Source organism: Undibacterium sp. TC9W, from assembly GCF_049339865.1.
Lineage (GTDB): Bacteria > Pseudomonadota > Gammaproteobacteria > Burkholderiales > Burkholderiaceae_D > Undibacterium.
This window is the reverse complement of the sequence record NZ_JBMPPJ010000014.1, coordinates 56,650-170,637: the sequence shown is the minus strand read 5'-3', so window position 1 is coordinate 170,637 and position 113,988 is coordinate 56,650. Positions and strand designations below refer to the sequence as shown.

The window sequence follows — 113,988 nt, the reverse complement described above, 5'->3', positions numbered from 1 at the left end:
TCAACGTCAAGGGTGGCCGTTGTGAAGCCTGCCAGGGCGATGGCGTGATCAAGGTCGAGATGCATTTCTTGCCTGACGTGTATGTACCTTGCGATGTCTGCCACGGCAAGCGTTATAACCGCGAAACCCTGGAAGTGCATTACAAGGGCAAGAACATCAATGAAGTGCTGGGCATGACGGTAGAAGACGCATTTGAATTCTTCAAGGTCGTCCCTATCATTGCACGCAAATTGCAAACCTTGCTGGATGTGGGCCTGGGTTATATACGGCTGGGTCAGAGCGCGACTACCCTGTCGGGTGGTGAAGCGCAACGCGTCAAGCTGTCGCTGGAATTGTCCAAACGTGATACTGGCCGCACCCTGTACATCCTGGATGAACCGACCACAGGCTTGCACTTCCATGATATCGCCTTGCTGTTGAAGGTCATACACAGGTTGCGTGACCAGGGTAATACCGTCGTTATCATCGAGCATAATCTGGATGTCATCAAAACCGCTGACTGGCTGATTGACCTTGGCCCTGAAGGCGGCGCTGGCGGTGGCAAGATCATAGCGACCGGTACACCGGAAGAAGTGGCGGATAATCCTGAGAGTGTGACTGGCAAGTATTTGCTGCCACTGTTGAAGAAGTCAAAATAAGGTAATGCCTTGATGTGAGGCGCTGTTCCTGCAAAGGAAACAGCGCCTTTTTTATTGATGTTGCGTTGTGATGTTGCGTTGGGTGGTGTGCATTTTCATGAGCGTACTTTAGGCTTGGTTATAATAGCTTTCAATCCGCAGCACATCAGTTCTGCAATAACTACAAGATACCTGCTTAGCAATGACAATACGCCTGATCGTTGGCCTGGGTAACCCCGGCCCTGAATATGAACAAACCCGTCACAATGCCGGTTTCTGGCTGGTAGATCAATTGTCAGCCAGCCTGCAAAGGGACAAAAATTTCAATGCCCTGGTAGGCAAGACCCGCATTGCCAACCAGGAAGTGTGGTTGCTGGAGCCGCAAACCTTCATGAACCGTTCGGGGCAATCGGTAGGCGCGATCTGCCGTTTCTACAAGATCACGCCAGACCAGGTGCTGGTGGTGCATGATGAACTTGATATCATGCCCGGCATTGCCAAGCTCAAACTTGGTGGTTCATCTGGCGGGCATAATGGTCTCAAGGATATTACGGCAGCTTTGGGTACCCAGGATTACTGGCGTTTGCGCATAGGCATAGGTCACCCACGCAGTTTGAATTTGACGCAGGGTGTGGCGGACTTTGTCTTGCACAGGCCACGCAAGGAAGAACAGGGGCCAATAGACGAAGCCATCGCCAATAGCCTGGCTGTGCTACCCTTGCTGGTTGAAGGTAAATTCCCTGAAGCGATGATGCAGCTCCATACAACAAAATGAGTTCAGCAATACAAATCCATGCCGGTCGCAAAGCCTACACACACTTGCGTGAGCATGGCTTGCGCGCGCAGGATGTGGCCATCATCCCGGCGGCAGCGGGTGGCCCCAAGGGTTTGATATTGCAGGCTCTGGATCAATGGATATTTGGTGAATGGCTGCCAACTGCACCGCGTGAACGCACGCTGATCGGTGCATCAATTGGTGCCTGGCGCATGGCGGCGGCCAGCCATACTGACCCGGTGGCGGCTTTCCAGCGTCTGGGTGATTTGTATTGTGAACAGCGTTATCCTGAAAAACCTTCTGCCCACTATGTGACGCGCGAAATCCAGAATCTCTTGCATGACTTTATCGGCGGGCATGAGGCAGAAGTCGTCAACCAGCCCTTGCACAGGCTGCATTTGCTGGCAGTGCGTGGTCGCGGTTTGCTGACAGCACCGCAATCGGTGAGCAAGGCCAAGGCTGGTTTTGTGGCGGCGACATTTGCCAACCTGGCGTCGCGTTCACGCCTGGCAAGGCATATGGACCGAGTGATTGTTGGCGATACCCGTGACCCACTGTTCTGGCTGAAGGCGAAATTTGATGGTTTTGATACCCACTTTTGCCCGCTGAAAACGGACAACCTGGGCTGGTCGCTGCTGGCATCTGGCACGCTACCGCTGATCATGGAACCGGTCAGGAATATCCCGCATACGCCAGCAGGTACTTACTGGGATGGCGGCATCATTGATTACCACCTGGCCCTGCCCTACTCACGTGTGGCGGGCAGCAAGGATGGTGACCTGGTGCTCTACCCCCATTTTACAGATCACATCGTACCCGGCTGGCTGGACAAGCCCATGCCCTGGCGCAGGGCTGGCACAGGTGTCAATCGTCAATGGCTGGATAATGTGATCATGGTGTCACCATCTCCTTCTTTCCTGAAGACGCTGACACGCGGCAAGCTGCCGGACAGAAAAGATTTTTTTTACTACGGACTGAATCACGATTTCCGCATTCAGAACTGGAAGCTGGCGATCAGCGAAAGCGGGCGCATGCGCGACGACTTTGCGGCATTTGTTGAGAAACCAAATCTTGATCTGGTGCAGGCTTTGAATTTTTAAGCTGGTAGAGATAATTTTTGTTCGCGCTGCTCAGCCACATATTGTACAAGTTCAGGAAAGAATTCAAGAAAGCCTTTGCTCAATGCATCGTAATTGCTGAGCAAATCACCCAGGCCCGCACGCAACAAATCACCATTCTTTGACAGCCTTTGCGAAGTGCGTTCGACGGCAATCCTGACGCCGTCAAATTCATGATAAGAACCCAGCCAGTCCTGGCTCAGCATGCGCGGCAAGGCTGCCTGCAGATTATCAGGCAAGATTATTTTTGATTGTGCTTGCAGGGCGCTGTAAAAACGCTGTATCAATTCCTGACGTGGAGCCGGGCTGCATTGCGGCCAATGCTGGCTCAGTACATGGTCATAAAAGATATCCAGCAAAATGCCTGCATAACGGCGGTGCTGATCCTGGAATAATGCTTTGGCCTGCAAGACGATGGGATGGCTGTCGGTATAGCTATCGACTTGCCTGTGGATTTGTATATCAGCCTGGATTTCAGGATGATAGAGCGCAGTGTCCTTTAGTTTGACAAAGTCACCGAGCAAGGCTCCCAGCATGGCGCGATCGCTATGCTGGGCCAGGTAGATGTGGGCAAGGTAATTCATATTCGCTGCAAGTATAGCGGGCTTTATACTTGCCTGCAGCGACGCTCACATCCCCTTGACTTTGATCTACGGCTTTATTCTTCTGCCTGGATGTCATCTTTATCCAGCATTGCTTTATTTATTACTTTACTTGCAGGCACATGCCGCCCTTGCTGCTTCAATGCCTGCCTGAGCAAATACTCAACCTGGGCATTGGCACTGCGCAGTTCTTGCGCCGCCATGCGTTCGATCTCGTTCCACAACAGGGGATCGATACGCAGGGGGAAGGATTTTTTTCCTGGGCTGGCCATTAGCTGGCATTCAATCGTGGAGTGATATAACTGAGCAGGCGCTGCGGATCTTGCGTGCCCAGGCGCAGGGTCTTGCCATTGCGAAGTCCAAGACGGATTGCCTGTTTGCCTGTCGCGTTATACAACATGCCTTGTGTCGTTTTTTTAATGCCCAGTCCCTCAAGAAAAGCAGTATTTGTGCTTTCTGCAAACTGGATATCGGCCAGCGCCACTTTCCAGAGTGGCCATCCCAGCCAGCCAAAACTCCAGATCAGATGGCTGGCATCTATGCGTATGGTCAGGCAACCCAGCATCAGCAATACCAGAGCATTGATAATAGGAACACTCATCATGCCCCAGGATGCCAGAGGCAGGCCGGCGACAATCTGCATACCCATGGAAAACAAAGTCAACAGCGGCATGAATATCCACAAGAACCTGAACCACTGTTTTTCCACATAGACTGGATGTTCCATTTTCTTATCTCGCTACAAATTAATTGTATAAAGTACCGGTATTGATGACAGGCTGAGTCTCTTTATCTGAACACAGCACCACCAGCAAATTGCTGACCATGGCCGCTTTTCTTTCGTCATCGAGTTCGCATATCTTGCGCTCTGACAGTCCCTGCAAAGCAGCCTCAACCATGCTGACTGCACCATGCACGATTTTCTTGCGGGCGCTGATGATGGCCTCTGCCTGCTGGCGACGCAACATCACCTGGGCAATCTCTGCCGCATAGGCCAGGTGTGTGAGCTTGGCATCTTCTACATCAATACCGGCAGCTGTGAAGCGCTTGTGCAATTCGTCACGCATGGCACCGGCGACGACATCCATGCCTGCGCGCAATGTGGTCTCGCCTTCAGCAAGGTCTTCACCGTCATCATAGGCATACTGGGTTGCCAGATGACGTATCGCTGCTTCAGACTGGATATTCACAAACCGCTCAAAATCATCGACATTGTAAATCGCCAGTGCCGTGTCCTGCACGCGCCAGATGATGGCCGCACCTATTTCAACAGGATTGCCGCGCTTGTCATTCACCTTCAGCGGCGCAGTGTTCAATGTACGGGCACGCAGGCTGAGTTTGCGTTTGGAATAAAAAGGATTAACCCAGCGCAGGCCTTCGCTGCGGTCTGTACCCTTGTATTGGCCAAACAAGGACAGCAAGGCTGCTTCATTCGGTTGCAGCATGTACAGGCCAGTGAGGATGAAAATACCCAGCACCACCGCAGCCAGCCGCATCAACACACCAGCCAGGCTGGGCTGCCCTGCACCGACCAGGTCAATAAAACTATAGGCACCGCCTGCGACAAACAGCAGGCCGACAATGATCATGAAATAACCGTCCAGCGACGTAAGTGAACGTTCTTGTATTAATTTTTTACCAGTCGCCGACACTGAGGTAGTACTCATACTTTCTCCTGATAGATGGCACTTTGAAATCAAAGTGATATCACTTTAGTGCGCAGGTATGAAATTGTCAAGAACGGATTGAAATGAACCTGGCAACATGAAACCTGCGCACAATGCAAAAAAGGCTATTCATTACGAATGGCCTTTCCAGCTTGGTAAAAATTACAGTAACAGTCTCAGTATTGAAGCTCAGGACAAAGGAAACAAGTTCTTCACACGGTTACCGGCAAGTTGCTTGCTCGCCGCCAGCACTGACAGGCAAGTCCTGGGCTTGCAAGTGACTTTTGCAGGCTCTGTTGCAGGCTTTACAACCGCCTCACTCTCAGCGCGATGCTCTTCAACCGGCTTGCTGCGGGTACCGGCAAAATACATCAACACGCCCAGCATGGTCGCCGAGATCAATACCCAGAACATGACATCACTATGAAAATGCGCCAGCAGGTAACCGCAAATAACAGGATTAAGGGCCGCGCCAAACATCGCCAGACTCTGTGCCCCATAGTAACTGCCGCGCTTGTCGGCAGGGGCGATCATGTCGATGAACATGTATTCACAGGGAATGACGATGACCTCGCCCACGGTAAAGACCAGGGTTGCAAGCACCCAGCTCATGGCACTGCCAGCATGCATAAAACCCAACAAACCCAGGGCATACAAAGTAGCACCCAGACTAACCCATCGGAACAGGTATTTTTGCTGCATCAGCTTACCTACCGGATATTGCAGAGCCACCACAGTCACCGCATTGGTAATGAGGATAAATGGCAGCAATTGCGCGGTCGCCTGTGTGCCCTGGCTGACCATCAGGTATTGCGACAGATAACCCGAGACAAAACGGCCAAACACAAAGGACGTGAGCACACTACCCATGGAAAACAGGATGAGGCGGCGGTCACTTCTCAGCACGCGCATGGTCGCCCTGAAACCGGCAGGGCTGGACTTGCTTGCTTCCCCTGACTTGAGTGCAGCAGCAGGCTTGCCAAGCACTTGCGAAGCCAGGAGCGAGAAAACTGCAGCCATCCATAAAGGGCCAGAAACCTTGATGGCAAACAGCCAGGCACCCAGTACCGGCCCCAGGGCAAACGCCACATTGATCAGGGTGTAGTTCAGGGAAAATGCCTTTGGTCTTTGATCAGGCGGCAACAGTTCAGCCAGTGTGGCTTTCAGGGAAATACCACGCAAGGTCAGTGCTGACTCTATGCACATCAGGGCAAACAGCGCTGTCCATGCATTCGGCACTATCGTCAGCGCGGCCGTGCTGACAGCAACGACGATGCCCGCCAGCTTCATCAACAAATTCTTGCTGAGCCGGTCTGCCAGATAACCGGCATACAGGCTGAAGAGGGTAGAAGAAAAAATACTACCACCCAGGACCCAGCCTATGGTTTGCTGGTTAATACCGAGGTGTTCATAGAGGTACAACGCCATAAAAGGCAGGGCAACTGCACGCCCCATGACAAACACAAAAGAACTGAATAAAAGCCGTATCACGGCGGCGGGAAAGCGGGTCATCATCTTCCTTTTCTGTGCATACCAAAGCAAGCGGGTGCTGATGTTTGACAGTATGGTAAAAAAAGCAGAAAGGAAAAATGGATATAATAATAAAAAATTTTTCCCCTTTTATCCGCTTGGCGAAGGCTTAAACTATCTGGCATGAAACTGCTTGATCAATACCGCAAACTGCATGCATTTTTGCAGCATCATGAACAACAGCCCGGCCTTCCAGCGCTGGCACTGGCAATGCATTGCAGTGAACGCAATATGCGCAACCTGTTGGCGAAAATGCAGCAGCGCGGCTGGCTGGACTGGCAGGCAGGGCGTGGGCGCGGCAATCACTCGCAATTGCAGCTTTTGCAAACCCCGGATAACCTGGCGCTTGATCATTTGTCGCAATACCTGGCACGTGGTGATCTGGAGCAGGCTTTTGCCAGTCTCGACGATCACCAGCGACAGCAACTTGCAAGCCGCCTGCCGGATTATCTGGGCATGCCTGACAGTGCCTGCCGCAGCTTGCGCATGCCCCTGTTCCGCAGCGTAGAAAGCCTGGACCCTTTAAAAGTCTATGGCCGTCTCGAAGCACATCTGGTACGGCAGATTTTTTCGCGCCTGACGACTTTTGACCATGAGCAAAATGCCTTGCGGCCGGACATCGCCCATCACTGGGAAAGCGAAAAAAATGGCAGCATCTGGCATTTCTGGCTGCGGCCAGGATTGAGTTTTCATGATGGTGCTGAACTGGGTACAGAAGATGTCAAAGCCAGCTTCTTGCGCCTGCGTGACGAGTCAGCGATTTATCAACGGCTATACCGTCACCTGCAATATGTAGAAACTGGCCCCAGTCAGCGCGTGAGTTTTTATCTCGAACATCCTGACCAGTTGTGGCCAAATTGCCTGGCCACGGCCAACTCTTCCATCGTGCCGCGCCAGCGTGCACCTGACTTTGCGCGCTTCCCGGTTGGCAGTGGTGCATTTCGCGTGATACGCAACAATACCTACCAACTGACCTTGCAGGCCTTCAAGGATTATTACCGTGAACGCCCTTTGCTGGATGAAATAGATTTGTGGATGTTGCCACCACCATCCGGGCCATCGGGATTTGATTTGCAGTTTGGTTATGCAAACCAGGATTGTTCAAAAAAGCAAACCATCGCTGGCGCAGAATCCGGTTGCACTTACATCATCTGTAATTCTTCGCGCAGCTTTTTTAAAACTGCTGAACAAAGGCTGGCGCTGGCAGACTGGCTGGCACCTGAAACCCTGTTTGATCCGGAAGAACGTAGCAGGAAACCGGCCTCAGGCTTGCTGGCAATCTGGAAGCACCGCGTCGCCAAAAAAACGAAATGCTGCAATTTCAAGGTCGGTTGCAAACTGCGCATGGTCAGTGGCCAGACGCCTGAAATGCTGAGTCTGGCGCAAGCGGTAAAGCAAAGGCTGGAAGCAGGTGGTATGACCGTCAACTGGACCAGCCTGCCCTATGACCAACTGCTGGCACGCGAGTGGATGAAAGACGCTGATATCGTCGTGACCCGCGAAGTCATGCATGATGACCAGGATTTTGGTTGCTATGAATGGTTTGTTGCCGACAGCGTATTCCGCCGCTGGATGCCTGCCAGTGCTCTGAAGCCGCTGGATGCTGACTTGATGAAAATCAAGGAACTGGCAGACAGCAAACGCCGCATGCTGGCCTATGCACGCATAGGAAGGCGGCTCGTCAAAGAAGGCTGGATGATCCCCATCTCGCATGAAAACCAGCAAGTCAGCATTGCCCCGCATGTAGCGGGGGTCAGGATGACGCCGTTTGGTTTTGTGTCTTTCAATGAACTGTGGTTGCGGCACTAAACAAGTTAAGCAGGCTAAGCAGGTTTTGATAGTGCCTGTAGTGACTATCATGCTTATAGTGCATATGAAAATCCGGCCATAGCGGGGTAATTGCTTCTACGGTAAGATGCTGATCCAGCTATCCTTTGTTTGTACAGCATGAAAACCCGCATCCGCACTGAAGCCGCCGCCCTCTGGACCATTGCCTGGCCTGTCCTGATAGGACAATTGGCCACCGTAGGCATGAGTGTGGCTGACGTCGCCATGACCGGCCACCTGAGTGCAAACGACCTTGCTGCGGTGTCACTGGGTGCAAACGTTTGGGTAATTATCCTGGTCAGCGTGATGGGCATCATGATGGCGGTGAATACCGTGATCGCCCATGAGGTCGGTGCAGAAAACCATGAGCGTGTGCCGCACATGGTGCGCCAGGCTTTGTGGCTGGGCCTGGGTGTGGGCCTGGTTGGTTTTGTGCTGTTGAATATCGCCACGCTGGTTTTTAATTACCTGCAACTGGACCCGTCCATCAATGCGAAGGCTTCGCAGTTCGTGCATGTCATCAGCCTGGGCATGCCTGCCTTTGCCATGTACCGCGCCCTGTATGGTTACACCACCAGCCTGAACCAGACCAAGCCTGTGATGGTGATTGCACTCGGTGGTTTGGCTTTTAATATCATCATCAACTGGCTGTTTATTTACGGCCATTTGGGTTTCCCCAAGCTGGGTTCTACCGGCTGCGCCATGGCTACCGGTATGGGCCTGTGGCTGATGCTGGGTGCAATGCTATTCTGGATGCGTCGGGCCGAAGCCTACAAAGAGACTTTCCCTTTCAGCCATTATGAATCTCCAAACTGGACAGAGATACGCTCTACCCTGCGCCTGGGCCTGCCTATAGGTGTTACCTATTTTGCAGAAGTGTCGGCGTTTGGCGCTGTCGGTTTGCTGATTGCCCGCTTTGGCGTGGTACCAGTTTCGGCCAACCAGATCGCCCTGAATTTTTCATCACTGGTGTTCATGGTGCCCCTGAGTCTTGGCATTGCTCTGACCACACGGGTCGGGCAAACCCTGGGGGAAGGCGACCCGGAGCGGGCGCGCTTTATCTCTTGGACTGGCTATGCGCTATCGACCAGCTTTGCCGTCATATCGGCATTGGGCATCATGATCTTCCGCGATCTGGTGGCGGCAGCCTATACCTCAGACCCGGCGGTGCAGGCCATGGCATCCGAGTTGCTGCTGTATGCGGCGATCTTCCAGTTGTCTGATGCTGCACAAGTCACGGCATCCTGCGCCATACGCGGCTACAAAGTCACGCGCACGCCGATGCTGATACACCTGATGGCCTTTTATGGCTTTGCCCTGCCTATAGGCTGCGTGCTGGGGTTGGCACCGGCCTGGTTGCCATGGCATCCTGAACAACCTATGGCGGCACGCGGTTTCTGGATAGGCTTGGTACTCGGCCTGACGATCGCTGGCTTCATGCTGACTGGCTTGCTGCATAAACTTAGTGAACGCAGGATACGGCAGGCAGCTGGCTTGCCTGGCGCAGTAGCCTGACATCAGTTTTCTTGAAAAAGTTATAAAAATCATAAAAACGAGGGTCAAGCTATCAATTTGACTACTAAAGACCCGCTATTAACCGGATAACTGCTGTATTTATCAGCAAGATTTCTGGCAATTCAGGCCAGAAACGGTCTGAGGGGCAGGCTTTCCGGTAAAATAGCGGGTTAATCAAATCCAACTGGCAAAACATCATGAGTCTCAAATGCGGCATCGTCGGCCTGCCTAACGTCGGCAAATCCACCCTGTTCAATGCGCTGACCAAAGCAGGTATACCGGCAGAAAATTATCCTTTCTGTACTATCGAGCCTAACGTCGGTGTTGTTGAGGTACCTGATCCACGTCTGAAGCAATTGTCTGACATCGTCAAGCCTGAGCGCATCCAGAACGCCATCGTTGAATTTGTCGATATCGCTGGCCTGGTGGCCGGTGCCTCCAAAGGTGAAGGTCTGGGCAATCAGTTCCTCGCGCACATCCGCGAAACTGACGCCATCGTCAACGTCGTGCGCTGCTTTGAAGATGACAATGTGATCCACGTGGCAGGCAAAGTCAGCCCGCTCGACGATATTGAGGTGATCCAGACTGAGCTGGCCCTGGCCGACATGGGCACGGTAGAAAAAGCCATCCACCGCGAAAACAAGAAAGCCCGCTCTGGCGATAAAGATGCATTGAAACTGGTCACCGTGCTGGAACGCATCATGCCAGCGCTGAACGATGCCAAACCAGTGCGCGCCCTGGGTCTGGATGCAGAAGAAATGCTGCTGATCAAGCCACTGTGCCTGATCACGGCCAAACCGGCGATGTATGTTGCCAACGTCTCTGACAGCGGCTTTACCAACAACCCGTTGCTGGACCAGTTGACTGCCTACGCAGCATCCCAGAATGCCCCTATCGTCGCCATCTGCGCTTCGATAGAATCTGAAATCGCTGACCTCGACGATGCCGACAAGGCAGACTTCCTGGCCGACATGGGCATGGAAGAACCAGGCCTCGACCGCCTGATACGCGCTGCATTCAAACTGCTGGGCCTGCAAACCTATTTCACCGCCGGCGTCAAGGAAGTACGCGCCTGGACCATCCACGTAGGTGACACCGCCCCGCAAGCAGCTGGCGTCATCCATACCGACTTTGAACGCGGCTTCATCCGCGCCCAGACGATTGCATTTGATGATTACATCAACTTCAAGGGCGAATCCGGTGCCAAGGAAGCAGGCAAGATGCGCGCCGAGGGCAAGGAATACGTGGTCAAGGATGGCGATGTGCTGAACTTCTTGTTCAACGTATGAAGAAATCTGACCAACATCAGAAACCCCACAAAAAGCCGCGACATTCGCGGCTTTTTTGCTTCCTTTATTGCCCTTGTGTCCGAGATATAATATTTTAAGCGCTTCACTTTCCAGCAGCGTGCATTAACTCGCCGAGAAAATTTGTCTGATAAATATCCATGCATTGCCACTTATGAAAGCCAGACATGAATCTTGATGTACGCACCATCATGCTGATGTGGAGTGGTATTAACCTGCTGGGTGCGGGTATGATGGCGCTCATCAGTTTTCATGCAGACAATGTCCGGGGCGCACGTCAGTGGGCGCTGGGACATTGCTGTATGAGTATAGGTATTTTTACCAGCACCCAGATGTCCCCCGAATGGCCTTCGTTGATTATTGCCAGCGTCCCTTTCATCGCGGGTTGTGGTTTTGGTCTTCTCTTTAACGGAATTGAAGCATTCAAGGGAAAACGCTGCCATTACTGGGTTCCAGCATGGGTAGGCGGACAAATGATGCTACAAAGCCTGTGGCTGGGTATCGTGCATGACAATGTCCGCATGGTAGTCACCGCCAACTCTCTGCTGGTCAGTGCCATATTCGCTGCCTGTGCGCTGAGTCTGATCGTCAAAGCCACGCAGCCATTAAAAACCGCTTACAACCTCGCCGCAGCGTCCTTTTCATTTATTGCCTTAGTGAGTTTTCTCAGGGCTTTGAATATCCTGCTTAAACCGGCTGAAGAGATTTCCTTGTTTGCACAGGGTAATGTCAATCCGGTGCTCATTGTGCTCGGTGGCTTGTCGCAACTATCCATCTCGCTGGCACTAGTTCTACTAATCACTTTCCGCCTGGTCAGTGATTTACGCGAGCAAGCCTCGCATGACAGCCTGACAGGACTGTTGAACCGTCGTAGTTTCGAAGATGAGTCAAAGCGCTTGCTGGCGCGTGCCACCCGGACTGGTGAGACTTTGTCTGTCATCATGATTGATGTTGATTACTTCAAGCGTATCAATGATGTACATGGTCACCAGGCGGGTGATGAAGTATTGCGCCGCCTGGCAGCGCTGTTGCAGTCTATGGTTCGCAGTGAAGATTGCCTGGCCCGTTATGGCGGGGAAGAGTTTTGTGTTTTACTCACTGGTACTGGCGAACAAGGCGCCGCGCAATTGGCTGAGCGTGTGCGTTCGCTGTATGCTGAATTACAGATAAGCTGGAAAAACGAGGCACTGCAAAGCACTCTGAGTGCTGGCATTGCCGATTCTTTAGGTATTGGCATGGATTTGGCTGCACTGGTAGAGGCCGCAGACCAGGCATTATACCGGGCAAAAAATGCTGGTCGTAACTACATAGCCTTGTATTCGACAGGCAGTTAAATACCCTTGTTTAAGGCATGAGTTCGCTGGTTGTTTGAACGGAGAGACAGATTATCCCGGGCATGAAATTCAAGTTGAATGTGCTGCAACTGAATGCGGGCGAAATCCTGATGAGTCGCTTGTGGCAATCCCGGTATATTGCCGGATTAATGAATTTAATTGATATCAGACTATCGATCTGGCGCTAAGTCAGGCGCAAACAATTGACAATAGGTCGCGAGTAAAAAAACAATTTTATGTGCTGTCGCGTTCGACGATGGAAAAACCTATATCCCTGACCTTGTCTGTTACAGGAATACCATTGACGCGGTCAATGATGAAGCGTGCCGCCAAATTGCCTATAGTCGTACCGTCTATGCGTACACTGGTCAGTGGTGGATCAAGGTCTTTTGAAAATTCCTGGTCACCCAGGCCGATCACTGCCAGTTGTTCAGGTATGGCAATGCCCATCGCGTGGGCTTCTATGATGACACCCAGGGCCATCATGTCCGAACTGCAAAAAATCGCATCGATAGCGGGATCATTCTCCAGCAGGCTACGCAGGCCACTGCGCCCGCTCCCCAAGGTAGTCGGGGCTTTAACGATGCATGTAGCAACTTCAGTCGCACCTACCCGCCCCATCCCCATCCCCAAAGCCGCATCAGAAAACGCCTTGTTGCGACGCGCTGCGCGTTCATCATTGGCACTGATGGTGGCCACGCGCTGACGCCCGCGGCTATGCAGATATTTCGCCACTGCCTCACCAATTTTTTCGTGTGAAAAACCAACCAGCATATCTATTGGAGTAGGTGTCAAATCCCAGGTCTCCACTACCGGGATACCGCTGGCATGCAAACGTTTACGGCCCAATTCCGAACGCATGATGCCGGTCAGGATGACACCATCTGGACGACGTCCTATGATGACCTCAAGCAAAACATCTTCCCTTGAATTTTCATATCCTGCCTGGCCCAGCATCAATTGATAGCCTTCGTCTGCCAGTGATTTGGTGAGCGACTGCACCATCTCCAAAAATACTGAGCCGGTTATGGTCGGCACAACAGCCGCAACGAGTCGGCTTTTTTTTGACGCCAGGCCACCTGCCAGCAAATTGGGAACATAGCCAGTACGCTCAACCGCCTCACGTACACGTACCAGAACTGCTGGAGATACAGCATCAGGGGTATTCAAAGCCCGTGAAGCAGTAATCGGCGCAACATTGGCAAGTTTTGCCACATCGCGCAAAGTAAAGCCACCGCTGGAGCGACGACTACGGCGCACTGTGTCAGCCGGAAGCAGGTCCGTTACAAGCTATTCCGTTGCAGTATCAAGTTTGGCTGTCGTGGTTTTGGATTGCTAGTTTTTCATTCATAAATTATAGCATTGCACATTCAGTCAACCATATGCCAACTGCGACGCCCTTGTTGTCGTTGTTACTGAATTTGCCCGGTTTAAATCAAAAAACCCGAATGCAATGCAATCCGGGTTTTGTCATACAAGGCTAGAAATTCTGAATTTATCCAACTGCGCGTTGGCGCCCAGCCATATGTGAACTGTAGACATCGCCTTTGCTTAAGAGCGTACCTGCTTCAACTGCAACTATCCAACTGTCAGTACTGGCAACCGCAGCAAAATTGGAATGGAAGACGACACTGAAGGCACGGTGGATTTCTTCTGCACTGGCATAACCGGCAGCATTTTCATAAGGCAGTGAACCTGTTGCATCACTCAGGGTTTCGACCTGATAACCAAGATGCGCTGCTTCCAAGATGGTGCTGGCATTGCAGTTGTGTGTCATGTAGCCGACTACACTCAGGGTATTGATCTCATTCTTTTTCAGCCAGGCAGCGGCATCGGTGCCTGTAAAAACACTGGCCATGTTTTTTTCTATGCGATGGTCGGCGTGACGGCTGGCAACCACTTCATGCAACTCCCAGGTTGTGGACCCACGCGCAAAAATCGGCGAGGTTTCCGGCTCAGAATGCTGCACTACCAATACAGGAATACCGGCAGCTTTGGCCACATCCATGGCCCTGCCTATGTTTTGCAGAGATATTTGTGGGTCAGGGTAGCTGATTTGCATATTGCCGGTGAAATACTCGTTTTGTACGTCAATAACGATCAGGGCACGTTTTACAGTGGCGTTGGTTACAGTGGTCATGACATTATCCTTTGATGGCTATGGTATTAAGTTTGGTATTAAGTTTGGTTTTAACAAACAGCAGCGCTGTTCATGGACTGTATTCTCAGTCATGACGCTTTTTAATATAAGTGACCCGATTGCCAATATTCGATACAATCAGGCCATGCAGATATCCAAATCCATGAATACGATCAATACCGTGAATATCGCCGTGCTGGCCTTTGATGGCATCAGCCCTTTCCATCTTTCCGTCCCCTGCATGGTGTTTGGCGAACATCATGGCGGGATGGCGATGCCGATATTTGATCTCAAAGTCTGCCTGGATCAGCCTGCCAGAGCACAGCGTGAAGTGCGTACCAATGCCGGTTTCAGCATACGTGTACGGCATGGCTTGTCTACCCTGATCAAGGCAGATATGGTGATCGTGCCTTCCTGGCATGATGACCTGCGCCCGGCTCCCCCTGCGTTGTTGAAAGCCTTACGCCAGGCTCACCAGCGTGGTGCGCGCATCATAGGTCTATGCCTGGGTGCTTTTGTGTTGGCTGAAGCCGGCTTGCTGGATCAGCGCTGCGCTACCACCCACTGGGCATTGTGCAAATCTTTCTCGGAACGCTATCCACAAATCAGCCTTGATCCGAATGTCCTGTATGTGGATCATGGTGATGTGATTACCTCGGCAGGTACTGCTGCCGGTATCGATTGTTGCCTGCATATCTTGCGCACAGAATACGGAGCCGACGTAGCAGCCCATGTCGCCCGGCGTCTGGTAGTTGCACCACACAGGCAGGGTGGACAGGCCCAGTACATTGAGCAACCTGTACCAGCACTAGCAGCCGATGACCGTTTATCCAAAGTACTGGAATGGATGCTGGCCCATCTGGCCGAGCCGCAGCAACTCGATCAGCTGGCGCAAAGAGCGCTGATGAGCAGGCGTAGCTTTACCCGCCACTTCCAACAGCAAACCGGCACGACCGTGGGTAAATGGTTATTGAATCAGCGTCTGGCACAGGCCCAGCGCCAGCTGGAAACCAGCAATCGTGCGATTGATGATATTGCTGCCGATACCGGTTTTGGTACGGGATTATTACTACGCCGTTACTTTGCCCGCGAATTCAGCATCTCGCCCTCTGCCTATAGGCGTGCTTTTCAGGGAAATGCATGATTGCTGCGCGTCATCAGTGATTGAACTGGCATGGAATATGCCTGAAACATCAGCATGAATAGAGCTTAGCCATTAAAATAGCTGACATACTTTCCGGCCTACTAATTGCATCAAGATCATGCCCAGCATATTGTCACTTAGCATTTACCCCATCAAGTCCTGCGCCAGTATCACACTGGAAGCGGCCACGCTGACTGAAACCGGCCTCAGTTTTGAAGGTATACATGACCGCGAATGGATGCTGGTGAACCAGCAAGGGGAATTTCTGACGCAAAGGGAATTCCCCAAGATGGCCTTGATACGGCCAGAAATCCGTAGTGACGGGCTTTACATCCATGCGCCCGGTATGCCTGTGCTGTCACTGAACCCGCAAGAAGATACCAGCACGACTTCAGTCACGATCTGGGAAGAAAATTTCCCCGCCCTCGATTGCGGACAGGCCATGGCAGACTGGTTCAGCAAGGCGCTCGATACGCCCTGCCGGCTGGTGCGCAGCACACCACAGACGCAACGTTATGCGAGTCAGAAATGGACGGGCGACAAACTTGTCGCTACCCGCTTCTCTGATGGCTATCCCATCTTGCTGACGGCATCTGCTTCTCTGGATGACCTCAATCAGAAACTGGAAAAACAGGGGCGCAACGCCCTACCCATGGATCGCTTCCGCCCGAATATCGTGCTGGATGGCATAGAAGCTTTTGAAGAAGACTATGCAGAGAATTTTGAGATCGGCAGCCTGATACAACTGCGCCCGGTCAAGCCTTGTCCGCGCTGCCCCATGCCATCAATAGACCAGAGTACAGGTGAGTTTGGTCCTGACCCGCTGGATGTCTTGCAGACTTACCGCACCAATCCCCTGGTCGATGGCGGCATCACCTTTGGTATGAACGTCATTGTCGAACAGGGCGTAGGGCAATTGCTGCGTGTCGGTGATGCTATCAATATGAATATCGCATTCTAATTACAGACCAATATGGAAAGCATGATGCCAGCGCATACCGATACAGAGCTAGATGAAACACCATCTGCGCTGCTGGAATTGCAGCATGAAAATCAGGCGCTGCGCGCACGGCTGGATAGTTTGCTTGAGCTTGCTCACCGCAATCAAAGCATCATGGCGCGGCACCAGAGTTTTGATTTGAAGATTATTGGCGCCAACAGTTTTCGCGAACTGATCACAAATATTTTCAGCGCACTGGCAATCACCTCAGAACTCGATGTGGTGTCTCTAGTCTTGTTCGATAAAATGGGCGACTTGCAGCAAATGCTGTGCGACCTGAAGATAGACTTGAATGAATTCCCGCACCTGGTTTTTTTGCGGCATGAGGTAGAACTGAGCCAGCCAGAAACTGCATTGCGCAAACCCCAATTGGGCTTGTACCAGAGCCTCGCTTATTCAAGCTACTTCAGCAGCTTCAATAAAAAACCGGCGAGTATCGCCATCATCCCCATGCGCAGGCAAGGCCGCCTGATCGGCTGCCTGAACCTCGGCAGTTTCAAGGCAGACCGTTTCCAGCCGAACATGGCGACTGATTTCATCGAGCGCCTGGGCTCCATCATTGCGATCTGCCTCGAAAACGTCATCAACAATGAGCGCCTGACGTATATAGGCCTGACCGACCCCTTGACGAATGTCAGCAACCGCCGTTATGTCGAACAACGCATGCTGGAAGAAATTGCCCGTGCGCGCCGGCAAAGATACAGCATCGCCTGCATGTATCTGGATATCGATTTTTTCAAACAGATCAATGACCGCTACGGACATCAGGGCGGTGATGATGTGTTGAAGGAGGTTGCAAAAAGAATCAAGAATGAATTGCGTCTCAGCGATACGCTGGGCCGCTTTGGCGGCGAAGAATTTGTTGTGGTGCTGGTCAACACCAATCTGCATGACGCGATACAGGTGGCAGAACGCATACGCAAAAGCATTGCGGACCAGGATTTTATCTTGAGTGAAGCGGGCACTTGCCAGGCTACGATATCCATAGGCCTGACTACCATCGATGAAAATACCAATTACGACAATGCCACCAGCATTGCGCGTGATCTGGTGCTGCGTGCCGACCGGGCTTTATATCAAGCCAAGAATGGTGGCCGTAACCAGGTTCGCTGCTTTTAAAGTACGTGATCTGCTGCAAAAAGACCGTCCATACCTCGCAGGTGCGCCGTGCGTACCGTTTTGACTGACAGCGGTGCGCGCTGTGCACCCTGTAAATTTGCGCAGATTAATTTGCTCAGACTGTCCACGTTCGATACCGTACAGAGTTATGCGCTGATACGGTTTATTGTTACCTCGTTATCAAACCCCATAAATGACGAGAAATAACGAGGCCAGCATGACTACTCAAAACGACCCATTGGTAAAAATCCGCGACATGACCAAAGATGTCAAATTTGGCATGCTCACTACCGTAGATGAAAACAATCACCTGAGCAGCCGTCCGCTGACCAGTCAGCAAGTGGATGATGCCGGCAATATGTGGTTCTTTATTTCTGATGAAGCAAACTACCTCAATGCAGTGCGCCAGCATCCTGAAGTCAATGTGAGTTTTGCTGATGTCGATGACAGCCTGTATGTCTCCATCTCAGGTCGTGCAGAAGTCTTGCGTGACCGTCAGAAAGCAGAAGAGTTGTGGAATGTCATGGCCAAGCCATGGTTCCCTGAAGGTGTGGATGACCCACATCTGATGTTATTGAAAGTGCAGATACATGCGGCAGAATATTGGGATAGTGGCTCAAGCAAGATGACGCAATTGTTTGCGATGGCCAAGGCAGCCATTACTGGCGAGCAGCCGAAAAACATAGGCGAGCATGGGAGTTTGCGTCCGTAAGCTTGCCATAGCATGCTTCAATAGGTAGTACAACGCAGAGCAGCATAAGCGATTGATGAATCGCTTATGCTAGCTGCGGCTTTTGTTTTTCCTGCAGCAGTTCGTATTTGGTCTGCAACTGCTCAGGCGTTTCGCGCCATTCAGGATTAAAAGGAATGCAACTGACCGGGCAAACCTGCTGACATTGCGGCTCAGTATAATGGCCTACGCATTCGGTACATTTATGCGGGTCAATCTCATAAATTTCCGGCCCCATGTAAATGGCGTCATTAGGGCATTCGGGTTCGCAGACATCACAATTGATGCAATCGTCTGTAATCATCAGGGCCATGTTGTCACTTCACTTTCATGTACTACTTGAATGTACTTCAGTACTTGCTTTAAGACTTGCTCTCGGCCAGCAATGCGACCTTCTTCTTCAGCCAGCGATCGACTGAAGGGAACACAAATTTTGATACATCACCACCGAACATGGCGATCTCACGCACTATGGTGCCTGAAATAAATTGATACTGATCAGACGGGGTCAGGAACAGGGTTTCTACATCAGGCAGCAGATAACGGTTCATGCCTGCCATCTGGAATTCATATTCAAAGTCAGACACGGCGCGCAAGCCACGCACGATGACGCGTGCATCATTCTTGCGCACAAAGTCTTTGAGCAAACCGGAGAAACTCTCTACCTTCACGTTCGGATAATGTCCCAATACTTCATTGGCAATTTCCAGACGTTCATCGAGGGAGAAAAATGGATTCTTGCTTTTGCTATCCGCCACACCCACCACCAAAGTATCAAAAAGACCGGATGCGCGACGCACCAGATCTTCATGACCGCGTGTCAGCGGATCAAATGTTCCCGGATAAACGGCTGTGACCATCTTCACTCCCTTTTTTCGCAATCTGCATAAGGATATGCACCAAGTTGAGCAGGCATTATGCCTGATTTTCGTGCGCCTCATGCGGCAAAATGTTGCGTTGCAGTATATGGAAGTACACACTACCGGCTTTATCGGCACGGATAACTTGCCATTCGTTTAATAATTTAGCTAATTTTTCATCTGTCGCTGCATCGCCAGAAGATACCTCCAGCGAAAATTCTGATTCGACATAAATACAGCCTTTAGCGCTCAATAATGGTGCGCAGGCTGGCAGGATGCGCGCCAGCCAATCCTGCTCAAAAGGAGGATCAAGAAAGATCACATCCATTTTCTGAGCCTGGTTTGCCATGCCCTCGACTGCCTTGAGTGCATCTGCCCTCAGCAATTTGCATTGGCTGGCTTGCAATTTATCGCGGACTTGTTCCAGTTGCCTGTAAGCTGGCGTATGCGCTTCCACCATAATGACTTGCGCTGCACCACGGCTGGCGGCTTCAAAACCCAGAGCGCCACTGCCAGCGAACAAATCCAGGCAATGCACGCCGCTCCAGTTATTGTGCAGCAAGTGATTGAGCCAGTTGAACAGAGTTTCCCTGACGCGGTCTGGCGTAGGACGCAAACCCTCGGCATCAACAACACTGAGCAGGCTGCGCTTCCACACGCCGCCTATGATGCGGACTTGATGGTGTTGACGTTTTACCGGTGCTGCTTTTGCAGCCGTGTTTTTTGTTTTTTTATTACTATTTGTTTTCATTGCATGCTTGCTACGGCTAAATCTGTTTATCTTGCGCTGTCTGTTAAAATGGCAGCATTCTAATATCAGGGCTGGCTATATGCCGCCCGCACTCCCAAATATCCCGATGTTTAGTTTTTTCAAAAAGAAGCCCAAAGAAGAGGCACCCGTTGTTGTGGCTGAGCCCGCGCCAGTTGTGACTGTTGTCACAGCGCCAGCCAGCCATGCTGCCGTTGTCCCTGCTGCTAATACTGCCCCTGCGGTGGACCTTACACCAGCTCAAACCCCTGCACTGACAGAAGTGCTTGCTACCAAGCCGCAAGAACCTGAGCAAAAACGCTCATGGTTAAGCCGCCTGAAAGCCGGGCTGGCCAAAACATCCTCGAATCTTACCACCCTCTTCATTGGTGCCCGCATTGATGATGATTTGTATGAAGAACTCGAAGCTGCCCTGCTGACCTCGGATGCTGGCGTCGAAGCTACCCAGTTCCTGCTGGATGGCTTGAAGAAAAAGGTCAAGGAAGAAAAGCTGACCGATGCCGAACAAGTCAAAGCTGCCCTCAAAGTCTTGTTGCTGGAAATGTTAACGCCTTTGCAAAAGCCTCTGGAACTGGGCCGTTATCAACCTCTGGTCATGATGATCACTGGCGTCAATGGTGCGGGCAAAACCACGACCATAGGCAAGCTGGCAAAGCATATGCAAACCCATCAGCAATCGGTTTTGCTGGCTGCGGGCGACACCTTCCGCGCTGCGGCACGTGAACAACTGACGATCTGGGGCGAGCGCAATAATGTCACGGTGATCTCGCAAGAATCCGGCGACCCGGCGGCAGTGGCGTTTGATGCAGTAGCATCTGCCCGCGCCCGTGGCACTGATGTAGTCATGGTAGATACGGCTGGCCGCCTGCCTACCCAGTTGCATCTGATGGAAGAATTGAAAAAAATCAAACGTGTTATCGCCAAAGGCATGGATGGCGCGCCGCAAGAAGTCTTGCTCATCATCGACGGCAACACTGGCCAGAATGCACTGGCCCAGGTCAAGGCCTTTGACGATGCCCTGCAACTGACTGGCCTGGTCATCACCAAGCTCGATGGCACTGCCAAAGGTGGCGTGCTGGCAGCAATCGCCAAGAACCGCCCTGTACCTGTGTATTTCATCGGTATAGGCGAGCAGATTGAAGATTTGCAACCATTTAACGCCCAGGAATTTGTTGACGCCCTGCTCAGTTAATTGCACAAAAAAAGGCCAAACGCGATCATGATTGAATTTGAACACGTCAGCAAACAGTATTCGCAAGATGTTTATGCACTCAAGGATGTTTCATTATCAATTGCTGCCGGTGAATTGATTTTCCTGGCTGGCCCGTCTGGTGCCGGTAAATCGACCTTGCTGAAGATGATTGCAGGCATAGAAAAACCGACGTCAGGGCATGTCAAGGTCAATGGCCAGGACATAGGCAAACTCAAAGCCAGCAGCCTGCCTTATCTGCGCCGCAAGCTGGGCCTGATTTTGCAAGACCAAAAATTATTGACTGACCGCCATGTGCTGGCGAATGTCATGCTGCCCATCATCGTCACCGGCGCTTCCCACGCTGAAGCTGAGACCCGTGCCCGCATTGCGCTGGAAAAAGTTGGCCTGCCAGACAAGGCTTATTCCCTGCCGCTGGCTTTATCCGGTGGTGAGCAGCAGCGGGTGGCGATAGCCCGTGCCATCGTCAACCGGCCGCAGATCATTCTGGCGGATGAACCTACCGCCTTTCTGGACCGTGACAATGCCAACAAGGTGCTGGGTGCACTGAAGGCTTTCCAGAGCGCCGGTGTCACCTGCATTATCTCCAGCCATGATGAACAATTTCTCGATCAGGCCAGCCGCGTGATTTACCTGAGCCAGGGCCAGGTAGTCAGTACCTGGAAATCCTCGCTGGCCGCCTGATCCTGCAGTACAGAATAACAAGGAAGAATTCATGACCAACTGGTTTCGTCAACACTTGTTCGCCATCAAGAGCGCGTTCGGCCATTTGCGTGGCAGCCCGGGTAATTTCCTGTTCAATGTGCTGGTAGTGGCGATCGCGCTGGCCTTGCCCATCGCCGGCCTGACCCTGATAGAAAATATACGTCCCATCTCGTCGCAACTGTCCATAGAACCTGAGATCAGCATCTTCGTCAGCCCGGACACACCGAGGGCAACGGCCACAGCCTTGTCGATACCACTGAAAAAATTGCTGAAAGAGAAAAACATTACGGCCAACCTGAACTTCATCCCCAAGGACAAGGCCCTGGCCAGTCTCGAGCAATCATCCAACCTGGCAGAAGTCTTATCTACATTGGGTGGCAATCCGCTGCCTGATGCCTATGTCTTGTCCATGTCGAATAGTGATGCGGGCAAGATAGAGGCGCTGGTCGAAGAAATAAAGCAAATGCAGGATGTCGATGTCGTGCAACTCGATTCCGCCTGGGTCAAGCGCCTGGCAGCACTGGTGCAAATCATGCAGCTTGGTTTGTTGTTCCTGGCTGCCACTCTGGGTGTGGTGGTGGTGGTCGTGGTGTTTAATGCCACCCGCCTGCAAGTGATTTCGCACAGGGCAGAAATTGCCGTATCGCGCCTGCTGGGTGCGACCAATAGTTTCATTCACAAGCCTTATTACTATACCGGCGCCTTGCTGGGCTTGCTGGCAGGTGGCCTCGCACTGGGCCTGATTGCGGCATCCCTGCAACCCTTGAACAAGGCAATTGCAGAATTTGCTAAATTATATGCATCGGAATTTCACCTTGCTCCGTTGGGTATCGTACAGAGCGCCATACTATTGGCTGTTAGCATGTTGCTTGGGTTGGTTGGTGTTTTTCTGTCGGTAAGAAGGCAATTGGCGCGCGCAAGCTGAATTCTTCGCGCCATTTGCTCAATAAGCGCACAATAAATCTGTTCTTGCTTCGTCTTCATAGTGCTGAAGCTTGTTGGTACTTGGTGATTACTAGTGTTCTCTATTAGTCGCTAGTGATCGTGCACCATTGCAGCAGTCTGCGCATCGTGATTTTTGCAACAGGCTTTTACAATTTGCATCGAATTGATTGCAACTTTCCACCCAGGCATCTATCTAAGCACTATACATGTTGTAAATGAATGCTTGTTTTTCAATAGATTTATTTGATGAACTTCATAGAATCTGAGTATTAGCACTCTTCTCAAGAGAGTGCTAATATAGGAACTTGAAAGTGCCAAAAGGAGTAATTGATACTCTTAAGGCAGCAATAAGGAGGAAAAATGGCAACTACATCGACACAATTGATCCCTGCAACAGACAGCACAGCGCTGGCTTTAGGTTTTAGTGGCACGCTGGGTAATATTGATGCCTATATTTCTGCAGTCAATCGTCTGCCTATGCTCACGCATCAGGAAGAGATAGACTTTGCGAACAAATTGCGTAATGACAATGACCTGGCTGCTGCGCAGCAACTGGTTATGTCACATCTGCGCCTGGTCGTATCGATCGCCCGCGGTTACCTCGGCTATGGCTTGCCCCATGCTGACTTGATCCAGGAAGGCAATATCGGCCTGATGAAAGCCGTTAAACGCTTTGACCCTGACCAGGGTGTACGTCTGGTGTCCTATGCCATGCACTGGATCAAGGCTGAAATGCATGAGTACATTTTGAAAAACTGGCGCCTGGTCAAAGTAGCAACGACCAAAGCACAGCGCAAACTGTTCTTTAACCTGCGCAGCCATAAAGAAGGCCTGGACGCGATGACACCAAAGCAAATTGATGCACTGGCATCAACGCTGGATGTCAAGCGCGAAGAAGTCATCGAAATGGAAATGCGTTTGTCCGGCCACGATATTGCTCTGGATGCACCAACGGATGATGACGATGAAAAGTTCGCTCCTATCGCTTATCTGAAGACTGAATCCGACGAACCTACCCGTGTGCTGGAAACACGCCAGTATGACCGTCTGCAAAGCGAAGGCCTGGAATCTGCCCTGTCCAAACTGGATGCACGCTCACGCCACATCATAGAATCACGCTGGTTGAAAAATGATGATGGTACAGGCTCCACCCTGCACGAACTGGCCGATGAATACGGTGTGTCTGCCGAACGCATACGCCAGATCGAAAGCGCAGCCCTGAAGAAAATGAAGGGCAGCCTCAGCAGCTTTGCATAATCAAAACATGCTGTAGCAAAAGAAAAAGGCACTCGCGAGAGTGCCTTTTGTTTTATCCAGCGGCTTTGTGGCCATTTTTGTGGCCGGGTGCGGGACTATTCGTGGTCGATTTCGCGGCCAATTTCGCCGCCAATTTCGTGGCCAGAGTGCCGTCTGCTTTGTATTCTTTGCCGCCTTACTTCAGCAGGATTTTCAAATCATGGGCAACAGGTTCTGCTCCCTGTCCATGGCGCAAGAATAAACGGATGCGCCCCTGAGGATCAAATACATAACTACCCGCTGTATGGTCCATGGTATAGCTGCCGGGTGTTTTGCCTTCTACCTTTTGATAAAACACTTTAAATTCTTTGGCAACTTTGGCCGTTGCGGCAGCATCGCCAAACAAACCCAGAAAGCGTTTGTCAAAATTGGGGACATAGTTGGCCAGCAAAGCCTGGGTATCGCGTTCAGGATCCAGGGTCACAAACAGGACCTGCACCTTGTCGGCATCAGGTCCTAGCAATTTCATGACACTCGCCATTTCTGCCATGGTGGTCGGGCAGACATCCGGGCATTGGGTATAGCCAAAGAAGATGACTACCGCCTTGCCCTTGAAGTCTGCCAGGGTGCGCTGCTTGCCATTGTGATCCGTCAGGGCAAAGTCTTTGGCGTAATCAAGGCCAGTCAGATCGGTGTTATTGAATTTTTCCTGGGCTGGCATGCAAGCCGCCAAACCGAGCAAACTCAGCGCCATCAGCATACTGGCGAGGTGCTTCAGAATTTTCATAGCTTGATATAGTGATCAATCAACAAAGCTGCAAACAGCAGGGACAGGTAGATAATAGAATAGGCAAAAGTCTTGCGTGCCAGTACATCATCATAGTGCTTGTAAATGCGCCACGCATACCACAGGAAGATCACGCCCAGAATAATCGCGCTTATCAGGTAAATCAGACCGCTCATGTGCACCGCATAGGGCAGCATGGTGGTGGCAAACAGCGCTATCGTATACAGCCAGATGTGGAAGCGGGTAAATTCCAGGCCATGCGTTATCGGCAACATCGGCAGGCCGGAACGCGCGTAATCATCGCGCCTGTACATGGCCAGCGCCCAAAAATGCGGTGGCGTCCAGACAAAGATGATCAATACCAGCAACCAGGCCTGCATGGGCACATCGTTTGCCACTGCTGCCCAGCCCAGCGCGGGTGGCATGGCACCTGACAAACCACCGATGACGATGTTCTGCGGTGTTGCCGGTTTCAGGATGATGGTATAAACGACAGCATAGCCAACAAAGGTCGTAAATGTCAGCCACATGGTCAGGGGATTGACCATGGTATACAAAACCCACATGCCCATGCCACCGATGACACCCGAGAACACCAGGGTCTGTGGCACAGTGATTTCACCCTGGGCAGTCGCACGGCGTGCTGTTCTGGCCATGCGGGAATCAATTTCTTTTTCCACCAGGCAATTTACGGCAAAAGCAGCGCCTGCCAGCAGCCAGATACCTACAGTGGCAGCGACGACTACGCGCCAGGCAGGCAACTCCGGTGTCGCCAGGAACATGCCGATGACGGCGCAAAATACCGCGAGCTGAGTCACACGGGGTTTGGTCAAAGCCCAGTACTGAGCCAGTCGGTTGGAAGGCAAACTTAAAGTGGTCATGATCTATCTTTGGCAGCGGCAAGGCTCACATGCCTTATGCGGTAGTTTAACATGGTCAGCAAAAGCACGAGCATGGCAGCCATCCCATTATGCAAAACTGCCAGCAGCAAAGGCCAGGAAAAAAAGACGGTAGAAATGCCGATGATGAATTGGGCAACAATCGCGAGCAAGATATGGTGGCCCAGCTTTTCCAGCCCGGTAATCTTGCGCGCCCTGAACGCGGCCCACAGACAGACTGCGACTACCAGCAAGGCAAAGTTCCTGTGCACCCAGTGTATGGCAACCAGGGCATTAAAAGGCAGGTAATCGCCATTCACAGTCTGGCCCAGCTGGCGCCATAGGCTGAAACCATGTTCAAAGTCCATCGCCGGTATGACCTGGCCATTGCACATGGGGTAGTCCTGGCAAGCCAGGGCAGCATAGTTAGTACTTACCCAACCACCCAGACTGATTTGCACAAACACCAGCACTAAAGCCAGGCTGGCTGGCCATAGCATGCGCCTGCCATCGGCGGCAGCAATGCTGCGGCCCGGCAGCGAGCTGCTTTGCTGTTCCAGACTGGCACTGAGCAGTGCCAGCAAACCCATGCCGAGGATTAGGTGAGTGGTCACTATGACGGGTTGCAGCTTGAGGGTGACAGTCCAGGCGCCGAATGCACCTTGCAGGCAAACAAAGAACAGCAGGAAAGTTGCCAGCCAGGGGCTGCTTGGAAGCTGCCGGCGGCGTACCCAGGCAATAGCCATCTGGGCAATAATCAGTATGCCCACACTCATGGCCAGATAGCGGTGCACCATTTCTATCCAGGCTTTTTGCAAAGTCACGGGGCCAGTGGGCATGGCAATTTCTGCCGCCTTGATCGCAGCATGAGATTGCAAGGGGTTGGACTGGCCATAGCAACCCGGCCAGTCCGGGCAACCCAGGCCAGAGTCTGTCAGGCGGGTAAATGCGCCAAACATGATGAGCTCAAAAGTCAACGTGACAGTCACCGCGATGAGCTTGCGGTATTTATTCTTTTCCCTGGACAGGAACACCATAGCCGCCGGTATTACTGCGACCATCAGTGCTGTCAATGCAATCTGCAACCACATGATTATTGTTTCACCTATCGCTTAAGCTATCTTTTAACCTATCGCTGACGCACGCAATAATTTGCTGAGGTCTTTTTTAATCTTGTTGGCATCTGCATTTTTTTGATACCGCATCATCAGATTGCCGAGCGGATCGATCAGGTAAATATGGTCGCTGATCTGGGTGTCGCTTTCAGTCGGCAACCAGGCCTTGAGGGCGGCTGCATCGACCTTCAGCATGCGTGCACCATCATGCTGGCGTATCAGCATGGTATCAATGGGGGCATCGTCGGTGATCAGCCAGACGCGCTCTATCCTGTCCATTTCCTTGCCCTGGGCGGTACGCAACTGGCGGATGTCATACATTCTTTTCTGGCAAGCCTCAGCACAGGCACCGCTATCTACCTGCAGCATCAGCCACTTGCCTTTATAGGCTTCCAGGCCAATCACGGGATCAGTCGCCGCTGCACCCAGCAGATGCCCGGCCAGTTTGGGCATGGGGTAATTGCGCGGGTCAAGAATAGTGCCGTAATTGGTGCGGCCTTCAGGTTTGATGACATAGTAAGCCAGATAGGAAAAAACCATGGGGGCAGCACAGACTGCCAGCACCATCAATAATTTCCAGCGACCACGCGACTTTTGCTTTTCAGTTTTTTCCACGACGAAATCCAGTAACAACAAAGAATAAGAAGGCCATCAGAGCCAGCGCATACCATTGAAAGGCATAGCCCCTGTGCTTGTCAGCACCTGCCGAAGGCATCGGCCATTCGCGCGAGAGACCATCGTTTTCCAAGGAAGTTTGTTCCAGCACAAAGGGATAAAAATCCCAGCGCGTCTGTTTTGCCAATGCTTCCACATCGATATTTTGCAAGAGGCTGCCCGGTTTGACCACTTCGGCCTGGCCGAGTTGCATTACCCGCTCTAGCCTGTCCCTGAGCATGCCTTCCAGCACGACCTGGCCACCAGCGGCAGGAATATCTGGCATATGCATACGGTCACGTGCATCGCGCGGGTGCCAGCCACGGGCAATCAAGACATATTTACTGCTATTGGCCAGCTTGAAAGGCATCAGCACATACAAACCGGCTTTTCCCTGCAGAGGGCGGTTATCCAGATACAAGGGCCATTCGCGTATGAATTGTCCACTGACTTGCAGCTTGCGAAACGCCTGCAACTGTCCGGGTGGCGTTTGCGCATTCAACATCAGTACAGGCAAATGCTGGCGCTCGGCCATTTGTGCTGCCAGCATTTCTTTTTCTTCTGCCCTGCGGGTCTGCCATTGCGCCAAAGCGATGCCCAGGCTGGCCAGCAGCAGACAGGCAATAAACGGGATCAGGCGGAAACGGAAGGAAATAGGCATTCAGGTATTAAGGCATTACAATGCAAGAGTCGATCAATTAAAAGCACCAACAATAACCGAATATGAAAATTCTTGTCGCCATCGCTTTTTTCCTTATCCTGTTCAGCCTGGGGTCTGCCCTGGTTTACCTGATGAAAGACAAGGGGAAAAGCAATCGCACGGTCAAGGCACTGGCATTTCGGGTAGGTTTTTCTATCACGCTGTTTTTGCTGATCCTGCTGGCCAATCATTTTGGCTTGATACAACCTACCGGTATCAGGTAAATCCAGCCCGAATTTTAGTGACGGACTGGTTTCAGTACCACCAGCTATTCAGACAATTCCATATATGTAAAAAAGCCGCACTAACTGTGCGGCTTTTTTACGCTATTTTTTGCTACTAAAGCTTGCTTACAGCCAGTAAACAACAACGTACAGACCCAGCCAGACCACATCAACAAAGTGCCAGTACCAGGCAGCGCCTTCAAATGCGAAGTGGTGCTCAGGTGTGAAATGGCCCTTCATGACACGATACAAGACCACCGACAACATGATCGCACCCATGGTCACATGGAAACCATGGAAACCGGTCAGCATGAAGAAAGTGGAACCGTAGATACCGGAAGTCAGTTTCAGGTTCAGTTCGCTGTACGCATGCATGTACTCGTAAGCCTGGAAGCCCATGAACACCGCACCCAGCAAGACTGTGGCAAACAACCAGAATGCTGTCTTGGCACGATGGCCTTCACGCAAGGCGTGGTGAGCAATCGTCAGCGTCACGCCGGAAGTCAGCAACAAGGCCGTATTGATTGTAGGGATAGGGAAAGGACCCATGGTCTTGAAGGCTTCGACCGTGCCAGCCGGGCCTACATTACCCCAGTTGGCAGCAAAATCAGGCCACAGGACTTTGTGATCAAAATCAGCCAGCCATGGCATGGAGATAGTACGTGCATAGAACAATGCGCCAAAGAAGGCTGCAAAGAACATCACTTCAGAGAAAATGAACCAGCTCATGCTCCAGCGGAAGGAGACATCAATACGGGCGCTGTATTTACCGCCTTCAGATTCAGCAATCGCATCACCAAACCAGTTATACAAGACCACCAGTGTCAGGATAATACCGGCGAAGTTCAGGTAAGAACCCCAGGCCAGGCCATTGACCCAGGCAGAAGCACCTATCATGGTCAGCAATAAGGTGGTGCCACCAAGTACTGGCCATTTGGATGGGCCAGGCACAAAATAGTATGGCGCATTAGCGTGTTGAGAACTCATTTCCATCTCCCGATGCAATTTAATGTACTACTTGAATTGTTATTTTGCGACTACATGCCTGACTATCATGATCAGCACTGAAATAAAGATCAGCGCACCTATGATGCCGGCAATAATCACGTGAACAGGATTCAACTGCGCTGCATCCTGCTCATAATCAGTTTTCTTGCGTATCCCCAAAAACGACCAGAATACGGCTTTCATTGTTGCGAAAAACGAAGCCTTACGCTTGCTTGCTTCTTTCAAATCTGTCATGACTTACCCTGCCCTTCTCCAGCTACGCCAGGTGCTGCCTGTGGCTTGACGCCAACTTCAAAGAAGGTATAAGACAAGGTAATCGTCTTCACATCTTTAGGCAAGGCCGGATCCAGATAAAACACTACCGGCATTTGCCTTGCTTCATTTGGCCCCAGAGTCTGCTGCTTGAAACAAAAACATTCCATCTTTTTGAAGTAATTGCCAGCCTGTTGTGGAGCGTAGCTGGGTATCGCCTGCGCATCCATCTTGTATGACTGCTTGTTGACTACTTCATAAACGATTTGTGTCATTTCACCGGGGTGCACTTTCATGCTCGCCACGGTAGGACGAAAACGCCACGGGCCTTGCGTATTTGCATCAAACTCCACCGTCACTTCACGGCTTCTGTCGATCTGGGAATTGGATATTTCTTTGACCGAGATATCCTTGGGCGTCAGAATATTTACACCCGTCAATTCACAAATCTGTTTGTAAATGGGTACCAAAGCATAACCAAATCCAAACATCATCAAGGCAATCACCAGCAACTTGCCGAGCATTTTCGCATTCAGCTTGCTCTTGCCTGCAACACCGGATTCTTCTTGCGACATGAAGCTATCCTATCAGCGTAACCAGGTTTGCTTGATGAAGACACCGGCAAAGAACACCAGTGCCACAGAAAACAGAATGATGGCAGTTCGCAAGTTATTCGGTTTTTTTCGATTACTCATTTTTTGTCTTGCTCCGGCAGAACCGGAGCAAGCCTCAGCCGCATTACATTATTTGAATTCTGGTGGTTCTTCAAAAGTATGGAAAGGCGCAGGGCTAGGCACTGTCCATTCCAGACCTTCAGCACCATCCCATGGTTTCGCCGCTGCTGGTATGCCGCCTTTGATGGACGGGATAACCACTGCCAGGATGAAATATACCTGCATCAAACCAAAACCAAACGCACCGATAGTGGCAACCTGATTGAAATCAGTAAATTGCGCAGGGTAGTCGGCATAACGACGTGGCATACCGGCCAGGCCCAGGAAGTGCATAGGGAAGAAGGTCACGTTGAACAAAATCAGCGAACCCCAGAAGTGGATTTTGCCGCGTGTTTCGTTGTACATGAAACCTGTCCATTTTGGCCCCCAGTAGTAGTAACCGGCGAACAAGGCAAACAGGGAACCAGCCACCAACACATAGTGGAAGTGGGCAACCACGTAGTAAGTATCTTGCAACTGGATGTCAATCGGTGTCACCGCCAGGATCAGGCCAGTAAAGCCGCCCATGGTGAACACGAAGATGAAGCCGACTGCAAACAACATAGGCGTCTCGAAAGTCATCGAGCCTTTCCACATCGTCGCAACCCAGTTAAATACTTTCACGCCGGTAGGTACCGAGATCAGCATGGTTGCGTACATGAAGAACAACTGTGCCGTCACTGGCATACCGGTTGTGAACATGTGATGCGCCCAGACGATGAAGGACAGGATCGCGATGGATGCGGTTGCATACACCATCGATGCATAACCAAACAAAGGCTTGCGGGCAAATGCAGGAACGATCTGGGAAACGATACCGAAGGCTGGCAAAATCATGATGTACACCTCTGGATGTCCGAAGAACCAGAAAATGTGCTGATACATGACAGGGTCGCCGCCGCCGGCTGCATTAAAGAAGGATGTACCAAAATGACGGTCGGTCAGTGTCATCGTGATCGCACCTGCCAGAACTGGCATAACAGCGATCAGCAGGTAAGCAGTAATCAACCAGGTCCAGCAGAACATCGGCATCTTCATCAGTGTCATGCCAGGAGCGCGCATGTTCAGGATGGTAGTGATGATGTTAATGGAACCCATGATGGAAGACGCACCCATGATGTGGACCGCGAAAATCGCCATATCCATGCCTGGGCCCATTTGTGTGGACAATGGTGCATAAAGTGTCCAGCCAGCAGCCGTTGCACCGCCAGGAACAAAGAAAGAACCCATCAGCAGCAGAGCTGCTGGAGGCATCAGCCAGAACGAGAAGTTGTTCATACGGGCAAATGCCATATCAGACGCGCCGATCTGCAGCGGGATCATCCAGTTGGCGAAACCAACGAAAGCCGGCATGATCGCACCAAAAACCATAACCAGACCATGCATGGTGGTCAACTGGTTAAAGAACTCAGGCTGCATGAGTTGCAGACCAGGCTGGAACAATTCACTGCGGATGCCCAGGGCCATGACGCCACCGGCCAGCAACATCGTGAAAGCGAACCACAGATACAAACTACCGATATCTTTATGGTTGGTTGCAAACAACCAGCGCTGGAAACCATGTGGATGGTCATGCGCGTGGTCGTGAGAGTGATCGTGAGCGTGATCAACTGTAGTAGTGCTCATCTTTTCTCCTGTTCTTCCTGTTTATTACTTACGCGCAGCCAAAACTTCAGCTGGTTGGACGATGTTTTCAGCAGCCTTGTTAGACCAGTTATTGCGGGTATAAGTGATTACAGCAGCAATTTCTGTGTCAGACAAAGTAGCCTTCCAGGCTGGCATGCCACCCTTACCATTTAGCAAAATACCGATTTGAGCTGCTTTAGGACCAGTCACAACAGCCGAGCCGTCAAGTGCAGGGAAAGCACCTGGTACACCCTTACCGGTCGCCTGATGGCAGGCCACACAGTTTGCTGTATAGACTTTTTCGCCACGTTGTTTCAGCTCATCTACAGTCCAGACCTTGCTTGGATCATCTGCCTTGGCAGCCATTTCTTTTTTCTTGGTATCCACCCATTTTTTGTAATCATCGTCAGAAACGACATTGACAACGATAGGCATGAAGGCATGTTCTTTACCGCACAGCTCTACGCACTGACCACGGTAAGTACCGATTTTTTCAGCCTTGAACCAGGTGTCACGGACAAAACCAGGAATCGCATCCTGTTTCACGCCAAACGCGGGGATAGTCCAGGCATGGATAACGTCATTGGCGGTGGTAATAATGCGGACTTTCTTGTTGACCGGCACCACGACTTCATTGTCAACTTCAATCAGGTAATTGTCGCCGCGTTTTTCTGTAGGTTCTACGCCAGGTGCACCAACTTGCGTACGGGGAGTCGCCAGTGTCGAGAGGAAGGAAATACCTTCGCCTTCACCCTTCAGGTAATCATAGCCCCATTTCCATTGCATGCCCGTGGCTTTAATGGTGATGTCAGCGTTCGAGGTATCTTTCATTGCAACAACAGTTTTTGTTGCTGGCAAAGCCATGACGATAACGATGATGAAAGGCACAACTGTCCAGGCGATCTCAACAGCAGTACTTTCGTGGAAAGTAGCTGGCTTATGGCCGACAGACTTGCGGTGTTTCAGGATGGAATAAAACATCACCCCGAAAACTGCCACAAAAATGACCATGCAGATAACCAGCATCAGGTTATGGATGGAATAGATTTGCTCCGCAATTTGCGTAACAGGTGGCTGCAGATTCAACTGCTTGACTGCCGGACCGCCCTTCATATCCACTACCGGACCATTGACCACCGCCCACGTTGGCAGACTAGCAGCCAAGAGCGAGGCACCCAGCATGAACGACTTTAATCGCTTAGCATGTTTCATGAATTTCCCCAAAACCCGATTAGAATTCTTTTAACAGAGCGCCAGGGACACAGATTCAAAAAATTTTCATATGCGTTCCGGCAACTTCCACAACTGCAAGAGTATAAGGCGTAAAGCAGGGCGATATCAAGCAGAATACATGAATGACATCTATGATCTCGCTCAAATGTCACAAAGATTTATGAAGAAATTTTACAGTTTTTCGGCTTTTTTTGATCTGGATTAAGGTGATTTTTTAGGCAAATCAAAACGGACTATGGATTCTCCGGCGGCAGTTTTGCGGTTCACAGGCCGGAAAGCATGGCCGTAAACCACTTCCAGCGTCAGAGCTATGCGTCCATCGACATCTTTGCGCTTATCCAGCGCTGCCAGCAAGCGCGCATGGGCTTTGCGGCCCAGCAAGGCTTGCCTGCGTGTCATCAATGGATTGCCCCCGAGGGCGCGCACGTCTTCCAGCAATTTATCGGCACTGGCATAAGTCAGCGTGATTTTTTCCATATCCATGACGGGCGTGGAAAATCCGGCATTCACCAGCATATCGCCAAAATCATGCATATCAACAAAGGGGAGTATGTGTGGCAAATCGTCCACTTCGGCAAAGGCCTGGCGCAATTCCATCAAGGTATCCGGACCAAAGCATGAAAACATCAGCAGGCCATCAGTGCGCAAAACCCTGCGCCATTCGGCGAACACCAGGTCAGGCTGGGGATGCCAGTGCAATGCCAGATTCGACCAGATCAGATCCACGCTGGCATTTGCCATAGGCAGACGGGCAAAATCAGCGCATAGTAAATACTGGCTGGACTCTTGGCGCAAGGCCGCGGGCGTCCATTTGGATAACAAACGCCCGACTGCGCTCCTGGCCGCAAGATGCTTGTGCTTGCCCGCCTCCAGCATGGACAAAGAAGCATCAATGCCGTAAGCCAGTGCAGCAGGATAACTTTTTTGCAATTCAGCAATATCATCTGACTCGCCACAACCAGCATCCAGGACAGCAGCAGGCTGGATTTTAACGAGCTCCAGTTTTTCACGCATGCGCGTGGCTATTTCGCGACGCAAAAAGTCGGAAGGGCGGATTTTTGTCGCATCGGCAAACAGGCGGCGCACCAGTTGCAGATTGATAGGAGCACTCAACATAGGCAAAATAATAATGAATTACGTTATTCTTTAAGCTGGCAGTTTACACGCTTGTATACACTCATGCGCTCATGATCACAGACAAACTCAAAATGGCCTGGAAAAGAGGCCTGGCTGCCTTGATACCAAATTCCTGCGCCCTGTGCCGCCTGGATAGCAGCGAAGTGGTTTGCCACGCATGCCATGCCCGCTATTTCCAGACCGGGCAGACCAGATGCCTGCAATGTGCCCTGCCCTTGCCGCCCGCCAGTGCCAGCCCACGCTGTGGAGATTGTCTCAGCAATCCACCAGCTTTTGACCGCACACTGAGCGTCTGCGACTATGCAGCGCCTCAGGATCAGTTGGTACTGTCTTTGAAGTTTGCCCATCAACTGGCGCTGGCGCCCTGGTTCGCCCGCATGCTGAGGGATAGCATATTGCAGCAGCAAGGCCATGAATTGCCGGATCTGCTGTGTGCCGTGCCCCTGGGTAAAGACCGGCTGGCGGAGCGCGGCTTCAACCAGGCCTGGGAAATTACCCGCCCACTGGCGAAGCATCTGGGCATAGCGGCCAACATGCATCTCCTGCAACGCAGCAGGAACACTGCGATGCAAAGCAGCTTGCCAAATGCCGCCAGGGCGCGCAATGTCAAAAATGCCTTTTGTGTCGATGAAAGCCAGCAAGAAAGCCTGCGCGGCGCGCATGTGGGTATCGTCGATGATGTCATGACCACTGGCATGACCCTGCATGAAATCGCTACAATGCTGAAACGTTACGGTGCCGCCAAAGTGACAGCTTATGTTTTTGCCCGCACCCTTCCCCATATTCACTAAGGAATCAACTTGTTTCACGTCGTCCTGGTCGAGCCAGAAATACCGCCAAATACTGGCAACATCATCCGCCTCTGTGCCAACACTGGTGTGCAACTACATTTGATAGAGCCACTGGGCTTTCCCCTGGACGATAGCAAGATGAAACGCGCAGGTCTTGATTATCATGACTATGCGACCATGAAAGTACACAAGAATTGGGAAGCGTTTCTTGCCAGCGAGCAGCCCGACAGCAGCCGCATGTTTGCCATGACCACCCACGGCTCTACAGCTTTCGCCAATCTGGCCTTCCAGCCCGGTGACTATTTTGTATTTGGTGCAGAAACCCGCGGCCTAGCACCTGAATTGCGCGAGTCCTTTCCGGCCAGCCAGCGCATACGCCTGCCCATGCGGCCAGATAATCGCAGCCTGAATTTATCCAATACGGTGGCAGTCGTGGTGTATGAGGCCTGGCGTCAAAATGGTTTTGCGGGCGGCAGCTAAGTTTTGGTGAACAGTGTTTTCATTGCCACATGTTAATTACCTAAATTACCACACGGCACCCGAAATTTACTGCATTTGCTGAAAAAACCTTTAGCATGTTTGCAGTAGAGCGAATATCAGGGTCAAGACCGTGCAAAATCCGGCAACTGAGCAATTTGAAAATGATTTGCAACAACTGCGGCATTTGATTGATGCCCTGCCCGTCTGCATTTCTTATGTAGATGCCAATTACCACTATCAATTCATCAACCAGGTATATATAGACTGGTTTGGCATATCCCGCTCCGCAGTCATTAACAAGCATATGGCCGAAGTCTTAGGCGAAGAAGCTTTTCAACATGTGCGGCCCCAGGTAAGGCGTGCACTGTCAGGAGAATGCATCGCCTACGAAACCACGGTACCCTACCTGCACGGCGGTACCCGCAGTATCTCAGCCCAGCTCTTTCCAGTATTTGATCAGGACGGCAAGGTCAGGGGTTGCTATGCCATGATTATTGATATCAGCCAGCGCAAGCAAAGTGAAGAGCAATTACATCTGCATGAAGAGCGCTGGCAACTGGCACTGGAAGGTTCTGGTGATGGTGTCTGGGACTGGTACCCGCAAACTGGGATAGAGATATTGTCTGACCGCCTGCGCGAAATTTATGGCTATACAAAAGAAGACATAGCTGATTTGTCCGAAGAGCTGGACAGGCGTACCCATCCTGACGATCTGAAACAGATGGATCTGGACAGGCAAGCCCATTTTGATGGCAAGACACCCATTTATATCAATGAGCACCGGGTGCAATGCAAGGATGGCAGCTGGAAATGGATACTGACACGCGGTACGGTCATACAGCGTGATAGGGATGGCAAGCCAACCCGCGTGGTGGGCACCCACACCGATATTTCAGAGCGAAAGCAGGCTGAAGTTGCCCTGCGTGAAAGCGAAGAACGCTTGCGCATGGCACTGTCAGCTACTCATCAGGGCTTATATGACTTGAACGTGCTGACTGGCGATGCCATAGTCAGCCCAGAATATGCGCACATGCTGGGTTTTGCACATGATGGTTTTCGAGAGAATAAAAAGAACTGGGTAGCCAGGGTGCATCCCGAGGATATCCCCGCAGCAGCGCGCGCTTTCAAAGAACATCTGGAGGGCAGGAGCGATGAATATCGGGTCGAATTCCGGCAAAAGAAAGCTAGTGGTGAATGGGCATGGATACTGTCTGTCGGTGCGGTGGTGGAATGGGACAGGGATGGGCGGGCGCAGCGCATGCTGGGCACGGTGCTTGATATCACCGAAAAGAAAAAAACCGAAGCCCTGATCTGGCAACAGGCAAATATCGATACCCTGACCGGCCTGCCGAACCGGCGCATGTTTTATGAAAGGCTGGATCACGACATCAAGCTCAGCAAACGCCATAAGCTGGCGCTGGCTGTGCTGTTCATCGACCTGGACTTTTTCAAGGAGGTCAACGACACACTGGGCCACTCGACTGGCGATGCCTTGTTGATAGAAGCCGCGCACCGGCTACGCAAGTGCGTCAGGGAAAGCGATACCGTGGCCCGCCTCGGTGGTGATGAATTCACCGTTTCGCTGCCAGAGATGCATGAGGAAAACCGGGCTGAGACCATCGCGCAAAACATCATACGCAGCATGTCCACCCCCTTCCAGCTGGCGGGCGAAGAAATCTATTTGTCTGCCAGCGTGGGTATCACCATCTACCCGCGCGATGCCGACAATCTGGATGACCTCATCAAGCATGCCGACCAGGCCATGTATGCGGCCAAGGCCCAGGGCCGGAATCGCTTCAGCTATTTCACGCCCGGCCTGCAGACTGCTGCATTGGCACGTCTGCGCATGACGAATGATCTGCGCACTGCGATTGCTGAAAATAGCCTGCGCGTCTATTTCCAGCCCATCGTCGATATCCATAGCGGAAAAATACAAAAAGCTGAAGCTCTGGTACGCTGGCTACATCCCCAACGGGGATTCATCAGCCCCATAGAGTTCATACCCATTGCAGAAACCAGCGGCCTGATCATCGCTATAGGTGACCTGGTATTCCGCGAGGCACTGCGCTGGGTCAGGAGATGGCGCGAACTGTATCGCCCAGACTTCCAGATCAGTATCAATCAGTCTCCCATGGAATTCCAGGGTGACCAGGAACGTTATATCAACTGGATACATGAGCTGGCGCTACAAAACCTGCCTGGCCAGGCCATCAGCGTAGAAATTACTGAAGGCTTATTGCTGGATGCCAGCCAGAAAATCACCAGCAAACTCTTGCAATTTCGCGATGCCGGGATACAGGTGGCGCTTGATGATTTTGGCACCGGCTATTCTTCACTTTCCTACCTGAAGAAATTTGATATCGATTACCTCAAGATAGACCAGTCCTTCGTCCGTAACCTGGCAACAGATGCCAGTGATATTGTCTTGTCTGAAGCCATCATTATGATGGCGCACAAGCTGGATTTGAAGGTCATCGCCGAAGGGGTGGAGACGCAACAACAGCATAACTTGCTGAAACAGGCCGGCTGCGATTTTGCCCAAGGTTATTTATTCTCGAAACCCTTGCCACCGGAAGAATTTGAGCTTTTGCTGCAGCAACAAAAAACTTAAACACCCGAGCGCACTTTGGCCAGCAATTTGCTGGTAGAACGGTCATGCTCAAAATCAATGGCGGCCACCGTGCCACCATAGCCCAGCACAGCCTGACCTTCCGGTATGGCTGTCATATCGTAATCGCCGCCTTTGACATATACATCAGGATGCGCTGCCAGTACGGCTTGCAAAGCGGTATCTTCATCAAATTCCACCACCAGGCTGACAGACTCCAGTGCTGCCAACACCGCCATACGGTCTGCACAGGTATTGACGGGCCGGTCATCGCCCTTGCCCAGGCGTTTGACCGAGGCATCCGTATTCACCGCTACCACCAGCGAAGCACCAAATTCGCGCGCATCAGCGAGATAGCTGACATGACCACGGTGCAGGATGTCGAATACGCCGTTGGTCATGACCACGGGTTTGGGTAGCTCGAGTACACGTTCCGCCAATTGCTCGCGGGTAGTGAGTTTTTTTTCGAATTCTGGCATAAGAAACTTTGTGGGTATTTTTACGAAAACCTCTCACCACAGAGGCACGGAGACACAGAGGAAGCACAGAGAAAAGCAAAATCGTATTCTGTTGTAGGTTGGACCGGGCCTCGCTAGGCTACGTTTCATCAGCCCAACACTTTGCCTTTAATAAACGTATACGTGATTTATATGCTGAGTGTTGGGCTGATAGAGCGTAGCCCAACCTACGAATTGCAAACATTCGCGTTTATTTTCTCTCTTGAACTTCTCTGTGCCCCTCTGTGCAACCTCTGTGTCTCTGTGTTGAACGGTCTTGAATTTATAAAAAAAAGCCGCTAATGATTAGCGGCGATTGTACAGCTTCAAACCAGATTTATGCAGCACTAGGCAAGCTGCCAGGCAAAATAACCAGCCTTTGCGCAACTTCCTTGCGATAGCGGTTCAAGTCTTGCACGGTTTCGAAAGTACGCTCGAACAGCAGCGACATATTGTGCAGGATGCGATCGACGACTTTCTTTTCCCACACGCCATCAAACTTGATCTGGCCATCGAGCCAGCGTTCCAGCCAATCAGGGTCAGGCAGACGTGATTGTATGGTGTCGTTCGGGAACAATGCCTGATTCACATGTAAGTTGGTCGGGTGCAAAGGTTTTTCTGTACGCCTGGCAGACGCCATCAGGACACCGATCTTGGAAAATGCAGCACGGGCCACGTCGCCGACTTCGGCCAGGGATTTTTTCATGTAGCGCAGATAAGCACCGCCGTGGCGTGCTTCATCCTGGCTGATGATTTTGTAGATATGCTTGATGACAGGTTCGGTATGCCAGTCAGATGCACAGCGGTACCAGTGGTTCAGGCGTATCTCACCACAGAAATGCAGCATCAGGGTTTCCAGCGGTGGCGCAGGGTCAAACTCGAAACGTACATTGTCGAGTTCTTTTTCAGTCGGCACCAGTTCAGGATGGAAGCGGCGCAGGTATTCCATCAAGACCAGGGAATGTTTTTGTTCTTCAAAAAACCAGATGGACATAAAGGCGCAGAAGTCACTGTCGCCACGGTTATCACGCAAGAACATTTCTGTCGCTGGCAGCGCAGACCATTCAGTGATGGCATTCATCTTGATGGTTTGCGCCTGCTCAGGCGTCAGTTTGCTGGCGTCATATTTATCCCAGGGGATGTCTGACTCCATATTCCAACGCACTTGCTCCAAAGACTTAAACAATTCAGGGTAAAGCATGGTCAACCTCTGATAAAAATTGCGGAAATTAGAATAATTTTCCTAATTTTACCAGAGAGATGTGACGCCTTCACGACAGTGCCTTAATTGCTCAAAATTTAGGCGGGAATGCAACAGCTTGTGCAGTTTGCTTAACTTATTTCGTTTTCGCTGACTGCCTGCCTGACCTCATCCCTGTCCAGATTAGGTGCAAACTGTTGTATGAATTCATAGGTATAAGCGCGCAGGTAAGCGCCACGGCGTACCGCCAGACGTGTCACATTCGATGCAAACAAGTGGCTGGCCGAAATTGTCCTCAAGCCATGTGCACGTTGCACTTCTATGGCCATCGAAGCCACCAGACCCACGCCCAGACCCAGCGCCACATATTGCTGGATAACGTCAGAATCCATCGCAGTCAGGACGATATCGGTGCGCAAACCAGCCAGGCGGAAAGCATCGTCGATATGACCACGGCCTGTGAAACCAACGTCATAAGTAATCAGTGGATAATTCGACAGGTCTTCCAGCGTCAGTTCTTCCTTGCTCAATAAAGGATGACCTTCTGGCACGACGACAACGTGATTCCATTCATAGCAGGCGAAAGAGGCCAGGTCCTTGAACTGTGACAGACCTTCCGTCGCGATACCAATGTCAGCCTTGCCAGACAATACCCATTCAGCAATATGTTCTGGGGAACTTTGTTGCAGGGCTATGCGCACTTCAGGGAAAGCCTGACGAAAGCCTTGCACGACCTTTGGCAACACATAGCGCGCCTGGGTATGGGTGGTGGCTATCGTCAGCGTGCCTTTGGACTGGTCAGAATAGTCCTCGCCAGCCTGGCGCAGGTTTTCTGCTTCCAGCAGCAATCTTTCGATGATGGGCAATATGTCCTTGCCAGGTTCTGTCAGGCCGGTCAGGCGTTTGCCATTACGTTCGAAAATATCGACACCAAGTTCTTCTTCCAGTTCGCGGATCTGGCGACTGACGCCGGGCTGGGAAGTGAACAGCACATTTGCCACTTCAGTCAGGTTGTAACCACGGCGAGAAGCTTCACGGATGGAGCGTAATTGTTGGAAATTCATAAGGCACCTTATTTTTATTTATTATTTCGTATTTACTATTTATTGGGTATCGACAAAGACATGCAGGCGTTTAGGGCGCACTACCAGGGCTTCGCCGACTTTGAGTTTCAGTTGTTCATAGCGTTCTGTAGAAATCATGGCTTCGACCAGTTCGCCGTTGTCATCTCTTTCCAGTTCAAGCTGGGCCAGCGGGCCTATGCTGTGGACGCGGCGGAGTTGCACATTGAGGCCGGCAGCTCCGGGCGAATAGCGGTCTATTTCTAGTTCATGCGGGCGCACATAGCCAGTACCAAAAGCGTCACGGGTTTCGGCATGGCCTGGCGCTTCAAATGGTACGCCGCCAGCATCAAGTATGCCTTCATGGATGCGGCCACGGAACAGGTTCACATTACCCAGGAAGCCGTACACAAAAGGCGTGGCCGGATGATGGTATACCTCGGCCGGTGCACCTACCTGTTCAACTTTGCCATGGTTCATCAGCACGATCTTGTCAGCCACTTCCAGCGCTTCTTCCTGGTCATGCGTGACAAAAATGCTGGTGACATGCAATTCATCATGCAGACGGCGCAACCAGCGGCGCAATTCCTTGCGTACCTTGGCATCCAGTGCGCCGAAAGGCTCATCCAGCAAGAGCACGCGAGGCTCCACCGCCAATGCACGTGCCAGTGCGATACGCTGACGCTGGCCGCCAGACAATTGTGGCGGATAACGGTCAGCCAGCCAGTCGAGCTGCACCAGTTCCAGCAACTTGGTGACTTTCTCCTTGATCTCGCTTTCTGCAGGGCGCAGATGACGCGGTTTGACGCGCAAGCCAAAAGCGATGTTTTCAAAAATCGTCATATGCTTGAACAAGGCATAGTGCTGGAACACAAAGCCGACCTGGCGTTCACGCACATGCTGGGCCGAAGCATCTTGCCCGTCGAGCAAAACCTGACCACTGTCGGCATATTCCAGACCGGCGATGATGCGCAGCAGGGTAGTCTTGCCGCAACCTGATGGTCCCAACAAGGCGGTCAGTTCACCATTCGGAAAATCCAGCGAGACATTGTCCAGTGCGGTAAAACTACCAAAGCGTTTTTGTAATTGATTAACAGCGATACTCACGGTGAACCCCTTCTCTCTTTATTCTTGTGGCAATTGGCGGTTTTCATTGGTACGCCATTCGACTAATGTTTTCAGAGCCAGTGTCAACAAGGCCAGCAAGGTCAGCAGTGACGCGACAGCAAAGGCGGCGGTGAAGTTGTACTCGTTATATAAAATCTCGACTTGCAGCGGCATGGTATTGGTCTCGCCACGGATATGACCAGACACTACCGATACCGCGCCAAATTCACCCATGGCACGCGCATTACACAGAATCACGCCATACAGCAAACCCCACTTAATATTCGGCAAGGTCACGTACCAGAAAGTCTTCCAGCCAGATGCGCCGAGTACCAGTGCAGCCTCTTCTTCTTCGCTACCCTGTGCCTGCATCAGCGGTATCAATTCACGGGCGACGAATGGAAAAGTCACGAAGATGGTTGCCAGCACAATACCGGGCACCGCAAACAAAATCTTGATTTCATGATCACGCAGCCATTCACCAAACCAGCCCTGCGCACCAAACAGCAACACATAGATCAGGCCAGAAATAACCGGTGACACCGAGAACGGCAAATCGATCAGTGTCAGCAAAACATTCTTGCCACGGAATTCAAACTTGGCGATAGTCCAGGCTGCCGCTACGCCAAACACCAGGTTCAGCGGCACGGCTATGCCTGCGGCTATCAGGGTCAGCTTGATGGCAGACAAGGCATCTGCTTCTACTATCGCTGCCAGGTAAACTTCCCAACCTTTTTTCAGTGCTTCAGCAAAAACGGCTGCCAGTGGAATGAATAAAAACAGAGTCAGGAAAAGCAATGCGGTCACGGTCAAGACTATCCGTACCCATAGCGGCTCCAGCGTTGCCGCTGGGGTTATCACCGGCTCATGCCTGCGTGCAGTGATGGGCGCCTTGACCGGCGTATTGATGGCGGCTGTCGTCATGATCAATCCCTCCCTGCATTTTGGCGGCTGCGCGTCCAGGCCTGCAACGCATTAATCGTCAGCAACAGGGTGAACGACAGCAACAGCATGACCACGGCAATCGCCGTCGCCCCGGCATAATCATATTGTTCGAGTTTGGTAATCATGAATAGCGGCGTAATTTCAGAAATCATGGGCATGTTGCCAGCGATAAAAATCACTGAGCCATATTCGCCAGTAGCGCGGGCAAAGGCCAGTGCAAAACCGGTCAGCAAGGCAGGCAAGATACTGGGCAAGATCACACGCAGGAAAGTCTGCAGATGGCTGGCCCCCAGGCTGACGGCTGCTTCCTCCAGTTCTTTTTCAGCCTCTTCCAGCACGGGTTGTACAGTGCGCACCACGAAAGGCAGGCCGATGAATGTCAGCGCAATCAAAATACCGAGAGGCGTGTAGGCAACCTTGATGCCCAATGGTGTCAGCAATTTACCTATCCAGCCATTTGGCGCATACAGGGTTGCCAGGGTAATGCCCGCGACAGCGGTGGGCAGGGCAAATGGCAAATCCACCAGTGCATCGATGAGACGCTTGCCAGGAAACTTGTAGCGCACCAGCACCCAGGCAACGATGCCGCCAAAGAAGACATTGATCAGCGCACCCAGCAGGGACGCACCAAAAGTCAGGCGGTAAGATGCCATCACACGGTCAGAAGTGACGGTATTCCAAAAGGCTTCCCAGGTCATGGTGAAGGTTTTCAGGAATACGGCAGAAAGCGGTATCAGGACAATCAAGCCCAGATAAAACAGGGTAAAACCCAGAGAAAGCTGAAAGCCGGGCATCACCCGTCTTGCCTTTTTATTTGATCCTAAAAACTGCGCCATGCTTAGCCTTTATTACAGATATGACTATCGATGAGCAATCTTCCCAGTATTTTGTTATATAGAAAACGAATTTTTTCTTATGCCTACATACGTTTTTCGCATATAGATTAGACGTTAATGAGCAAAAATACCAAAAAATTATTTATAAGTCATTGAATTGACGATGAATCAGGCATTTTTTGGTTTTGCATACGCAGAAAGCGCAAAAACGCAAAAACACCTCTGCAAGCATCTGCATCGGTGATCTCTGCTGATCTCTACGTTAGTTGTTGAGATGGAAAATCTCAGGCGAGTTTGAATTCCTCTTCGTAATGGAAGCTCAGCTTGCTTTCTTCACGGCTTAACAATATCGCTTTGGGCAAATCAAACAAGAAACCCTGTAACAGATAAGGGCTGGCAGTCTGATTGGTCTCACGCAATGCCTGCAGGCGCTTCTGATTTTCTATGCGACGGAAAATAATGTGGCACTGGGCCCGGTCAGCCTGCTCCAGCAAACGCACTTGCGCCTCTGCATCATTGGCCAGACTGATATCAAGCTTGATGGATGAAGGCCGTATGCGGTCCAGCAAATCAACAGCTTGCTCCAGGCTGCCCGCATGCAAGCCTATGCGAAAGCCATTGCGCCGGTAATTCTCGGCAACGTGGGTCAAGACCCAGCGCTGACTCGGCGTGATCAAGGGCAGTTGCAAAACTATATCGGGATGTGGCAACTCCAGCACATCAAGGATACGGCGGAACGCCATGCCATGATTACCCTCCACTGCTGCCAGCAAGCGGCTATGCACACTCAGGTATAAATCCAGCTTGGCACTTTCTGGCTGCCGGTAAAAATTCAGGGTATGCAAGAGCCGGCACAGCCTGTCCAGCTCTACCGACTCATCATCATTAGCGGCGTTTTCCAGCAATTTCCAGATGTTCAGGCCCTGGTCATCACTGGCATAGCTGCGTGCATAGGCCTCATAAGCAATAATACGGCCATCATCTCCAGCGCGTATGGCCTGGAAGGCGCTGGTCAGGGTGGAATTAAAATAACGTCCGCGCGCACGCCCTTGCTCATCCAGCCACAAGTTGGTGGTGGCCAGCGTACTTTGCAGACGACTCAGGTAGTTTTGCAATGCGGGAGAATGCATGCCTGCCTCAGCTTAAAATTCTATCTATAACTTGGCAATAGAAACTTCTGTCGCTTTTACCAACGCCACAACTTCTGAACCGATGACCAGGTTCAAGTCTTTGATGGAGCGCGTAGTAATGACAGAAGTGACGATGCCTGCGGGTGTCTCGACATCGACTTCAGACACAACAGATCCTTCGATGATGGCCTTGATTTTGCCGCGAAATTGATTACGGACGTTGATAGCTTGTATGCTCATGATAATTCCTTATATTAGTGAAACAATCAGATTGCCCATGCAACCTGACTGACAGTCCTCAACAGCGACACATCACCCAGTTCGGTGTCTGGCGCGGCTGAAGGTTTTTGTAAAACGCGCTGCAAGATACGGTCTTCCAGCTCGGCAAATTTTGGATTGCCACGCGCCCGTGGGCGGGGTAAGTCGATTCTGGTATCCAGTGTGATCTGGCCATCTTCTATCAGGATCACGCGGTCGGCCAGGGCGATAGCCTCTTGTACATCGTGAGTCACCAGTACAGCAGTAAAGCCACGCTGCTGCCACAGGCTTTCAATCAGGTTTTGCATCTCTATGCGTGTCAGTGCATCGAGTGCCCCCAATGGTTCATCAAGCAGCAACAAGGCTGGTTCATGCACCAGCGCTCTTGCCAACGCAACACGCTGACGCTGGCCACCGGACAATACCGATGGCCACTCGTCAGCGCGCTCTGCCAGCGCGACTTTTTCCAGAGCCTGACGAGCCCTGGTCTTGTCACTGCCCAGACCCAGTGCGACGTTGGCGATAACAGACTTCCACGGCAACAGGCGCGAATCCTGGAACATCACCCTGGTATCTGGTTTTGCTTTTCCCTCACCAAATTCCAGGCTGCCGCTATCGGCTTTTTCCAGGCCGGCAATCAGGCGCAGCAAGGTACTCTTGCCGCAGCCGCTACGGCCTATGACGGCGACAAATTCACCCGCAGCTATCTGCAGATTCAATGACTTCAATACCTGCCGTCCCTGATACGATTTTTGTATGAGGCGCAAACTGAGTGCGGTACCGCTGCTACCTGTCGTACTCCCTGCGTTCTGGGCAGTTTCAGTCCCAGGTGCCCATTCACCTTTGGCAGTCTGCTCCCAGCCACCATCAAGTTCGTCGCGCAAGGCAATGATGTCTGGAACGGCACTGATGGAAAACTCTGAAAATTGACGCATCATGCTGCCCTCCCTTGATAGCCCGGATGCCAGCGCAGGCAATACTGTTCAAGCCCACGCGACAGTACATCGGCCAGCTTGCCCAGCAAGGCGTATAACAATATGCCGACCAGCACCACATCGGTTTGTAGAAATTCACGGGCATTCATGGTCATATAACCTATGCCCGCCTGGGCAGAAATGGTTTCTGCGACGATCAGCAAAACCCACACCAGGCCCAGCGAAAACCGCACGCCAACCAGTATTGAAGGCAGAGCACCCGGCAAAATCACATCGCGGTATAAAGCCCAGCCAGACAAGCCATAGCTTTGCGCCATTTCTATCAAACCTTTATCGACAGTACGTATGCCGTGAAAAGTATTCAGATAAACCGGGAAGAACACGCCCACCGACACCAGGAACAGCTTGGCCATTTCATCGATACCAAACCATAAGATCACCAGCGGTATCAAGGCCAGCGCAGGAATATTTCTGACCATTTGCAAGCTCGTATCAAGCAGTGTTTCTGCAAAACGGAAACTGCCTGTCAGCAAACCCAGCAACAGCCCCAGCCCGCCACCCACTGCAAAGCCAGATATCGCCCGCCATAAACTGGTCTTGGCATGTACCCAGATTTCGCCGGAAACAGCGAGAGTCCAGAATGCTTTTACCACTGCCAGGGGTTCAGGCAAGATACGGCTGGACAACCAGCCAGTCTGCGCTGCCAGTTGCCAGAACAGGATCAATGTTACTGGTACCAGCCAGGGTAAACCCCGCTTCAGCAGACGCACGCTGACCTGGCGAAAGACATCTGGTTTTTTTGCGGCAAACTGTGCTGCATGGGCAGAACCACCTTGCACATAGGTGGCAGCGAATTCGCTCACTTCAGTGATCATTGGTCCCATATTGCCTCCCTAGCTTTGCGATACCTTGGGGACGATGCCATTGGCCATGACTTCACCAAACGGGCCAGTCAGGCTGGTGGAAACACCGGGCACTGCCTTGCCTATCAGCGGGAATACCAGTTCTGAAAAACGGTAAGATTCTTCCAGATGCGGGTAGCCCGAGAAAATAAAGGTGTCGATGCCAAGCGCCTGATATTCCTTGATGCGTGCGGCCACAGTTTCAGGGTCGCCCACCAAAGCAGTACCAGCACCACCGCGCACCAGGCCTACACCGGCCCACAAGTTGGGTGACACTTCCAGCTTGTCACGCTTGCCGCCATGCAGGGCGATCATGCGTTGCTGGCCGACTGAATCCATTTTGGCAAAAGCTTTTTGTGCACGGGCGATGACTTCATCATCAACATAGCGGATCAGGTCATCTGCAGCTTTCCAGGCTTCATCGTTGGTCTCACGCACGATCACATGCAGACGTATGCCAAAGCGCAATGTTCTGCCATGTTTGGCTGCGCGCTCACGCATGTCGGCAATCTTGGCGGCCACTGCTGCCGGTGGCTCACCCCAGGTCAGGTAAACATCGACCTGCTCTGCGGCCAGCTCATGTGCCGGTTCAGAAGAGCCACCGAAATACAGCGGCGGATAAGGTTTTTGTATCGCCGGGTATAAGGTTTTTGCACCCTTGACGGTAATGTGCTCGCCTTCGAAATCATAACCGGCGTCACCACCTTCGCCAGCCAGTGACGCACGCCAGACGCGCAAGAACTCGTCGGTGATTTCGTAACGCTTTTCATGACCGGCAAATACACCATCAGCTTCCAGCTCACCCTGATCACCACCGGTGACGATATTGATCAGTAAACGCCCCTTGGATAAACGGTCAAAGGTCGCGGCCATGCGCACTGCCAGGCCGGGACTGCTCAAGCCGGGGCGTATAGCCACCAGGAATTTGAGTTTGCTAGTCGCACCTATGAGGCTGGAGGCCACCACCCAGGCATCTTCGCAAGAGCGGCCAGTAGGCAAGAGTACACCGTCAAAACCCTGGGTATCAGCAGCCACCGCAATCTGCTTCAGGTAGTCATAATTGACTTCACGCGCGCCATGTGTTGTCCCCAGATAACGACTATCACCATGGGTGGGAATAAACCAGAATATATTCAAACTCATTATTTTCTCCTGTATTTTTCTCGTATCAAAGTCTGCCGTATCAAAGTTTGGTGCCTGGTGGCAGCCATACTGCATCACGCACATTGACTGCTTTGGGTATCAATTTTTGTTGATAAAAATTGTCAGCCACTCTTTGCTGTTCATCGACGATGTTCTGGGTCAGATAGACGACGGGGGAACGTGGCCGACGTTCCAGAAAGCTGGCGATGGTCGGTTTATCCAGACCCGTGCTGGCAGCGATGATGGCGACAGCTTCATCACGATTTTTTTGCACGAAGGTGTCACTGCGCGTCAGTTCTTCAAACAGCACTTGTATGACTTTGGGATATTTGTCAGCGAAGCTGCGTGCTGACAAATAGTGAGACAGATTGTTCACCAGACCCTTGCCGGTCACCAGTATTCTTGGCGCTGCACTTTGCTCAATCGCCGCCCAGTACGGGTCCCAGATCGCCCAGACATCAACACTGCCACGTTCGAAAGCTGCTCTGGCATCAGCCGGTGCCAGATACACAGGCGTGATGTCTGACCATTGCAAACCAGCTTGCTGCACAGCGCGCAAGACGTGGTAATGTGCACTTGAGCCTTTTTGAAAGGCGATTTTCTTGCCCTTTAGATCTGCCAGCGTGCGTATGCTTGAATCAGGTTTCACCAGAATCGCGCTGACACCAGGCTTGGCCGGTTCAGCACCGACATACACCAGATTGCTGCCCGCTGACTGGGCAAAGATAGGTGGCGGTTCGCCCGTGGTGGCAAAGTCTATGCTGCCAACTGACAAGGCTTCCAGCATTTGCGGACCAGCAGTAAATTCAAACCAGGTGACTTTGACACCTTTCAATTGCTGTTCCAGCGCCTGCCTGTGTTTTAGCAAAGTTAGGTTGACTGAGCTTTTTTGAAAGCCAATGCGTAATTCTTTGGGCAAGTCATTAGCCGCAGCAAAGCTGGCCGCGGGCAGTATGCTGCTCAGAGCAAATGCCAATAACAAGCGTCGTATGGAAGACAATCTCATCATTAGCCTCAAGTCTTGACCGCGAATACCGCATCGCGGATATTGATACGCTTGGGTATCAGCTTCAGGTCTGCAAAGGTATCTGCTATGCTTTGCTGTTCCTTGATGACTTGCTCAGTCAATGGCTTGACACCAAAACCAAAACGGGAAGTGGATAATTCCACGATGCTGGTTTCCAACCCGGTTTGCGTTGCCAATATGCTGGCAACTTCCTTGTGGTTTTTTGCTGCCCAGTCATCAACCTTGGCCAGCTCTTCGAGGACGATGCGCAAGACTTCAGGGCTTTTTTGTGCATAGGGCCGCGCAGCCAGATAAAACTGGTGATTGCTGACCGCACCTTTGCCATCGACCAGTATTCTTGCCCCCAGTTGTTTTTCAGCCGCCGCCAGGAAAGGGTCCCAGATCGCCCAGGCATCAACACTGCCGCGCTCAAATGCTGCGCGTGCATCGGCGGGCGGCAGGAAGATAACTTCGACATCCTTGTAATTCAGGCCTGCTTTTTCGAGCACCTTGACCAGCAGGTAATGCACATTGGAACCCTTGTTCAAGACTATCTTTTTGCCTTTGAGGTCTGCTGCTGATTTCAAAGGAGAATTCTTGGGCACAATGACAGCTTCACCACCTGGTGCTGGCGGCTCATTGCCGACATACAGCAAATCTGCACCGGCTGCCTGGGCAAAAATCGGTGGTGCTTCACCTGTAGTACCAAAATCAATACTGCCTACATTCAAACCTTCCAGCAATTGCGGGCCAGCGGGAAACTCTGTCCATTTGACATCGACACCCTGGGCAGCCAGCCGTTTATCCAGCGCCCCTGTCCCCTTGAGCACCGTCAGTGTTCCATACTTCTGATACCCTATGCGCAGACTGGTCTTTGCCTTGTCCTGGGCAAAAGCTTTGGGCAACACCACGCTCAAAGCGGCCGCGGTCAAGGCTGACAGACGGCTCAGGGTAAGACGTTTTTCCTTGCTGGTAATTTGAATTTTGCGGCTCATGTTCTGCTTTCATATTTTGGACAAGACTTCCCCCTGCCGGGGTGCCAGCATGAAAGAAAGGTTTTTAGTAAATGATCTTAGAGCGGGTACTTGCTCAGTGCTGGTTAGAGCGGGTACTTGCTCAGTGCTGGTTAGAGCGGGTACTTGCTCAGTACTGTAGCAATGCGGCTATGTTTTGCCAGGGTCAACAAGGTAAAACCAGTTCTGCTTCTGTTCTTGCTGATGGTCGCAAAATACTCAGGCTATCAAGCAGGAGTTGCACACCATCATCTACTCTTTGCTGTATCGCCGTATCCAGTTGCAGGCCATGCAGCTCTGACCAGGTCACTTGTGCATCTGTCGCATAAATACTGGGCAGGACATGCCGGGCGGACAGGGACGCAAGTACCGGGCGCAAGCCATAATCAAGTGCCAGCATATGTGACTGACTGCCTCCGGTCGCAAGAGGTAATACCAGCTTACCGGCGAGACCATCCTGCGGCAGGATATCCAGAAAACTTTTCAGCAAACCACTGTAGGCCGCTTTGTAGATGGGCGTAGCGATGACGATCGCATCCGCCTTTGCCAGCAGGCTCTTGGCTGCCGACAGTTCAGGATCAGAAAAGTCGGCATGCATCAAAGCCTGAGCAGGCAAGTCCCTGACATGCAGACTGCTGGTACGCTGCCCCAGTTCATTGAGCTTGATACCCACGTGATTCAGCAGTCTGGCTGAACGTGAGGGGGAAGACGGGCTTCCCGATAGCAGTAAGATGCGCATGTTCTTGCCTCCTGTTTTTACAAAACTTATTTTTTGCCTGGCTGATAGATCTGATCAAAGATACCGCCGTCAGCAAAATGCTCTTTTTGCGCCTTGGTCCAACCACCGAAAGTGTCATCTATCGTAAACAGTTTCACTTTAGGGAATTGCGCTGCATATTTTTTCGAGGCTTTTTCTGTAGTAGGACGATAGTAGTGCTTGGCTATCGTGTCCTGACCTTCATCGGTATACAGATAGTTCAGATAAGCTTCTGCTACTTTGCGGGTGCCACGGCGGTCAGCTACTTTATCAACCACGGCGACGGAGGGTTCGGCCAGAATACTGGTCGATGGCGCAACAATTTCAACCTTGTCCGGGCCCAGTTCCTTGATCGCCAGCAGGGCTTCGTTTTCCCACGCCAGCAAGACATCGCCTATGCCACGTTCAACAAAAGTAGTGGTGGCGCCGCGTGCACCAGAATCCAGCACCGGTACGTTTTTATACAGCTTGGACAAGAACTCTTTTGCCGTCGCTTCGCTGCCACCCGGCAGTTTCAGGGCATAGCCCCAGGCTGCCAGATGATTCCAGCGTGCGCCGCCTGAAGTCTTTGGGTTAGGTGTGATCACTGAGACACCAGGCTTGACGATGTCTGCCCAGTCCTTGATACCTTTTGGATTACCCTTGCGTACCAGGAAAACGATGGTGGAAGAATAAGGCGAGGCATTGTGCGGCAAGCGTTTTTGCCAGGCTTTGTCGAGTAAGCCTTTTTCGGCCAGGGCATCAGTGTCATAAGCCAGTGCCAGCGTGACGACGTCAGCATCAAGGCCATCAATCACGGCACGTGCCTGCTTGCCAGAGCCGCCATGGGATTGCTTGATGGTGACATTGTCACCGGTTTTGGCTTTCCATTGCTTGGCAAAAGCCTGGTTCACATCCTGATACAGTTCACGGGTAGGGTCATAGGAAACATTGAGCAGGTTGATGTCTGCCGCCACTGCGCCAAATGATGCAAAACTTGCTACGATGCTTGTTGCGAGGATTATCTTTTTGATCGTCATCTCTAAGTCCAGGTAAGTAATAATTTTTATGAGGAATACAGGATAAAACGGCTCTATATAAATTAAAACGAAGTGTTTCGATGTTTTATATGTGTTTTTGGTATATGGCGCTCATCATGATGAAGAACGAAAAGCTCAACACGGAATGAGCACAGAGGCACAAAGCGAAAGCTGAATTAAGTTATATATCACTTGCGCCTGTTTCTTTTATTGAAACAATCATAACTGGCATTCATCAAACACTTGATCTCCAAGCTATTTATTTCCTCAGGACTGAGCTAAGATGACATTCTCTTTTTCAGGAGTTAGCCATGCTGCGACGCACACCAATTCAAGTTGCTGTTTTTCTGGGTTTGATTACTTGCTCACTGGGAGCCTGGGCGGATACCGGTGATGCCTGCCCGGCCGTGCTGAACCACAAATTCAAGCGCCTGCAAGATGAAGCGCCACAAGACCTTTGCCAATACAAGGGCAAGGTGGCATTGGTCGTGAATACTGCCAGTTATTGTGGTTTTACCAAGCAATACGAAGGCCTGGAAGCGATGTCGGCCAAGTATAACGACAAGGGTTTGGTGGTACTTGGATTTCCCTCCAATGATTTTGGCAAGCAGGAACCAGGTAATGACAAGCAGATTGCTGATTTTTGCTTTAATACCTATGGTGTGAAGTTCCCCATGTTCAGCAAGTCTTCTGTCATGGGCAAGGATGTCAATCCCATGTATGCACAGTTGATCAAGGCAACGGGCACGACACCAAAATGGAATTTTTATAAATACCTGATAGACCGCAAAGGCAATGTGGTTGCGGCCTACTCCAGCGTGACCACGCCAGACGACAAGAAACTGGTTGCTGACGTAGAAAAAGCACTGGCCGCGCAGTAATTCCTGCGAATTGATCCCTATAAAAGCTTGGGTACGTGGCCCAACTGACGTGATATTGCACTGGCACTGGCGCGCAAAGCCTGTGCCAGTTCGCCATTCCAGTCTGTATCAAAACTGCCCTTGGGGCCGGTGGCAGTAATCACCAGGCTCAGTGCCTGGGCATGATTGAAGACCGGCGCACTGAGCGCATTGATGCCCGGTATTGGCAAACCCTGCGCCCTTGCCAGCCCCTGCTCTCTTACCTCGGCTAATACGCTGGCAATATCCTGAGGTTTCATCTGCACACCAGCCTGCCCTATCACCAGCTCATCCCTGAGTTCCCTGGCAATCACCTTATCGACCAGTGCTTGCGGCAGGAAGGCAGAAAACACCAACCCCGTTGCCGTACCCAGCATGGACATGACCGAGCCCGCATGCATGTTCACATGGATGGGCCTGCTCGATTCCGCGATATACACGACGGTAGGGCCATGGCTGCCCCACACTGCCAGCGCTACAGTTTGATCTGTGTTTGCTGCCAGGCGGGTGATCTCAGGTATCGCCAGTTTGACGGGTGACATTTGTTGCAGGCTGACCAGGCCCATCTGCAAGGCAAAGGGGCCTAACTGATAAGCGCCCGTTGCCGCATCCTGCTCGACCAGGCCCAGTTTGCCAAAGCTGACCAGATAGGCATGTGCCTTCGAGGCTGGCATGCCAGCCTCACGCGCCAGATCACCCAGCGACATGGCACGGCCAGAACTGACCAGGGCATTCAGGATCAGGCCGCCGACCTCGATTGCGCCTATGCCGCGTCTTTCCTTGTTTTTCTCTGTCATGGCTGCCCTTTCTTTAGCTAGAATTGATTTTACTATTAACAAATGCATTTACAAATAACGAATTAATGCTTATTCTTGTTTTCTGTCGCATGCTTCTATTTTAAGCATGCCCTGCACCAGTTAAAGGATGTTGTCATGACCACCAAACAATTTGCCTCCCACGCTGACCTGGAAGAAAAGAAAGTCAGCTTCCAGCAATTATCTGAACATGCTTATGCCTATACCGCTGAGGGTGACCCGAATACCGGCATCATCATCGGTGACGATGCCGTCATGGTGATCGACACCCAGGCCACGCCCATCATGGCGCAGGATGTGGTGCGCCGTATCCGTGAAGTCACTGACAAGCCTATCAAATATGTAGTGATGTCGCACTACCATGCGGTGCGCGTGCTCGGTGCCAGTGGTTATGTGGCGGAAGGGCTGGAGCATATCATCGCCAGCCGCGATACTTACGACCTCATCGTTGAGCGTGGCGACGCTGACATGAAGAGTGAGATAGGTCGCTTCCCGCGCCTGTTCCGTAATGTTGAAAGCGTGCCTGGCCTGACCTGGCCGACAATTACCTTCAAGGGTGAAATGTCGATCTGGCTGGGCAAGCTGGAAGTCAAGCTCATGCAGGTAGGCCGAGGCCATACCAAGGGCGACACCATAGTCTGGTTGCCGCAGGAAAAAGTCTTGTTCTCAGGTGACCTGGTGGAATTTGGTGCGACACCATATGCGGGCGATGCCTATTATTCAGATTGGCCAAAAACCCTGAGTAATCTGGAAGCGATGAAAGCCGAGAAACTGGTGCCTGGCCGCGGCGCTGCCCTGACGACACCAGAACTGGTGGCAGCGGGCCTCAGTGAAACCCGTTCTTTCATCAGCGATTTGTTTGCCAGCGTCAAGGTGGGACAACAGCAGCAACATGACCTGAATACCATCTACAAAAATACTTATGCGGCCTTGAAACCCAAGTATGGGCACTGGGTGATTTTTGATCACTGCCTGCCATTTGATGTGACGCGGGCTTTTGATGAAGCATCGGGACATGTTGATCCGAGGGTGTGGACGGCGGAGCGGGATGTGGAGATGTGGAAGAGTTTGGAGGGCTAAGTTTAAGACTTGCCTACACAGAGAAACTTCCGAACTGACGCAACCTTAATATCGTAGGAGCGGCTTTAGCCGCGAAAATTTTACTGTCCCGGTTATTCGCGGCTGAAGCCGCTCCTACAATGTCCAGGTGATCAAATTTCCTTAGCTTTAATGTCGTCACTGGAGCCGCATTTTGCTTAGCACTTATCAATATCAAAAATTCCCTTTTGCGACTCCAGCGGAGTTGCAGACGAATGAAATCACACATCGCAAAGTTGTCATCGTTGGCGCTGGCCCTGTTGGTCTGGCAGCAGCGATAGATTGCAAGTTGCAGGGGCTGGATGTGCTGGTGCTGGATGATGATGACACGGTGTCGGTAGGTTCACGCGGCTTATGCTACGCCAAGCGTACGCTGGAGATACTCGACAGGCTGGGTGTTGTCGCGGCAGTGCGTAACAAAGGTGTAGAGTGGAATGTAGGGCGTACTTTCTTTCGCAAGGATGAGGTCTTCAATTTCAATCTCTTGCCTGCGCCTGATCACAAACATCCGGGCATGGTGAATCTGCAGCAATATTATCTGGAAGATTTTCTGGTACAGCGGGCGATGGATCTTGGCATAGAATTGCGCTGGAAAAGCCGTGTCACTGCGATTAAGCAAGGCGATGATTTTTCCACCTTGCAGATAAACACACCAGAGGGTGATTATAGTCTGCAGGCCGACTGGCTGATCGCCTGCGATGGCGCACGCAGCCCCTTGCGCCAGATGCTGGGGCTGGAAGTTGAGGGCAAGGTTTTCATGGACAGATTCCTGATTGCCGATGTGGTCATGAAAGCGGATTTTCCGGCAGAGCGCTGGTTCTGGTTTGATCCGCCTTTTCATCCCAATCAATCGGTATTGCTACACCGCGAAGCCGACAATGTCTGGCGCATAGATTTTCAACTGGGCTGGAATGCTGACCCGTTGGAAGAACGCAAACCCGAAAACGTGATACCACGCATCAAGGCCATGCTGGGGGACGACAGGGAATTTGAACTTGAATGGGTCAGCGTGTATACCTTCCAGTGTCGGCGCATGGAAAAATTCCGACATGGCCGCGTACTGTTTGCTGGCGATGCCGCACATCAGGTTTCTCCCTTTGGCGCACGCGGCGCCAATTCCGGCATTCAGGATGCAGATAATCTGGTGTGGAAATTGAAGCTGGTCGTTGGTGGCAAAGCACCAGAGAGCCTGCTTGACACGTATTCCGATGAACGTGTATTTGCAGCGGATGAGAACTTGCTCAATTCGACCCGCTCTACTGATTTCATCACACCCAAAAGTGCCATCAGCAAGTGTTTTCGCAATGCTGTATTGAGGCTGGCACAGGAACATGTGTTTGCGCGCAAACTGGTCAATTCCGGGCGATTGTCTGTACCTGCTATCTTGTCGGAATCGAATTTGAATACAGAAGACAGCGAAGACTTTGATACAGCTCTGCAGCCTGGTGCGCCATTTGAAGATGGGCCAGTCATTGATCAACACAAATCAGGTTTCCTGATCGATTATTTGCGACCAGTTTTTCATGGTCTGTATTTTTGCGATGCCGTATCTGACATTCCTGATGCACATCTGGCAGCGATTAAGGCTTTGGAACAGGAGGCAATTCCAGTAAGCACGCTCATCATCAGCAAACAGGAAGACACCCTTGATGACCACTTAACACTGACCGATATCAAAGGCCTGTTGCACCAGCGTTATGGTGCGGGCAATGGCAGCTATCACTTGCTCAGGCCTGACCAGCACCTGGTTGCTCGCTGGCAGCAGTTTGAACTTAATCAGATACGCCAGGCAGTACAAACTGCCTGCGGCAATTCATCAGGAGTGGCATAATGCCTTTGAACCTGCAAGCCAATTTCCATTACCCTGATAAATCAGCACAACGCGATTACAGTGCAGGCGATGATTTTTATCAGCTACTGATAGACAGCCATCGTGACCTCAGCGATGAAGCCAGTGCTGCACTGAATGCACGATTGATCTTGCTGCTAGCAAATCACATCGGTGACATCAGTGTCTTGCAGGAAGCCTTGCGCCTCGCTGCAACAAAACAAGAATCGGCTTGAGCAACTTAAGCCTTCCTCGCTTCATTCGACAAAAACCCACCTATGGTCGCATGCACCATGGCATCAACGATTTGCTCATGCGTCAGGCGCTTGTCGCGCAATAAAAACTCCATGGTCGGATCGCAGGCTCGTGAATACAGGGTATAGACCAGCACATCATCCGGCACCAGCGGCGTTAAAGCGCCCTGCTTTCTGGCCTCTGCTACCAGTGCGTAAAAGCGCTTGTTAACACGCAAGGCCACCATCACGTATTCAAGGTTCAGCATCAGGCTACGCTGCAAGGCCAGGCTGGTTGATGGCAGATGTGGTACACCACCTTGCAGGCGCAATCTTAAAGACCAGGCCAGGATATGCCTAATCTTGTCTATCGCAGGCATATCTGCCGCCAGGGTATCGAGTTCAGCCTGGGTCGCTTTCAAGAGCCGCGTCATGGCGGCCCCCGCGAGTTTTTCCTTGGACGAAAAATGCTTGTACAGGCTGCCCTTGGCGATGCCTACCGCATCGGCAACATCATCCATGGTCATCAAGTCATAGCCTTTTTCTGACAAAAGGCGATTGACGGCATCGATGATGGCTTCTTCCCGCGCATCAAACTGTTGTTTTTTAAAGGGAATCCGGATTTCCATTATTTTTTCTGCACAAATAAAAACTTTGTAGTATATTTTGTGACTGATCAGTCACAAATTGAAATTCACAGTCACATTCTAACTGAGCACAGTTTTTTTACCAGCGATTTTTCTTGCTCTGCCGCTGGGGGCATTGAGTAAAGAGCATGAAACGGACATGGAGCAGGATTGAATCCAAACAGGCGGGTTTTGCGTATGTATAAATAAGTACGTCAGGCAGGGTGATGCATGCACACATCACGCACGCCTCTGAAAAGTACCATTTTTACAACAGATGTATTGTTTGACATTTTTATTTACTCTTATTTATTAATCATCAGCATAATCAGATTATGAAAATCGCTGTCATCGGTTCCGGCATCTCCGGCCTGTCTTGCGCATACGAGCTTTCTAAAGCAGGACATGAAATCAGCCTGTTTGAAGCCAATGATTATTTTGGCGGGCATACTCATACCGTCGATGTCAGCCTGGAAGGCCAGACTTATGGTGTTGATACAGGTTTCCTGGTGTTTAACCACAAGACCTATCCCAAGCTCGTCAACTTATTCAAGGAATTGGGCATCTCCACAGTTGCGACAGACATGTCTTTTTCGGTCAAGATGCCGGTTGGTAAAAATGGAAGCCGCCTGCTGGAATGGGCAGGTGCCAATCTGGATACTGTATTCACTCAACGCCGCAATCTGCTGAACCCGGCCTTCATACGCATGTTGCGCGATATCCTGCGCTTCAATAAACAGACAACTGCACTGGCAACAACACAGGAGCATCCAGACTTCAAGCAGCCGCTGGGCAGCTTCCTGGATCAGAATGGCTATAGCAAAGAATTTCGCACCTGGTATTTGCTGCCCATGGCAGCCTGTATCTGGTCTTGCCCTACCGAGGCAATGATGGCATTTCCACTGTCGTCATTCGTCAATTTTTGCCATAACCACGGTTTGCTGCAAGTGAATGACAGGCCGCAATGGCAAACTGTCAAAGGCGGTGCGAGGCAGTATGTAGAAAAGATTTTGCCGGGCATCGCACACAAGCATCTGCAAACCCCGGTATTAAGCGTGCGCGAAAAAGCCCAGGGTGCCATTGCTGTACAGACTGAGCACGGCACCCAGATGTTTGAGCATGTCGTATTCGCCAGCCATAGTGACCAAAGCCTGAAGTTGCTGGCAGATGCAGATCTGGCAGAGCGCCAGATTCTGTCATCGGTCAAATACCAGTCTAACCGTGCAGTACTGCACACCGATGCCAGCGTACTGCCGGAAAATAAAAAAGCTTGGTCGGCCTGGAATTATCAAAGTGAAAGCGGTAGCGAGCCACGCGTCTGCGTACATTACTTGATCAATCAATTGCAGCCCCTGCCTTTCAAGACACCCGTCATCGTCACCCTGAATCCAATTGTAGAGCCAGCTGCAGCCAGCATCATCGATAGTTTTGATTATTCTCACCCGGTATTTGATGCGATGGCTATCAACGCACAAAACCAGCTAGCGAATATCCAGGGCAGGAGAAATATCTGGTTTGCCGGTGCATGGACAGGTTATGGCTTCCATGAAGATGGCTTGAAATCTGGCTTGCGCGTGGCAGGAAGCATACTCTCCCGCGCCGAAGCTGCTTACGAACACATGATACGCGCGGCCTGAACATGAACGCGCCCACCTCCACATCAACTGTCATCTTATGCACTGGCGAAGTGATGCACAAGCGTTTGCGTCCGGCAAAAAATGCTTTTCGTTATGGCGTGTTTTTTATCCGGGTGCCTGTACGTAACATTAATCATATGAGTACGGCAGCGCTGTTTTCTGTGAATCGGTTTAATGCCCTGTCTTTTCATGAACATGATCATGGTGATGCAAGCCAGCCACTGGAGCAATGGATAGATGCTTTGCTGCAAAGTGAAGGCATTGCAGATGCCGATGGTGAAATCTGGTTGCAATGCTTCCCGCGCGTATTTGGCTATGTGTTTAATCCTGTGTCTTTCTGGTTTTGTCATCGTCAGGATGGCAGTTTGCGAGCCGTAGTGTGCGAGGTACGCAATACCTTTGGTGAAAAGCATTTATACCTGCTGGAAAAGGGCGGCAAGCTGGCCAATGGCGAAGAATTACAAGCCAGGAAAATTTTTCATGTCTCGCCATTTTGCAAGGTCGAGGGCAACTATCGCTTTCGTTTCATGCAGGCGCAACAGGAGATTCCCGGACATGAATCTCCACACAAAAAACACTTGGCCCGCATTGATTATGCAGATGCAGAAGGCCCCTTACTGCTAACCAGCGTTTCTGGGCGTGAGCAGAGCATGAGCAATGCACGCATAGCCCGGGTCATGTTGCGGTATCCCTTCATGACAATTGGTGTGGTGCTGCGCATCCATTTGCAAGCACTGCGCCTGTGGATCAAGCGTGTACCGTTTATCTCCAAACCTATTCCCCCTACTGAAGAGTTAAGCCGATGAGCAGCCTACATCCCTCGTTAACTTCTGGCGCATCTGCAGCCAATAATAATACGGCACAAAATGCTCCACTGAACAGCAAGCATTTCCCGGCGCAAGCCAGGTTCGTGTTAAGCCTGCTTCACAAACTTGAGCACGGTTGTCTGACGATACAATTCCCTGATGGTCAGACGGCGAGCTTTGGCCGCACATCAGAAGGCTGGCAGCATGTGAGCCTCCATCTGAAAGATTGGGAGTTGTATAGCGCGGTACTCAAGTCAGGTGATATCGGTTTTGCTGAGAGCTATATCAATGGCCACTGGACCACCAGCAGCCTGACCGGACTGATAGAACTGATTTCCCATAATCGCCAGCAACTGGAAAGCGTCATCTACGGCAGCTGGTGGGGTAATCTTATATATCGTCTCAAGCATCTGCTGAACCGCAATTCCCGCACAGGCAGCAAGAAAAACATTCATGCGCACTACGACATAGGCAATGAATTCTACAAGCTGTGGCTGGACCCTTCAATGACTTACTCCAGCGCGATTTATTCTGCCGAGCAGGAACAAACACTGGAAGAAGCCCAACTGGCAAAATACCGCCGCATACTGCATCAACTGGCTTTACCGGAAAATGCCAAAGTACTAGAAATAGGCTGTGGCTGGGGCGGCTTTGCCGAAATGGCGATACGTGATGCCGGTGCACACGTCACCGGACTGACGTTGTCTGTTGAACAGCTGCAATATGCCCGTGCACGCTTGCATCATGCCGGTCTGCATGTGCAAAGTGATTTGCGCATAGAAGATTACCGCGATGCAAACGGCAGCTATGACGCCATCGCCTCGATAGAAATGTTTGAAGCTGTTGGCGAAGCCTATTGGCCAGGCTACTTTGAATGCCTGCAACGCAATCTGAAACAGGGTGGCCGTGCCTGCGTTCAAAGCATCGTCATTGCGGATGAATTATTTGACCGTTACCGCAAGGGTACAGATTTTATACAGCAGTACATTTTCCCTGGCGGCATGCTGCCATCCATAGAAAAATTTCATGCGATGGCTGCAGGCTACGGCATGGAAGTACTGGATACCTATAATTTTGGTCTCGATTATGCACGCACGCTGCTGCATTGGCGCCATGCCTTCATGGAAAAATTGACACAGGTCAAGGCCCAGGGCTTCGATGATGAATTTTTGCGTACTTGGGAATTTTATCTGGCGTATTGTGAAGCCGGTTTCCGCGCTGGCAGTATCAATGTCACGCAATTCACGTTGAGAAAAAAATGAACGTCCGATTGCTTGCACGCGGTTTTTTTATGTCACTGATGCTTTCATCTGCAGCATTGTTTGTGCATGCAGAGGATAAAGCCATCACTACAGCACCAGCGCATATCAGCGAAGAAATCCCACAAGCCAGTTTGCAGGGTAGTGGCAGTTTCCGCTGGTTCGGCTTGCATATTTATGATGCGAGCTTGTGGTCTTCACCTGAGGGCTATAAACCAGACAGCGACAAGCCACAAAAGTTTGCGCTGGATCTGGCCTATGCCCGCAACTTGTATGGTGGAAAAATCGCCGATGCCAGCATAGATGAAATAGAAAAACTCAAGCTGGGTACAGCAGAAAAACGTGAGCGCTGGCTAGCGCAGATGAAGAAGATTTTTCCTGACGTCAAACAGGGCACGCATATCACCGGCATCCACATACCGAACGAGGCTGCGCGGTTTTACTTGAATGGAAAATTGCTGGGCGAGATACGCGATGCCGAATTTGCTCACGCCTTCTTTGCGATCTGGCTGGATAAAAATACTTCAGCCCAAAGTTTGCGCACCAAGCTGTTAGGGAAAGCCACTGCTGGCTAACGCCTGCCAACCAATCACCACCACGGGAAGATATATGTTTACACGTACGTTCCATCGTCAATACCGGCTGTTCTTCTCCAGCCTCAATGTAGCGCTGCTCATGCTGCTGACATCCTGTGCCAGTCAATATGACCCTGGCCGCTACCGTAACGAAACCCCAAAGTTGGACATGCAAAGCTATTTCAATGGCAAGCTTGATGCCTGGGGCATTTTCCAGGACAGGTCAGGTGCCATCGTCAAACGCTTTACGGTGGTCATGGATTGCCAGTGGTCGGGTGATATTGGCACGCTCAATGAAGACTTCAGTTACTCCGATGGCAGCAAGCAAAAGCGCATCTGGACCTTGAAGAAAGTGGGCAATGATCAATTCACAGGCACTGCTGCCGACGTGGTAGGCGAAGCGAAGGGACAAGTATCTGGCAATACCCTGCACTGGAATTATGTATTGGCGTTGCCCGTCGATGGCAGTGTTTATAACGTCGATTTTGACGACACCATGGTCCTGATGGACGACAGGATCATGCTGAACCGCGCAATCATGCGCAAGTTTGGTGTCGAGCTGGGCAGCGTGACACTCTCATTCACCAAACGTAGTAACAGCACACCATGAACCCCGTCATCCGCGACTGGCGTGGCAAACGCATCTGGATCATCGGCGCATCCAGCGGCATAGGTGAAGAAACTGCCAGGCTGTTGCTGACACTGGGTGCCAGGGTCGCACTGTCTGCCCGCAAACTTGCCCAACTACAAAAAATTGCGGCTGACTACCCCATGGCTGAGGCCGTGACAGTGGATATCTGCGATCATGCCAGCATCGTGGCCTGCCATGCAGGCCTGATGCAAAAATGGGGCGGCATCGATCTGGTACTCATCGTTGCCGGCAGCTACAATGAAATGCGCGCGGACAGTGTTGATATGGCTGCAGTTAACCAATTGATAGACATTAATTTGCGGGGTGTTTATCAATGCCTGGATGTGGTCTTGCCTGCGTTGCTGCAGCAAGCTGGTGGTGGCATAGGCATCGTTGGTTCTGTTGCTGGCCTCTCAGGCTTGCCCAAGGCACTGGTGTATGGGCCGACCAAGGCGGCCATCATCAATTTGTGTGAGTCCCTTTACCTCGATGTGCGGCCAAAAAATATCGCGGTATATATGATCAACCCCGGCTTTGTAGAAACCCCGATGACAGCAGGAAATGACTTCAAGATGCCCGCATTGATCAGTGCACCTGAAGCAGCGGTGGCTATCGTCAAGGGCATGCAAAGGGGGGACTTTCATATCCACTTCCCCCATCGTTTCACAAACTGGTTAAGGTTGGCGCGCCTGCTGCCTTACCGTAGTTATTTTTATCTGGTCCATAAAGTCACAGGTTTATAAATGTCCAGCATTCATGTACCAGTCCAGGCAGAGCATCAGGACAGCCTGGATAAGCTCGTCAACTTCTTTGAATCCATCACACTGGCGGCCTGCCAGGACTTGTCTGGTGTCTATACTGAAGATGCCTATTTCAAAGACCCCTTCAATGAGCTGCGCGGACCGCCAGCCATCAATCAGGTTTTCCAGCACATGTTTGTGCAAGTTCATGAGCCGCGCTTTCGCATTACTTCTACGGTATTACAGGGTGACACCGCTTTTCTGGTCTGGGATTTTTTATTTTCGATGAAAAACTTCAATGCAGCACCGCAATGCATACGGGGCAGCACGCATATACGTTTTGCGGAAGATGGCCGGGTGAGCTTTCACCGTGATTATTGGGATGCGGCAGAAGAATTGTATGAAAAACTGCCCGTACTGGGCAGCTTCATGCGCTTTTTGAAAAACCAGGCGCGCAAATAAATTTATTTGCCAGCCTTGTAGGCCGGCAGATATTGCGCTAGCCTCGCCCCCATTTCCTGACCGAGCGCTTGCAAGCCACTCATGGGCCTGACCATGACTTCAAAATCGACGATCTTGCCCTCAGCATCAAAGCGTATCATGTCTATACCCTTGAGCTGCTTGTCGCCGACACTGGCACTGAATTCCAGCACGATATTCAAGCCATCATCAGAAGATAATTCACGGTGATAAGTGAAATTTTCAAATACCTTAACGACGGTACCCAGTATCAATACGACCGCGTGGGCGCTGGTATAAGGCTGATGCGCCATCGGAGAACGAAAGACCGCATCTGCATGCACGATGGATGGCAAGGCACTCAGGTCTTTGTTGGCAATCATTTCATGCCAGGTTTGCAGGGAGGCAGCAACGGCGTCAGGCAGCTTGTTCATTGTCATCCTTTTTATGTTGATTTCACCCGGCATGCTCCAGGCTTGATGTAAAAAGAATGATCTTAGACCAAATCTTACCTGTAGGTATTTGTGCTGTTGTAAATTACACCTACAGCTTGGGCTGCACTGGTTTGGCAGCTTCAGGTGTGCGTGACAACAGGCGGCTGGATGGGCTGTCGTCAGCACTCAATACATTCAGGTCGGCACCTGGCCTGGTGGCAGTAATGGGCTTGATACTGCCGCTGAACTGTTCCAGCAGCTTCTTATCGACAGGTTCAACTGCTTTGCCATCAGGATCTTGTTTGGCGGTAGTCCCGCGTTCTTCTACCCTGCGGTAAAAGAATTTATGTTGAGTGGAATCATGGACGACGCTTTTCTCTGGCTCTACCGGTACTTCGCGCTTCGCGATCAGGGATGAACCCAGGCTGGCATTCAGGAAACCACTCATCAGATTGAAGTTACGTGTAGAGAGACCATTGAGTTCATAACCACCACCGATATCACTATGGCAGCCGGCGGTCGTCACACCGAGGAAGCGCTTGTCAGCCGACAGACCCTGCGGAATGATGTTATCTGCCGGGAACAGGGATCGATGCTCGTCACCCGCCTTGATTTGCAGACCGCTGATGACTGAATCGGCAGGCCGCCTGTCCTTATGCTCCGGGGCACCCGTCGCAACCGGATCATACATGGCCAGGGCCTGGGCTTGCTTGCCGGGTTCCTGTAAGGGTGGTGCAGTGAATGTCACCTTGTCCTCTTTCAGGCCCAGTGCCAGCGGATAAGTTTCTATTTTTCTGGCATCCGGATTTTGAACACCTCTCTCATCCACCATACGGGTAAAACCTGCTGCCTGTTCAGCACCACGGCTGAAACCGACAGAAACTACGCTGATCCTGGCATGGGGATTTTCTTGCAGCCAGGCGGCAGACTGTATATCAAATTTTTGATACATGTCTTCCAGGCGCTCCTGGTAAGTGCCGCCTGTCGCTCCATCTATCACTCCCTTAAGCCCGCCCTGAGTACCCGGCCCTTCCTTATAGTAAAAGGCGATGTTGGGGTTGTCCATCCTGGCGTTTTCGATCTGCTCTTTCAGCAACCCGACATTAGTGATGTGCTTGGGATCTTTGATGGCATCGTTTCCTGTACCGTCAAACAGGGCAACGAATACGCGAGCATCCGGGTCCTTGGCATCATAAAGTTGCGGAACCTCGAAGGCATTGATCTGTGCCTCTGCCTTGGTATAGGTGGCCAGTTGCTCAGGAGTAGCCTGCTTAACATCAACGCCGTCAGATTTATCGGTCATGGGAAATCAAGGTCAAAAAGTCTTGGAAAAGGCCAGTGTCAGATGATCACGGTGCTCACGCGTTTGCTCATCTTTTTCCAGGCGCATCGTCACGAACATATATACATTCACTGTGCGGTCGTTCACTTCAATGATGATGTTTGGCTTGCCACCATACACAGGCTCGGCTTTATACAGTTTGGACAGCTCTTCTGTATGCAGAATTTTTCTGTCTTTGAATATTGCATCCAGATCAAGCGAATATTTGAATGGCGTACCATCCTGAGAGCGCCATTCCATTTCTACCGGGCCTGAAAAAGCATGATAACTGCCCGAGGTACCCCACTTGAAACGGCTAACGTCTTCTGGCGTCTTTGCCCTGAATGTCTTGCCAAAGCTGAGTCTGTGCGGTGAGCCTGCATAGACGATATACACATCACTGGCACTGAACACCTTGATATCAATATCATGTGTAGTAAATTTCAATTCTTCTTCATTTGCCATTGCGCTAGATCCCAATTGTGTTTGTAAGGCGATTGCCATCAAAAATCCTGTAAATCTTCGTTTCGAGAATTTCATGTCTTACCCGATTTGCATGGAACGCATGTCTTGAAGCGACCAGAACGCGTTACAGAATGACTTTGATTAATAGTGTTGCATACGGATTATTATCAGAATTTTAAAAATAATCCAGATTAGCGTGCGCATCGCCAACGCAAGAAGTAACTGTAGTTCTGACTTGCCTATAAATCCAGAAAGTCCGCACCATGCATGGCTCACTTGATTTTTGTTGCCAGCAACAGGGAAAGCAAAAGCACTCATGACAGACTTGATGGCAATAATTATACGTCGATGCTTTTTATTTTACAAATAAATATACGAATAAAAGTAAAAAACGTTTTAAGAATTAAAGCCATGAAAACCACACTTGAATGACAGGCTACGATTGCTCTTAATGGCGGCAATATTTTGCCGGGCTCTAGTGTTCCAGTATGAAAGACGAAAAAAAACGGACGCCGCAGCATCCGTTTTGTACAGCCAGCGAATATCGCCAGACCTGATCCTTGCTCAATCGTCGTCTTCCTTGATGTCATCCACGGGCAAATTATTGACTTTGTTCTGCAGATAACGGCTAGGTTTAAACTTGGGAACTTTGCGGTCTTCTATCATGACAGGTTCACCAGTGCGTGGGTTTCTGGCCTGTTTGGCATTTCTTTCAGCCACCTTGAAGGTGCCAAAACGGCTGATCTTGGCTTCGCCGTCTTCTACCATCTCCCGGACTATCTCGTCAAAGACGAAGCTAACGATGTCTTTTACTACATTTCTGGTCAAATCACCCTGATATTTGCTGTAAATACGCTCGACGATGTCGTGTTTTGTCATTTTCTGTGAAAGCTTTCTTATAACAGTGATCAACTGCCTGGTTTGCAGTCAAAAACTGCCGATTTTCTAAAAAGCTATAATATGCCTTCATAAATTGAAAGTCAAAGCGGGTTGGATGGGTAGAAAAATGCGCTGCCTGCCTGGTAGACAAGCAGCAGTCTGCAAAAATTGCTGCTCAGTTGTAAGCTGGAGAGTGACTTGCGAGGAAAAGAGATGCACTCGCGCCGCCCAGGGCGGCGAAGTATCAAAGGCCGGGGATGGGTGAGGCTTTGCGCACCGGTGCTTCTGGCTGCGCTTTGTTTTTATCTGCTGCATTGAGGCCAGGCACTGGTGTAGCCAAAACAGGAGCAACAGGCACAACTGCATTGCCATTGCGTGCCAGTTCTTGCAACTTGCTCTTGCCCTCCGCCTCGCTGATGATGCGCGCATTCGAACCATAACGCTGGGTTACTGTCGTGCTCTTGTTTGACCTCAGTTGCAGCGACAAATCATCCATCTGTGCTTTGGCCAAGACTACATTTTCCGCTGGCAAATTAGAAGTCTTCGGCATCATTGCAGCCGGGTCTTTTGTCGCCATCTTGCGCACCAGCCAGTTCGACCTCAACACATCCGGCAATGGCGCTGCTCTGGTCTGATCAGTCTTGAGTCCGGCTGACTCAAAATTTTTGGCGTAGTCAGCCTGCCTGTCGAGATTGGCTTTGAGGTAGGCAGCTGACTCATCCCGCATGCGTCGATTTTTTTCGAGACGAACCGGATCAAAGTATTTTTGCCGTATCTGCGCTTCCTTGTGCTCGAAATATGTTTTTTGTTGCGCAGTCATCTGTTTGCCATCACCACGATCCAGTCCCAGCAAATGCATTTGCAGCTTCTGCATCGTCGTATCCAGCGAGTTGTATTGAGGACTGGCTTCACCAGCCTTCAGTTCGGACTGGTATTTTTTTTGATACCCCTCAATTTGATAGCGTCTTTCAGGTGGCATTTTTGCCAATTTTTCGGCATTCGCCACCTGCATGGCTTTCAGTATCTCATCGCCATTCTTGCCCTTCATGCCATCAACGGCAGCCTGATATTTTTTGCTGTCCTCGGCCCGTAATTTTGGCACACTACCTGGGCCACTCTGCGTTTTTTTCTGTTCAGCACCAACCCTGGCACCGGGACTATCCATTTGCGTCAGATCATTGACTTGCTGGGCCTGAACGCAAACAGGCAGCACCATGCCGAGTAATAAAGACAGGACTGCCGCCTGACGTACACAGTATTTTTTTTGCTCTGGCTGAAGAGGGTGCGTGTTCAAATTCATTGAGACCGGCTTCGCAAAAGTATCTGGGCGTTAAGGTGAAATACTGCGCAATGCAGGTTCGCGCAATTTCTTGGTTTTCATCTGGATAGCAACTTCATTGAGTAATGCTGTCCTGGTAGCCGACAATTGCACAATATTTTCGGCCACTTCCTGTTTTTGGTATTGCATATAAATCTGGTAAGCGGTCATGACGGCAAGCTCATAATACAGGGGGAGCTCGCCTTTAAGCGAGAGTTCGGAATACCACTGCTCCGAGCCAAAGCGTTTTTTCGCTTCGCCGACTATCATTTCAGAAAATGACATTTCCTCGGCAAGGACAGGCGCAGGCATAGGTGGTTGTTGTGAAGCATTTTCGCCCGACTTGGCCAACTTGGCAGCATCAACAATTGCGACAGAATTGGCAACCGCAACAGATGAACTTGGTATCGTTCCTGTAGATGCATTCTGCGCCATATATTTGTCGTAAAACTCTCTGTCGAAATGATCTGTTTTGCCGTTATAAACATCGTTATCGACCACACCGGGCGGACGCACCAGACTCAATGGTGGTTTTCTCTCTGGTTTATCGACAGCGGGCTGATAACTAAATGAAACACCGCCGCAAAACGGGGGCGGTATGCGCATGGCCGTAGTTCTGCTGGGATCACCTTTGGTAATCACTTCCAGGTGGATATGCTCAGGATTGGGCAAAATTCCTGTATTGGAGGGAACGCCTAATTTGTCGCCGATGCTGATGGCAGAACCATTCAGCCTTGCCTTGCCATTAGCATCAGGCTCAAAATTCCTTAGATGGCAAAATTTAGCGGAGAAACCGTCAGACTGTTTAATGACTACCATATTACCGCAGCCACTAGTTGCAGGATAGGAATAATAAGTACCTGCTACCGGTGATACCACCATGGGATCAGGCAGTGCTTTTTTGGAGAAATCTGTACCATAGTGAAACTGCCATTTACCACGGCCATTAGGATTAGCATCAAAGCGCCAGCCGAAAGGGCTGCTGACAACCAGAGATCCAGATTTGATGACAGTTTGCAGGCAGGTACTTGCCGACGCCAGACTCTGCGTCATTAAGCTTGCACATACTGCCGTTGCCAGCAGATAGGGTCGGAGTTTTAATTTAGCCTGCATTTTTTTTCAACAATGGTTTTAGTATGGACTTGATCGTGTCTTTCTCATTACGCGTGGGATTTTCACGCTCCATCAGCGACACTCCAGCTTCATAAGCGATCTTGTCGTCAAATCCCAGTCCCAGGGTCGCCCAATTCAGGTATTGCCTGAGTTTTTCATTACGCAATTCACCCTGCGCACGTGTCGCAGCTGTCTGCACTGCCTTACATACTGTCTTGTCGTATTCACTGTTATGCATGGTATCGACACAGATACTGTTGTAAATAAAATGATGCAAAGTCAGGTAAGGTAAATCGAGTGTTACACCTTTATTCTGATCAGCCAATTTCAGACGGACTGCGGTATAGAATAAAATTTGCGCCGACACTACCTGGCCATTTGCTGCATACCACGCCATCTTTCTGTAAATCATCGCATAACGTTTATCTGGCTCAGTAGCGATAATGCCACCAGGACGCAACACCGCCAGCTTTGGATAAGCATAAGCCAGCGAAGTATCGATTTTCTTTACGGCATCTGTCTCCTTCAAGGAGAATGTCTTGCTCACTTCGGCTTGATTCTTGGCCGATTTTTCTATCATGTAAAACGAAAACCAGGGATTGTCTTCTGCCGGTTCACTCCCAAGAGTTGTTTGAGCCTGCACCATGCCAGCGGCAAAACAAATCAGCAGAACAAACAAGCAATTATTTAAAAACACCCGCATCATCGTTTAGCAATGTACTGCCTGGTCTTGGCATCAAAAGTAAATGAAAAATTCCTATCCAATTTTTCCAGCGCCGTGCCACCCTGGTTCAGTGCTGTCCCCGTCTGACGCAAGACCACATCTGGATAATCTGGCGTAACTGAGGCTGGGAAACTTACAGTGAACTTGCTGTCGGCACAAAGCTTCTTGCCCTGGCATGCAGCACCTTCCAAATTATTCAACAACACTTCTGCAGTCTTGAGTGCGCTTTGAGGTTTTTTGTCTGCACTGAATATATACACTTCTGCAGAGGCATATACATAACCACCTTTGTTAGCCGGCAGTAAAACTACGGCGACCTGGTTTTTTGTCTGCGACAAGAATCCACCAGCCCCGCTGGCATCTTCAACCGATACATTGGCCACGCCGCCAGGGCCGCGCACAGTAATCGTATCATTGCTGCACTTGCCAGATTTCTCGGGGCAATTACCGTCACGGATAAAGGTCGAAATCCAGTAGGTGTCCTTGCCGCTATCTGCAAGAGCAATGATTTTTTCGACACCTGCAGCCGACTTCGATTCCTGCCCCAATCTGATGGCATCTGCGGCATGACTTACCGTAGCCACTACAGCCAGGGTAATTGCGAGCATACTTTTTTTCATGGTTTCACCAGATATTCTCTATTTCTTTTTTTATGGCCAGCATCAGCAAGCGTTAATACCAAATTTCTTGCGCCAGAATTCCCAATACATCTGGCCATTGATCTGATCCAGCGGGACGCGTGGGCTCATATTGCCTTGTATGGCTTTTTTCCTGGCTGCAGATAAAGGTGCGCCTGTCGTAATATTGTCGTAGATCTGCTTGAAGCCGGCGGCACCCATATTGTGCATACCGTACAGGACAAATACAGGCGGCACACCCTTCACACCCTGCGGGAAAGTACTGCTAAAAGCAGCTATGTTGGCGATCGCATATTTTTTCGCCGCGATACCATTCTGATAGGGATCAAACACCTGCTCAGGCAAGAGCCCGCTCATGCCAACGTCAGCCAGTGCACCGGCCCCCATCTGATACAAGCCATAATAGTGAGCCGGGCTCACAGCACGCGGATTCTTGGTCGATTCTACATAGGCATAGTAATGCCAGGCAGACCGGGAAATACCAAAATTGAGCAAAGGCGTACCAGAGTCACCGTTGGCAAAGGAACTATTGATGGCAGCGTTCACATCTGCCTTGCCCATTGCCTCATATTTAGCGAAATCGGCACTGGCGGCGCAGCGTGCCTGCGTTTCCGGTGAGCCCGTTGTGGTTGAAGACGGGTCAAGATTAGGATTGGCATCAGCAATCTGATTGGCCACGTCAGCCCGCGCAGAATTATCCGCATTGAATGCCACCACTACTTTACTGCGGCGGGCAATTTGCGAATTAAGCGAGTGGGCCACGGTACTCATGCGCGCCTGTATGACGTCATTACTACCTGAAAATGCCTTCCTTGCGTCGGAATTATAGGTATCTTCATTGTAGTCAGTGGCTGGATAATTCCCCATGCCCATGACATTTTCTGACCATACCATGGCTGCCCGCTTTTCTTCTTCTGACAGTTGGGTAGTCTTTGCCTCACCAGTTCTGGTATAACCCGGCGGCATGACATCAAGATTCTGCAGATGATCAGCTGCTGCCGCTTCGCAAATGCCATTAAAGACATCGGACATACTGCAATAAGAAGTGGAATGGCGCAGATAGCTTGCCTCTGCATCCGCCATCCTGGAAGTACGCATGCTATTGATGATGCGTGTATTCATGGCATCGGCAGCTATCGCCGTACCCGAAGAAATCAGGGGGGTGACCTGCGTTTGCGAAACCAGCTCATTACAGACCTTGGTAGGCATAGTGGCACCAACTCCCTTGATCAGGGTAGCAGCCGCTGCTTCTTCCGGGCCGCGTGGAGTACTGCCTGGCAGGCCTATTTGGCTCCCATACAAAAACGACTTACCCTGCAACATGGCGGCTTCGCCATCATTCTCTACTTTATTACGTGCCCCACTGAGCTCAAAAGCAGCAGCTACTTTTGCGCCTGCACTCCAGGTCTCGGGCAATACCTGGTAATTAACCAGCGCAGTAGCAGCCAGGGTCACTGCTGAAACGGCGGCAGAAATCGCCGCGAGGACCCCAGTTGTTGCCTCTGTTATGGCAATCAACATGTCCGGCGACCATATCTCGCAAATGATGTAGCCTTCATAAATACAGACACCAGCCCTGGCCGACAAGGAAACAAAGAACAGGGACAATAGCAAAAAACTCAGGCCAGCCAATACATACCGCCGCAAAGCACTCTTCCTGGTGACAGAATGCTTTTGCGATTTTTGTTTATTGAAATAAGTCCGCATGAATGTCATCGCTCTTGGTATGCGATTAAGGAGTTGTGCCAATGGCACGCAGGGCCATTTCACGATTTTTCGCGTAATTCGGATTCATGCTCACGGCAATTTCATTCAGGATCGCAACTTGTGTTGCCAGATTTTGTTCCACCCTTTCCTGTTGGACATAGGATTGATAATCCATCCAGCTTTTGAAGGCCATCATCTTGTTCAATTCACGCAACAAGCCATTGGTATTGTACTGAGACAAAGTAAGGTACCAGGACTGATCGACAAAACGGTTTTCCACGAACAGCTTCATTGCCTGCAAAGGAGACAAGGCCGTAAGACCAGGCGCAACCAGGCCCATGGAATCAGGTGTCAGGCTGGGATCAACCTTGCGCATCAGGGCACCATTCTCCATTGTCGCCAATGGCACGGATGCCCGCGCAGCATAAGTATTATTGGCCGACAACCATTGTTTTCCAGCGGCAGTCTTGGACATTTCATCGACATTTTTTGGTGTATTCGGTGGCTCACCCACCACATTGACCGCAAAACGTGATGCCGCAATCAGACCTGCGTCGTCCAGAGGTTTATCAGCAGAAGCAAGCACTGTCTTGGAAACATTGACCGGTGCCTGATAATAGCGTTTGCCTTCTGCGTTGCTGTCCATATAAATCATATCGTCCTGATAGCGTTTGGCCATCTCTGAACGGATATCCGGTGCACCATTGCGGAAGTAGTTGACTTTTTCCTGCACACTTTGGGAGTCAGGTGACACACCACCTACTGCCGAACCCAGGGTAGTCGAAGACGCCAGGTCATAACAGTTGCGCTGGCCGTTCAGCATAGGATCTTTGATATTCAACAGGGCGATGGCGGCGGCTTCATTGATCTTGATGTCGCCATCGACAGCGATCTTGCCTTCTGCCAGAACTTTGGCCCTGGCACCATTCATTTCAATTGCAGCCTTGACCTTGGCGCCAGCACTCCAGATTTCAGGAATGATTTGCAGTTCGACGATTTCCGTCATGGCTGCAATAATCGCTGTAGCAGCAGCCCCAACCGCAGCAGCCACTTCTGCACCAGCAGATACTGCGCCAGCTGCCGCCAATGCGCCATCGCCGCAACAGGCGTCAGCACGCAAGGGAATTAAAGTGAACGGCACGGCAAGAGCGCATGAAACTGCAATCGCCACGAATTTTTTATTCAGATTTTTCATCGCTTAACCTTCACTCATAAACCAGGGATAGTCGATTGAGACTGGGCAGGCGCAGCAGGTGGCGGCGCCGGTGAGTATGCCGGGGGAGGATTTGCCGGCGCAGTACCGACATTAACAAAATTGCCGAAAGTATTCACACCAGACTGATTGATCCCTGAGTTAACTGTATTGACTGCATTGTTAACCGCACTATTCCACGCACCAGTTGCAGCAGCGCATATCTTCATGATGATTTCATTGATGATTTTGTCTACCAATTGATTCAGGAGTGCTTCGAATGCTGCGGTAAAGTTGAAGGTCGGGAAACTGGTCATCAATGAAATTGTTTGAATATTGGCCAGGCATGAGTTGATCGAGTCATTGAAGCGCTTGACAGGATCACCAGGTGCGGCAGCCGTCGCAACATTTTTTGCCGAATTATTGATCGCCGTATCCATTTGCGAGCCGCAATTTTTTTGTGACCGTGCATTTGTTTCGCTGGTACCCAGAGAGTTTGATGCACGCATATTTTTCTGCGTATTGGCATCCAGGACCGGCACGCTGGAATCAACCGAACCCACTGCACCGACAGTGGATACACTATCTGCACTGGCCATGACTGGCATGATTCCGATAGATACAATCAACAACCGGTACATTACTTTTTTTAAAATTTCCCGCATCACCATGCTCCTTGCTTTCATATCGTTATCTTAGCCACTCACGCGTTTTCAATTTACTTTGTCTCTGCAATCCACATAGCACGATCACAAGCCTGCAACTACAAACCCGGAATAGCCGAGGGAGTATTTAAAGGTGCCGGCGCCATAGGTGCCGGGTTCACAGGCGCTGGCCCCACCGTCACTACATTTCCAAAAGTATTGATCCCTGATTGATTGATACCGTTATTAAGCGTATCTATCGCATTACCAACAGCTGAATTCCATGCCCCTGTTGCCGCCGCACATATTTTCATAATGACTTCATTCACCAGTCTTTCGATCAACTGCTTTAATAGTGTTTCAAACATTTGTGTGAAATTAAAGGTTGGAAAAGTCACTAAAGCAGAAATTGTCTGTATGTTGTCAAAACAGGCATTCACACTATCGTTCAGTTTTTTGACTGGATCACTGTACGTCATGGCACGTGCCATATGCTGCTGTCCTGCTGTCAGAGCATCTTTTGCTTTCGTGGCACAGGGATCAATCGCTGCCAGATCTGTCTGGTTTGCCCCCACTGCTCCGCTCAGTTCCAAGGTTTTTTGTGCACTTGTATCCAGCGTGGTAATGGTCAGGTCACCTACGCCGGACATGCTGTCAGCAGCGCTGATACCTGGCATGAGCGTCGACAATGCCAGCAATGTCATCATTGCAAACCAGACCCGCCGCAGTAATTTTTCAGAAATCAATTTCATCAAGCCACCCGTGCGCCCTGTTCAATGGCAGTCTTTACAGCAGCCAGCCGCTCTGGTGCAAATACCGTTTGCAGCAAGGCTGTCTTCCTGGCGAAGCGCAATCTATCCATCATGAGTTTGAAAGCAACCCGGTCGATAGCTGTCACGCCCCCCTGTTCATACAGGCTCTGCGCCTCTTGCAGGAAATTAAATTCAATTTCAGGAAATCCGGTTTCTAGCCAATACACCAGACGCAAGGCCATTGATGAATGCAGATACGCGAGCACAACCAACAAGTCGTTAATGAAGGCGGCCTTTTGCCCGGACCGCACAGCCTGAGCCAGCATGGCCGGCATGGATGCCACCAGTGCAGCCAGTTCATCATCCAGGGATGCGCCGCTGTCCAGCACCCAATCCTCGGTCGCATCCATCGCACCAATAATATACGCCGCACCGGGCGACACCTCGCTCCAGTACGTTTGCAAGCCTTCACTTGTTAGATCAACCATATATTATCCATGCCAGAAAATACAACATTGACGCATTATAACTACAGAATTATTTAAAGAAAATACCCTTGTTCTTTTTACTTTATTTCAAAAAACCTTTATAAGTAATAAGTTTTTTAAAAATATTATTTTACTTGTCGAGTTTTTACCATCAGGTTATCATTAATAATTGAAAAAGTGAAAGTAAAAAACTTAATGGCGGTGAATTTGGACAATAAGTCAACATTAAGAAATGCAAATTCAACAACATCCGAAAGCGAGGCAACGGATGAATTTGGCGATCATTTGCAAAAACATAAAATGATAGAGGCAGCCCATCATGTTGCCGACATCATGCTGGGTCCGGTAGCCGGTGTACTGGTGGCGCACGCCCTGCATGCCGCAGATATGGCTGCAGAGTTGTACAACCAGCCAAATACGAATAATGCAAATGCCATTCCGTTAAACCAGCCGCATCTGACACTCAATGGGGTGCCGACAGCAAAACCGGTATTAGTACTTGATGCGAATGATGACCCCAGGAATCCAGGCCGGAAGCTGCACAAGAAGCCAAGTGAAAAAGTAGTCAACGAAAACGAAAACCGCTATCACGAGAGAGCCTTCAGCCAGGGTATGGATCTGACACCCGCCATTACCCTGCCTACCGGGCGACCGGATATGGCCACTGGCACGATGCGCAAGAAGAAACGTATTACACCGATTTAATCAGTGTCAGCAAAACCGGATTGAATCAGAACACTGTTATAGCAGACAGCGGACTTTACCAAACAGCATTCAGCCATTAAAGAGATACCCATGCGTACAAGCAAAAAACTCAATATTTATATCTTGCTGGCACTGGCCGCTACCTTGGTGGCAACCGGAGCGCATGCGGGAAATTTCTGGGTGCCCGAGGGCCAACAAAACGACTATTCAGTACAAATATTGCGGGTTGTCTTTGGTGATGTCGTTCTGAAAATTTATGAAGGCACCATCGCCGATAATAACAATCACATTCTTTCAAGCCTGTTAAGCAAGATGAATGCAGGTGTCCTGGTCATCGGCATGATAATCATGGCTTACACTTACATCGGTGGCGCGGTCCATACCGCCAAGGATGGTGAATGGCTGGGCAAAAAATGGGACACCATGATGGTCCCCCTGCGAACCGCTGCGGGTATGGCCATGTTATTGCCAACAATTGCTGGCTACTCCTTTTTGCAAGTTGTACTGATCTGGTCGGGTATACAGGCAGTTGGCCTGGGCAGCAGCATTTGGACCACGGCATATTCCACCATCGCCAAGCAGGTTTTTATTACACAGCCGTTTCTTGCGCCTAACAAGACCGCGAAACAAGCGTTCCTGATGGTGGCATGCAGGGAAGCTGGCCATAAATACGGCATGGAAATCACGCCATCGCCATCTGATGGAAAAATAATCTACGCCGCCGCAGGATCTCAAGACGCGGGTAGTGCTGGTTTTTGTGGCTCTATACAATGGAGTGCTTCCAGCACTTGGAGCAAGTTAAAAAATGCCTCTACCAGCCTGGTAGGTTGTGACAACTTATTTTCTACACAAGAAGGCTGTACCAAGATACTCGCGGATACAACGGCCCAGCCATTTTCAGACTTCAATTTTGCTGGTATCGATAGCGTCGAACTCTTCAAACCGTCTCATAAGAAAGAATTTGAAGATATCATGCGCGTTGAGCATGGGAAGATTATTACTGACATGCTCAACAGCTCGACCCTGAAAGATATGGCAATCGATTTACTGGAGGCAACCGATGCATCCAAGAAATTGATGCTGCCGGGGGGGATATATGAAAATACACTGGCAAACATACAGCTCCAATATGAAAAGGACCTGGTAACAAAAGTGCGGGAAAACATGAAGGCTACCCTTTTTCAGGGTGGGACTCCTCAAGAATTGTGGATGTTGAAAATGGGTGACCAAATGAAAAATGGCGGCTGGTTGCACGCAGGCTCCTTCTATATGAAGATAGGTAACCTGAACAACGCTGCGCAAAATGCCATCAATGGTGCAATCTCTACTGCCTATACGATACCTAACATCGCAGGTATGCAAAATGACGGTCAAAACTCTGCTTTCTCAGTTTTCCTGAACAATCTGCAGCAAACCATTATTGGCACGAATGACCTCGCCACCAAGATAGAAAGCGACACTCCAGCCAAATTTGACTACAAGGATATCAGGAAGACCTGGCACGCCTTGACCGATGGCATTTCAACTGGTGTCCTGAAATTTGCGATGGTAGGTGAAATCGGAAAAAATGGCATGGACCCGCTCGTACAATTAAAGGCAATTGGAGACACCACAATTCTTGCAGGGGAGGCTATGCTGGTGGAAGGATCCGGTGCTTTATTCAACAAGAAACTGGAAGAGACCAGCACCTTGTCCATCATCCTGGCCGCTCTGAGCGGACTCATGCTGAGTCTAGGCATGTTCCTCGGTATTATCCTGCCCATGCTTCCTTATGTATTCTGGGTTTCTGGTGTTGCCTGGTGGCTTATCTCTTTTGTCGAAGCAGTTATTGCTGCACCGATCTGGGCGATTGCCCACATGCACCCGGAAGGACATGATATTGCTGGCCGTGGCTCGCCAGGCTACATGTTTGTACTTTCCATATTGATACGTCCGGCTTTGATGGTGATCTTCCTGTTTGCCGCCATGCTGCTGATCAAACCCATCATGAATTTCGTCAATCAGGGTTTCTTTCAATCCATCTCGAATATGACGGAAGGTTCCATGGTAGGTATCATGACTTTGCTGGGCACCTTGATCTTGTATTCAGGCATAACCACCAAAATGATTATGACCGTGTTTGGTATTATCAATACTGGCCCTGACAATATCATGCGCTGGATAGGTGGCAGTGATTCAGTTGGATCTCAGGCCCATAATACTGCGAACAGCATCCATCAAGGTGCTGAAGCTGCAGGTTCAAAAACAAGCGAAATAGGAACGGGTATTGGAGCAAAACGCGGCGCAGTAGTTGCGGCGGCAAAGAAAACCCCAGCCTGATCCTTGATCATGAAGGTGTCATCCATTCCACCACCGGCTGGCGGAGTGGAAGACACCCCAGTTTTCACTATCTTGCCTGCACTTGAGACCTGATCAACTGCTGTGTCGCGAATCCCGTGACCAAATCGAATGACCAGAACTTGCCAGGCATCAGAAAACAGGGCCCGGTTTATTTTTTCAGCTATGGTTTTCCGTTTGAATTATATCGACAACATGATGCAACTAATTCGTGGAGTCAAAAAAAATGGCCTGTCTTTTCAGACAGGCCATTTTTTATTATATCAATTCACAACTATCTTTTAGTTCAAGCCTCACCCGGCATACCAGCCGTTGAAAACAGCTTCATGCTATTCAATGGCAATTGGGACAGGAACGGCAGTTTGGACCCTACTTCACGACCGCGCTTTGGGCGCTTTACCGTCTGACCATCCTCCCCTGGAAACTGCAACCCTGTGCCATCAAGCATATCCAGATTCAATTCCCATGATTTTTTAGACCGTTCTTTCCACACATGCAAGGCATGCTGGTAATAAGTCTGCGCCTGCGGCTTGCTCCAGCCATTGATCCTGGCTAATTGCGTCATGGCGGCTTCAAACTCATCATCACTTTTTGCCCGGCTCAGCTCTATATTTTTAACCGAGTGGCAACGTGGACACAAGCTCATCAACGCCGTGATTTTTTGCGTGCCCTTGAGCTCATCATATTCAAACACTTCATGGCACTCAACAGGATGCTGATGACCTTGCTCAAAACCATTTTCCAGGCAAATCTCACAACGATAACCGGCACGTACAAAAACCGCTTTTTTAAGACGATTGAATTCAGCGTGACCAAGATAGCTACGGACACTGGAAAAGCGGCTGGAAAAGGGGACAGGCTCGATAGACAGCACTGGACGGCTCACGGGCACTTGCAACAGATTTTCTGCGCTTGAAGCAGTAGTGACGATAGTTGGACGCAGAGCCGCCATTTTTTTCAATTCCTGCTGCAGGGCAGGCAATTCACTGACGAGCACGCCTATTTCACTGGCCTGCTTATTGACTACCCGGACATATGGAAATATAGCAGCCAGCTGCGTCAGGCCAAAGTTCAATTCATCCCTGAACAGTAGTCCTTGCTCTTCATAAAAATCTTCACGTGCCAGTACCCGACGCTGCGCCAGTGACAAGGGGCCAAGCAGGCATAAGCGCTTGCTTTGCGTATCAGGGTCATAGGCCACTACCATACGCAAGGTGTGCATCGTCAGGTCCGCCCATCTGGTCAGTGGCTGGGCTGAGGGTTCTGAAGATTTCAAGTCCTCATTCATGATTTCGTTCACTGAATGCTCCAAACTAAAACGCACTTATCAATCTTTATGTTCCGGGTTTTGCTGAGTCTGTTTCTTGAACCTGGCACCAGAGCGCCAACCCGCTACATCCGTCTTGAATCCATGTACGATGTTCCGGCCCAACTGGCGTAAGGAACGCAAGCACCAGACAACTATGCGTACGAACAATTTGCGCGGTCTGGCCGTCTCAGGATCAAGTTCAGATTGCTGATCAAAGGCATATACAACAAGACAAAGTAATACGACCACCAAAATCCAAAAGTACACCATTTCTACCTCACACCGTCTTTTTTACTTGCTGTCTTCATTTCCATGGGCCCTTCATTGTTGCAGAGAAGAATGTCCACATGATGAAAAATGCTGACTTGCTTATTTAAATTTAGCTTAAAAAGACAGGAATTGCCGTAGATTAATAATAACTATTCATGAATCTTGGCAAGCATTTAAGCCACATATCTTAACCTAGCGACCATATTCAGCCTATAGCATGAGGTCCAAACTGGTTTTGCTTTTGTTTCTATTTGCAAGCACCCTTGACAAAAAATAAAATACATAAATAACAAGGTACCATACCACTTGCTGACGCCGCCGACCTTTGTTGAGATACTTGAGATAATGCTTGAGATGCCGCTATGAAGCAGCAGCAGTTTTAACCATCGTTGCAACAGAAATCAGGCCGACGTTGCCACTAGTTGCATGGCATCTCTGTCAGCTTGTTTGCCATCGGTTTGTACACTGAATACCTACTCAAGTATGTAGATTAGCTCCTCAAATTTCCGTCAGCATTAGAGTCAGGAAACATTTGGTTTCAATTTTTTCTGATCATGCGTTCTATCTGATCGACTTCAGGTTGCTCAGGGACAATGAAAGCATTGCGTTCACCGCCACGCTGATAAATCAGCAGAGGAGTTCCTCTAAATTTGGTATCGCGCAAGAACAACAGATTCTGTGACAAAGACCGCGCCATCTTGTCATCTGGCGCGACCGACTTGATGGTTTTTCTGAACATTTTTTCGACGATATCGGTTTCACCGCGGTTCAACAAGAAATAGGCTGCCATCTGCGCAGATGGGCTTTGCATATTATTACCGCTCAATGAAATGACGGGTATCCAGCGTACGCGCAAGAGACCGCGCTGCACATAAGGCCGCAACATTTCCCAGGTTTTATGGCAATGCGGGCAGATAGGGTCAAAGATCACGTAGACAATATTGTTACCACTGCCCTCTTCTACCCATGCGGTAGATTTTTCTGCTGCGGCAAAGACCTTGTTCTTGAATTCGGTAGGAACAGTTTCCAACTCACGGATACTGGCAAGCATCTTACTTTGCTCAGAGACAGTCTTATCGACTTCGCTCGCCAGCGTTGGTGCCAATCCCGGGGGTGCAGCAGGCGCGGCCTGGGCGATGCCTGCCTGTTCAGCCAGCTCTATTTTGGTGATGGAGCCACCAGAAGAGTTAAACACCTCGCCAGCCGCCAGGAATTTGCCATTGGCAGTGACATAGAATATTTTCTTGCTGCCATTACGCTCTACCACCAGGCCCTTGAAGCCGGATGAAGAACGGAATTCTTTGACGATATTATTGCCCTTGCCCTGCATGATGCGGTTCCAGTCAGGTACCGACTTTGGAGCAACACTTTTTTGCGACAGGGGCTGCCCGTCTTCACCAAACAGCTCGCCCGAAAAAAGATAGTCGCCGTTTTCAGTCACATAGAATGTTTTTTCAGCACCGCCAGCTTCTACTACCAGACCACGGAACCCGGAAGGTGAAGAAAATTCCTTGACGACCTTGTTGCCACGCGCCGTCATGATTTTCTTCCAGTCTGTTGCTGCCATTGCAGACAGGGAAAGCGACACACCCAGCGCCATGAGTATACTTTTTACCAAGCGTTTCTTTTGCATTACATCATGCCTTCCATAAATTCGGTTTTCCCACTACGTCAGTGTGAACAAACCCACGTTTTTTATATAAGCCAACACCGCCAGCCCTGAGGCTGAGAGCTGCACCGGCGAGATCTTCCACGCTGACACCATCGAGCCAGCCATCAGCAGCGCCGGCATACACATGGCCAGAATCTGCTGCTGCGCCTTCGGTCTGGTCATTCGTGACCCAGGAGCGATAGCCAGAGGTCAGGTGGTAATAACCGTGTATGCCCTGGTTAAACCAGAAATGGCTCTGCACCGCCGTAATCAGCGCTGCCAGGCGCATATCCACCTGAACGACTCTGCTACTCCTTACATCCCGTAAAAACCAGCATAGGCGCTTGTAACCCTCGGCATCGATACGGCCATCCTTACCCCACAGCAAAAAGTCCGCACGTTCAGCCGCATGCCACTTCGAGGCTTCGCGCGTCAGATAAATCCGGCGTAATATGCGACCTTCGCCAGACTTCTCTGGGTAGTAAAAATCCGGCCTGAACAACTGTCCAGCTGCACCATTGGTAGCACCCGCTGTGGCAGGCAAGATCAGCCCCGCCGCAACAGCAAAGGACTTGGCCAGGAAATCACGCCTGGGTGCTTGCGCTGTGCTGGTTTCCAGGTGAACTGGCAGTTTGTTCATGTGCGTCATTACTTGGCAGCGTATTTCTTGCTGAATGCTTCTATCAGGCTAGTTTTGCCGCTGCGCTTTGCCGGTGTCGGCTGGCAGGCATAAGAAGCATTGGCGAAAATGGCATTGATGACATGCGCGGCATCATTTTGTGCCTTCGAGGCATTCACACCAAACAGCCTGTCCATTGCCACCAGAGCCGCATGGGTATGCTGCTGATCTATCAATATCTGCGTCTGCCTGGCCTTGCCATATTTCTCTTCCATGGCATACAAGTCACTCAGGGTGGTTGCGGTTTGCCAGCCTGTTTCATACGCATTTGCAGGTGCCAGTTGTTCGTGCATGCTGGCCTGTATATCTGCGGCCCACGGGGTGACCACTGCCTTGCTGGCGTCGTCAAGGCTATCATTGCTGCGGCCAAAGATGCTGATCAAGGCTCCATCAAATTCCTGTTCCGCTGCTTTTTTCTGGCCGGATCGTTTGCCAAACAGGGTACGTGCGGTGCGCTCCCTGACACCTGTTTCCTGTGTTGCTGACGCGGCCTCGCTTTCTTTTTTTACCGGAGCGGCATGGCTTGCGGGCTGGACAGCGGCGGGCGCACTGTCAGCGGCGGGCGTCGCCTTGGCGATGACAGGAGCTGCTTCTGCAACTACCACTTCTTTCTCAGCCGCTACGTCTTTCTCTGCCTGTGCCTTCGCTGCATCAGCTTTCTTTTTCAATGCTTCCGGCGACAAATCCCATTCTGCCATTTCGCCATAGGCAGGTGGTTTGACTTTGATGAAGTGATTCAGCCTGTATTTGGTCAAGAGATTCCGTTCATCGACCATGCCGCATGAGAACATGCGGGCACGGATAATCCTGGACTTGAAGAGGATATGTGCCTCACCCGGCGTCTGTTCTTTCAAGTCTTGCAGAGAGCCACGTGAACGCTGCTCCATAGTGGCATTCATATTGTCCATATAGTTGGTGGACATGCCGTTGGTGCTGGCTTGCATACCGCCCATGACCATGACATCAGCCATGCCTACGGACTTTTCAAAAATTTCATACGTACGCTCGGCATCTTCCAGCTTCATGAAGATCTTGATATTGCAGTTGGCGGCGATGGAGGCGGCATCTTCTTTCGACGCCTTTTCAAAGCCAGGCATATCCTGGCTGGCGAATACCATGCTGAAACCAAGGCTACGCGCCTGTGCAGGCATGACGGCAACACCGGGCACGGCGTAGGCGCCATATTCATCAAGTATCGTCACGAACGGCGACGGTGCATTGGTAGGCCGGTTGTCCAGCACTTCCATCTTGCTGCCTTCCATCTGCGCACCAAGAGTTGCAGCCATCATGTTTTTCAGACTCATGATGACGACTTTACCCAGATTGGCGAGCTCGTCCTGAGATTTTTCCAGTGCTGGCAGCAAGACCACCAGGATGCGGCGATTGACGACGACGTCGTACAGATCGACTTCACCGAGATTGGTTTTAAAGATATGACCCAGCGTGTCTGACAAGGAACCCAGCACACGGGTAAATTGCATTTGCAGATAGCCATGCTGTTCCAGCGTCGTAGCTGACTGGTCAGCACCTTTCTTTTCTACAAAGCCAGGCAGGGAACTCAGGTAAGCCTTGATGGCAGCCTGGGCACGGTCAGACAATTTAATGGGTGTGCCATCGATAGGGTTCTTGCCATTCGATAAGGCGACGATGTATTTCAATTGCATGAAGTCACGTATGACTTCGACGTCCAGCAAGATACGGCCCGCATCGCGCAGGGATACCAGCGCAATCATCAAACCGGTCAGCAAGGAAATTGCGCGGCCCTTCCACATATCGCCGCTGCCACCAGAATCACCCATCAGACCAACCAGCAATTGTGTCAGCGCATCCGATGCACCAAAAGCAAATGGATTGATGGTATTCGATAACTTGGTCAGTTGCGGGCCTTCAATATCACGTGAGCCGGTACCAAAATTGATGATGAGGAAATCATCTTCCCTGCCCATCGCACGGCTCATGGAAAAGATCGTGGCAAACAGGCTCGCATCGCCCTTACCATCGACGAAGATAAAGCCTGAACCCTGCATCAGAGCGTTATAAGCCATGGACACGAGGGCCACGGTTTTACCACTACCGGTAGAACCAAAGATCAGGATGTGAGTGCGCAGGTCATCATTATTGAACCAGAGTTCGGCATCGTCTTTTTTGCGGTTACCAAAATGCGAAATGCCTTTGGCCCAGGTTGGCTTGTCGGTTGCTGGATTAATTTCTTCAGGATCAATAATACCTGAGCGGCCCTTGCCATCGTTCGCAGCAGCGTCATAGTCCGTGGACATGGGCATACGGAAAGGCAGGCTGTAATGCTTGAAGCTGGAGCGTATATACAGGAATAGCAGGATGCCGAATACAAGAATGTATTCATGCCAGGTAGGCGAGATCATGGCGGCGGCGCCAATCACAAACATCAATATGCTGGCAGCTTCCGGCTTGAAAAGAATATCTTCTTTTATTCTTTGTAACTGCGGACGCGTATCACGACGTCTGTGATGGGCCTTGACCTCATTTTCCGGCTCAAGACCTGCCTGTTGTGGTTGGGCCATACTTCCCTCAATACTCAATTATGTCGATAACATCTGCCAGTAACTACAAGGGTGGCGCATCTGTCACACACCTGCCCTTTTCACTCGTGCACCAGGGTTGCCATTAAAAGCCGAAATTACCCTGGCTCTGCTCAGGCCTGGCTGCTGCGCCCGGCGCTGGTGCTGTTGGTACAGTTGCTGCAGGTTCCATCGCTGCACCCGGGCCACCGAGCATCAAGGATGGATCAGGCTGCGCGGGCATGGTTTGCTGCGGCTGGGCCATGAGCTCACTGCCGACAGTGCGGCTACGGTTGATGTTTTCCATTTGCCTTGCGACTTCCGGATTGCGCATTTCCATGCTGGTGGTGATTTCATCCAGGGATTTTTGTGGTGGGCGCTTGATCATGGGAATGGTCAGCAGCAAATACAAGACGATAAGTACGCCGAGAATTTTCCAGAACCGGGTTTTCCTGGCATTCAGTTTTGCCAGTTTGCGCAAGGCAAGACCTGCACTTTGCATGTTCGTGAAAGAGGCCAGCACCATGCCATGTTCCAGCCCATTACCCTGCCTGACGATGAGGTGGTAGGCATCATTCTTCAAATCACTGATCAGGCCACTTGTCAGTCTCGGCAGAACGCGGTCAGGCTGGACCGCAGGCGCCGGAGCTGGCGCTGCATCGGATTCACTGACAGCTCCCAGCGCTGGCTGCGGCGACAGGGTAGAACCGCTTTCTATGGAAAATATCGAAAAGCCCTGTTCTATGGACGGGAAGCGTATGACATTGGCCACTTCAACTTCGCGCGCACCTTCCAGCAAGATTTTCCCAAGCACAGTCAATTCATGGGAATTGAAGTTCTTGTTGACCTGTATAGCCTGATAGCTTTCAAAGCGATTAATCAGATTCTGTAACATTGCGTTTTCCTAAATAAAATCATATTGAATTCAAAAGCCATCACAGCTGGCTGCCGTAGGTATCGAGGTATTCATCCAGATAAGACTCCAGGCCGTCCAGTGCTGTCTTGACATAGGGCCGCATTACTTTGTTACCTGCCTGCAGTTCAGCCTGGTAATGGGCAAATATGCCGGCGGATTCCATCCAGCAGGTCCTGCGTCCCAGGGCGTTGAACATATAGAACAGCGTACGATTGACCGGCTTGAGCCATAAGAATTCAGCCGAGGCCACCACACCACTAGTACGCGCCTTATCCAGCAGGGCCAGCATGGCAGTCGCCATATAGGCATGGCGCGAGAGTATCTTTACGATGGCATCGGTATTTTTATATTTTTCAAAACAGGACAGGCCCAGTTCGGTATCGAATTTTTCCAGCGCCAGTTTGGCTGACAGATCATTGCTGGCGACACCGGCTGCCGTGCTGGATGCTGATAATTGATTCAATATCTTCAGCGCGGTTTTTTTGTCACCACTGATCTTGGCCATGAAGGAGCCCAGCAAAGCTTTAAGATATGGCGGCAAGTCATTGAACGATACAAATTTTGGCCCGAGTTGCCTGATCAATGCGACCTCTGCAGTAGCGCGGTCAAGACGGCGCTTATCGACGGGCAAACCGCTGACAGGCGAAATTTCTTGATAGATTTCCCACAACTGGTTTTTCTCTACCCACTCCTTGGGAGTCGTGCTCCAGGCCCAGCGGCCGCTTTCAACCGGTACCTTCAGGAGATTAGCGTCCAGCACTGGTGTAATGCAAGGCCACAATGTCACTTCTTTTTTTGCCAGGCTGAACATATCCCAGCGACGTTTGAATTTCTGCGATGGATGCTTGAAGAAAATATAGACACCCATGGCGACACATAAAAGCATGGCTGGTATTTTGGTATATTTGCCTATTAATTCACCGTTTGCAGCAAATTCGTTATATTCCACATTGCCATAAGACACGCTGCCCATCCAGTCGACTGCTGAACGCACATCAGCATCAAACAGGCCTATCAACGGCCCGGTCACGTAAGAACGGAACAGGAAAACTGCGCCGACAATGAAACCCTTGCCGACAAACCAGAGTATCAGCACACCTGCGGCAAACAGCAGCATGGCCCACAGGCCTTCGTTGGAAGTGTCGTTACCGGAATTACCTGCTTGTGGTGGCGGCATGCCCTGCTCCTGCGATTAAATATTCCCATCTGCCTTTGCTGGCATCATACAAAGCCAGCGACCGGAACCAGTTCAAAAATTCTGTGTCTCGTTGAATTGCCTGATATTTTTTATACACATTACCTACATAAGCCGAGCGGTAAGGCTCATTCGCCGAATGATATAAACCTATTGCACACCACACATCCGATTTGCAGGCGAGATACCTGAGCTTGAAAATATTTGCTCCTACATAGGCGTTCAGGCAATTATCTTTCAGCACCCGGTTCAATGGTATGCGATGCTCAGACAGATACTGCCTCCAGCTCGCATCATTAATCTGAAAACGGCCGTAATCCTGAGTACGGTTTGCATTACCTGAAGTGCGCACCGACGAACCACGCTCCTGGGCGTAAATTGCCAGCAATGCCATGGACGGCACCTTGTAATACTCAGAGGCGCCTTTAACACAGGAATAAAAGGCTGGTTCCGAGCTGGTATCCACGGGCGCAATATAGGCATCCACGAACTGGTCCTCAATGATTATTGTGGTTCTTGTTCAGATCGATGACCTTGGAAGACTCTTCTGCGCGCCTGCCTGCATCTGTTTCTGTTTTTTCACTCAAACCCGCACTGATATCCTTGACACTTTCAGACAGGAAGGGAAACAATATTCCCAGGTACTCAGCAAATGAAAACAGCGCCCGATGCCGTATCTGGGTCAGGCGAAAATGAGCCACCAGCCATCGCGTGCCTATCATCAGCATGACCGCCAGGGAAGTTACCAAATGCGTCAATGGATTTTCTGAATACGGAGAGGCGCAGGCAAACAGGAAAGCGACTGCTGTCAGCAATGCATAAATAGTCGTTTCTTTTTTCCTGTAATCAAGGAATCCCGCAATATCATCCTCGGTCCAGCCCAGACGTTCCTGAGCCTCATTAAAACTTTCTTCCCGCTCCGAACGTGCGCTGGTAAACAAACGCTTGAATGCACTGCGGGTAATACCGACCGCTTTCTGCGCATCACCTGAAGGAACAAGTTTGCGCCTGAGTGGCGATGCTTCTTTTTTTTCCGTCATTGGAACTCCACGAGCAGCAGCGATTAAGTATTTTCAGATTCAGGCTCTGGCATGGGGGTAAGCACCATCTGGAACAAGTCCAGCAAGCCATTGGCATTGACGATCTTTTTTTCTTCAAGTTCCTCCAGCAAACGTCCGTCATCTATCTCAAAGCGCCAGTCTTTCACTTTCCGGTAGCTGTACTGATGCATGCGTTCGATGGCGTCATGTACAAACAATAAAATGACGCTAGGTGAAACCTGCAAACCTGCATCTGACAACTGGGCGCGATACCCCGTGCGGCTCTGGAAACTGGGATCAGGAATCCAGTCAATGCCAAAACCCGGTGCCAGCGTACCCTCTACAGGTGCCACAGCATAATCACCCTCAAAAAAAGTATCTTTATAGTGCCGCTCTGCCAGGTATAACATGGCGGGGAACAAACCCTCTTCACCATATATCCACTCATTCTCACTATGACCATAGACAATGCCATCATGGACACGTCCATCGGCGTTATTGGCAAAGAAAATATATTGCGGCGCGAGCAAAGACTCCATGGTCTGACGCAATACAGGCAGCGCATTGATGTTGTCTGCTGCGCTCATGGCTACGGCATTCATTTGGCACGTATCTCCAGAATTTTCAGTTCGCAGACCTGGTTCATGGCATCCAGCGCCAGTTTTTTATCGACCTTACCTATCAGGCCCAGTTGTACTGCCCGGTTTTGCGGAGAAATGTAATACTGGTCTTCAATCAAGGTACCAAACAAAGTGCTGATGTGCTGCATGGACTTGCTGCCTGCCTCACGCACAAAGGGCAGGCGCATAACCTGTTCACTCAACTGCCTGGCTTTTTCTTCATATGGAGGAAAAGGCTCGCCACGTGACCCGGCCAGTAATGCACCCATGGCAACCTCAGAAAAACCCGCACAAATCTGGCTGGCCTGTGCCATCGAAAACACAGAAGGAGCACCGCTACCCGCATCTTTTTGACCAAAAGAATTTTGCCCATTGGCCACTGGCGCCACCGCAGTGTTAGCACCTGACTGCCCCTGAGGAGCATCCATAGGCCTGGACATGTCCAAAGCCGGTGCAGCAGTCGTGGACTGAGAATTACCGGACAAACCAAAGTCACCACTTACCGTTGCCGCAATCTCATCACTTTTGGCGCCATTGCCATTACTCTTACCAGCCATGCCGGTATAAGCAGCCACGGCGCAAGAAAGCACGATCAGCAACAAAGCTGCAACACCCGTATAGTGCAAGGCTCGGGGCTTGCCAGCACTCGCAGGTGCGTACATGCGCGTTGCCAGCATCAACAGACCCAGGATAAAGAAAGAAGTAGCTGCGTAAACCATGGGCTTTATTTACCTGAACGGAAATAGTCAGCGAAGGCGGTCTTGCCTGCCGCTTTTTCTGCTGCGATACGCTCTTGCTCATCACGTTGCGCTTCAGCAGCCTCGGCCATCGCATCTCTGAGCTCTATGCGGATATAACGCTCTTTTTCAAATACCGTAATCTGCACGCTTTTTGTACGCAAGCGCTTGGTGTCGCGATATTGGTGGAAATTATTTCTTCCCTCATCGGAAAAATAAGCCAGGTCTTCCATGGCGGCATACAGATTGCCAACAAAGCTGCCATCAGATTGCACGTAAGGGTCCCAACCCAGCGGAATGCGGGACTCAAAGCGAAAAGCATAACGATGCGCCCAGGCATCCACATGTTGCCCCAGGGTCTGGCCACGTTCATAAAACCAGGTGTAATTCATGGTCACGGGGTCTGCTTTGGCATGGTCTGCAGCTTGAGCAGGTTCGAGCTTCATGTCCCGCATGAAAGGTGAAGGCGACTTTGCCGGCAATTCGACTATGCCCTTGAAATTGTTTTCTGGAATAACTTCACGATACTGCGCTGTTGTTTGCCGCGTGGCGCACCCCGACACTGTCAGCGCTGCCATCACTACCACCGTAGAAAAAACTTTCACCTGTCACTCCTCTATACAGCGAATCCGACTTGATAATCCAGCGATACCGGCACACGTTCTATTAAATTCACCGCGTAGCCACCCGACTGCTCCAGCTTGACCAGACCGCAGCCATCGCGAAACAGGAAAGACATCGCGAATGCCTGCTGTCCATCCGAGCCATACATGCCAACCGCCCTGACTATCATTTCATTCATGACATAGCGGGTGTTCAGATGCAGGGATTTGATGTCATAGTCCAACACAACTGCTTCAGACACGGCGACATCTACCTGCAATTGCCCGGCTGGTCTTGATAAAAAAATCATGCAGTTGTGAAAGCAAAATGGCGCAACCACTTCTGCATCCAAAACCATCTGCACATCCAGCAAATATTGCACACACAGTTGCACTGCTTTTTGCAGGACAATCTTTTCTGCAGGCTTTATAGCCACAGCCACTTCACCAGTGTGCAGATTCGATTCCAGTTTCACAGCAAACACTCTACGCAAGTCAATAAAAAAGCAGCCATTGGCTGCTTTACTGTTCAATACAGATATATGCGATTGTATGCACCAGCTTTCTGCATGACCAGATCAGACTGGCAGCAGGCCGGAAGAATGCAGACTCAGGATGCTTTGATACAACCTGCCACACCGGGCAGGCTATCTGGCAAAACATCCCTGTCCAGTTGATTGCCAGCCATTCAATCGCGCTGGCATTCCGCGCAAAAGCGGCACAAAGCAATCATCAACTTTTAAATTCGCATTTTGTGGCGCAGGCAGCAGCACCACCCCCATATATGAGGCAAAGTTTAGGCGAATGAAAATCAAAAGTCAAACGATTTTCCGCAAGTACCTTTCAGACATCGAAAAACCTTCTGCAAGCAGGGCCGTGACGGCGTGATCATGCTCTTCCAGGCGATTGCATTTGATCGCCAGTTCAGCAAAATTTGCTGAAAAAGCAGGGATGGAACCGCCATATCTGGCATCAACTATCCAGTTAACAAACTTCTTTAAATTCCCACTGGCAATCTTTTTTTCTGACCACTCTTTAACACGCTCAAAATTGTGCAATACCAAAAGTTCAGGCCGCGGCACTTTGACGACAAATTCACCGATGGGGTCGGAACATATCTTGTCTTCGTAAAACTCATAACCACCATTGGTCTTGAGCATTTCATACGGTGGGTGCAGGGACTGCACCAACATCAGTTTAATATCGCCCTCACCCAGCTCCAGACCATAAGAGTACTCACCTGCAACAAACACCAGGGGCGGTCCCGATTCAGACTTGATCGCTTCCAGTGTGAACGCGCTTGAATAGCATAGCCCCGTCGCATTCTTGAAATGCAGGCTGGCCAGGCGTATCGCATGCCGCATCAGGATAGCCTTGCCATCTGCCATCTTGTCAGTAGGTATATATACGCCGTGTGCCACACGTTGTATCAGCGCTTTTTGTGCCAGGTAGTAACTTTTATTTTTTGCGATATTGGTGCCGACTATCATAAGCTCGGGAAACACTTCATCCACCACCACCTCCTTGGCAGGTGACTTGCGTCGTGCTGTCACTTTCGCTATTTTCTCTGGCACAGTTTTACTTGATTTCAATTACAGACTTCCTCGACAAAAACAATGATTACGAAACGGAACTCATTTAGTGAGCATGGACGAAATGGGTTCTAGTATATTCTGAATTAAGCCCCGCCCCACGAATCACATACACACTTAACAACAATCTGACTTTTAAGATCTTCAAGCAGATATCCAGCTACGTATTCAACTTCACCGCAGGCATTTGCATTTTTGACTTTGGCATGTAGATACAAGTAGCCAAGCAGGCATTATCCGGATCACTTTTGAGTCATGTTATGGCCTTTGCGGCAAATATCAGACGTCATTGTGTTACATTTTGTAAGACGGTCACAAGGTTTATGCCAAGTCCCCACATATGCCCGACAATGTGCCTAATAAAAAAGTCGCCTACGTGCATTATGCATTTCGCGGTGTCAACGAAACTGCTCAGCAAGCGTTTTTTGATGTGAAATTGCGCTTACGTTTGAATTCGATTTGGAAATAATAAACTTGCGCTTTTACCAGTTGAAAATCTGAAAAGCGCCCTCATTTGCACTCGACATGTTAAACAAACATGTTGCATTCATCCGGCTTGATATAAGAGATATTTGTTCAAAGAAATCAAGGTGGTTCAAGGTGTTCGCATCACCTGATACTGCGGGCTGCAATGAGGCAGGAATTGAAATACTGTAGTGCCGCAGCCGGAAGGTCAGCGTTTGACTTTCCTACTTTAATTTCGTAATATCTCGCGTGCTAAAAATAAAAAATTGCTTGAAGAAAGCAAGAGGACAAAGATGAGTGGCTCAACTATCGATCTTACGGAGGAAGATATTCTTGATGTACTTCGCCGTAATGGAGTTGATCCTGAATTTGTCGCTCCAGAGCAACTAGACCGCATTTTTGAATATGTCGAATCGGAAGAGGACCGCGTTCTTTCGGGGGTACTTTACTTTGAAGACCCCAAACAAATTCAAATGTATGCGCGTGTCGAAATCGCCAATATATTGCGCGAAAAAGGCATACTTGAAATCAAGCCCGAGCTTGCCATCACAGTCACTGGTGCCTGCCTGATCAGCACTGATATTTTCGAGCGCTACAATAAAATTCGTGCCGAAGTTGAAAAACTGGAAAAATTCGGTAATGTTGCTATCACTATTAATCCTGGTGTCGATGGTGATAAATCGGCACATCAGATCAGTGTAGATATTCATGAAGTCGCATTGGAGAACGTCAATGCGGCGTCTTTGATCACCGATGCCCTATCAGAAATTTCCAAGCGCGCCATGTTGGGTGGGAGCTTTCAAGTCAACTTCATTGAACAGCGTGAAGACACGGCAACTCACCAACGTAATATCGACAGCGGCATCATGCCAGCCAAACTGGAAGTCATCGACTTTGGTTACGGCAGTGACGGCGATGAGAAATTTGCCGAGCGCACTTACAAAGACGTAGAGGGTGATTTTTTCACACTGCGCCGCGAAGCAGGTGGCTATTCCCAGTTCAGCGTGATCGGCCCCTATCAGAATGCCAGCGAGAAGAATGATGCGACTGTCAGCACACTCAATGGCGATAACTGGACCAAGGTAGAGCCTGAGCTGTTTGAGTTAATCAATCAAAAGCTTGAACAAACTGCCGCCGCCAGAAGCACCCCAAAAATGTAATGCAAAAGTGCAGGCATTTATCTGGCTGCCACCTACTTTTGCCTGAGCTCTTTCGCGCTCACTGTACTCTTCTTGCTATCGGCAATGGCCTGCGCTACTGACTTGGGTATTTCTGTGCTTGAACTGGTGGCATAAAATGGCCAGGGGCGCGATGCCGGGCATTTATACTCTATCGTTTTCTTGTCTTCGGCCAGGCGCCAGGCTATCCTGGTCTTTGCTGACAAGCCCCTGCAATCGCCAACGGGATTCAGCACCTCGGCAGCCGCGATCTCGCCCTCATACCTGAAGGGATAGGTAAAACGTTCAATGGCGGCGGCAAAGAACCACAGCGTTGCCATCAGCAACCAGATTCTGACGAATAAAACAAGATCCGAAATTTTCATGAGGCAAGCCAAGCAGGCAAATTTGGTAGAGGATATGAGCCGCGACGGGTGCGCACGCAAGCAATCACGGCAGACAGATTATCTGCCTTCCTCATTTTACTTACAAGCAGGCTGCTACCCTGATACAACATCAGGCAGCTAGCGCATGAGACCTGCCAGCGTCCGGCTTATTTCATCGACAATGCAGCATCTTTCGCCAGTGATTTGACTGGCGGTTCTGTAACTGAAGACATCAGCATCTTTGAGGGCGTGAATGGCATATCCATCTTGCCGCCCTTGTCGAGTTTGCCCAGCCCCTCTTTCAACACCCCGGAAGACATGACAGACTCTGCGAGTTTTTCCACGCCTTTTTCCATCACTTTTTGACCTACATATTTTGCGGCCATGCTGGCCAGGACTGGCAATGCCATACATCCCCCCTATATAAACGTTAAATAAATGCCAAGTCATTAGCGCCAAAATTGAACACGAACTAGCTCCCGCAGGACCTGCCTCAGGCGCGAATAGACTCACGCCGCCCCAGAGCAGCTCCATACAGCAAGCCCTCCAGCCTGAAATAAGTCTGAATCTCGCGCACCATGGGTGCATCTGCTGTTGACTTTGCAATCACATGCAAGAGGCGCGATATAAATCCAGGCTCGGGCAAATGCCCAGGGTCTGACTGTTTGAAGAACGCAGTATCCACCATGGAAAACAATTGCATTTCATCCGGGTTAAGAAACGCATCACTGCTGGTGATCACTGCAAAAAAAGCTGCCAGTGTCCTGCACAGCGAGTAGCTGCAAGTATGCTCATTCGTCTCTGCGACTTTGGCAAACAGCTGGACAAAGACCTTGAGGCCGGCACCATCCTTATTGCGCAGGAAAGCCAGCAAAGCAGCCTGGTAAGCTTCGCGCGACAAACCATGCCTGACATGCTGCACACTCTTGCACAGGCCATCTTCAATGTCCCAAAACACAAACGGGGCAAAGAAATTGCCGCAAGCAGGTGGCAAACGGCCAGAGACATCCGACAGCAATAATGCCTCTTCATAAAAATACAGAGTGGGCCCGGCACCAAAGCGAATGGCATCCTTCAGATATGAGCTCAGAATTGTCATCGCGCGCTTGAAAGCCCGCACTTCCCGCGTCCCTAATATGGCCTGTGAAAATGTGTGCTGGATTTCTTTGGCAAATACCGTAGGTGCCACAAATCCGGCGACACGCAGCATATCTGTCGCATAAGACAAACCTGAATAAACTAAAGGGTCTGGTGTACCGGCATTATTCGAAATGATCTTCCCCACATCACCGAGTGCAGCAACCGCACTTTCAGTGGCAAGGGAAGAAACCATATCAAGTTCATGCCGCCACATCAGTCTCAACCTTTTCAGTCATTTGAAAATACGACAGTAAAAAAAGCCAATCGAGGCTCACGAGAATAGCGCACCTGACATCGTCACTCAGACAGAAACCCTGGCACCATACTCCTTTCGGCGTCACAAGCACTACAAGCTCACATCAAGCCACTGATTATACAAACAAAAGTAACAAAATCAAGAATAATATATTTACAAACAATTCTAATTATTGCCCCCTCTTGGCCGCGGATAATCAGCTAATAGCGGCAAAAAGAATGAATGGAAATTAAAAACTTGCTTGAAATATGCCGAGTATTACTAAATAATAGTCAATAAATTTAAGAAAATGCTGATGACCGACACACGGTTGCAATCAGCGTTAAGCAAGAAAACGCTGCGCAAATGCTGAACTGGCAGTCTGCGCCCCTTCAGACCAAGCAGGCCGCAGACAAAATGAATAATTCCAGCCAAGCAAGTGCAAGTACGAACTTAGTCAGACCTGGTGACACTGAGCGAGCGCCTGACCTCAAAGACCCGAATATCACGCCAGGCAGCATACTCGACATGGATGCTGATGGCCGGCGCGACACTAAGGAAATGAGCCTGCACGCTTTGTGGCATTTGCGGCATGGCGATGCCATGATCAATGGGCAAGTCGCCCACCCCACGCAGAATTGCGTACTGGCGCTACCTGAATTGCTGCCAAGCACCAATATTCCCGCCATGCCCGCATCACTGCCAACGCCATATACGGATAAGTGCGCACCAACGCCCTATGAAGACGAAGAATAATTGCGTTTTTTTGCATTCATATCCGGCATGCCCAGGCCTGAGGCAATAGAATAAGCTATCGTCAGCCGCCCTGTGCTGCCCCCCTGTTGTCCCCAATAAACAAGGATATGAATGAGCGAGCAATACAATGAAGAGAGCATGCCATGCCCGGTATGCCGCGAAACCATTAAAGTTGGCGCCTTAAAATGCCGCTTCTGCAATTCCAACCTGAAAACGGCTGCGGTTGATCAAGAGGCAGAGACAGAACATGTTCTGTATTCAGGACACCCGGCGGTGATCTATAGCGCCTGGCAATGGCTGGCCGTGATCTGCACCCTCGGTATTGCTTTTATTTATTACTGGATGGAAAGTATCTCAGTCACTTACCAGATCACGACTCAGCGCATCAAGATAGAGCATGGCGTATTGTCCAAATTAATGGAAAGCGTGGAACTGTTCACGATAGAACATTTTGATGTCTATAAACCTCTGGGCATGCGCCTGGCAGGTTATAGCAGTATCAGACTCAGGTCATCCGATGCCAGCTCGCCGGTCATCGGCATCTATGGCATTGATGACCTGGAAAAACTGGCCGATCAGTTGCGTGAATGCTCACTGCGGGAACGCAGCAGGCGCAAAATCACTTCGATTATCCAGACCTGATGCCTGCTCAAAATGCCGAGGGCTTGCCGGCATTTTTTGTATAAAACTCTTTCACCTGACTCAGCAAGGCGGCTTCAACCGCCTGGTTGTCGGCATACTCTTGCGGCAGGATCAGGGCGCGGTTGAACAAGATGAACACAGGCACGGAATAAACTCCATATTGCCTGGTCAGCATCTCTGCACGGTTCACGTCTGCCTTTATTTCAGCACTCTTGATGGTAGTGACGAATTCAGCCACCGGTACAGCCTCTTTTTGCAAAAAACTGCGGATAGAGTCAGGATCACCCGCATTCAGGCTTTTGTCCTGGATGGCGATAAACAGTTTGGCACGCAATTGATGCTCCAGCCCCATTCTGCGCAGTGTGTAAAAGATCGCCGCCTCTCTTTCACCCACCTTGCTGTCATTACGCCAGTTGGCAGAAAAAACTGCCGGTATCTGCTCGAACGCATAAATGCCTTGTTGAAACAACACAGATTGCTTGGCCTGCCAGCTATTAACGCTGGGCTCAACAGCACGGCAGTGCGGGCAGGTGTACATGAAGAACTCAAGGATCTTTTTATCTTCAGGCTGGGTTGCCATCGCTGCCTGCATCAATTCCTTGGATTTACCAGTATCTGTACAGGCATACATCAGGCCTGTCATCAGAAAAATTCCAGAAATTTTAAAAAAAATATTCCACATAGTCTTGTTTTGCATCCGTAAATCCAAATTTCACTGTAGTTTCAATATTGCATTGCCTATCAATACAAATTTGATGAATAAATGAAATAGTAATGCATTTTTCGGTCTGTTATTCTTTTTCAATAGCGATTTATTTTGTATTTATATTGAGTTAAACTCTGATAATTAAATGAAAATAATCATTTGGGTATGTTGATGTGAATATGTCGTATGCGCACCTGCCAGCCAGGATTGCGCACTCACCGTACTCATCTTGGCACAGGCACACAATCCATCATGCCAGTGAGCCACCTGGCTGAACTATGTAAAAGAACAAACGAGGTCACGAATGGAGTATTGGAAACTGGCCCGATGGCCGCATTGGGCTTCAGGCTTTTTCGCCCTGTTGGGTATTTTCTATGCAAAAAAACTGTTTAATGCCAATTATCTGGCGATCTCTTTCTGGTTCTTTTTTCCCTTTCTGCTGGCTGGCATCGCTTCAGAATTATTGATCGCTGCCATCAGCCTGAGAAAAAATGTCCGGCTGTTGTCCGATACTGAAAGACGACTGTCCCGGCATTTTGACTGGAAAGTCATTGCGAGTCTGGCTGTCGTATTGTTTGTCACAGCCACCGTCCTGTCCAGCTTATATACCAAGGGCATACATAGCAGCTGGTTCGTGATGGCCATGGCCGTCCTCGCTCTGCTATACGGCCTGGTATTGCGCCAGGTCTGGCTGGTCGATGTCCTGAGCTTCCCGCTGTTTTATCTGATCCCCGCCGTTGCCGGCACACTGGATACCATGCTGCCCCTGTTTGCGACTCAAATCGTGCTGGTATATATGTTTGGCGTGATGGTGTATGCAGTGAGGCTAACTTCGATGCTGGAAGTCTCCACAATTACCAATGAAGACCATAGCTACACAATGGCAGGCGGCATCTATGACCGCCACCTGATGGCTTATCTGCTGGGCCTGAGCGGGGCCACCTTTGCACTGGCCATGGCATATCACCTGATAGAGCAAGCCAGCAGAATGGGGCGCGCTTCGCTGGTCATCATCCCACTGATGATCTACGTGATCACCCATGTGACACAGCATTACCGGGTGTATGTGAAGGGCCAGGGTCCCGAGAAAAACTTCCGCGAAGTAGTCTGGAATCTACGTGTCAAGCTGTGTAGCTGCAGTGCGCTGGTTTTACTCGCTATCGCGGTTAACTGGGGTATCTGATGGCTTCCAAAGCACGTGTCAGCCTGGTATTGCTGAGCTATCTTTTGCTAGGCGGGCTACTGTTGGCAATGCCAGTCTTATTGCTGGTCGTAAAAAACATTGCGTATCGTTTTGAAATACTGGCTGGCTTTTACGTTTTGCTCTTTTTTGCATTCGTGATCAGAAGCTTCATGCTGGGTGGTGGCCTGGATTTGCGTCTGACTACCCAAGTCAATGATGTCTATGGTGCCAGCCTGAAAAATAAGCCGGACTGGTTTGTAGATTTGCAATGCATGAGTTTACTGCGGGTCTTTGGTGTATGGCTGGTTTTTCCAGCAGCATGGTCATCAAAAATTATTCAACAGGCAGATTTATTCCTGGCTTATGAACTGAGCCTGGATGCATGGATAGCGACAGTCCCGGCGACAGGCCAGACAAGCGAAGAAGGAGAAGTATCTTGAGTTACACACTTTTGCTACACACGCTGGAACAAAAGCGTGATGAAGATGGTCACGCGGGCTGCTACCGGGACGACGCCATCAGGGCATTGGCACAGGATGATATCTCATCCATGTTGCGCAAGGAACGGGGCATGGATATCAGGAAGGAAGACACAATGGCGAAGAACCGGCTGGAAGAATTGAACCAACTTTTGCAATCAGGCGGCAAACCTGATTTCTCCGCTTCGGATGCTGCCTGCAGCCCTCAGTCATTTGACGTCAAGTATGCCGGGGCAGTGGAACGTTGCAATCTTTTCCTGATACAAAAACAATTGACCAGCCTCAATACCCAGGCTGCCCGCGTCGATATGGCAGCCAGATTGACAGGCCTCGATACCAAAAATATCAAGACTGAGTCGCTGCAACTGCCGGAAAACCAGATGTTCGTCAAGGAACTAGAGACCTTCCGCAAACTGAGTATCAATGTCGCTGGTTTGCTGGCTTTCGATATTTCACGCCAGGAACGCTCAGAGCATCTGCAAAAGAACATACAGCAAATCGGTGTCAAAGCCAGAGAAATACTGAATGCCCTCTCCCCTATCCATCATGACTTGAAACTGGAAACAGAGGAAGCAAAACAGTCCAATACAGGAATCAGAAATGGAAATTGAAAATGCGTGCTTTTACCTGATCAAGGACAAGGGTAATGAAAAAATCGTGTTCACGCTGGCAGATGGGGTCAAGGACAGATTGTGCTTTATCGAGCATATGAGTGCCGGCCTGGAAGAGTCTTTTGACCCGGCCACATCCACTGTCATCAAACGCTTAGGGAATGCCACAGAAATATGGGATGACGAATTCTCGGCAAAAGTATTAAGCATACTCGTCAACGACGGCCTGGAACTAGACACGCTGGAATCCTTGCAGCTGGTACAACAAATACGTCAACAAGCACTGGCTTTGAGCGACTTGAATGGCATACGGGGCCTGGTCGCGCAATTGCACGAAGAACGCCGCGAAATCGAAGCCTCGCGCAGTAATTTATGGCGCAGCTTTGCGCATCGCTCTGCCATCTGAAGTACATAAAAAGTACAAAAAAAGCACATAAAAAAAGCGCCGCATTATTAGATTTTGCGGTGCTTTTTTTGTTTGTCGATGTCCTGCTTAGTCGGTAACGATAATCAGGCGCCCCAGCAACCTTGATTCCACCTGACGGATACGCTTGCCGGTAGCAATTTCAATTTCACGCAAGGCACCATCAAAGGTACCAAAGAAGGTACCGCCCATCTTGATATCCTGATCCTTGGTCTGGTAAGACAGCGAGTAACCATTCTTTGATGCCAGGCGCAACAGTGCGTTGCGCAGGGTTTTGTCATTCAATGAAATTTCCCATTTGGTGCGCGAGGCCTCCTGCACTTCCACATTCGCCTGCACCGGGAAAGAGATCACAGTGCTGTTAGCCGAAGTCGTCGCTACCTCAGTAATAACATTGTTATCCACTACAGAAGACGTACCTTGCGCTTCAGGTGCAGCAAATCTGGCCTTGGTTATAGCCGGTTTGGCTTCATCTGCGCCTGCAACTGCTGCGGGAAAATCCATCCTGCTCATTCTATAACCGCCTGCGGCAGGTCGCGGAAAGCGGTAATCAGCGCGTATCATTTTGCCTGCAGAGGCGGGCTTGGCATCACCTTCTTCAAAACTGATAGGTTGCGCCACTGGCTTGGCGGTAGTCGCATCCTGAGGCGCAGATGAAGGTTCTGGCTTGACCTGCTTGCTGCGGGCATTCAACTGTTCGAGCTTTTCGCGGTACTGTGTTTCCAGTGCTTCGAGCTGGGCCATTTTTGCTTTGGTCGCCTGCTCCACGCGTTGGCTGATCAAAGTGTCTATCGTATCATCAGACACTTTGACGCCGACATTGGTGTTGCCGCGATTGTCGCCTACTTCGCCCAGTGCACGCACGGGCACATCCACGCTCGCAATCGGTACGGTGCGCGCTTCTGTAATCGCAGCGTGCGCAGGCTGCAGACGCAAGGCGATCAGAGGCTCAGGGGTCTCAAATTGCTGCCTGACTGTCACATGGCGCAATATGCTCTTGTCCTTGCCCTGGCTAAACAACTGAGATGCATAGCTGCGGTTGGACATAGGCGCCAGAGTGATTTCGCGGCTTTCCCAGTTGATATCGGCAATCAGCTTGTGCTTGAGCAGCACACCATCGAGTGCAATCACCCAGGTCTGGGCACTGTTCCACTCTATTTTATTCCTGAGATTCACGCCTTTCAGTGCGAACACGCGCCAGCCCTGGCTTTCTGGAACGATGCCGCGCAAGCCTGAGAGCATATCCACGCCCTTGTTGGCAGCCACCGGTATCATTACCATCTCCATGTCGATGCGGCCATGGTGCAGGGTATTGGCAGTAGCTCCCACTACCCGCTCTTCACGGACATCAACGACTTTTCTCTGCGCACCTGATATCTGATAGACATAAGGTGTATTGGAATTGCTGACAACCTCAAAGCCTGCCATGGCGGCAGGCGCATAGGCCGCAAATCCAGTGGCAAAAATACTGGAAACCAGGATGCTCAATAAATTGCGTGGATATTTCATCAGTAAATACTCCAGTAGCGCAACGCTACAAAAATTAAATTCTCAGTTGGTGCTAAAACCTTGCCATCGCCAGGATGTGGATCGACACTGGCGATGAAGGTGAGCATCACTAGTGGACTGTAACAGTGAAATCGAGAGTGAAGGACATGTGCCCGGCGCATCAGGGTAAGATGCAAAACACAGCGATAGCGGGGCTATCGCGAGTATTTGCAACGCAGCCATGATCGTCGCGCACATGGCAGGCACTCCGATTTTCACTGTTACAGTTCACTAGCTACGGTAACGTTTCATCTCGTTCCAGTTCTTTGCATAACGGACCTTGCCACCAATAAAGCAGCGCACCAGGCGAAACACCACCATCGGCGAATACTTGAAACGCTCCAGTACTGACAGTGCCACAATCACGGTGATAGCCATCACAAAGGTGAACATATTGGCGTGCAATAACCAGAACACCAGTGGAAATACCGCAACATAGTTAATCCCCAGGAAGCGCAACTCCCTGGCCGAGTCGCGCCAGATTACTTTCGCGGTGCCGTCATCTATATTATTTGCCATCTCAACTCCTTATCATGATCATTCACTGCCCAGCATGCGTTCTGCCTGGCTGGCACTGACTTCATATTTTTTGTATTCAATCTCGGAAATCATGCCTTCACGGTAGTAACGTCTGGCCTCATCCACCAGCAACTGTTTTCTTTCCTTGACGATGGAATGCGTCAGGAAAGGCAGCATATTCACGTCAGCACCTACCTGTTCTATCAGACGGGTTTTCACGTCATCGTCAAACACCAGGTACTCACGCAAGGCAATACGCTTGAAATTACCGTCATCATTTTTCTCAGTCGAAGCGACCAGGCGCTGAGTCAGGATCACCTTGGTGGTATCGATCAGATCGACCATCTTGGATACCCGTTCTTCATGTGGGAATACATTCACCATGCGCTTCCAGGTCTGGCCTACCGAGTTGGTATGCAGGGTGGAATATACCGCCTTACCCACCTGGGCTGCCATGATCCCGGCATTAATGGTTTCATGGTCACGCATTTCACCGACCATGAGGATATTCGGATCACGGCGCACTGCATTACGGATAAATTCTGAAAATGATTTCAGGTGGCGGCCTATCTCGTGCTGGGCCACCATTGATGAATAGCGTTTGCATTTATCGAAGACAAATTCAATAGGATCTTCACCCGTCAATATGCGTTTGTTCGACTCCGGCTGTTCCAGGATGTAGCGGATGACCGCCGCCAGCAAGGTCGTCTTGCCTGAACCGGTTTCTCCCGTTACCAGCACCAGGCCAATTTCAGGGAACAGTTGCTCCATCAGTTCAGGAGGCAACTTCATGGTAGAAATTTCTGGTGGGTTTTCCTGCAAAGGACGCATGACGATTTCTACACCCGGCCCTGAAGGCGAGAGGCAACCGGTGGCATTCATACGAAAGCGTACGGATACGCCACGCTGCCCTTCCAGCTTCAATTCATAGGCGTAGTCAATTGCTTCGCCACTACCAAGTTTGGAGGGGCCATTGGTGCCATAGACCTCAGTGACGATGGTATTGAGTTCACTGGTTTCCAGGCTGCGCTTGGTGAGTTTGAAGATGGGCTTGCCTACCCTGACCTTGACCGGATCACCCGTCTTCAGATAAATATCAGATACGCCTATGTCCAGGCAATGCTGCAGTAATCTGCGAAAAGAGTTTTGCTCAAAGGTATTGGGCACATCCTTGAATGCATAACGTGCTTCGACCGCTTCGCGATCGAAATTGACATCCTGATTTTTTGCTGGCTTGGGAGCAAGTGCAATGGGCTGTACAAGCGCGGACATAATTAACTCGCTATCAAAAGCTGGGGAACAACATCCAGTCGTTAGAATTCAGATTGAATTCAGGGCGCTCGGTAATCGTCAGCGTAATATCATCAATCGATATGCCGGTCTTGCCATTGCCAGTGACACCAAGGCGATTGCGCGAGACAAAGGGCTTGGTCACCAGGTTTTGCAACAACAGATACTGATAGCGCTGCATGCCGGAAAAATCTTCATTCAGCATCGCCAGGTTTTGCCGGTAAATCGCATTTGCCTGATCGACACCCTTGTCCCAGCCCTCTGCCAGTGCCAGGTTCCAAACCCGCTTTTCTTCATCACTTTTAGGGAACAGGCTGGGGTGCACATCATTGCCTGGCGTACCGGCATCAAACACCAGATAATTTTCCCAGATAGGAATGGTGGTGATCAGGCGTGCCTGCTTTTTGATGCGGAAGCTGGCCTTGGAATAACGCAACACATCACCCTGGCCATCTTTGTCGCTCAGCAGGTTTTTTGCACCCAGTATGACTGGCGGCTGCATGACACAGTTTTCATTGGGACGTTCAGCAATCAGTTTTTGCGAATAGCGGTTTTTTTCTTCTTTGCCACAATCCAGCATCAATGGTGCAAAGTTAAATATCCTGTCCATCTCTGAACGGTGACGGTACAAAAATTCCTTGATCAGGATAGACCTGGCAACCAGGCCATTGCGTATGCCCAGGCCATAAGCAGCTTCGCGCACGGCTGCTACACGCAGGTCGCGGATATCACTGCCCTTGAATGGATCATCTTCACTGCGCTTGGCCTTGGCGATATTCTCTGCAGAAAAATCATCCAGTGTTGGCGCGGTAGATTCTCTGGCCGTATTGCTGGCATTCAGATTCACGGTGACAGGCTCGCCTTTGCTATCGTAGGCAAATGCAGAAGCGCCACATAGCGCAAGCAGGGATACAGCAGCAATTTGACTTAATTTGAACATACAAGACCCGTTATCAATATTAGTCAAAGAAGCGAACCAGCACTTTTCTTCTTGCTTCATCAACCACGATATCTGCACGTGAACCTGCCTGCAAACCAGCATCGCGTAAGATGGAAGCGATGGATTGTTCCCTGGCATTGATTTTCACCATGACAGGTATGGCAGGCACGCTGCCTTCGGGCTGCATGTATTCATAGCCAGAGCGTATTGCCATCTGGCGTGCTACTTCCTGGATCGGCCCGGCCTCCCAGACAAAGCTGATTTTCGCAGTCATGCCATAAGGTTCTTTGGTATTCGCCGCCTTATCCATTTTCAACTGTTGTGTGGGCGAGAGCTGGGCTTTTTCAACTGCAGCGCGGGTATTGCTCGCTTCTGCCAGCAATTGCGAATTGCGCTCTATAGCATCTGCGGTTGATAACAATTGCTGCTGCAAAGTTACTGTCTCTGACAAACGCGATTTCTGGTCCTCTGCCACCCTGGGGTTTCTCGTCTGGCAACCAGCCAGGGTTGCAGAAACAACTAACAAGCTAACAGCAAATTTGATCTGGTTCATGGATGAAGTCTCTGAGTTGCAAGCGCGCATTCAACGCGCAACATGTAAAGCCCTGGTGGCACAGGATTTTCATCAGCATCAGTCTGGCATGCTATTGGAAAAACCTGTTTATTTCCATTTCTACGAATGAAAATCAAAATAATACGAAAACTTTAAGACAATGATAGCATAAAATATTTGTAGATTTTGTTGAAATTACGGCGCTGAAACAGAGTATTTTTCAAGGCGCAGCAGATTCTGATTTTCTTGCAACAGAGTGCGCAATCATCCGCCGGGCTGTAATCTTCAGACGACTTCACGCTTACTCGGGCATACATTGCTTATGGGGAAATTGAGCACAAAGCATCGCTGGATTTGCTGGTGAAAAACAGTGCCATGGATGGAAACTGAGGTCGCCTCAGGCAAACGGACATTGGAGCATCAGACGCATCAAGCGCAACAGGCACGACAGGCACAACAAGCATGATGCGTATTACACCAGCACAAATAAGTATGCTCACACCAGAACGGACAGCAATTGCTGTCCGTTTTCAGTTCAGTAACTTATGTTTGATTCCGCTATACCAAAGCTGCTGCCCGCTTTTTCTCTTCATGATCCTTTTTATGGGAGTACGTCAGCAGTTCCTCAGCCATGGCTTCAATGATATTGGTGTCGTCATCCTCACCTATCATGCCGGTAGCGGATTTTCTGGCGAGCTCCCGGCGTTCTATCTCATCCATGGCTGATCCGTCAGGGAAGTTTTCTGCCAATACCCTTCTGGCCTTGGAAGATCCGATGGCTCGGTAGAGCTTGTCCCTGAGGATGGTGTCTTTACGCGTGGTTGAGAATGCCCATAATTCCATGGGACCGACAGTATTGGTCAGCAATTGCTCATTCCTGTGTTTCTTGGTCGAGAAAATTGCCAGGAAAGTCGAACCACCAGAACGCGGCGGGTGAACCCGGCCAGACTCCAGTGCATGACGGGCGGTTTTTGACAAACCAAAACGGTCACCAATTTCCTTGACCTGGGCGGCATCACCACCATCCAGCACAAAGATCGACGTCGCAAATTCCACCATTTCTTTATCAAAGTCATTCATGGATTGCGACAGCAGGCAAACCTGCACGCCCCACTTACGACCTTCACGCATATATACCAACACCTGGTCACGCACCACCGGTGAATTTTCTGTCCTGTGGAATTCATCGAAGACAACCCGTTTAGGATCTTCCTTGATTTCATCGACGCGGCCCTTGTGGTAAGCCTTGTAGAGAGGACGGCATTCCTGCAAATTCTCTTCATTGAAAAAGAAATTGCGTGTGCCGATGAACTGACCCAGCATGTACATGATACCGGTGCGGCGGTCGGCAGCAGCACCGCCGGATTTAGCCACTTCATCCAGATCAATCGCGACAATGCGGGTGTCACCAATATCGAACCTGGTAGTTGATGTCAGTACCGGATACTCACGCAAGACTGACTGTATCATGCGCGAAAACGCATCGACGATAGTTTCGGAAGTCGCCGTCTTTGGTTTGGTATACACGTCCCTGAAAGACTGATCCTGCACGACCGATGTCAGGTCATTCATGTTGGGTACGGCAAAGCGCTGGGCCAGGATGGCTTCATGCACCATGCCGTGCCTGAACAATTCGTCGGTGATATCCCACCAGGTAGTAATCTCGTCAGTGTGCAAGCCCAGCGACCTGACGGCGGCATCGACTTTTTCATCCTGATGCTCAGAGTAACGTTTGGGGCTTTTCTCTGGCGAATACAGGCGGTACGCCTCATCGACCACCATGCCGCAAATATCCGGCATACCATCGTAGGGCTCGGTCTTACCCATGGGCATGGTCAACAGAGTCAATAAGTTGACCAGGAATGCGCGCTCTTGCGGTATCGGGTAGTGATAGCCAAGCTGTGTATCAAAGGGATTGACGGCATATTCCGGCGTCATGCGCAGGCGGAAATAATTGGCCAGATGCTTGAGATTCGGTGGCAGGGCATCCTTGACCAGGGAAATCAGACCGCTTGATGAAGGGCCGATATCAATCACGGAAATGCGTGGCAGGCGCTTGAGGCCAGGCATCACGCAAATTGCCCAGTTCAACATGTTCGACAGTACAGACTTACCCGAACCTGGCTTCGCGAAAATAATATCAATCCAGGTCGTTTGCTTGCTGGAGCCAGGCTGATAAGGCCAGAGCTTGCCATCCGGGGAGCGGAATAATACTGCGCCTTCTTTCCATGAAGACGCCGGACGCTGCAGTGGCATCATATAGACGATGTCCGGCAATGGAGCTATTGCAGGCGTACCCATATTCTTGGTCGAGAAGCCGACCAGAGTGGAGGCGACTCCCTCGAACGGGTCGCCACTCTTGTCGAACACTTCTATGCCGCCCCAGCCTTCGATGGCGCGCGCCAGCCTTTGTTCGCGGCTGCGCAAGAGTTTTTCTTCACCGACTGGCGCCCAGGTGGCAAACGACATCGACACTTTGACGACAGTGCCACCTTCCATGTCCTGATAATTCTGCAAGGCCTGCACCGCATTATTGGCGAGCTTGTTATTTGAAGAGGCAAACGAGATCAGCGCCGCTATCATGGATTTCATGCCAAATCCACGTACGCCGCCACCTTCCATCATCATCGAATAACGCCATGGCAGGTCCGCCTCCCTGATGCGGGCAAACAATCTCTGGAAGGTATTGATGTCTTTGGGGAAGAGGTAGACATGCACAGGCGCAATGATGCGGTCACCTATGCGCAACCACTTGCCATTCAATTCTTCTGCATCACGCGGCATGATCTGGTGTTCTATGCGCGGATACAGGATGTCTGAAATATCGCGCGGATGCGGATTTTCAAAAGCACGCGGAGACAGCTTGTCACCCAGCAACCTTGGCCTCCACAATTCGTCGGTGTAATCAGCGTCGTAAGACATGCGAGCCACACGCAAGGCACTATGCGCATCAAGGATTTCACAATCCAGACCGGCTGTCTCCAATTCCAGCTTGACTGAACGCTTGAAAGAACTGTGTCTGTCGCGCAGTTCACGGATCGCGGCGAACAGGTACTGGCTGTGCTTCATGACGGGCACATTATGGTCTTTGTTGAACTGTACTTTTTCTTTGTTCGCTGAAGCGGATTCGGCCTTGGTCATGGATGATCCATGAGTCCACAGCACAAGGTAGCATTCTTCATGCGAGGTATATTGCGACATGTGCGCCACTTTGGCATCGAACATGTCCTGCACATCCATTTGCAGGTTCCTGGCTGTTTCCCTGGAACCATCAAGGGCATAAGTGATGTCACGCACGACAAAATCTTTGTCACAGCCAAAGACGATTTGCATATGGTGGCCTGGATTGCCGAAGAAAGCTTCTATCCCCTGCATCAGCGAGCGGTGAATGGAAGCAAATTCTTCGACGCCAACCAGAAACCTTGCTCCATCGACCCGTATAAAACTGATCAGAGAGCCGTCTTTGGCGACCAGGGTGCTTTCATCGTCTGTAGTCTCCAGTTCACAATAAACAGAAGCAGAGCTCCTGAACATGGAGCCTGCCCAATAGACGAATTCATCAACACCTTCAAGAACAGAATTTACAACCGACATACCTACTCCGATCAAATAGAACTATTGCATAAGGGTGAACAGCTCTCACAATTTCCGACACTCAGACTTGTCACGACAGAAGAAACTCAGCCACCATTACTCTTTGCAGACTATATTTACAAAAAAGCCCCGCAGACCATGCCTGCGGGGCTTTTTGCGGGCTTTCAGAAATTCCAGCCGCATACGCAAAAGCTGGCACAGAATTTTTTAGTAAAATTCCTCAAACGCAATTGCTACATTCCGGACATGTCACATATTCCAAAAACCGGAATGCCATAACTCTTCATATCTGCCAGATAATCAGATTAAGGAGTGCCAGCGCCACTGCCATAAGTGCTGTAATCGTAAGAAACCCTGGTGCTATTTTGTGAACCGCCCCACAGAGACTGACCTGCAGTAGACATCAAGGATGGCAGATACAGCAGGCCTGCAGCCACAGCCAGCATGACGATAGGCGTAGATAAAGGCGTTTGCTGAGGATTGTCTTTATGCGCCTTGAATTTGAACATGGAGCCACCTGCCAGCGCTACACCAGCCATATAGCAGGCACCTTGTATCATGACCTGAACACCATTGATGCTCTTGGACGCATTCATGGCAACGTCACCAATCGACGTACCCGTACCCGTCTGCGCGAACGCCAGTTCTGGAACCAGCGCTACTGCTACGCCCGCAGCCACGCCCAATGCCATGCCCAGCTTGCCTTTAATACTTTTGTTAAGTTTAATCATGGAAACACTCCTAAGCTTTAGAAATAGATGCAACAAAATCCGGTAACAACGTCAATAAGAATACCCTAGACAAAAAATGCTTTCAAGTTTTTATACAAACAAAAGTAAAAATATTTTCCTTTTTAAGACAATCTGCAAAAGCTTACTTCAAGGAGAGATAATAATGTTGCTGATACCCAATGTTCTTTGCAAAACTTCTGAAAGTGCAACGATATTCAGGCAGAAAGTACCACCAACCAGTAATACAATGGCGCGCTTGGCTGTGTCTTCTTTATGACCACCACCAGACCCCAGCATCTTGAGTGCATACCAGCCACGGACAAACGCAATCAGGCCTATCAGGTTAACGAAACCGATCACTACCCGCGCTGCCTTGATGCCATCCGCATCCAGTATGGAAGAGGTGGTATAAGTCATGATGGTGCTGGTACCAAAGGTGGAAACCAGGAAGGTGTCGATGGAAGAAGACAGATAAAACATGCCGGTTGCGGCCAGCAAGGTCATGACCACTGACATCGCCCCCTCATCGGATTTTCTCTCCCCTATGCGCTTTAACTTGAACATGGAAAAACCGAACAGGAACATCGCCGTCACAAAAGCCATGGCCTGCACAAAGTTCCATAGCCCGGGAATGCTCTCGCCAAACTTCAGCAACATCGTCAAGGCCGTCGGCCCCTGAGCAAAGGCTGGCGCCGCCAGCAAGCCGGCTGCCATGCCGGCAAGTAATCGTAAGCGCGATGCTGACATCAAAGTCCCCATAGCTGTCATCAGTTATTCATTAGTTATAAGTACGTCCACCAGCCTGGAAAGATTTTCTTTCGAAATCGATTCTTTCCAAACGGCCCAGACCTTCCATGTCACCACCAAGCTCAACCTCATGGGTCAGGCCATCACGATCACGATAAAGTACACGGTCACGCAAGATAGTCAGGCCTTGCAGGGACAGGGCCTTGGGCGTGGCATCCATTATCTGGGTACGGGCACCCGGGTTTTGAGCTTGTGCGACGCTGGTCTTTGTGGAAATGCGGGGCAGTTCGGTTGCGACTGTGCTTCCTGGTCTTGCGGTGTCAAACAACATGACACGACCGCCGCTTGACTGAACTTGCTGGGCTGGCTGGACAGACTGAACCTGTTGGCCTGACCTGATATTCGCTTGAACTGGTTCACGCTGCGCTTCCGGCAAGGCTCCAGATTTATTGGATGCATTACAGAAAGCACGTCTGGGTTCATATTTGCAGAGCTCAGCTTCCAGGCGCAATTTAGTCAGGCCGAGGTCATTCACACGCCCTTCCAGCATGCTGACATATTGCTCCCGCTTCTGTGCATCCTGGCTTGGAGCATAAGTTGGCGCAACTGCTGCGCCTTGCAGGACAGGCCTTGGTGCCATCGTATTTGCTGTTTGTGCGGGCACGACTACCGGTACAGGCACAGGCGTTGCAGCTGCGGCCGTAGTTGCAGCAGGTATAGCCGGGTTGCTGCCATTGCGGTTTTTCAGCTGCGCCAGCGCACCCAGGTCATCATTCTGGGGCTGGCTGGCTGGTGCGGCTGCGGTTTCAGCCACTGGCTTTTCTGTCGCTGCTACGACTGGCTTGTCTTTTGCCTCAGCCTCGCGCTTCTTGCGCTCAGCATCTTCCTTTTGATTTTTAAATGCCTGCTGCTGCCGCATACGCTCACCGTTTTGCGCGGCCTGGAATTGCATGTACTGGTAGTAACCATATACCCCCATGACGAACAGCATGATGCCGCCCATGGCGAGGTACATGGTCCTGTTATTGTTTTTTGCTGCCACCGCAGGCATGGGCACTACTTTGTTTTCTGGCTCTTTCTTGCCAGTCGGTGAGGAAGCTGCCTCGGCAATTTCATCATGCTCGCCTGAAAGGCCATCCCAGTCATTCATACCCATCATCTATTCCTTATCTTCAATTTACTTTTGGCTTTGCGGTCAAAAATGAAAATGCGTTTTACCAGCGTTACTAGCGTTGACCATACACAGGGATTTGCCCATACAATGCGGGCTGACCACCATAAGCTGGCTGAGGATAGGCAGGCTGCGGTACATACACTTGCTGCTGACCATACATGGCTGGCGGCTGGACAGGTGGCATAGGAAGCGCTGGTGCATAGGAATTCGCAACTGTGGCCTGCCTTGCACCATTTGCAGTAGCAGCGCCTGGTGCAGGCCCGCTATTGTCAGCATTGACACCTTCGACATAGACGATGTCAGCCGCGACCAGCAGGCCTATTTCGGTTTGTGAATATACTTCCAGGGTATTTGGCCTGTTGGTATACGGTGCCAGCGTACTGGCTACACGGTTCATGGTTTTTGCCGCACCACGTGCAATTAATTGCTGATTGGTGAGCTCTGAAGTGGTAACCACAGTCGGCGCACCGTTCTGACCATAAGCAATCGACGAATTCGTCTGCGCCTTGCCCTCGGCATAGCCCTGTGCAAAATCGACAATGGCAGCGAGACCGAACTTCGTCAGCAAATGTCTATCGACGTTATCAGCAACCGCAGCACGTTTCGTATCACGATCGACAGCAAAAATTTTGACGGGAATGGAACGTTCAAACTTGGGATGATTCAGGGATGTAAATTGAATCACGGCTTTTTCTGAATAAGGCGCAGTTTGCCCGGACTTTGCTCCCAGCAGCTTGCCACCCTTGAATGGCCCACTCAGGATGTAGGCGGTAATGGCACTAGGCTCGTCCGTATTCATGCCTATATCGATACTGCCATAGAAAATATCGCCAGCCCTAGCAAAGACCTGGCCTTTCTTTTGTGCTTCAGCCTTGCCAGCTTGCTGCTCATGGATATCTTTTTCTTTTTTCTCGCCCTGAGCGCTTTCAGTGCCCACATAGGCTGTGTAGAAAACCCTGGAGCCCGGCTCCCATACCTCATTGATCTTGGCTTTGTCAGCAGTCAGCTTGCGCTTCCATTCATCGACTTTTTTCTGTTGGGCAGCTTCTGCATCACGGATATCCTGCTCGCTAGGTTCGCGTGGGCTTGCGTACCTGGCATAGCCATTGTCTGCATTGCGGGCCGCATACATGCTGGGATCTATGCCGTTGCCAGTATTGGCAGCAGATGCAGGTGCGGCGTCGGGTCGCATCGTTGCAATAAAGGTCTGTCCGTTTGATTCTGCCCGCTTGGCAGCATCTTCGTTGGCAGTCTTGCGCAAATCAGACTGCTGGGCATCGACTTTATTGGGGTCAATGGCGGTTTTTTTATTCGCATCGGCAGGCAAAGCTGCGGTGCTGGTGGGTTCGCTTGATTCCTTGTTGATGGAATTTTTCTTGATAACGCCATTGACCGCCAGTGCAATACCTGCGACCAGGACAACGGCAACACCAATGACCATCATGCGGGATTTAGGATTTGCCAGGAAAGCCGCTCCACCTGTTTTCTTTTCTGCCATTTAAAACCCCGACACGCGTAATTCAACACTCTTACCTTCTTGCGCAGCATAGACAACTGGCGTGCGCGCAGGAAGCTCATAAACATTGGTACCATCAATCGAAGACATGGTTCCTGTCCATGATGGTGAGCGCACTGAAGTCTTGTTGGTCAGGCGCAAATACATTTTTCCATCCAGCATCCAGGCCCTGGCATCTGCACCTTCAACCCTGAGTTCCTGGGCTTTTTCCGGCACCACGCCATTCAACATGGAAAACATCGAGGACGAAGCCTCTGGCGGCATTTGCTTTTCTATAAGGGCAGCGGCATTCGGTCCGCGTACAGGCATTCTCGCATCCAGACGCACGTCAGTTTCTTTTTGACCGGTAACCAGGCGCACAAAAACTGGTGTGCTCATGCCCGCCAGGAACACTTTCAAATTGCCGTAGGCGTAATCCTTGATAGGCTCCAGGGCAATTTCATGCGGATTATTATTTGCATGAAATTCCACTGCAAACATGCTCTTGGAAGGCGCAGAAAATTTGACGACAGGCCAGGGATTGCCCGTTGAATCCGTGAACAGCAAGGACGAATTCTCATTGACGTTCAGGCGCATGACCGGTATCACCGAGCCTGGCTGCAGGTTCACAATGACGGAAGAAATCACCGCTCTATGCATCTGCCCGTCAGGCGTGCGCACCGAACGTTTGAAATCATCAATGCGGTCGTAATAGCGATTGATTTCATCACGACTGAAAGTCACGGTTTCATCGAGCAATTCATCAAAGGCCTGCTCTTTGGGATCGCGGAACTGCGGCATCTTGAGCTTGGAGCGTGGCCTCGCATAACCATCTGGTGATGGCAGCATGGCAGGGTCGCTATAACGGGCATTCAGTTCGGATGCGGTCAACCTCGCTGCACTGGCAGGACTGGCCTGTTGCACCGGTTCTACAGGTGCAGGCGGCAAGGCACTGGGCAGGGCCATTTCACCAGGCTTGGTTTGTGACTTGGCAGGCGGGGCCTCGGCACCAGTCTGCCTGGCCAAAGCGGCAGTACCAAGCAACCCCATGAGGAGTGCGCAGGCAAGCCGGATATTTCTGTTCATATTCATCATCAACGACCTCAAATCACCGCTCGAATGTACTGAAACTATCAATCACCACGCCACGCGGGTTCTCCAGTGGAGAAATGGCACGCAGGTTCATCTTGATGATCAGTTTTTGCTTGATTGGACTTTGTCCGAACGGTGTGTAGGTCACATCGATCGGCATTTCCACTTTCCACATATAGATACCATTCACCGGTGCCTCGCCAGTGATGACGGGACTGCTGGTAACAACAGCAGAAACCAGCATGGATTTTTCCTTGACAGTCTGCAATGTGCCAGATTTATCCAGTTGATCCATATACGCCTGCCAGCCCTCCGCACTGAAATAATCGACATTGCCCTGGAACTGTTTGCGGTAGTTCACGTAGTCATACGTAAAAATTGAGGTAACAGACTCAGCAGCCCAGGTCAGCAAGGCATTCTTGGAAATGGTGGGACGGCTGATGGGGCGCAATTCAATAATGCGCCCGTCATTTTCTGCTGCGAT

Annotated in this window: 121 protein-coding genes (2 of these 121 cut by a window edge); 39 read left to right on the top strand and 82 right to left on the bottom strand. The window is 50.6% G+C overall.

Going from position 1 to position 113,988, the window contains the following annotated elements; all coding sequences use genetic code 11:
- The 3 genes from uvrA to ACO0LN_RS19895 form a co-directional block, all read left to right on the top strand.
- Positions 1–638, top strand: partial view of an excinuclease ABC subunit UvrA gene (gene uvrA, locus ACO0LN_RS19905; RefSeq protein ID WP_422976740.1) — the 3' end only. 2,302 nt of this gene lie to the left of the window's left edge; only the last 638 of its 2,940 coding nucleotides appear in the window; its start codon lies off the left edge, out of view; its stop codon occupies positions 636–638.
- Positions 639–819: 181 nt separating this feature from the next.
- Entirely contained in the window at positions 820–1,392 is a 573-nt protein-coding gene (gene pth / locus ACO0LN_RS19900) for an aminoacyl-tRNA hydrolase (protein WP_422976738.1), read from the top strand.
- On the top strand, positions 1,389–2,492 hold the full coding sequence (locus tag ACO0LN_RS19895) for a patatin-like phospholipase family protein (protein ID WP_422976736.1): 1,104 nt from the start codon (positions 1,389–1,391) through the stop codon (positions 2,490–2,492). Before pth ends, ACO0LN_RS19895 begins: the two co-directional genes overlap by 4 nt.
- On the opposite strand, the gene ACO0LN_RS19890 is transcribed toward ACO0LN_RS19895, so the two are convergent.
- From ACO0LN_RS19890 to ACO0LN_RS19870, 5 genes are all read right to left on the bottom strand, one after another.
- The gene (locus tag ACO0LN_RS19890; RefSeq protein ID WP_422976734.1) at positions 2,489–3,094 is read right to left on the bottom strand and encodes an ACP phosphodiesterase; all 606 of its coding nucleotides are present in this window, start codon (positions 3,092–3,094) and stop codon (positions 2,489–2,491) included. The genes ACO0LN_RS19895 and ACO0LN_RS19890 overlap by 4 nt on opposite strands.
- Positions 3,095–3,168: 74 nt before the next feature.
- Complete coding sequence (locus ACO0LN_RS19885; protein ID WP_422976732.1) at positions 3,169–3,384, bottom strand: hypothetical protein; 216 nt, start codon at positions 3,382–3,384, stop codon at positions 3,169–3,171.
- Positions 3,384–3,839, bottom strand: coding sequence for a hypothetical protein (locus tag ACO0LN_RS19880; protein WP_422976730.1), 456 nt, complete (start codon positions 3,837–3,839; stop codon positions 3,384–3,386). The genes ACO0LN_RS19885 and ACO0LN_RS19880 overlap by 1 nt, the downstream gene beginning before the upstream one ends.
- 19 nt (positions 3,840–3,858) lie before the next feature.
- Positions 3,859–4,779, bottom strand: coding sequence for an SPFH domain-containing protein (locus tag ACO0LN_RS19875; RefSeq protein WP_232063103.1), 921 nt, complete (start codon positions 4,777–4,779; stop codon positions 3,859–3,861).
- A gap of 189 nt (positions 4,780–4,968) precedes the next feature.
- Positions 4,969–6,291 (bottom strand): MFS transporter, encoded by a 1,323-nt coding sequence (locus ACO0LN_RS19870; protein WP_422976727.1) that lies wholly within the window; start codon positions 6,289–6,291, stop codon positions 4,969–4,971.
- Between the two features lie 141 nt (positions 6,292–6,432).
- On the opposite strand from ACO0LN_RS19870, the gene ACO0LN_RS19865 reads away from it, so the two are divergent.
- The 4 genes from ACO0LN_RS19865 (at position 6,433) to ACO0LN_RS19850 (ending at position 12,292) form a co-directional block, all read left to right on the top strand.
- Entirely contained in the window at positions 6,433–8,118 is a 1,686-nt protein-coding gene (locus ACO0LN_RS19865; RefSeq protein WP_422976725.1) for an SgrR family transcriptional regulator, read from the top strand.
- A 138-nt stretch (positions 8,119–8,256) separates the two neighbouring features.
- Positions 8,257–9,651, top strand: coding sequence for an MATE family efflux transporter (locus ACO0LN_RS19860; RefSeq protein WP_422976723.1), 1,395 nt, complete (start codon positions 8,257–8,259; stop codon positions 9,649–9,651).
- 197 nt (positions 9,652–9,848) lie between these two features.
- Positions 9,849–10,940, top strand: coding sequence for a redox-regulated ATPase YchF (ychF, locus tag ACO0LN_RS19855; RefSeq protein ID WP_422976721.1), 1,092 nt, complete (start codon positions 9,849–9,851; stop codon positions 10,938–10,940).
- Between the two features lie 185 nt (positions 10,941–11,125).
- Complete coding sequence (locus ACO0LN_RS19850) at positions 11,126–12,292, top strand: GGDEF domain-containing protein (protein WP_422976719.1); 1,167 nt, start codon at positions 11,126–11,128, stop codon at positions 12,290–12,292.
- A gap of 234 nt (positions 12,293–12,526) precedes the next feature.
- Here the strand turns inward: ACO0LN_RS19850 and ACO0LN_RS19845 are convergent, their stop codons facing one another.
- Positions 12,527–13,552, bottom strand: a complete 1,026-nt coding sequence (locus ACO0LN_RS19845; RefSeq protein WP_422976717.1) for a LacI family DNA-binding transcriptional regulator — start codon at positions 13,550–13,552, stop codon at positions 12,527–12,529.
- Between the two features lie 235 nt (positions 13,553–13,787).
- On the bottom strand, positions 13,788–14,432 hold the full coding sequence (locus ACO0LN_RS19840) for a cysteine hydrolase family protein (RefSeq protein WP_422976715.1): 645 nt from the start codon (positions 14,430–14,432) through the stop codon (positions 13,788–13,790).
- 145 nt (positions 14,433–14,577) lie between these two features.
- Here ACO0LN_RS19840 and ACO0LN_RS19835 point away from each other — a divergent pair, with 145 nt between their 5' ends.
- The 4 genes from ACO0LN_RS19835 to ACO0LN_RS19820 all read left to right on the top strand — a co-directional run bounded on the left by ACO0LN_RS19835 (position 14,578) and on the right by ACO0LN_RS19820 (position 18,407).
- Positions 14,578–15,576, top strand: coding sequence for a GlxA family transcriptional regulator (locus ACO0LN_RS19835; protein WP_422976713.1), 999 nt, complete (start codon positions 14,578–14,580; stop codon positions 15,574–15,576).
- Between the two features lie 118 nt (positions 15,577–15,694).
- Positions 15,695–16,537, top strand: coding sequence for an MOSC domain-containing protein (locus ACO0LN_RS19830; protein WP_422976711.1), 843 nt, complete (start codon positions 15,695–15,697; stop codon positions 16,535–16,537).
- Positions 16,538–16,561: 24 nt separating this feature from the next.
- Complete coding sequence (locus ACO0LN_RS19825) at positions 16,562–17,695, top strand: DUF484 family protein (protein ID WP_422976709.1); 1,134 nt, start codon at positions 16,562–16,564, stop codon at positions 17,693–17,695.
- 217 nt (positions 17,696–17,912) lie between these two features.
- The gene (locus tag ACO0LN_RS19820; protein WP_422976707.1) at positions 17,913–18,407 is read left to right on the top strand and encodes a pyridoxamine 5'-phosphate oxidase family protein; all 495 of its coding nucleotides are present in this window, start codon (positions 17,913–17,915) and stop codon (positions 18,405–18,407) included.
- A gap of 64 nt (positions 18,408–18,471) precedes the next feature.
- Here the strand turns inward: ACO0LN_RS19820 and ACO0LN_RS19815 are convergent, their stop codons facing one another.
- From ACO0LN_RS19815 to rsmD, 3 genes are read right to left on the bottom strand one after another with little or no spacing between them, the layout of a single operon-like run.
- Positions 18,472–18,738, bottom strand: coding sequence for a YfhL family 4Fe-4S dicluster ferredoxin (locus ACO0LN_RS19815; RefSeq protein ID WP_422976705.1), 267 nt, complete (start codon positions 18,736–18,738; stop codon positions 18,472–18,474).
- A gap of 49 nt (positions 18,739–18,787) precedes the next feature.
- On the bottom strand, positions 18,788–19,285 hold the full coding sequence (coaD, locus tag ACO0LN_RS19810; RefSeq protein ID WP_422950259.1) for a pantetheine-phosphate adenylyltransferase: 498 nt from the start codon (positions 19,283–19,285) through the stop codon (positions 18,788–18,790).
- A 55-nt stretch (positions 19,286–19,340) separates the two neighbouring features.
- The gene (gene rsmD / locus ACO0LN_RS19805; RefSeq protein WP_422976703.1) at positions 19,341–20,036 is read right to left on the bottom strand and encodes a 16S rRNA (guanine(966)-N(2))-methyltransferase RsmD; all 696 of its coding nucleotides are present in this window, start codon (positions 20,034–20,036) and stop codon (positions 19,341–19,343) included.
- Positions 20,037–20,115: 79 nt separating this feature from the next.
- On the opposite strand from rsmD, the gene ftsY reads away from it, so the two are divergent.
- The 4 genes from ftsY (at position 20,116) to rpoH (ending at position 24,171) form a co-directional block, all read left to right on the top strand.
- Entirely contained in the window at positions 20,116–21,246 is a 1,131-nt protein-coding gene (gene ftsY, locus ACO0LN_RS19800; protein WP_422976701.1) for a signal recognition particle-docking protein FtsY, read from the top strand.
- Between the two features lie 27 nt (positions 21,247–21,273).
- Positions 21,274–21,948 carry a cell division ATP-binding protein FtsE gene (locus tag ACO0LN_RS19795; RefSeq protein ID WP_422976699.1) on the top strand — a complete coding sequence of 225 codons (675 nt, stop codon included), beginning with the start codon at positions 21,274–21,276 and terminating at the stop codon, positions 21,946–21,948.
- A gap of 31 nt (positions 21,949–21,979) precedes the next feature.
- Positions 21,980–22,894: a cell division protein FtsX gene (locus ACO0LN_RS19790; protein WP_422976697.1), complete on the top strand. Its 915-nt coding sequence runs from the start codon at positions 21,980–21,982 to the stop codon at positions 22,892–22,894.
- Between the two features lie 380 nt (positions 22,895–23,274).
- Positions 23,275–24,171: an RNA polymerase sigma factor RpoH gene (gene rpoH / locus ACO0LN_RS19785; protein ID WP_422950255.1), complete on the top strand. Its 897-nt coding sequence runs from the start codon at positions 23,275–23,277 to the stop codon at positions 24,169–24,171.
- Positions 24,172–24,346: 175 nt separating this feature from the next.
- Here the strand turns inward: rpoH and ACO0LN_RS19780 are convergent, their stop codons facing one another.
- From ACO0LN_RS19780 to ACO0LN_RS19760, 5 genes are read right to left on the bottom strand one after another with little or no spacing between them, the layout of a single operon-like run.
- Positions 24,347–24,937 (bottom strand): SCO family protein, encoded by a 591-nt coding sequence (locus ACO0LN_RS19780; protein WP_422976695.1) that lies wholly within the window; start codon positions 24,935–24,937, stop codon positions 24,347–24,349.
- Positions 24,934–25,818: a heme o synthase gene (cyoE, locus tag ACO0LN_RS19775; protein ID WP_422976693.1), complete on the bottom strand. Its 885-nt coding sequence runs from the start codon at positions 25,816–25,818 to the stop codon at positions 24,934–24,936. Before cyoE ends, ACO0LN_RS19780 begins: the two co-directional genes overlap by 4 nt.
- Entirely contained in the window at positions 25,815–26,906 is a 1,092-nt protein-coding gene (locus tag ACO0LN_RS19770) for a COX15/CtaA family protein (protein WP_422976691.1), read from the bottom strand. The genes cyoE and ACO0LN_RS19770 overlap by 4 nt, the downstream gene beginning before the upstream one ends.
- Positions 26,907–26,939: 33 nt before the next feature.
- Positions 26,940–27,497 carry an SCO family protein gene (locus tag ACO0LN_RS19765; RefSeq protein WP_422950357.1) on the bottom strand — a complete coding sequence of 186 codons (558 nt, stop codon included), beginning with the start codon at positions 27,495–27,497 and terminating at the stop codon, positions 26,940–26,942.
- Positions 27,498–27,531: 34 nt separating this feature from the next.
- Entirely contained in the window at positions 27,532–28,245 is a 714-nt protein-coding gene (locus ACO0LN_RS19760) for an SURF1 family protein (protein ID WP_422976689.1), read from the bottom strand.
- A 62-nt stretch (positions 28,246–28,307) separates the two neighbouring features.
- Between ACO0LN_RS19760 and ACO0LN_RS19755 the strand changes: the two genes are divergently transcribed.
- Positions 28,308–28,508, top strand: coding sequence for a twin transmembrane helix small protein (locus ACO0LN_RS19755; protein ID WP_110256438.1), 201 nt, complete (start codon positions 28,308–28,310; stop codon positions 28,506–28,508).
- A gap of 126 nt (positions 28,509–28,634) precedes the next feature.
- Here ACO0LN_RS19755 and ACO0LN_RS19750 read toward each other — a convergent pair whose 3' ends face one another.
- From ACO0LN_RS19750 to ACO0LN_RS19720, 7 genes are all read right to left on the bottom strand, one after another.
- Complete coding sequence (locus ACO0LN_RS19750; protein ID WP_422976687.1) at positions 28,635–29,495, bottom strand: cytochrome c oxidase subunit 3; 861 nt, start codon at positions 29,493–29,495, stop codon at positions 28,635–28,637.
- A gap of 39 nt (positions 29,496–29,534) precedes the next feature.
- Complete coding sequence (locus tag ACO0LN_RS19745; RefSeq protein ID WP_162043552.1) at positions 29,535–29,750, bottom strand: DUF2970 domain-containing protein; 216 nt, start codon at positions 29,748–29,750, stop codon at positions 29,535–29,537.
- Entirely contained in the window at positions 29,747–30,343 is a 597-nt protein-coding gene (locus ACO0LN_RS19740; RefSeq protein ID WP_422976685.1) for a cytochrome c oxidase assembly protein, read from the bottom strand. Before ACO0LN_RS19740 ends, ACO0LN_RS19745 begins: the two co-directional genes overlap by 4 nt.
- A gap of 12 nt (positions 30,344–30,355) precedes the next feature.
- Complete coding sequence (locus tag ACO0LN_RS19735) at positions 30,356–30,463, bottom strand: cytochrome oxidase small assembly protein (protein WP_232063105.1); 108 nt, start codon at positions 30,461–30,463, stop codon at positions 30,356–30,358.
- Between the two features lie 48 nt (positions 30,464–30,511).
- Complete coding sequence (gene ctaD, locus ACO0LN_RS19730; RefSeq protein WP_422976683.1) at positions 30,512–32,107, bottom strand: cytochrome c oxidase subunit I; 1,596 nt, start codon at positions 32,105–32,107, stop codon at positions 30,512–30,514.
- A 24-nt stretch (positions 32,108–32,131) separates the two neighbouring features.
- Positions 32,132–33,319 (bottom strand): cytochrome c oxidase subunit II, encoded by a 1,188-nt coding sequence (gene coxB / locus ACO0LN_RS19725; protein ID WP_422976681.1) that lies wholly within the window; start codon positions 33,317–33,319, stop codon positions 32,132–32,134.
- A 222-nt stretch (positions 33,320–33,541) separates the two neighbouring features.
- Positions 33,542–34,456 carry a methyltransferase domain-containing protein gene (locus ACO0LN_RS19720; protein ID WP_422976679.1) on the bottom strand — a complete coding sequence of 305 codons (915 nt, stop codon included), beginning with the start codon at positions 34,454–34,456 and terminating at the stop codon, positions 33,542–33,544.
- A gap of 71 nt (positions 34,457–34,527) precedes the next feature.
- On the opposite strand from ACO0LN_RS19720, the gene ACO0LN_RS19715 reads away from it, so the two are divergent.
- The 3 genes from ACO0LN_RS19715 (at position 34,528) to ACO0LN_RS19705 (ending at position 38,359) form a co-directional block, all read left to right on the top strand.
- Positions 34,528–35,268 carry a phosphoribosyltransferase family protein gene (locus ACO0LN_RS19715; RefSeq protein ID WP_422976677.1) on the top strand — a complete coding sequence of 247 codons (741 nt, stop codon included), beginning with the start codon at positions 34,528–34,530 and terminating at the stop codon, positions 35,266–35,268.
- A gap of 9 nt (positions 35,269–35,277) precedes the next feature.
- Positions 35,278–35,748, top strand: coding sequence for a tRNA (uridine(34)/cytosine(34)/5-carboxymethylaminomethyluridine(34)-2'-O)-methyltransferase TrmL (gene trmL / locus ACO0LN_RS19710; protein ID WP_422976675.1), 471 nt, complete (start codon positions 35,278–35,280; stop codon positions 35,746–35,748).
- Positions 35,749–35,878: 130 nt separating this feature from the next.
- On the top strand, positions 35,879–38,359 hold the full coding sequence (locus ACO0LN_RS19705) for a sensor domain-containing protein (RefSeq protein WP_422976673.1): 2,481 nt from the start codon (positions 35,879–35,881) through the stop codon (positions 38,357–38,359).
- On the opposite strand, the gene ACO0LN_RS19700 is transcribed toward ACO0LN_RS19705, so the two are convergent.
- The 15 genes from ACO0LN_RS19700 to ACO0LN_RS19630 form a co-directional block, all read right to left on the bottom strand.
- Positions 38,356–38,835 carry an adenylyltransferase/cytidyltransferase family protein gene (locus ACO0LN_RS19700; RefSeq protein WP_422976671.1) on the bottom strand — a complete coding sequence of 160 codons (480 nt, stop codon included), beginning with the start codon at positions 38,833–38,835 and terminating at the stop codon, positions 38,356–38,358. The two genes, ACO0LN_RS19705 and ACO0LN_RS19700, sit on opposite strands and share 4 nt — an antisense overlap.
- 355 nt (positions 38,836–39,190) lie before the next feature.
- Positions 39,191–40,054 carry a ferritin-like domain-containing protein gene (locus ACO0LN_RS19695; RefSeq protein ID WP_162043560.1) on the bottom strand — a complete coding sequence of 288 codons (864 nt, stop codon included), beginning with the start codon at positions 40,052–40,054 and terminating at the stop codon, positions 39,191–39,193.
- Positions 40,055–40,185: 131 nt separating this feature from the next.
- Positions 40,186–41,118 carry a CysB family HTH-type transcriptional regulator gene (locus ACO0LN_RS19690; RefSeq protein WP_422976669.1) on the bottom strand — a complete coding sequence of 311 codons (933 nt, stop codon included), beginning with the start codon at positions 41,116–41,118 and terminating at the stop codon, positions 40,186–40,188.
- Positions 41,119–41,157: 39 nt separating this feature from the next.
- Positions 41,158–42,222, bottom strand: coding sequence for a sulfate/molybdate ABC transporter ATP-binding protein (locus ACO0LN_RS19685; protein ID WP_422976667.1), 1,065 nt, complete (start codon positions 42,220–42,222; stop codon positions 41,158–41,160).
- A gap of 18 nt (positions 42,223–42,240) precedes the next feature.
- Positions 42,241–43,146: a sulfate ABC transporter permease subunit CysW gene (cysW, locus tag ACO0LN_RS19680; protein ID WP_422976665.1), complete on the bottom strand. Its 906-nt coding sequence runs from the start codon at positions 43,144–43,146 to the stop codon at positions 42,241–42,243.
- Positions 43,147–43,148: 2 nt separating this feature from the next.
- Positions 43,149–44,003, bottom strand: coding sequence for a sulfate ABC transporter permease subunit CysT (gene cysT, locus ACO0LN_RS19675; protein WP_422976663.1), 855 nt, complete (start codon positions 44,001–44,003; stop codon positions 43,149–43,151).
- A 284-nt stretch (positions 44,004–44,287) separates the two neighbouring features.
- Positions 44,288–45,133 (bottom strand): EAL domain-containing protein, encoded by an 846-nt coding sequence (locus tag ACO0LN_RS19670; protein WP_422976661.1) that lies wholly within the window; start codon positions 45,131–45,133, stop codon positions 44,288–44,290.
- Positions 45,134–45,157: 24 nt separating this feature from the next.
- Positions 45,158–45,373, bottom strand: a complete 216-nt coding sequence (locus tag ACO0LN_RS19665; protein ID WP_110256421.1) for a TOBE domain-containing protein — start codon at positions 45,371–45,373, stop codon at positions 45,158–45,160.
- A 26-nt stretch (positions 45,374–45,399) separates the two neighbouring features.
- The gene (locus ACO0LN_RS19660; protein WP_422976748.1) at positions 45,400–46,326 is read right to left on the bottom strand and encodes an ATP-binding cassette domain-containing protein; all 927 of its coding nucleotides are present in this window, start codon (positions 46,324–46,326) and stop codon (positions 45,400–45,402) included.
- Positions 46,326–47,210 carry an aliphatic sulfonate ABC transporter permease SsuC gene (ssuC, locus tag ACO0LN_RS19655; RefSeq protein ID WP_422976659.1) on the bottom strand — a complete coding sequence of 295 codons (885 nt, stop codon included), beginning with the start codon at positions 47,208–47,210 and terminating at the stop codon, positions 46,326–46,328. The genes ACO0LN_RS19660 and ssuC overlap by 1 nt, the downstream gene beginning before the upstream one ends.
- Positions 47,211–47,219: 9 nt before the next feature.
- Positions 47,220–48,365, bottom strand: a complete 1,146-nt coding sequence (ssuD, locus tag ACO0LN_RS19650) for an FMNH2-dependent alkanesulfonate monooxygenase (RefSeq protein WP_422976746.1) — start codon at positions 48,363–48,365, stop codon at positions 47,220–47,222.
- 46 nt (positions 48,366–48,411) lie between these two features.
- A complete protein-coding gene (locus ACO0LN_RS19645; RefSeq protein ID WP_422976657.1) occupies positions 48,412–49,377 on the bottom strand; it encodes a sulfonate ABC transporter substrate-binding protein in 966 nt (321 codons plus the stop codon).
- 8 nt (positions 49,378–49,385) lie between these two features.
- Entirely contained in the window at positions 49,386–50,372 is a 987-nt protein-coding gene (locus ACO0LN_RS19640) for a sulfonate ABC transporter substrate-binding protein (RefSeq protein WP_422976655.1), read from the bottom strand.
- A 184-nt stretch (positions 50,373–50,556) separates the two neighbouring features.
- Positions 50,557–51,129, bottom strand: coding sequence for an NADPH-dependent FMN reductase (ssuE, locus tag ACO0LN_RS19635; protein ID WP_422976653.1), 573 nt, complete (start codon positions 51,127–51,129; stop codon positions 50,557–50,559).
- A 26-nt stretch (positions 51,130–51,155) separates the two neighbouring features.
- Positions 51,156–52,166: a sulfate ABC transporter substrate-binding protein gene (locus tag ACO0LN_RS19630; RefSeq protein ID WP_422950230.1), complete on the bottom strand. Its 1,011-nt coding sequence runs from the start codon at positions 52,164–52,166 to the stop codon at positions 51,156–51,158.
- Positions 52,167–52,477: 311 nt separating this feature from the next.
- Between ACO0LN_RS19630 and ACO0LN_RS19625 the strand changes: the two genes are divergently transcribed.
- Positions 52,478–53,047, top strand: a complete 570-nt coding sequence (locus tag ACO0LN_RS19625; protein WP_422976651.1) for a glutathione peroxidase — start codon at positions 52,478–52,480, stop codon at positions 53,045–53,047.
- 17 nt (positions 53,048–53,064) lie between these two features.
- Here ACO0LN_RS19625 and ACO0LN_RS19620 read toward each other — a convergent pair whose 3' ends face one another.
- Positions 53,065–53,862 (bottom strand): IclR family transcriptional regulator, encoded by a 798-nt coding sequence (locus ACO0LN_RS19620; protein ID WP_422976650.1) that lies wholly within the window; start codon positions 53,860–53,862, stop codon positions 53,065–53,067.
- Positions 53,863–53,997: 135 nt separating this feature from the next.
- Here ACO0LN_RS19620 and ACO0LN_RS19615 point away from each other — a divergent pair, with 135 nt between their 5' ends.
- The 3 genes from ACO0LN_RS19615 (at position 53,998) to ACO0LN_RS19605 (ending at position 57,042) form a co-directional block, all read left to right on the top strand.
- Positions 53,998–54,960, top strand: a complete 963-nt coding sequence (locus tag ACO0LN_RS19615; RefSeq protein ID WP_422976648.1) for an MBL fold metallo-hydrolase — start codon at positions 53,998–54,000, stop codon at positions 54,958–54,960.
- Positions 54,961–55,132: 172 nt separating this feature from the next.
- Complete coding sequence (locus ACO0LN_RS19610) at positions 55,133–56,809, top strand: FAD-dependent oxidoreductase (RefSeq protein WP_422976646.1); 1,677 nt, start codon at positions 55,133–55,135, stop codon at positions 56,807–56,809.
- A complete protein-coding gene (locus ACO0LN_RS19605) occupies positions 56,809–57,042 on the top strand; it encodes a DUF2783 domain-containing protein (protein WP_162060988.1) in 234 nt (77 codons plus the stop codon). The genes ACO0LN_RS19610 and ACO0LN_RS19605 overlap by 1 nt, the downstream gene beginning before the upstream one ends.
- A gap of 5 nt (positions 57,043–57,047) precedes the next feature.
- On the opposite strand, the gene ACO0LN_RS19600 is transcribed toward ACO0LN_RS19605, so the two are convergent.
- Positions 57,048–57,668, bottom strand: coding sequence for a TetR/AcrR family transcriptional regulator (locus ACO0LN_RS19600; RefSeq protein ID WP_422976643.1), 621 nt, complete (start codon positions 57,666–57,668; stop codon positions 57,048–57,050).
- A 332-nt stretch (positions 57,669–58,000) separates the two neighbouring features.
- Here ACO0LN_RS19600 and ACO0LN_RS19595 point away from each other — a divergent pair, with 332 nt between their 5' ends.
- Genes ACO0LN_RS19595 through ACO0LN_RS19565 form a run of 7 tightly spaced genes read left to right on the top strand, consistent with a single transcriptional unit; the run spans position 58,001 to position 63,775 of the window.
- On the top strand, positions 58,001–59,302 hold the full coding sequence (locus ACO0LN_RS19595; protein ID WP_422976641.1) for an NAD(P)/FAD-dependent oxidoreductase: 1,302 nt from the start codon (positions 58,001–58,003) through the stop codon (positions 59,300–59,302).
- Between the two features lie 2 nt (positions 59,303–59,304).
- Complete coding sequence (locus tag ACO0LN_RS19590; RefSeq protein ID WP_422976639.1) at positions 59,305–60,108, top strand: DUF1365 domain-containing protein; 804 nt, start codon at positions 59,305–59,307, stop codon at positions 60,106–60,108.
- Positions 60,105–61,370 carry a class I SAM-dependent methyltransferase gene (locus ACO0LN_RS19585; protein WP_422976637.1) on the top strand — a complete coding sequence of 422 codons (1,266 nt, stop codon included), beginning with the start codon at positions 60,105–60,107 and terminating at the stop codon, positions 61,368–61,370. Before ACO0LN_RS19590 ends, ACO0LN_RS19585 begins: the two co-directional genes overlap by 4 nt.
- The gene (locus tag ACO0LN_RS19580) at positions 61,367–61,942 is read left to right on the top strand and encodes a chalcone isomerase family protein (protein WP_422976635.1); all 576 of its coding nucleotides are present in this window, start codon (positions 61,367–61,369) and stop codon (positions 61,940–61,942) included. Before ACO0LN_RS19585 ends, ACO0LN_RS19580 begins: the two co-directional genes overlap by 4 nt.
- Before the next feature lie 34 nt (positions 61,943–61,976).
- A complete protein-coding gene (locus ACO0LN_RS19575) occupies positions 61,977–62,552 on the top strand; it encodes a DUF3833 domain-containing protein (protein WP_422976633.1) in 576 nt (191 codons plus the stop codon).
- Positions 62,549–63,316, top strand: coding sequence for an SDR family NAD(P)-dependent oxidoreductase (locus tag ACO0LN_RS19570; RefSeq protein WP_422976631.1), 768 nt, complete (start codon positions 62,549–62,551; stop codon positions 63,314–63,316). The genes ACO0LN_RS19575 and ACO0LN_RS19570 overlap by 4 nt, the downstream gene beginning before the upstream one ends.
- On the top strand, positions 63,317–63,775 hold the full coding sequence (locus ACO0LN_RS19565; protein WP_422976629.1) for a nuclear transport factor 2 family protein: 459 nt from the start codon (positions 63,317–63,319) through the stop codon (positions 63,773–63,775).
- Positions 63,776–63,777: 2 nt separating this feature from the next.
- Here the strand turns inward: ACO0LN_RS19565 and ACO0LN_RS19560 are convergent, their stop codons facing one another.
- From ACO0LN_RS19560 to ACO0LN_RS19500, 13 genes are all read right to left on the bottom strand, one after another.
- Positions 63,778–64,206: a nuclear transport factor 2 family protein gene (locus ACO0LN_RS19560; protein WP_422976627.1), complete on the bottom strand. Its 429-nt coding sequence runs from the start codon at positions 64,204–64,206 to the stop codon at positions 63,778–63,780.
- A gap of 109 nt (positions 64,207–64,315) precedes the next feature.
- Entirely contained in the window at positions 64,316–65,509 is a 1,194-nt protein-coding gene (locus ACO0LN_RS19555) for a phospholipase effector Tle1 domain-containing protein (protein WP_422976625.1), read from the bottom strand.
- Between the two features lie 12 nt (positions 65,510–65,521).
- The gene (locus tag ACO0LN_RS19550) at positions 65,522–65,992 is read right to left on the bottom strand and encodes a hypothetical protein (RefSeq protein ID WP_422976623.1); all 471 of its coding nucleotides are present in this window, start codon (positions 65,990–65,992) and stop codon (positions 65,522–65,524) included.
- Between the two features lie 564 nt (positions 65,993–66,556).
- Positions 66,557–66,871 (bottom strand): HU family DNA-binding protein, encoded by a 315-nt coding sequence (locus tag ACO0LN_RS19545; protein WP_422950213.1) that lies wholly within the window; start codon positions 66,869–66,871, stop codon positions 66,557–66,559.
- A gap of 244 nt (positions 66,872–67,115) precedes the next feature.
- Positions 67,116–68,171, bottom strand: coding sequence for a hypothetical protein (locus ACO0LN_RS19540; RefSeq protein ID WP_422976621.1), 1,056 nt, complete (start codon positions 68,169–68,171; stop codon positions 67,116–67,118).
- Between the two features lie 30 nt (positions 68,172–68,201).
- Positions 68,202–69,242 (bottom strand): M23 family metallopeptidase, encoded by a 1,041-nt coding sequence (locus ACO0LN_RS19535; RefSeq protein WP_422976619.1) that lies wholly within the window; start codon positions 69,240–69,242, stop codon positions 68,202–68,204.
- A 49-nt stretch (positions 69,243–69,291) separates the two neighbouring features.
- Entirely contained in the window at positions 69,292–69,948 is a 657-nt protein-coding gene (locus ACO0LN_RS19530) for a hypothetical protein (RefSeq protein ID WP_422976617.1), read from the bottom strand.
- A gap of 56 nt (positions 69,949–70,004) precedes the next feature.
- Positions 70,005–70,646, bottom strand: coding sequence for a hypothetical protein (locus ACO0LN_RS19525; RefSeq protein ID WP_422976615.1), 642 nt, complete (start codon positions 70,644–70,646; stop codon positions 70,005–70,007).
- A 42-nt stretch (positions 70,647–70,688) separates the two neighbouring features.
- Positions 70,689–72,371, bottom strand: a complete 1,683-nt coding sequence (locus ACO0LN_RS19520; protein WP_422976613.1) for a hypothetical protein — start codon at positions 72,369–72,371, stop codon at positions 70,689–70,691.
- 25 nt (positions 72,372–72,396) lie between these two features.
- Positions 72,397–73,566: a hypothetical protein gene (locus ACO0LN_RS19515; protein WP_422976611.1), complete on the bottom strand. Its 1,170-nt coding sequence runs from the start codon at positions 73,564–73,566 to the stop codon at positions 72,397–72,399.
- 14 nt (positions 73,567–73,580) lie between these two features.
- Positions 73,581–74,171: a hypothetical protein gene (locus tag ACO0LN_RS19510; RefSeq protein ID WP_422976609.1), complete on the bottom strand. Its 591-nt coding sequence runs from the start codon at positions 74,169–74,171 to the stop codon at positions 73,581–73,583.
- Positions 74,172–74,326: 155 nt separating this feature from the next.
- Positions 74,327–74,962, bottom strand: coding sequence for a hypothetical protein (locus ACO0LN_RS19505; protein ID WP_422976607.1), 636 nt, complete (start codon positions 74,960–74,962; stop codon positions 74,327–74,329).
- Entirely contained in the window at positions 74,959–75,447 is a 489-nt protein-coding gene (locus ACO0LN_RS19500) for a hypothetical protein (protein ID WP_422976605.1), read from the bottom strand. The genes ACO0LN_RS19505 and ACO0LN_RS19500 overlap by 4 nt, the downstream gene beginning before the upstream one ends.
- A 285-nt stretch (positions 75,448–75,732) precedes the next feature.
- Between ACO0LN_RS19500 and ACO0LN_RS19495 the strand changes: the two genes are divergently transcribed.
- Together ACO0LN_RS19495 and ACO0LN_RS19490 are read left to right on the top strand one after the other, a co-directional pair.
- Positions 75,733–76,152: a hypothetical protein gene (locus ACO0LN_RS19495; RefSeq protein ID WP_422976603.1), complete on the top strand. Its 420-nt coding sequence runs from the start codon at positions 75,733–75,735 to the stop codon at positions 76,150–76,152.
- Positions 76,153–76,242: 90 nt separating this feature from the next.
- Positions 76,243–78,471 (top strand): DotA/TraY family protein, encoded by a 2,229-nt coding sequence (locus tag ACO0LN_RS19490; protein WP_422976601.1) that lies wholly within the window; start codon positions 76,243–76,245, stop codon positions 78,469–78,471.
- Positions 78,472–78,775: 304 nt separating this feature from the next.
- Here ACO0LN_RS19490 and ACO0LN_RS19485 read toward each other — a convergent pair whose 3' ends face one another.
- The 14 genes from ACO0LN_RS19485 to ACO0LN_RS19420 all read right to left on the bottom strand — a co-directional run bounded on the left by ACO0LN_RS19485 (position 78,776) and on the right by ACO0LN_RS19420 (position 91,637).
- The gene (locus tag ACO0LN_RS19485; RefSeq protein ID WP_422976599.1) at positions 78,776–79,789 is read right to left on the bottom strand and encodes an HNH endonuclease; all 1,014 of its coding nucleotides are present in this window, start codon (positions 79,787–79,789) and stop codon (positions 78,776–78,778) included.
- 27 nt (positions 79,790–79,816) lie between these two features.
- Entirely contained in the window at positions 79,817–80,068 is a 252-nt protein-coding gene (locus tag ACO0LN_RS19480; protein WP_422976597.1) for a hypothetical protein, read from the bottom strand.
- A gap of 538 nt (positions 80,069–80,606) precedes the next feature.
- Positions 80,607–81,701, bottom strand: coding sequence for a hypothetical protein (locus tag ACO0LN_RS19475; RefSeq protein ID WP_422976595.1), 1,095 nt, complete (start codon positions 81,699–81,701; stop codon positions 80,607–80,609).
- 4 nt (positions 81,702–81,705) lie between these two features.
- Entirely contained in the window at positions 81,706–82,359 is a 654-nt protein-coding gene (locus tag ACO0LN_RS19470; protein ID WP_422976594.1) for a YcbK family protein, read from the bottom strand.
- An 8-nt stretch (positions 82,360–82,367) separates the two neighbouring features.
- Positions 82,368–84,938, bottom strand: coding sequence for a type IV secretion system DNA-binding domain-containing protein (locus ACO0LN_RS19465; RefSeq protein ID WP_422976592.1), 2,571 nt, complete (start codon positions 84,936–84,938; stop codon positions 82,368–82,370).
- Positions 84,939–85,041: 103 nt separating this feature from the next.
- Positions 85,042–85,830, bottom strand: coding sequence for a hypothetical protein (locus ACO0LN_RS19460; protein ID WP_422976590.1), 789 nt, complete (start codon positions 85,828–85,830; stop codon positions 85,042–85,044).
- 40 nt (positions 85,831–85,870) lie between these two features.
- Positions 85,871–87,028: a type IVB secretion system coupling complex protein DotM/IcmP gene (gene icmP, locus ACO0LN_RS19455; protein ID WP_422976588.1), complete on the bottom strand. Its 1,158-nt coding sequence runs from the start codon at positions 87,026–87,028 to the stop codon at positions 85,871–85,873.
- The gene (locus ACO0LN_RS19450) at positions 87,006–87,533 is read right to left on the bottom strand and encodes a lytic transglycosylase domain-containing protein (protein WP_422976586.1); all 528 of its coding nucleotides are present in this window, start codon (positions 87,531–87,533) and stop codon (positions 87,006–87,008) included. The genes icmP and ACO0LN_RS19450 overlap by 23 nt, the downstream gene beginning before the upstream one ends.
- Before the next feature lie 10 nt (positions 87,534–87,543).
- Positions 87,544–88,086: a hypothetical protein gene (locus ACO0LN_RS19445; protein WP_422976584.1), complete on the bottom strand. Its 543-nt coding sequence runs from the start codon at positions 88,084–88,086 to the stop codon at positions 87,544–87,546.
- Positions 88,087–88,109: 23 nt separating this feature from the next.
- Positions 88,110–88,688 carry a hypothetical protein gene (locus ACO0LN_RS19440; protein ID WP_422976582.1) on the bottom strand — a complete coding sequence of 193 codons (579 nt, stop codon included), beginning with the start codon at positions 88,686–88,688 and terminating at the stop codon, positions 88,110–88,112.
- Positions 88,685–89,425: a hypothetical protein gene (locus ACO0LN_RS19435; protein ID WP_422976580.1), complete on the bottom strand. Its 741-nt coding sequence runs from the start codon at positions 89,423–89,425 to the stop codon at positions 88,685–88,687. Before ACO0LN_RS19435 ends, ACO0LN_RS19440 begins: the two co-directional genes overlap by 4 nt.
- 5 nt (positions 89,426–89,430) lie before the next feature.
- Positions 89,431–90,048, bottom strand: coding sequence for a hypothetical protein (locus tag ACO0LN_RS19430; RefSeq protein WP_422976578.1), 618 nt, complete (start codon positions 90,046–90,048; stop codon positions 89,431–89,433).
- Positions 90,049–90,059: 11 nt separating this feature from the next.
- On the bottom strand, positions 90,060–90,521 hold the full coding sequence (locus ACO0LN_RS19425; RefSeq protein ID WP_422976577.1) for a hypothetical protein: 462 nt from the start codon (positions 90,519–90,521) through the stop codon (positions 90,060–90,062).
- Between the two features lie 342 nt (positions 90,522–90,863).
- The gene (locus ACO0LN_RS19420; protein ID WP_422976576.1) at positions 90,864–91,637 is read right to left on the bottom strand and encodes a hypothetical protein; all 774 of its coding nucleotides are present in this window, start codon (positions 91,635–91,637) and stop codon (positions 90,864–90,866) included.
- 758 nt (positions 91,638–92,395) lie between these two features.
- On the opposite strand from ACO0LN_RS19420, the gene ACO0LN_RS19415 reads away from it, so the two are divergent.
- The gene (locus ACO0LN_RS19415; protein ID WP_422976575.1) at positions 92,396–93,262 is read left to right on the top strand and encodes a hypothetical protein; all 867 of its coding nucleotides are present in this window, start codon (positions 92,396–92,398) and stop codon (positions 93,260–93,262) included.
- 32 nt (positions 93,263–93,294) lie between these two features.
- On the opposite strand, the gene ACO0LN_RS19410 is transcribed toward ACO0LN_RS19415, so the two are convergent.
- From ACO0LN_RS19410 to ACO0LN_RS19400, 3 genes are all read right to left on the bottom strand, one after another.
- Positions 93,295–93,645 carry a hypothetical protein gene (locus ACO0LN_RS19410; RefSeq protein ID WP_422976573.1) on the bottom strand — a complete coding sequence of 117 codons (351 nt, stop codon included), beginning with the start codon at positions 93,643–93,645 and terminating at the stop codon, positions 93,295–93,297.
- Between the two features lie 167 nt (positions 93,646–93,812).
- Positions 93,813–94,055, bottom strand: coding sequence for a hypothetical protein (locus ACO0LN_RS19405; protein WP_162043613.1), 243 nt, complete (start codon positions 94,053–94,055; stop codon positions 93,813–93,815).
- An 83-nt stretch (positions 94,056–94,138) separates the two neighbouring features.
- Positions 94,139–94,978 carry a hypothetical protein gene (locus ACO0LN_RS19400; RefSeq protein ID WP_422976572.1) on the bottom strand — a complete coding sequence of 280 codons (840 nt, stop codon included), beginning with the start codon at positions 94,976–94,978 and terminating at the stop codon, positions 94,139–94,141.
- A gap of 459 nt (positions 94,979–95,437) precedes the next feature.
- Between ACO0LN_RS19400 and ACO0LN_RS19395 the strand changes: the two genes are divergently transcribed.
- Together ACO0LN_RS19395 and ACO0LN_RS19390 are read left to right on the top strand one after the other, a co-directional pair.
- Entirely contained in the window at positions 95,438–95,776 is a 339-nt protein-coding gene (locus tag ACO0LN_RS19395) for a hypothetical protein (RefSeq protein ID WP_422976571.1), read from the top strand.
- A gap of 111 nt (positions 95,777–95,887) precedes the next feature.
- Positions 95,888–96,418 (top strand): PH domain-containing protein, encoded by a 531-nt coding sequence (locus ACO0LN_RS19390; RefSeq protein WP_422976569.1) that lies wholly within the window; start codon positions 95,888–95,890, stop codon positions 96,416–96,418.
- A gap of 7 nt (positions 96,419–96,425) precedes the next feature.
- Here the strand turns inward: ACO0LN_RS19390 and ACO0LN_RS19385 are convergent, their stop codons facing one another.
- On the bottom strand, positions 96,426–97,061 hold the full coding sequence (locus ACO0LN_RS19385; RefSeq protein WP_422976568.1) for a thiol:disulfide interchange protein DsbA/DsbL: 636 nt from the start codon (positions 97,059–97,061) through the stop codon (positions 96,426–96,428).
- Positions 97,062–97,428: 367 nt separating this feature from the next.
- Here ACO0LN_RS19385 and ACO0LN_RS19380 point away from each other — a divergent pair, with 367 nt between their 5' ends.
- From ACO0LN_RS19380 to ACO0LN_RS19365, 4 genes are read left to right on the top strand one after another with little or no spacing between them, the layout of a single operon-like run.
- Positions 97,429–98,307 (top strand): hypothetical protein, encoded by an 879-nt coding sequence (locus ACO0LN_RS19380; protein ID WP_422976567.1) that lies wholly within the window; start codon positions 97,429–97,431, stop codon positions 98,305–98,307.
- Entirely contained in the window at positions 98,307–98,747 is a 441-nt protein-coding gene (locus ACO0LN_RS19375) for a hypothetical protein (protein ID WP_422976566.1), read from the top strand. The genes ACO0LN_RS19380 and ACO0LN_RS19375 overlap by 1 nt, the downstream gene beginning before the upstream one ends.
- A complete protein-coding gene (locus ACO0LN_RS19370) occupies positions 98,744–99,397 on the top strand; it encodes a hypothetical protein (RefSeq protein ID WP_422976565.1) in 654 nt (217 codons plus the stop codon). Before ACO0LN_RS19375 ends, ACO0LN_RS19370 begins: the two co-directional genes overlap by 4 nt.
- Positions 99,387–99,803: a hypothetical protein gene (locus tag ACO0LN_RS19365; RefSeq protein WP_422976563.1), complete on the top strand. Its 417-nt coding sequence runs from the start codon at positions 99,387–99,389 to the stop codon at positions 99,801–99,803. The genes ACO0LN_RS19370 and ACO0LN_RS19365 overlap by 11 nt, the downstream gene beginning before the upstream one ends.
- A gap of 87 nt (positions 99,804–99,890) precedes the next feature.
- On the opposite strand, the gene ACO0LN_RS19360 is transcribed toward ACO0LN_RS19365, so the two are convergent.
- The 12 genes from ACO0LN_RS19360 to ACO0LN_RS19305 all read right to left on the bottom strand — a co-directional run.
- Positions 99,891–101,330 carry a hypothetical protein gene (locus tag ACO0LN_RS19360; protein WP_422976561.1) on the bottom strand — a complete coding sequence of 480 codons (1,440 nt, stop codon included), beginning with the start codon at positions 101,328–101,330 and terminating at the stop codon, positions 99,891–99,893.
- Between the two features lie 270 nt (positions 101,331–101,600).
- Complete coding sequence (icmT, locus tag ACO0LN_RS19355; RefSeq protein WP_422976559.1) at positions 101,601–101,888, bottom strand: IcmT/TraK family protein; 288 nt, start codon at positions 101,886–101,888, stop codon at positions 101,601–101,603.
- 18 nt (positions 101,889–101,906) lie between these two features.
- Positions 101,907–103,160: a type IV pilus twitching motility protein PilT gene (locus tag ACO0LN_RS19350; RefSeq protein WP_422976557.1), complete on the bottom strand. Its 1,254-nt coding sequence runs from the start codon at positions 103,158–103,160 to the stop codon at positions 101,907–101,909.
- Between the two features lie 13 nt (positions 103,161–103,173).
- The gene (locus tag ACO0LN_RS19345) at positions 103,174–104,118 is read right to left on the bottom strand and encodes a type IV secretory system conjugative DNA transfer family protein (RefSeq protein WP_422976555.1); all 945 of its coding nucleotides are present in this window, start codon (positions 104,116–104,118) and stop codon (positions 103,174–103,176) included.
- A gap of 19 nt (positions 104,119–104,137) precedes the next feature.
- Positions 104,138–104,671 carry a DotD/TraH family lipoprotein gene (locus ACO0LN_RS19340; RefSeq protein ID WP_422976553.1) on the bottom strand — a complete coding sequence of 178 codons (534 nt, stop codon included), beginning with the start codon at positions 104,669–104,671 and terminating at the stop codon, positions 104,138–104,140.
- Between the two features lie 558 nt (positions 104,672–105,229).
- Entirely contained in the window at positions 105,230–108,265 is a 3,036-nt protein-coding gene (locus ACO0LN_RS19335) for a hypothetical protein (protein ID WP_422976551.1), read from the bottom strand.
- Between the two features lie 305 nt (positions 108,266–108,570).
- A complete protein-coding gene (locus tag ACO0LN_RS19330; RefSeq protein WP_422976549.1) occupies positions 108,571–108,996 on the bottom strand; it encodes a hypothetical protein in 426 nt (141 codons plus the stop codon).
- A gap of 147 nt (positions 108,997–109,143) precedes the next feature.
- Entirely contained in the window at positions 109,144–109,743 is a 600-nt protein-coding gene (locus ACO0LN_RS19325; RefSeq protein WP_422976547.1) for a hypothetical protein, read from the bottom strand.
- A gap of 31 nt (positions 109,744–109,774) precedes the next feature.
- Complete coding sequence (locus ACO0LN_RS19320) at positions 109,775–110,899, bottom strand: hypothetical protein (RefSeq protein ID WP_422976545.1); 1,125 nt, start codon at positions 110,897–110,899, stop codon at positions 109,775–109,777.
- A gap of 70 nt (positions 110,900–110,969) precedes the next feature.
- The gene (locus ACO0LN_RS19315) at positions 110,970–112,415 is read right to left on the bottom strand and encodes a DotG/IcmE/VirB10 family protein (RefSeq protein ID WP_422976543.1); all 1,446 of its coding nucleotides are present in this window, start codon (positions 112,413–112,415) and stop codon (positions 110,970–110,972) included.
- Positions 112,416–113,504: a DotH/IcmK family type IV secretion protein gene (locus tag ACO0LN_RS19310; protein WP_422976541.1), complete on the bottom strand. Its 1,089-nt coding sequence runs from the start codon at positions 113,502–113,504 to the stop codon at positions 112,416–112,418.
- Between the two features lie 16 nt (positions 113,505–113,520).
- Positions 113,521–113,988: the 3' portion of a DotI/IcmL/TraM family protein gene (locus ACO0LN_RS19305; RefSeq protein ID WP_422976539.1), read on the bottom strand. The gene runs 258 nt beyond the window's last position; 468 of the gene's 726 nt are visible here — the last part of the coding sequence; its start codon lies beyond the right edge, outside the window; its stop codon occupies positions 113,521–113,523.

Bases quoted from the DNA above. Each gene is read 5' to 3' on its own strand.
- ACO0LN_RS19440 (WP_422976582.1), bottom strand. From the start codon at position 88,688: ATGAATGCCGTAGCCATGAGCGCAGCAGACAACATCAATGCGCTGCCT.
- ACO0LN_RS19565 (WP_422976629.1), top strand. From the start codon at position 63,317: ATGTCCAGCATTCATGTACCAGTCCAGGCAGAGCATCAGGACAGCCTG.
- ACO0LN_RS19890 (WP_422976734.1), bottom strand. From the start codon at position 3,094: ATGAATTACCTTGCCCACATCTACCTGGCCCAGCATAGCGATCGCGCC.
- ACO0LN_RS19850 (WP_422976719.1), top strand. From the start codon at position 11,126: ATGAATCTTGATGTACGCACCATCATGCTGATGTGGAGTGGTATTAAC.
- ACO0LN_RS19760 (WP_422976689.1), bottom strand. From the start codon at position 28,245: ATGCCTATTTCCTTCCGTTTCCGCCTGATCCCGTTTATTGCCTGTCTG.
- ACO0LN_RS19550 (WP_422976623.1), bottom strand. From the start codon at position 65,992: ATGGCAAATGAAGAAGAATTGAAATTTACTACACATGATATTGATATC.
- ACO0LN_RS19620 (WP_422976650.1), bottom strand. From the start codon at position 53,862: ATGACAGAGAAAAACAAGGAAAGACGCGGCATAGGCGCAATCGAGGTC.
- ACO0LN_RS19330 (WP_422976549.1), bottom strand. From the start codon at position 108,996: ATGATTAAACTTAACAAAAGTATTAAAGGCAAGCTGGGCATGGCATTG.
- ACO0LN_RS19875 (WP_232063103.1), bottom strand. From the start codon at position 4,779: ATGAGTACTACCTCAGTGTCGGCGACTGGTAAAAAATTAATACAAGAA.
- ACO0LN_RS19345 (WP_422976555.1), bottom strand. From the start codon at position 104,118: ATGTTCAAATTAAGTCAAATTGCTGCTGTATCCCTGCTTGCGCTATGT.
- ACO0LN_RS19895 (WP_422976736.1), top strand. From the start codon at position 1,389: ATGAGTTCAGCAATACAAATCCATGCCGGTCGCAAAGCCTACACACAC.
- ACO0LN_RS19400 (WP_422976572.1), bottom strand. From the start codon at position 94,978: ATGGTTTCTTCCCTTGCCACTGAAAGTGCGGTTGCTGCACTCGGTGAT.
- ACO0LN_RS19385 (WP_422976568.1), bottom strand. From the start codon at position 97,061: ATGACAGGCCTGATGTATGCCTGTACAGATACTGGTAAATCCAAGGAA.
- ACO0LN_RS19835 (WP_422976713.1), top strand. From the start codon at position 14,578: ATGCAGATATCCAAATCCATGAATACGATCAATACCGTGAATATCGCC.
- coaD (WP_422950259.1), bottom strand. From the start codon at position 19,285: ATGGTCACAGCCGTTTATCCGGGAACATTTGATCCGCTGACACGCGGT.
- ACO0LN_RS19745 (WP_162043552.1), bottom strand. From the start codon at position 29,750: ATGACAGATTTGAAAGAAGCAAGCAAGCGTAAGGCTTCGTTTTTCGCA.
- ACO0LN_RS19780 (WP_422976695.1), bottom strand. From the start codon at position 24,937: ATGAAAATTCTGAAGCACCTCGCCAGTATGCTGATGGCGCTGAGTTTG.
- ACO0LN_RS19575 (WP_422976633.1), top strand. From the start codon at position 61,977: ATGTTTACACGTACGTTCCATCGTCAATACCGGCTGTTCTTCTCCAGC.
- ACO0LN_RS19380 (WP_422976567.1), top strand. From the start codon at position 97,429: ATGGAGTATTGGAAACTGGCCCGATGGCCGCATTGGGCTTCAGGCTTT.
- rpoH (WP_422950255.1), top strand. From the start codon at position 23,275: ATGGCAACTACATCGACACAATTGATCCCTGCAACAGACAGCACAGCG.
- ACO0LN_RS19750 (WP_422976687.1), bottom strand. From the start codon at position 29,495: ATGAGTTCTCAACACGCTAATGCGCCATACTATTTTGTGCCTGGCCCA.
- ACO0LN_RS19490 (WP_422976601.1), top strand. From the start codon at position 76,243: ATGCGTACAAGCAAAAAACTCAATATTTATATCTTGCTGGCACTGGCC.
- ACO0LN_RS19310 (WP_422976541.1), bottom strand. From the start codon at position 113,504: ATGAATATGAACAGAAATATCCGGCTTGCCTGCGCACTCCTCATGGGG.
- ACO0LN_RS19605 (WP_162060988.1), top strand. From the start codon at position 56,809: ATGCCTTTGAACCTGCAAGCCAATTTCCATTACCCTGATAAATCAGCA.
- ACO0LN_RS19885 (WP_422976732.1), bottom strand. From the start codon at position 3,384: ATGGCCAGCCCAGGAAAAAAATCCTTCCCCCTGCGTATCGATCCCCTG.
- ACO0LN_RS19580 (WP_422976635.1), top strand. From the start codon at position 61,367: ATGAACGTCCGATTGCTTGCACGCGGTTTTTTTATGTCACTGATGCTT.
- cysW (WP_422976665.1), bottom strand. From the start codon at position 43,146: ATGACGACAGCCGCCATCAATACGCCGGTCAAGGCGCCCATCACTGCA.
- ACO0LN_RS19795 (WP_422976699.1), top strand. From the start codon at position 21,274: ATGATTGAATTTGAACACGTCAGCAAACAGTATTCGCAAGATGTTTAT.
- ctaD (WP_422976683.1), bottom strand. From the start codon at position 32,107: ATGAGCACTACTACAGTTGATCACGCTCACGATCACTCTCACGACCAC.
- ACO0LN_RS19465 (WP_422976592.1), bottom strand. From the start codon at position 84,938: ATGGCCCAACCACAACAGGCAGGTCTTGAGCCGGAAAATGAGGTCAAG.
- ACO0LN_RS19640 (WP_422976655.1), bottom strand. From the start codon at position 50,372: ATGAGCCGCAAAATTCAAATTACCAGCAAGGAAAAACGTCTTACCCTG.
- ACO0LN_RS19315 (WP_422976543.1), bottom strand. From the start codon at position 112,415: ATGGCAGAAAAGAAAACAGGTGGAGCGGCTTTCCTGGCAAATCCTAAA.
- ACO0LN_RS19340 (WP_422976553.1), bottom strand. From the start codon at position 104,671: ATGAACCAGATCAAATTTGCTGTTAGCTTGTTAGTTGTTTCTGCAACC.
- ACO0LN_RS19765 (WP_422950357.1), bottom strand. From the start codon at position 27,497: ATGGTGCTGGCAGTCTGTGCTGCCCCCATGGTTTTTTCCTATCTGGCT.
- ACO0LN_RS19525 (WP_422976615.1), bottom strand. From the start codon at position 70,646: ATGAAAAAAAGTATGCTCGCAATTACCCTGGCTGTAGTGGCTACGGTA.
- ACO0LN_RS19585 (WP_422976637.1), top strand. From the start codon at position 60,105: ATGAGCAGCCTACATCCCTCGTTAACTTCTGGCGCATCTGCAGCCAAT.
- ACO0LN_RS19600 (WP_422976643.1), bottom strand. From the start codon at position 57,668: ATGGAAATCCGGATTCCCTTTAAAAAACAACAGTTTGATGCGCGGGAA.
- ACO0LN_RS19395 (WP_422976571.1), top strand. From the start codon at position 95,438: ATGAATAATTCCAGCCAAGCAAGTGCAAGTACGAACTTAGTCAGACCT.
- ACO0LN_RS19480 (WP_422976597.1), bottom strand. From the start codon at position 80,068: ATGGTGTACTTTTGGATTTTGGTGGTCGTATTACTTTGTCTTGTTGTA.
- ACO0LN_RS19510 (WP_422976609.1), bottom strand. From the start codon at position 74,171: ATGCCAGTCATGGCCAGTGCAGATAGTGTATCCACTGTCGGTGCAGTG.
- ACO0LN_RS19665 (WP_110256421.1), bottom strand. From the start codon at position 45,373: ATGAGCATACAAGCTATCAACGTCCGTAATCAATTTCGCGGCAAAATC.
- ACO0LN_RS19390 (WP_422976569.1), top strand. From the start codon at position 95,888: ATGAGCGAGCAATACAATGAAGAGAGCATGCCATGCCCGGTATGCCGC.
- ACO0LN_RS19515 (WP_422976611.1), bottom strand. From the start codon at position 73,566: ATGAAAAATCTGAATAAAAAATTCGTGGCGATTGCAGTTTCATGCGCT.
- ACO0LN_RS19660 (WP_422976748.1), bottom strand. From the start codon at position 46,326: ATGCGTCAATTTTCAGAGTTTTCCATCAGTGCCGTTCCAGACATCATT.
- ACO0LN_RS19630 (WP_422950230.1), bottom strand. From the start codon at position 52,166: ATGACGATCAAAAAGATAATCCTCGCAACAAGCATCGTAGCAAGTTTT.
- ACO0LN_RS19545 (WP_422950213.1), bottom strand. From the start codon at position 66,871: ATGACAAAACACGACATCGTCGAGCGTATTTACAGCAAATATCAGGGT.
- ACO0LN_RS19520 (WP_422976613.1), bottom strand. From the start codon at position 72,371: ATGCGGACTTATTTCAATAAACAAAAATCGCAAAAGCATTCTGTCACC.
- ACO0LN_RS19865 (WP_422976725.1), top strand. From the start codon at position 6,433: ATGAAACTGCTTGATCAATACCGCAAACTGCATGCATTTTTGCAGCAT.
- ACO0LN_RS19535 (WP_422976619.1), bottom strand. From the start codon at position 69,242: ATGACGCAGAGTCTGGCGTCGGCAAGTACCTGCCTGCAAACTGTCATC.
- ACO0LN_RS19530 (WP_422976617.1), bottom strand. From the start codon at position 69,948: ATGGTGCAGGCTCAAACAACTCTTGGGAGTGAACCGGCAGAAGACAAT.
- pth (WP_422976738.1), top strand. From the start codon at position 820: ATGACAATACGCCTGATCGTTGGCCTGGGTAACCCCGGCCCTGAATAT.
- ACO0LN_RS19445 (WP_422976584.1), bottom strand. From the start codon at position 88,086: ATGACGGAAAAAAAAGAAGCATCGCCACTCAGGCGCAAACTTGTTCCT.
- ACO0LN_RS19825 (WP_422976709.1), top strand. From the start codon at position 16,562: ATGCCAGCGCATACCGATACAGAGCTAGATGAAACACCATCTGCGCTG.
- ACO0LN_RS19335 (WP_422976551.1), bottom strand. From the start codon at position 108,265: ATGTCGGTTGTAAATTCTGTTCTTGAAGGTGTTGATGAATTCGTCTAT.
- ACO0LN_RS19670 (WP_422976661.1), bottom strand. From the start codon at position 45,133: ATGCATTCTCCCGCATTGCAAAACTACCTGAGTCGTCTGCAAAGTACG.
- ACO0LN_RS19560 (WP_422976627.1), bottom strand. From the start codon at position 64,206: ATGAACAAGCTGCCTGACGCCGTTGCTGCCTCCCTGCAAACCTGGCAT.
- ACO0LN_RS19615 (WP_422976648.1), top strand. From the start codon at position 53,998: ATGACCACCAAACAATTTGCCTCCCACGCTGACCTGGAAGAAAAGAAA.
- ssuE (WP_422976653.1), bottom strand. From the start codon at position 51,129: ATGCGCATCTTACTGCTATCGGGAAGCCCGTCTTCCCCCTCACGTTCA.
- ACO0LN_RS19830 (WP_422976711.1), top strand. From the start codon at position 15,695: ATGCCCAGCATATTGTCACTTAGCATTTACCCCATCAAGTCCTGCGCC.
- ACO0LN_RS19360 (WP_422976561.1), bottom strand. From the start codon at position 101,330: ATGAAATATCCACGCAATTTATTGAGCATCCTGGTTTCCAGTATTTTT.
- ACO0LN_RS19320 (WP_422976545.1), bottom strand. From the start codon at position 110,899: ATGGGTATGAATGACTGGGATGGCCTTTCAGGCGAGCATGATGAAATT.
- cyoE (WP_422976693.1), bottom strand. From the start codon at position 25,818: ATGACCACTTTAAGTTTGCCTTCCAACCGACTGGCTCAGTACTGGGCT.
- ACO0LN_RS19700 (WP_422976671.1), bottom strand. From the start codon at position 38,835: ATGCCAGAATTCGAAAAAAAACTCACTACCCGCGAGCAATTGGCGGAA.
- ACO0LN_RS19325 (WP_422976547.1), bottom strand. From the start codon at position 109,743: ATGTCAGCATCGCGCTTACGATTACTTGCCGGCATGGCAGCCGGCTTG.
- ACO0LN_RS19435 (WP_422976580.1), bottom strand. From the start codon at position 89,425: ATGGTTTACGCAGCTACTTCTTTCTTTATCCTGGGTCTGTTGATGCTG.
- ACO0LN_RS19365 (WP_422976563.1), top strand. From the start codon at position 99,387: ATGGAAATTGAAAATGCGTGCTTTTACCTGATCAAGGACAAGGGTAAT.
- ACO0LN_RS19500 (WP_422976605.1), bottom strand. From the start codon at position 75,447: ATGGTTGATCTAACAAGTGAAGGCTTGCAAACGTACTGGAGCGAGGTG.
- ACO0LN_RS19790 (WP_422976697.1), top strand. From the start codon at position 21,980: ATGACCAACTGGTTTCGTCAACACTTGTTCGCCATCAAGAGCGCGTTC.
- ACO0LN_RS19555 (WP_422976625.1), bottom strand. From the start codon at position 65,509: ATGACCGATAAATCTGACGGCGTTGATGTTAAGCAGGCTACTCCTGAG.
- ACO0LN_RS19410 (WP_422976573.1), bottom strand. From the start codon at position 93,645: ATGAAAATTTCGGATCTTGTTTTATTCGTCAGAATCTGGTTGCTGATG.
- ACO0LN_RS19815 (WP_422976705.1), bottom strand. From the start codon at position 18,738: ATGGCCCTGATGATTACAGACGATTGCATCAATTGTGATGTCTGCGAA.
- ACO0LN_RS19770 (WP_422976691.1), bottom strand. From the start codon at position 26,906: ATGTGGTTGCAGATTGCATTGACAGCACTGATGGTCGCAGTAATACCG.
- ACO0LN_RS19740 (WP_422976685.1), bottom strand. From the start codon at position 30,343: ATGTCGCAAGAAGAATCCGGTGTTGCAGGCAAGAGCAAGCTGAATGCG.
- ACO0LN_RS19840 (WP_422976715.1), bottom strand. From the start codon at position 14,432: ATGACCACTGTAACCAACGCCACTGTAAAACGTGCCCTGATCGTTATT.
- ACO0LN_RS19695 (WP_162043560.1), bottom strand. From the start codon at position 40,054: ATGCTTTACCCTGAATTGTTTAAGTCTTTGGAGCAAGTGCGTTGGAAT.
- ftsY (WP_422976701.1), top strand. From the start codon at position 20,116: ATGCCGCCCGCACTCCCAAATATCCCGATGTTTAGTTTTTTCAAAAAG.
- ACO0LN_RS19350 (WP_422976557.1), bottom strand. From the start codon at position 103,160: ATGTCCGCGCTTGTACAGCCCATTGCACTTGCTCCCAAGCCAGCAAAA.
- coxB (WP_422976681.1), bottom strand. From the start codon at position 33,319: ATGAAACATGCTAAGCGATTAAAGTCGTTCATGCTGGGTGCCTCGCTC.
- ACO0LN_RS19405 (WP_162043613.1), bottom strand. From the start codon at position 94,055: ATGGCATTGCCAGTCCTGGCCAGCATGGCCGCAAAATATGTAGGTCAA.
- ACO0LN_RS19820 (WP_422976707.1), top strand. From the start codon at position 17,913: ATGACTACTCAAAACGACCCATTGGTAAAAATCCGCGACATGACCAAA.
- ACO0LN_RS19540 (WP_422976621.1), bottom strand. From the start codon at position 68,171: ATGAATTTGAACACGCACCCTCTTCAGCCAGAGCAAAAAAAATACTGT.
- ACO0LN_RS19645 (WP_422976657.1), bottom strand. From the start codon at position 49,377: ATGAGATTGTCTTCCATACGACGCTTGTTATTGGCATTTGCTCTGAGC.
- ACO0LN_RS19470 (WP_422976594.1), bottom strand. From the start codon at position 82,359: ATGAACAAACTGCCAGTTCACCTGGAAACCAGCACAGCGCAAGCACCC.
- ACO0LN_RS19415 (WP_422976575.1), top strand. From the start codon at position 92,396: ATGAGTGGCTCAACTATCGATCTTACGGAGGAAGATATTCTTGATGTA.
- ACO0LN_RS19690 (WP_422976669.1), bottom strand. From the start codon at position 41,118: ATGAATTTCCAACAATTACGCTCCATCCGTGAAGCTTCTCGCCGTGGT.
- ACO0LN_RS19720 (WP_422976679.1), bottom strand. From the start codon at position 34,456: ATGTTGAGTGCTCCTATCAATCTGCAACTGGTGCGCCGCCTGTTTGCC.
- ACO0LN_RS19590 (WP_422976639.1), top strand. From the start codon at position 59,305: ATGAACGCGCCCACCTCCACATCAACTGTCATCTTATGCACTGGCGAA.
- icmP (WP_422976588.1), bottom strand. From the start codon at position 87,028: ATGCCGCCACCACAAGCAGGTAATTCCGGTAACGACACTTCCAACGAA.
- ACO0LN_RS19735 (WP_232063105.1), bottom strand. From the start codon at position 30,463: ATGAGTAATCGAAAAAAACCGAATAACTTGCGAACTGCCATCATTCTG.
- ACO0LN_RS19715 (WP_422976677.1), top strand. From the start codon at position 34,528: ATGATCACAGACAAACTCAAAATGGCCTGGAAAAGAGGCCTGGCTGCC.
- ACO0LN_RS19595 (WP_422976641.1), top strand. From the start codon at position 58,001: ATGAAAATCGCTGTCATCGGTTCCGGCATCTCCGGCCTGTCTTGCGCA.
- ACO0LN_RS19880 (WP_422976730.1), bottom strand. From the start codon at position 3,839: ATGGAACATCCAGTCTATGTGGAAAAACAGTGGTTCAGGTTCTTGTGG.
- ACO0LN_RS19460 (WP_422976590.1), bottom strand. From the start codon at position 85,830: ATGTTACAGAATCTGATTAATCGCTTTGAAAGCTATCAGGCTATACAG.
- ychF (WP_422976721.1), top strand. From the start codon at position 9,849: ATGAGTCTCAAATGCGGCATCGTCGGCCTGCCTAACGTCGGCAAATCC.
- ACO0LN_RS19475 (WP_422976595.1), bottom strand. From the start codon at position 81,701: ATGCAAAAGAAACGCTTGGTAAAAAGTATACTCATGGCGCTGGGTGTG.
- icmT (WP_422976559.1), bottom strand. From the start codon at position 101,888: ATGGCAAATAATATAGATGACGGCACCGCGAAAGTAATCTGGCGCGAC.
- ssuC (WP_422976659.1), bottom strand. From the start codon at position 47,210: ATGGGACCAATGATCACTGAAGTGAGCGAATTCGCTGCCACCTATGTG.
- rsmD (WP_422976703.1), bottom strand. From the start codon at position 20,036: ATGAAAACAAATAGTAATAAAAAAACAAAAAACACGGCTGCAAAAGCA.
- ACO0LN_RS19625 (WP_422976651.1), top strand. From the start codon at position 52,478: ATGCTGCGACGCACACCAATTCAAGTTGCTGTTTTTCTGGGTTTGATT.
- ACO0LN_RS19755 (WP_110256438.1), top strand. From the start codon at position 28,308: ATGAAAATTCTTGTCGCCATCGCTTTTTTCCTTATCCTGTTCAGCCTG.
- cysT (WP_422976663.1), bottom strand. From the start codon at position 44,003: ATGGCGCAGTTTTTAGGATCAAATAAAAAGGCAAGACGGGTGATGCCC.
- ACO0LN_RS19375 (WP_422976566.1), top strand. From the start codon at position 98,307: ATGGCTTCCAAAGCACGTGTCAGCCTGGTATTGCTGAGCTATCTTTTG.
- ACO0LN_RS19860 (WP_422976723.1), top strand. From the start codon at position 8,257: ATGAAAACCCGCATCCGCACTGAAGCCGCCGCCCTCTGGACCATTGCC.
- ACO0LN_RS19570 (WP_422976631.1), top strand. From the start codon at position 62,549: ATGAACCCCGTCATCCGCGACTGGCGTGGCAAACGCATCTGGATCATC.
- ACO0LN_RS19870 (WP_422976727.1), bottom strand. From the start codon at position 6,291: ATGACCCGCTTTCCCGCCGCCGTGATACGGCTTTTATTCAGTTCTTTT.